Annotated in this window: 119 protein-coding genes and 6 tRNA genes (1 of these 125 running past the window's edge); 17 read left to right on the top strand and 108 right to left on the bottom strand. The window is 33.3% G+C overall.

The window, feature by feature from the left end; translation table 11 throughout:
• Both NOU10_RS06825 and NOU10_RS06820 read right to left on the bottom strand, forming a co-directional pair.
• Positions 1–673: the 5' portion of a D-2-hydroxyacid dehydrogenase gene (locus NOU10_RS06825; protein ID WP_255906395.1), read on the bottom strand. 317 nt of this gene lie to the left of the window's left edge; the window shows 673 of its 990 coding nt (coding positions 1–673); the start codon lies at positions 671–673; its stop codon lies beyond the left edge, outside the window.
• Between the two features lie 15 nt (positions 674–688).
• Positions 689–1,864, bottom strand: coding sequence for an aminotransferase class I/II-fold pyridoxal phosphate-dependent enzyme (locus tag NOU10_RS06820; protein WP_255906394.1), 1,176 nt, complete (start codon positions 1,862–1,864; stop codon positions 689–691).
• Between the two features lie 562 nt (positions 1,865–2,426).
• Between NOU10_RS06820 and NOU10_RS06815 the strand changes: the two genes are divergently transcribed.
• Positions 2,427–3,638: an argininosuccinate synthase gene (locus NOU10_RS06815; RefSeq protein ID WP_003709272.1), complete on the top strand. Its 1,212-nt coding sequence runs from the start codon at positions 2,427–2,429 to the stop codon at positions 3,636–3,638.
• Between the two features lie 23 nt (positions 3,639–3,661).
• Positions 3,662–5,044: an argininosuccinate lyase gene (gene argH / locus NOU10_RS06810; protein ID WP_003701659.1), complete on the top strand. Its 1,383-nt coding sequence runs from the start codon at positions 3,662–3,664 to the stop codon at positions 5,042–5,044.
• Positions 5,045–5,404: 360 nt separating this feature from the next.
• On the opposite strand, the gene NOU10_RS06805 is transcribed toward argH, so the two are convergent.
• The 23 genes from NOU10_RS06805 to NOU10_RS06690 form a co-directional block, all read right to left on the bottom strand.
• On the bottom strand, positions 5,405–5,959 hold the full coding sequence (locus NOU10_RS06805) for an N-6 DNA methylase (protein ID WP_255906393.1): 555 nt from the start codon (positions 5,957–5,959) through the stop codon (positions 5,405–5,407).
• A complete protein-coding gene (locus NOU10_RS06800) occupies positions 5,949–7,154 on the bottom strand; it encodes an ATP/GTP-binding protein (protein WP_255906392.1) in 1,206 nt (401 codons plus the stop codon). Before NOU10_RS06800 ends, NOU10_RS06805 begins: the two co-directional genes overlap by 11 nt.
• A gap of 394 nt (positions 7,155–7,548) precedes the next feature.
• Positions 7,549–8,463: a GH25 family lysozyme gene (locus NOU10_RS06795; protein ID WP_255906391.1), complete on the bottom strand. Its 915-nt coding sequence runs from the start codon at positions 8,461–8,463 to the stop codon at positions 7,549–7,551.
• Position 8,464: 1 nt separating this feature from the next.
• A complete protein-coding gene (locus NOU10_RS06790; protein ID WP_255906390.1) occupies positions 8,465–8,824 on the bottom strand; it encodes a phage holin, LLH family in 360 nt (119 codons plus the stop codon).
• Positions 8,824–9,150 (bottom strand): hypothetical protein, encoded by a 327-nt coding sequence (locus NOU10_RS06785; RefSeq protein ID WP_255906389.1) that lies wholly within the window; start codon positions 9,148–9,150, stop codon positions 8,824–8,826. The genes NOU10_RS06790 and NOU10_RS06785 overlap by 1 nt, the downstream gene beginning before the upstream one ends.
• Positions 9,151–9,200: 50 nt before the next feature.
• Positions 9,201–9,638, bottom strand: coding sequence for a hypothetical protein (locus tag NOU10_RS06780; RefSeq protein ID WP_255906388.1), 438 nt, complete (start codon positions 9,636–9,638; stop codon positions 9,201–9,203).
• 11 nt (positions 9,639–9,649) lie between these two features.
• Positions 9,650–11,569, bottom strand: coding sequence for a CotH kinase family protein (locus NOU10_RS06775; RefSeq protein ID WP_255906387.1), 1,920 nt, complete (start codon positions 11,567–11,569; stop codon positions 9,650–9,652).
• A 14-nt stretch (positions 11,570–11,583) separates the two neighbouring features.
• Complete coding sequence (locus NOU10_RS09495; protein ID WP_370687298.1) at positions 11,584–13,698, bottom strand: phage tail protein; 2,115 nt, start codon at positions 13,696–13,698, stop codon at positions 11,584–11,586.
• Positions 13,699–14,409 (bottom strand): phage tail family protein, encoded by a 711-nt coding sequence (locus NOU10_RS06760; protein WP_255906386.1) that lies wholly within the window; start codon positions 14,407–14,409, stop codon positions 13,699–13,701.
• The gene (locus tag NOU10_RS06755) at positions 14,399–19,132 is read right to left on the bottom strand and encodes a phage tail tape measure protein (protein WP_255906385.1); all 4,734 of its coding nucleotides are present in this window, start codon (positions 19,130–19,132) and stop codon (positions 14,399–14,401) included. The genes NOU10_RS06760 and NOU10_RS06755 overlap by 11 nt, the downstream gene beginning before the upstream one ends.
• A gap of 182 nt (positions 19,133–19,314) precedes the next feature.
• Entirely contained in the window at positions 19,315–19,602 is a 288-nt protein-coding gene (gene gpG, locus NOU10_RS06750) for a phage tail assembly chaperone G (protein WP_255906384.1), read from the bottom strand.
• 68 nt (positions 19,603–19,670) lie between these two features.
• Complete coding sequence (locus tag NOU10_RS06745; RefSeq protein WP_255906383.1) at positions 19,671–20,270, bottom strand: major tail protein; 600 nt, start codon at positions 20,268–20,270, stop codon at positions 19,671–19,673.
• A gap of 2 nt (positions 20,271–20,272) precedes the next feature.
• Positions 20,273–20,674, bottom strand: a complete 402-nt coding sequence (locus tag NOU10_RS06740; RefSeq protein ID WP_161022415.1) for a hypothetical protein — start codon at positions 20,672–20,674, stop codon at positions 20,273–20,275.
• Positions 20,671–21,084 carry an HK97-gp10 family putative phage morphogenesis protein gene (locus NOU10_RS06735; protein ID WP_255906382.1) on the bottom strand — a complete coding sequence of 138 codons (414 nt, stop codon included), beginning with the start codon at positions 21,082–21,084 and terminating at the stop codon, positions 20,671–20,673. Before NOU10_RS06735 ends, NOU10_RS06740 begins: the two co-directional genes overlap by 4 nt.
• Positions 21,081–21,431 carry a hypothetical protein gene (locus tag NOU10_RS06730; protein WP_241690394.1) on the bottom strand — a complete coding sequence of 117 codons (351 nt, stop codon included), beginning with the start codon at positions 21,429–21,431 and terminating at the stop codon, positions 21,081–21,083. Before NOU10_RS06730 ends, NOU10_RS06735 begins: the two co-directional genes overlap by 4 nt.
• Complete coding sequence (locus NOU10_RS06725; RefSeq protein ID WP_255906381.1) at positions 21,415–21,696, bottom strand: head-tail connector protein; 282 nt, start codon at positions 21,694–21,696, stop codon at positions 21,415–21,417. Before NOU10_RS06725 ends, NOU10_RS06730 begins: the two co-directional genes overlap by 17 nt.
• 15 nt (positions 21,697–21,711) lie before the next feature.
• On the bottom strand, positions 21,712–22,869 hold the full coding sequence (locus NOU10_RS06720; RefSeq protein ID WP_255906380.1) for a phage major capsid protein: 1,158 nt from the start codon (positions 22,867–22,869) through the stop codon (positions 21,712–21,714).
• 12 nt (positions 22,870–22,881) lie between these two features.
• Positions 22,882–23,625 carry a head maturation protease, ClpP-related gene (locus tag NOU10_RS06715; RefSeq protein ID WP_255906379.1) on the bottom strand — a complete coding sequence of 248 codons (744 nt, stop codon included), beginning with the start codon at positions 23,623–23,625 and terminating at the stop codon, positions 22,882–22,884.
• Positions 23,615–24,742, bottom strand: a complete 1,128-nt coding sequence (locus NOU10_RS06710) for a phage portal protein (RefSeq protein ID WP_255906378.1) — start codon at positions 24,740–24,742, stop codon at positions 23,615–23,617. Before NOU10_RS06710 ends, NOU10_RS06715 begins: the two co-directional genes overlap by 11 nt.
• A gap of 16 nt (positions 24,743–24,758) precedes the next feature.
• Complete coding sequence (locus tag NOU10_RS06705; RefSeq protein ID WP_255906377.1) at positions 24,759–26,426, bottom strand: terminase TerL endonuclease subunit; 1,668 nt, start codon at positions 26,424–26,426, stop codon at positions 24,759–24,761.
• Entirely contained in the window at positions 26,423–26,752 is a 330-nt protein-coding gene (locus tag NOU10_RS06700; protein ID WP_225438794.1) for a P27 family phage terminase small subunit, read from the bottom strand. The genes NOU10_RS06705 and NOU10_RS06700 overlap by 4 nt, the downstream gene beginning before the upstream one ends.
• Positions 26,753–26,861: 109 nt before the next feature.
• A complete protein-coding gene (locus NOU10_RS06695; protein WP_255906400.1) occupies positions 26,862–27,167 on the bottom strand; it encodes an HNH endonuclease in 306 nt (101 codons plus the stop codon).
• 20 nt (positions 27,168–27,187) lie between these two features.
• Positions 27,188–27,466 carry a DUF6275 family protein gene (locus NOU10_RS06690; RefSeq protein ID WP_255906399.1) on the bottom strand — a complete coding sequence of 93 codons (279 nt, stop codon included), beginning with the start codon at positions 27,464–27,466 and terminating at the stop codon, positions 27,188–27,190.
• 102 nt (positions 27,467–27,568) lie between these two features.
• Between NOU10_RS06690 and NOU10_RS06685 the strand changes: the two genes are divergently transcribed.
• Together NOU10_RS06685 and NOU10_RS06680 are read left to right on the top strand one after the other, a co-directional pair.
• A complete protein-coding gene (locus tag NOU10_RS06685) occupies positions 27,569–27,742 on the top strand; it encodes a type II toxin-antitoxin system HicA family toxin (RefSeq protein ID WP_255906376.1) in 174 nt (57 codons plus the stop codon).
• 76 nt (positions 27,743–27,818) lie between these two features.
• A complete protein-coding gene (locus tag NOU10_RS06680) occupies positions 27,819–28,214 on the top strand; it encodes a type II toxin-antitoxin system HicB family antitoxin (RefSeq protein ID WP_160993437.1) in 396 nt (131 codons plus the stop codon).
• A 173-nt stretch (positions 28,215–28,387) separates the two neighbouring features.
• Here NOU10_RS06680 and NOU10_RS06675 read toward each other — a convergent pair whose 3' ends face one another.
• The 35 genes from NOU10_RS06675 to NOU10_RS06505 all read right to left on the bottom strand — a co-directional run bounded on the left by NOU10_RS06675 (position 28,388) and on the right by NOU10_RS06505 (position 43,059).
• Complete coding sequence (locus NOU10_RS06675; RefSeq protein WP_255906375.1) at positions 28,388–28,543, bottom strand: hypothetical protein; 156 nt, start codon at positions 28,541–28,543, stop codon at positions 28,388–28,390.
• Positions 28,544–28,728: 185 nt separating this feature from the next.
• Positions 28,729–29,196 (bottom strand): ArpU family phage packaging/lysis transcriptional regulator, encoded by a 468-nt coding sequence (locus NOU10_RS06670; protein WP_255906374.1) that lies wholly within the window; start codon positions 29,194–29,196, stop codon positions 28,729–28,731.
• A 76-nt stretch (positions 29,197–29,272) separates the two neighbouring features.
• Positions 29,273–29,455 carry a hypothetical protein gene (locus NOU10_RS06665; protein WP_255906373.1) on the bottom strand — a complete coding sequence of 61 codons (183 nt, stop codon included), beginning with the start codon at positions 29,453–29,455 and terminating at the stop codon, positions 29,273–29,275.
• 18 nt (positions 29,456–29,473) lie between these two features.
• Entirely contained in the window at positions 29,474–29,755 is a 282-nt protein-coding gene (locus NOU10_RS06660; RefSeq protein WP_255906372.1) for a hypothetical protein, read from the bottom strand.
• A 10-nt stretch (positions 29,756–29,765) separates the two neighbouring features.
• Complete coding sequence (locus NOU10_RS06655; RefSeq protein WP_255906371.1) at positions 29,766–29,900, bottom strand: hypothetical protein; 135 nt, start codon at positions 29,898–29,900, stop codon at positions 29,766–29,768.
• Positions 29,901–30,338 (bottom strand): hypothetical protein, encoded by a 438-nt coding sequence (locus NOU10_RS06650; RefSeq protein ID WP_255906370.1) that lies wholly within the window; start codon positions 30,336–30,338, stop codon positions 29,901–29,903. It lies immediately after the preceding gene.
• Between the two features lie 14 nt (positions 30,339–30,352).
• Positions 30,353–30,595 carry a hypothetical protein gene (locus NOU10_RS06645; protein WP_255906369.1) on the bottom strand — a complete coding sequence of 81 codons (243 nt, stop codon included), beginning with the start codon at positions 30,593–30,595 and terminating at the stop codon, positions 30,353–30,355.
• A gap of 459 nt (positions 30,596–31,054) precedes the next feature.
• A complete protein-coding gene (locus NOU10_RS06640; protein ID WP_255906368.1) occupies positions 31,055–31,288 on the bottom strand; it encodes a hypothetical protein in 234 nt (77 codons plus the stop codon).
• A gap of 3 nt (positions 31,289–31,291) precedes the next feature.
• Positions 31,292–31,540: a hypothetical protein gene (locus tag NOU10_RS06635; protein ID WP_255906367.1), complete on the bottom strand. Its 249-nt coding sequence runs from the start codon at positions 31,538–31,540 to the stop codon at positions 31,292–31,294.
• A 110-nt stretch (positions 31,541–31,650) separates the two neighbouring features.
• Positions 31,651–31,869: a hypothetical protein gene (locus NOU10_RS06630; protein WP_255906366.1), complete on the bottom strand. Its 219-nt coding sequence runs from the start codon at positions 31,867–31,869 to the stop codon at positions 31,651–31,653.
• Positions 31,870–31,933: 64 nt separating this feature from the next.
• Entirely contained in the window at positions 31,934–32,173 is a 240-nt protein-coding gene (locus tag NOU10_RS06625; RefSeq protein ID WP_255906365.1) for a hypothetical protein, read from the bottom strand.
• A 42-nt stretch (positions 32,174–32,215) separates the two neighbouring features.
• Complete coding sequence (locus NOU10_RS06620) at positions 32,216–32,749, bottom strand: hypothetical protein (RefSeq protein WP_255906364.1); 534 nt, start codon at positions 32,747–32,749, stop codon at positions 32,216–32,218.
• A 34-nt stretch (positions 32,750–32,783) separates the two neighbouring features.
• Positions 32,784–33,032, bottom strand: a complete 249-nt coding sequence (locus NOU10_RS06615) for a hypothetical protein (protein WP_255906363.1) — start codon at positions 33,030–33,032, stop codon at positions 32,784–32,786.
• Between the two features lie 10 nt (positions 33,033–33,042).
• Entirely contained in the window at positions 33,043–33,366 is a 324-nt protein-coding gene (locus tag NOU10_RS06610) for a hypothetical protein (RefSeq protein WP_255906362.1), read from the bottom strand.
• Positions 33,356–33,532 (bottom strand): hypothetical protein, encoded by a 177-nt coding sequence (locus NOU10_RS06605; RefSeq protein ID WP_255906361.1) that lies wholly within the window; start codon positions 33,530–33,532, stop codon positions 33,356–33,358. Before NOU10_RS06605 ends, NOU10_RS06610 begins: the two co-directional genes overlap by 11 nt.
• Position 33,533: 1 nt before the next feature.
• Positions 33,534–33,863: a hypothetical protein gene (locus NOU10_RS06600; protein ID WP_255906360.1), complete on the bottom strand. Its 330-nt coding sequence runs from the start codon at positions 33,861–33,863 to the stop codon at positions 33,534–33,536.
• Between the two features lie 13 nt (positions 33,864–33,876).
• Positions 33,877–34,452 (bottom strand): hypothetical protein, encoded by a 576-nt coding sequence (locus tag NOU10_RS06595; protein ID WP_255906359.1) that lies wholly within the window; start codon positions 34,450–34,452, stop codon positions 33,877–33,879.
• Between the two features lie 5 nt (positions 34,453–34,457).
• Positions 34,458–34,658: a hypothetical protein gene (locus tag NOU10_RS06590; protein ID WP_255906358.1), complete on the bottom strand. Its 201-nt coding sequence runs from the start codon at positions 34,656–34,658 to the stop codon at positions 34,458–34,460.
• 56 nt (positions 34,659–34,714) lie between these two features.
• Positions 34,715–35,365, bottom strand: a complete 651-nt coding sequence (locus tag NOU10_RS06585; protein ID WP_255906357.1) for an N-6 DNA methylase — start codon at positions 35,363–35,365, stop codon at positions 34,715–34,717.
• Positions 35,366–35,385: 20 nt separating this feature from the next.
• A complete protein-coding gene (locus tag NOU10_RS06580) occupies positions 35,386–35,838 on the bottom strand; it encodes a hypothetical protein (protein WP_255906356.1) in 453 nt (150 codons plus the stop codon).
• Positions 35,835–36,791: a site-specific integrase gene (locus NOU10_RS06575; RefSeq protein ID WP_255906355.1), complete on the bottom strand. Its 957-nt coding sequence runs from the start codon at positions 36,789–36,791 to the stop codon at positions 35,835–35,837. Before NOU10_RS06575 ends, NOU10_RS06580 begins: the two co-directional genes overlap by 4 nt.
• Complete coding sequence (locus NOU10_RS06570; protein ID WP_255906354.1) at positions 36,784–37,344, bottom strand: HNH endonuclease signature motif containing protein; 561 nt, start codon at positions 37,342–37,344, stop codon at positions 36,784–36,786. Before NOU10_RS06570 ends, NOU10_RS06575 begins: the two co-directional genes overlap by 8 nt.
• Positions 37,313–37,567, bottom strand: coding sequence for a hypothetical protein (locus NOU10_RS06565; protein ID WP_255906353.1), 255 nt, complete (start codon positions 37,565–37,567; stop codon positions 37,313–37,315). Before NOU10_RS06565 ends, NOU10_RS06570 begins: the two co-directional genes overlap by 32 nt.
• Before the next feature lie 41 nt (positions 37,568–37,608).
• A complete protein-coding gene (locus tag NOU10_RS06560) occupies positions 37,609–38,337 on the bottom strand; it encodes a hypothetical protein (RefSeq protein ID WP_255906352.1) in 729 nt (242 codons plus the stop codon).
• A 4-nt stretch (positions 38,338–38,341) separates the two neighbouring features.
• Positions 38,342–38,761 carry a replication terminator protein gene (locus NOU10_RS06555; RefSeq protein WP_255906351.1) on the bottom strand — a complete coding sequence of 140 codons (420 nt, stop codon included), beginning with the start codon at positions 38,759–38,761 and terminating at the stop codon, positions 38,342–38,344.
• Positions 38,742–39,005, bottom strand: a complete 264-nt coding sequence (locus tag NOU10_RS06550) for a hypothetical protein (protein WP_255906349.1) — start codon at positions 39,003–39,005, stop codon at positions 38,742–38,744. Before NOU10_RS06550 ends, NOU10_RS06555 begins: the two co-directional genes overlap by 20 nt.
• A 3-nt stretch (positions 39,006–39,008) precedes the next feature.
• Positions 39,009–39,212, bottom strand: a complete 204-nt coding sequence (locus NOU10_RS06545) for a hypothetical protein (RefSeq protein ID WP_255906348.1) — start codon at positions 39,210–39,212, stop codon at positions 39,009–39,011.
• The gene (locus NOU10_RS06540; RefSeq protein ID WP_255906347.1) at positions 39,212–40,177 is read right to left on the bottom strand and encodes a phage replisome organizer N-terminal domain-containing protein; all 966 of its coding nucleotides are present in this window, start codon (positions 40,175–40,177) and stop codon (positions 39,212–39,214) included. Before NOU10_RS06540 ends, NOU10_RS06545 begins: the two co-directional genes overlap by 1 nt.
• A complete protein-coding gene (locus NOU10_RS06535; RefSeq protein WP_255906346.1) occupies positions 40,170–40,892 on the bottom strand; it encodes a putative HNHc nuclease in 723 nt (240 codons plus the stop codon). The genes NOU10_RS06540 and NOU10_RS06535 overlap by 8 nt, the downstream gene beginning before the upstream one ends.
• Before the next feature lie 213 nt (positions 40,893–41,105).
• Positions 41,106–41,279, bottom strand: coding sequence for a hypothetical protein (locus NOU10_RS06530; protein ID WP_158082849.1), 174 nt, complete (start codon positions 41,277–41,279; stop codon positions 41,106–41,108).
• Positions 41,239–41,385 (bottom strand): hypothetical protein, encoded by a 147-nt coding sequence (locus NOU10_RS06525; protein ID WP_255906345.1) that lies wholly within the window; start codon positions 41,383–41,385, stop codon positions 41,239–41,241. The genes NOU10_RS06530 and NOU10_RS06525 overlap by 41 nt, the downstream gene beginning before the upstream one ends.
• Positions 41,382–41,549, bottom strand: coding sequence for a hypothetical protein (locus tag NOU10_RS06520; RefSeq protein ID WP_255906344.1), 168 nt, complete (start codon positions 41,547–41,549; stop codon positions 41,382–41,384). The genes NOU10_RS06525 and NOU10_RS06520 overlap by 4 nt, the downstream gene beginning before the upstream one ends.
• Before the next feature lie 239 nt (positions 41,550–41,788).
• A complete protein-coding gene (locus NOU10_RS06515; RefSeq protein ID WP_193524313.1) occupies positions 41,789–42,055 on the bottom strand; it encodes a helix-turn-helix domain-containing protein in 267 nt (88 codons plus the stop codon).
• A gap of 24 nt (positions 42,056–42,079) precedes the next feature.
• On the bottom strand, positions 42,080–42,808 hold the full coding sequence (locus tag NOU10_RS06510; RefSeq protein ID WP_255906343.1) for a phage antirepressor KilAC domain-containing protein: 729 nt from the start codon (positions 42,806–42,808) through the stop codon (positions 42,080–42,082).
• A gap of 23 nt (positions 42,809–42,831) precedes the next feature.
• On the bottom strand, positions 42,832–43,059 hold the full coding sequence (locus NOU10_RS06505) for a hypothetical protein (protein WP_099459799.1): 228 nt from the start codon (positions 43,057–43,059) through the stop codon (positions 42,832–42,834).
• A gap of 197 nt (positions 43,060–43,256) precedes the next feature.
• On the opposite strand from NOU10_RS06505, the gene NOU10_RS06500 reads away from it, so the two are divergent.
• The 4 genes from NOU10_RS06500 to NOU10_RS06485 all read left to right on the top strand — a co-directional run bounded on the left by NOU10_RS06500 (position 43,257) and on the right by NOU10_RS06485 (position 47,599).
• Positions 43,257–43,973, top strand: coding sequence for a S24 family peptidase (locus NOU10_RS06500; RefSeq protein ID WP_255906342.1), 717 nt, complete (start codon positions 43,257–43,259; stop codon positions 43,971–43,973).
• A 62-nt stretch (positions 43,974–44,035) separates the two neighbouring features.
• Positions 44,036–44,695: a hypothetical protein gene (locus NOU10_RS06495; RefSeq protein WP_255906340.1), complete on the top strand. Its 660-nt coding sequence runs from the start codon at positions 44,036–44,038 to the stop codon at positions 44,693–44,695.
• A gap of 54 nt (positions 44,696–44,749) precedes the next feature.
• Positions 44,750–45,958: a hypothetical protein gene (locus NOU10_RS06490; protein ID WP_255906339.1), complete on the top strand. Its 1,209-nt coding sequence runs from the start codon at positions 44,750–44,752 to the stop codon at positions 45,956–45,958.
• 495 nt (positions 45,959–46,453) lie between these two features.
• Positions 46,454–47,599 (top strand): site-specific integrase, encoded by a 1,146-nt coding sequence (locus NOU10_RS06485; RefSeq protein ID WP_255906338.1) that lies wholly within the window; start codon positions 46,454–46,456, stop codon positions 47,597–47,599.
• A gap of 211 nt (positions 47,600–47,810) precedes the next feature.
• Here the strand turns inward: NOU10_RS06485 and NOU10_RS06480 are convergent, their stop codons facing one another.
• Entirely contained in the window at positions 47,811–49,118 is a 1,308-nt protein-coding gene (locus NOU10_RS06480; RefSeq protein ID WP_003704861.1) for an ammonium transporter, read from the bottom strand.
• A 215-nt stretch (positions 49,119–49,333) separates the two neighbouring features.
• On the opposite strand from NOU10_RS06480, the gene ispE reads away from it, so the two are divergent.
• Positions 49,334–50,203, top strand: a complete 870-nt coding sequence (gene ispE / locus NOU10_RS06475; RefSeq protein ID WP_003699663.1) for a 4-(cytidine 5'-diphospho)-2-C-methyl-D-erythritol kinase — start codon at positions 49,334–49,336, stop codon at positions 50,201–50,203.
• 38 nt (positions 50,204–50,241) lie between these two features.
• Here the strand turns inward: ispE and NOU10_RS09490 are convergent, their stop codons facing one another.
• The 10 genes from NOU10_RS09490 to NOU10_RS06425 all read right to left on the bottom strand — a co-directional run bounded on the left by NOU10_RS09490 (position 50,242) and on the right by NOU10_RS06425 (position 59,878).
• Positions 50,242–50,712 carry an arginine repressor gene (locus tag NOU10_RS09490; RefSeq protein WP_003702207.1) on the bottom strand — a complete coding sequence of 157 codons (471 nt, stop codon included), beginning with the start codon at positions 50,710–50,712 and terminating at the stop codon, positions 50,242–50,244.
• 43 nt (positions 50,713–50,755) lie between these two features.
• The gene (locus NOU10_RS06465; protein ID WP_081511143.1) at positions 50,756–51,874 is read right to left on the bottom strand and encodes an aminotransferase; all 1,119 of its coding nucleotides are present in this window, start codon (positions 51,872–51,874) and stop codon (positions 50,756–50,758) included.
• Between the two features lie 12 nt (positions 51,875–51,886).
• Complete coding sequence (locus NOU10_RS06460) at positions 51,887–52,735, bottom strand: alpha/beta hydrolase (RefSeq protein ID WP_011475603.1); 849 nt, start codon at positions 52,733–52,735, stop codon at positions 51,887–51,889.
• A gap of 95 nt (positions 52,736–52,830) precedes the next feature.
• Positions 52,831–53,064 (bottom strand): Veg family protein, encoded by a 234-nt coding sequence (locus tag NOU10_RS06455; RefSeq protein ID WP_049164416.1) that lies wholly within the window; start codon positions 53,062–53,064, stop codon positions 52,831–52,833.
• Between the two features lie 87 nt (positions 53,065–53,151).
• On the bottom strand, positions 53,152–54,042 hold the full coding sequence (rsmA, locus tag NOU10_RS06450; protein WP_255906336.1) for a 16S rRNA (adenine(1518)-N(6)/adenine(1519)-N(6))-dimethyltransferase RsmA: 891 nt from the start codon (positions 54,040–54,042) through the stop codon (positions 53,152–53,154).
• Positions 54,043–54,053: 11 nt separating this feature from the next.
• On the bottom strand, positions 54,054–54,611 hold the full coding sequence (rnmV, locus tag NOU10_RS06445; protein ID WP_080767637.1) for a ribonuclease M5: 558 nt from the start codon (positions 54,609–54,611) through the stop codon (positions 54,054–54,056).
• Positions 54,612–54,621: 10 nt separating this feature from the next.
• Positions 54,622–55,392 carry a TatD family hydrolase gene (locus tag NOU10_RS06440; RefSeq protein WP_191355648.1) on the bottom strand — a complete coding sequence of 257 codons (771 nt, stop codon included), beginning with the start codon at positions 55,390–55,392 and terminating at the stop codon, positions 54,622–54,624.
• A 133-nt stretch (positions 55,393–55,525) separates the two neighbouring features.
• Positions 55,526–57,553: a methionine--tRNA ligase gene (metG, locus tag NOU10_RS06435; protein ID WP_014568129.1), complete on the bottom strand. Its 2,028-nt coding sequence runs from the start codon at positions 57,551–57,553 to the stop codon at positions 55,526–55,528.
• 103 nt (positions 57,554–57,656) lie between these two features.
• A complete protein-coding gene (locus tag NOU10_RS06430; protein WP_255906335.1) occupies positions 57,657–58,613 on the bottom strand; it encodes an IpaB/EvcA family protein in 957 nt (318 codons plus the stop codon).
• Complete coding sequence (locus tag NOU10_RS06425) at positions 58,613–59,878, bottom strand: hydroxymethylglutaryl-CoA reductase, degradative (protein ID WP_081537737.1); 1,266 nt, start codon at positions 59,876–59,878, stop codon at positions 58,613–58,615. Before NOU10_RS06425 ends, NOU10_RS06430 begins: the two co-directional genes overlap by 1 nt.
• Before the next feature lie 79 nt (positions 59,879–59,957).
• Between NOU10_RS06425 and NOU10_RS06420 the strand changes: the two genes are divergently transcribed.
• The 3 genes from NOU10_RS06420 to NOU10_RS06410 all read left to right on the top strand — a co-directional run bounded on the left by NOU10_RS06420 (position 59,958) and on the right by NOU10_RS06410 (position 64,924).
• Entirely contained in the window at positions 59,958–60,761 is an 804-nt protein-coding gene (locus NOU10_RS06420) for a transporter substrate-binding domain-containing protein (RefSeq protein WP_255906334.1), read from the top strand.
• A 108-nt stretch (positions 60,762–60,869) separates the two neighbouring features.
• Positions 60,870–62,942 carry a Dam family site-specific DNA-(adenine-N6)-methyltransferase gene (locus NOU10_RS06415; protein ID WP_178847564.1) on the top strand — a complete coding sequence of 691 codons (2,073 nt, stop codon included), beginning with the start codon at positions 60,870–60,872 and terminating at the stop codon, positions 62,940–62,942.
• A gap of 41 nt (positions 62,943–62,983) precedes the next feature.
• Positions 62,984–64,924, top strand: a complete 1,941-nt coding sequence (locus tag NOU10_RS06410) for an AlwI family type II restriction endonuclease (RefSeq protein WP_255906333.1) — start codon at positions 62,984–62,986, stop codon at positions 64,922–64,924.
• A 62-nt stretch (positions 64,925–64,986) separates the two neighbouring features.
• Here NOU10_RS06410 and NOU10_RS06405 read toward each other — a convergent pair whose 3' ends face one another.
• The 5 genes from NOU10_RS06405 to trpS all read right to left on the bottom strand — a co-directional run bounded on the left by NOU10_RS06405 (position 64,987) and on the right by trpS (position 69,651).
• Positions 64,987–65,634 (bottom strand): TetR/AcrR family transcriptional regulator, encoded by a 648-nt coding sequence (locus tag NOU10_RS06405; RefSeq protein WP_255906332.1) that lies wholly within the window; start codon positions 65,632–65,634, stop codon positions 64,987–64,989.
• A gap of 12 nt (positions 65,635–65,646) precedes the next feature.
• Entirely contained in the window at positions 65,647–66,759 is a 1,113-nt protein-coding gene (locus NOU10_RS06400) for an ABC transporter permease (RefSeq protein ID WP_255906331.1), read from the bottom strand.
• Positions 66,760–66,761: 2 nt separating this feature from the next.
• Positions 66,762–67,487, bottom strand: coding sequence for an ABC transporter ATP-binding protein (locus NOU10_RS06395; protein ID WP_255906330.1), 726 nt, complete (start codon positions 67,485–67,487; stop codon positions 66,762–66,764).
• A gap of 126 nt (positions 67,488–67,613) precedes the next feature.
• Entirely contained in the window at positions 67,614–68,543 is a 930-nt protein-coding gene (locus NOU10_RS06390; RefSeq protein WP_255906329.1) for an exopolyphosphatase, read from the bottom strand.
• Between the two features lie 88 nt (positions 68,544–68,631).
• Positions 68,632–69,651: a tryptophan--tRNA ligase gene (gene trpS / locus NOU10_RS06385; protein ID WP_003699680.1), complete on the bottom strand. Its 1,020-nt coding sequence runs from the start codon at positions 69,649–69,651 to the stop codon at positions 68,632–68,634.
• Positions 69,652–69,969: 318 nt separating this feature from the next.
• Here trpS and NOU10_RS06380 point away from each other — a divergent pair, with 318 nt between their 5' ends.
• From NOU10_RS06380 to NOU10_RS06370, 3 genes are all read left to right on the top strand, one after another.
• A complete protein-coding gene (locus NOU10_RS06380; RefSeq protein ID WP_255906328.1) occupies positions 69,970–70,995 on the top strand; it encodes a cation diffusion facilitator family transporter in 1,026 nt (341 codons plus the stop codon).
• A 123-nt stretch (positions 70,996–71,118) separates the two neighbouring features.
• The gene (helD, locus tag NOU10_RS06375; protein ID WP_081530210.1) at positions 71,119–73,386 is read left to right on the top strand and encodes an RNA polymerase recycling motor HelD; all 2,268 of its coding nucleotides are present in this window, start codon (positions 71,119–71,121) and stop codon (positions 73,384–73,386) included.
• A 68-nt stretch (positions 73,387–73,454) separates the two neighbouring features.
• Positions 73,455–73,527 (top strand) — tRNA-Thr (locus NOU10_RS06370).
• A 105-nt stretch (positions 73,528–73,632) separates the two neighbouring features.
• Here the strand turns inward: NOU10_RS06370 and htpX are convergent.
• The 4 genes from htpX to NOU10_RS06350 all read right to left on the bottom strand — a co-directional run bounded on the left by htpX (position 73,633) and on the right by NOU10_RS06350 (position 77,261).
• Positions 73,633–74,520 carry a zinc metalloprotease HtpX gene (gene htpX, locus NOU10_RS06365; protein ID WP_003699683.1) on the bottom strand — a complete coding sequence of 296 codons (888 nt, stop codon included), beginning with the start codon at positions 74,518–74,520 and terminating at the stop codon, positions 73,633–73,635.
• An 11-nt stretch (positions 74,521–74,531) separates the two neighbouring features.
• Positions 74,532–75,089, bottom strand: coding sequence for a LemA family protein (locus tag NOU10_RS06360; protein ID WP_003709245.1), 558 nt, complete (start codon positions 75,087–75,089; stop codon positions 74,532–74,534).
• A gap of 99 nt (positions 75,090–75,188) precedes the next feature.
• Positions 75,189–76,568 carry an O-acetyl-ADP-ribose deacetylase gene (locus NOU10_RS06355; RefSeq protein ID WP_255906327.1) on the bottom strand — a complete coding sequence of 460 codons (1,380 nt, stop codon included), beginning with the start codon at positions 76,566–76,568 and terminating at the stop codon, positions 75,189–75,191.
• Between the two features lie 258 nt (positions 76,569–76,826).
• Positions 76,827–77,261 carry a GNAT family N-acetyltransferase gene (locus NOU10_RS06350; RefSeq protein ID WP_255906326.1) on the bottom strand — a complete coding sequence of 145 codons (435 nt, stop codon included), beginning with the start codon at positions 77,259–77,261 and terminating at the stop codon, positions 76,827–76,829.
• Positions 77,262–77,373: 112 nt separating this feature from the next.
• On the opposite strand from NOU10_RS06350, the gene NOU10_RS06345 reads away from it, so the two are divergent.
• Positions 77,374–77,514 carry a hypothetical protein gene (locus tag NOU10_RS06345; RefSeq protein WP_003699688.1) on the top strand — a complete coding sequence of 47 codons (141 nt, stop codon included), beginning with the start codon at positions 77,374–77,376 and terminating at the stop codon, positions 77,512–77,514.
• Between the two features lie 55 nt (positions 77,515–77,569).
• Here NOU10_RS06345 and NOU10_RS06340 read toward each other — a convergent pair whose 3' ends face one another.
• The 14 genes from NOU10_RS06340 to rpsL all read right to left on the bottom strand — a co-directional run bounded on the left by NOU10_RS06340 (position 77,570) and on the right by rpsL (position 95,241).
• Positions 77,570–79,393, bottom strand: a complete 1,824-nt coding sequence (locus NOU10_RS06340; RefSeq protein WP_255906325.1) for an ABC transporter ATP-binding protein — start codon at positions 79,391–79,393, stop codon at positions 77,570–77,572.
• Positions 79,393–81,126 (bottom strand): ABC transporter ATP-binding protein, encoded by a 1,734-nt coding sequence (locus NOU10_RS06335; protein WP_255906324.1) that lies wholly within the window; start codon positions 81,124–81,126, stop codon positions 79,393–79,395. Before NOU10_RS06335 ends, NOU10_RS06340 begins: the two co-directional genes overlap by 1 nt.
• 21 nt (positions 81,127–81,147) lie before the next feature.
• A complete protein-coding gene (locus NOU10_RS06330) occupies positions 81,148–81,798 on the bottom strand; it encodes a TetR family transcriptional regulator (protein ID WP_003709237.1) in 651 nt (216 codons plus the stop codon).
• A 10-nt stretch (positions 81,799–81,808) separates the two neighbouring features.
• Complete coding sequence (locus NOU10_RS06325) at positions 81,809–83,794, bottom strand: ATP-binding cassette domain-containing protein (RefSeq protein WP_255906323.1); 1,986 nt, start codon at positions 83,792–83,794, stop codon at positions 81,809–81,811.
• 119 nt (positions 83,795–83,913) lie between these two features.
• Positions 83,914–85,674: a 1-deoxy-D-xylulose-5-phosphate synthase gene (locus NOU10_RS06320; protein ID WP_255906322.1), complete on the bottom strand. Its 1,761-nt coding sequence runs from the start codon at positions 85,672–85,674 to the stop codon at positions 83,914–83,916.
• A 122-nt stretch (positions 85,675–85,796) separates the two neighbouring features.
• Positions 85,797–86,966 (bottom strand): MFS transporter, encoded by a 1,170-nt coding sequence (locus tag NOU10_RS06315; RefSeq protein ID WP_255906321.1) that lies wholly within the window; start codon positions 86,964–86,966, stop codon positions 85,797–85,799.
• Positions 86,967–87,086: 120 nt separating this feature from the next.
• Positions 87,087–87,956: an aldose 1-epimerase family protein gene (locus NOU10_RS06310; RefSeq protein ID WP_086201293.1), complete on the bottom strand. Its 870-nt coding sequence runs from the start codon at positions 87,954–87,956 to the stop codon at positions 87,087–87,089.
• A gap of 91 nt (positions 87,957–88,047) precedes the next feature.
• Entirely contained in the window at positions 88,048–89,199 is a 1,152-nt protein-coding gene (locus NOU10_RS06305) for a cell wall metabolism sensor histidine kinase WalK (RefSeq protein WP_081537726.1), read from the bottom strand.
• Positions 89,200–89,226: 27 nt separating this feature from the next.
• Entirely contained in the window at positions 89,227–89,916 is a 690-nt protein-coding gene (locus NOU10_RS06300) for a response regulator transcription factor (protein ID WP_003699697.1), read from the bottom strand.
• Positions 89,917–90,070: 154 nt separating this feature from the next.
• Positions 90,071–91,255, bottom strand: coding sequence for a MalY/PatB family protein (locus NOU10_RS06295; protein WP_255906320.1), 1,185 nt, complete (start codon positions 91,253–91,255; stop codon positions 90,071–90,073).
• A 17-nt stretch (positions 91,256–91,272) separates the two neighbouring features.
• On the bottom strand, positions 91,273–92,004 hold the full coding sequence (locus tag NOU10_RS06290) for an NAD-dependent protein deacylase (RefSeq protein WP_003704913.1): 732 nt from the start codon (positions 92,002–92,004) through the stop codon (positions 91,273–91,275).
• Positions 92,005–92,108: 104 nt separating this feature from the next.
• Positions 92,109–94,202, bottom strand: a complete 2,094-nt coding sequence (gene fusA, locus NOU10_RS06285) for an elongation factor G (RefSeq protein ID WP_003709226.1) — start codon at positions 94,200–94,202, stop codon at positions 92,109–92,111.
• A 120-nt stretch (positions 94,203–94,322) separates the two neighbouring features.
• Entirely contained in the window at positions 94,323–94,793 is a 471-nt protein-coding gene (gene rpsG, locus NOU10_RS06280; RefSeq protein WP_003699701.1) for a 30S ribosomal protein S7, read from the bottom strand.
• Positions 94,794–94,827: 34 nt separating this feature from the next.
• Positions 94,828–95,241, bottom strand: a complete 414-nt coding sequence (gene rpsL / locus NOU10_RS06275; protein ID WP_003703807.1) for a 30S ribosomal protein S12 — start codon at positions 95,239–95,241, stop codon at positions 94,828–94,830.
• Positions 95,242–95,525: 284 nt separating this feature from the next.
• On the opposite strand from rpsL, the gene NOU10_RS06270 reads away from it, so the two are divergent.
• Positions 95,526–96,242 (top strand): A24 family peptidase, encoded by a 717-nt coding sequence (locus NOU10_RS06270; protein WP_101897696.1) that lies wholly within the window; start codon positions 95,526–95,528, stop codon positions 96,240–96,242.
• Positions 96,243–96,287: 45 nt separating this feature from the next.
• On the opposite strand, the gene rpoC is transcribed toward NOU10_RS06270, so the two are convergent.
• The 14 genes from rpoC to NOU10_RS06200 form a co-directional block, all read right to left on the bottom strand.
• The gene (gene rpoC, locus NOU10_RS06265; protein ID WP_161022696.1) at positions 96,288–99,953 is read right to left on the bottom strand and encodes a DNA-directed RNA polymerase subunit beta'; all 3,666 of its coding nucleotides are present in this window, start codon (positions 99,951–99,953) and stop codon (positions 96,288–96,290) included.
• A gap of 28 nt (positions 99,954–99,981) precedes the next feature.
• Positions 99,982–103,581, bottom strand: coding sequence for a DNA-directed RNA polymerase subunit beta (locus tag NOU10_RS06260; RefSeq protein WP_255906319.1), 3,600 nt, complete (start codon positions 103,579–103,581; stop codon positions 99,982–99,984).
• Positions 103,582–103,824: 243 nt separating this feature from the next.
• Positions 103,825–106,323: an ATP-dependent Clp protease ATP-binding subunit gene (locus tag NOU10_RS06255; protein ID WP_370687297.1), complete on the bottom strand. Its 2,499-nt coding sequence runs from the start codon at positions 106,321–106,323 to the stop codon at positions 103,825–103,827.
• A 9-nt stretch (positions 106,324–106,332) separates the two neighbouring features.
• Positions 106,333–106,800 (bottom strand): CtsR family transcriptional regulator, encoded by a 468-nt coding sequence (locus NOU10_RS06250; RefSeq protein WP_003701965.1) that lies wholly within the window; start codon positions 106,798–106,800, stop codon positions 106,333–106,335.
• Positions 106,801–106,990: 190 nt separating this feature from the next.
• Positions 106,991–107,064 (bottom strand) — tRNA-Pro (locus NOU10_RS06245).
• 36 nt (positions 107,065–107,100) lie between these two features.
• Positions 107,101–108,045, bottom strand: a complete 945-nt coding sequence (locus tag NOU10_RS06240) for a dihydroorotate dehydrogenase (protein WP_255906318.1) — start codon at positions 108,043–108,045, stop codon at positions 107,101–107,103.
• Between the two features lie 18 nt (positions 108,046–108,063).
• Positions 108,064–111,249, bottom strand: a complete 3,186-nt coding sequence (gene carB, locus NOU10_RS06235) for a carbamoyl-phosphate synthase large subunit (protein WP_255906317.1) — start codon at positions 111,247–111,249, stop codon at positions 108,064–108,066.
• Positions 111,242–112,330 carry a carbamoyl phosphate synthase small subunit gene (locus NOU10_RS06230; RefSeq protein WP_178847500.1) on the bottom strand — a complete coding sequence of 363 codons (1,089 nt, stop codon included), beginning with the start codon at positions 112,328–112,330 and terminating at the stop codon, positions 111,242–111,244. The genes carB and NOU10_RS06230 overlap by 8 nt, the downstream gene beginning before the upstream one ends.
• Complete coding sequence (locus NOU10_RS06225) at positions 112,330–113,619, bottom strand: dihydroorotase (RefSeq protein ID WP_003699711.1); 1,290 nt, start codon at positions 113,617–113,619, stop codon at positions 112,330–112,332. The genes NOU10_RS06230 and NOU10_RS06225 overlap by 1 nt, the downstream gene beginning before the upstream one ends.
• Positions 113,619–114,569, bottom strand: a complete 951-nt coding sequence (locus tag NOU10_RS06220) for an aspartate carbamoyltransferase catalytic subunit (protein WP_255906316.1) — start codon at positions 114,567–114,569, stop codon at positions 113,619–113,621. Before NOU10_RS06220 ends, NOU10_RS06225 begins: the two co-directional genes overlap by 1 nt.
• A gap of 401 nt (positions 114,570–114,970) precedes the next feature.
• Positions 114,971–115,044, bottom strand: a tRNA-Pro gene (locus NOU10_RS06215).
• A gap of 4 nt (positions 115,045–115,048) precedes the next feature.
• Positions 115,049–115,122, bottom strand: a tRNA-Arg gene (locus tag NOU10_RS06210).
• 47 nt (positions 115,123–115,169) lie between these two features.
• Positions 115,170–115,243: transfer RNA gene (locus tag NOU10_RS06205), tRNA-Arg, on the bottom strand.
• A gap of 8 nt (positions 115,244–115,251) precedes the next feature.
• A tRNA-Leu gene (locus NOU10_RS06200) sits at positions 115,252–115,337 on the bottom strand.
• Positions 115,338–115,343: the final 6 nt, after the last annotated feature.

Here is a 115,343-nt window from a genome sequence, read left to right as displayed (position 1 = left end):
TCATTAATGCCAATTCTTCACTTCCAATTAATCCTTTGGTTGTTTCATTCAAGTCGACATGTAAACTAATAACATCTGATTCTTGTAACACTTCGTTCAATGATTTATAAGTCAAAACCTCATTTAATTCTGGATTTGGCTTAATATCATAAGCAATTATTTTAGCACCTAAAGCATTAAATAATTTAGCTGCAGTACCACCAATTCTACCAGCACCGATTATCCCAATTGTCAAAGTATGGATTTCTTTTCCTTTAAGTCCAATCCATCTAAAATCTTGTTCCTCAGCTCTTTCATCAAACAATTCTAAATTACGAATTAATCGCATGGTATGTGCTAAGGCTAATTCTGCAACTGATCTTGATGAATATGCAGGTACATTCGTTACTTTCAAACCATTCTTATGAGCTAAATCAACATTAATTACATCATATCCAGCAGTTCTTGTAGAAATTTGCTTTAATCCTAGATTCTTCAATTCAGCGTATACTTCATCTTCAACTAAACTTCTTTGTTGAATAACAACACCATCAAAACCTTTAAGTTTAGCTACTGTATCAGCATGTAGCTCACCTTCATCAATTCCAACTTCCACATCAGGATGTCGTTCACTCCAATTTTCAATAGCTTCCTTTTCATCTTCACGTACTGACATCATCAAAATTTTTTTCATCTATCTTACCTCGTTTTATTTACTTTCTTCTTCAACATACTTGGCAATTCGAGCTACACCTTTTTTTATTTCTTCCATACTTGTTGCATAGCTTAAACGGATATAGTGTTCTCCACCTTTACCGAAGAAAGAGCCAGCAGTTACTGCTACTTTTGCTTTTTCGGCTAAGTCATAAATAAACTTCTTATCATCTTGTTCTAAACCAGCTGGAATTTTTGCGAAAATATAGAATGCTCCTTGAGGCTTAGCACATTCAAATCCTAATTTAGTTAAATTTGAATATAGATAATCACGTCTTGCTTGATATTCTTTCTTCATTTCTTGACTATCATTCAAGCCATTTTCAAAGGCTTCTTGGGCTGCATCTTGAGCAATTGCCGTTGTCGTAGTAATTGTAAATTGATGAATTTTAGATAATTGTTGCGTTATCTCTGCAGGTGCAGTCATAATACCAATTCGATACCCTGTCATTGCATGTGATTTTGATACACCATTCAATACAATTGCTTGTTCACGTAGACTTTTAGCTAATGATGCATGTTCTTGGTCATAACATAATTCGCTATATATTTCATCGCACAAAGCAAAAATTGGTTTATCACGTATAACATCAGCTAGTTCATCCAATTCTTCTTGACTATATGTAACACCAGTTGGATTAGAAGGATAATTTAAGACTACTACTCTGACATCATCACCATGTTCATCTAACACCTCTTTTAACATGTCAGCTGATAATTTAAATCCATTCTTAGATGTATCAACAAGAATTGGTTCTGCACCTACTAATAAAGCATCAGCAATATATAATGGGAAAATTGGAGTTGGTACTACAACTTTGTCCCCAGGATTCAATACTGAAGTCAAAGCTGTATAAATAGCTTCAGTTGCACCATTTGTTACAATCACTTCATTTTCAGGATTATATTTCAATCCATATCTTTCTTTTAAGAAATTAGCTGCAGCTTTTCTTAAACCAAGCGTTCCATTTGAAGGAGCATAGTGAGAATGGTTGGCTTTAACCCCCGCAATAGCAGCTTCTTTAATGTGCTCTGGAGTATTAAAATCTGGTTCTCCTACTGTGAACTTTGTAATATTCGGAATTTTGTTACTATATTGAGCAAATGCCAAAATTTCAGATGGCTTAACTAATTCTAATTCTTTCTTCATATATTTTGTTAAATCTACCATATTGGATCTTCCTTTCAAAAAAAAGCCCCCGAAGATGTTTAATCCTCGAGGGCTACTATTCTCTAAATTTAGTTATCTTAGGTTAATTAAGATAATTAGCTATCCCTCAGATTAATCTGCGAGATCTAATTATCTGTGCTACAAAATAGCTTTCGCTTAGAACTCACAGGTACAAACATTTAATTCCTGCTCAGTGCTTGTACCCGCATTTCTGTGAATACAATCACTGCTTCCAAAAGCGAAAGTAAAAATAAGAATTATTCAATTTTAGTTGATTTTTAATCTCTAATTTCATAATAAAATCTCCTTAGCAAATTGAATACCTATAATATACTCATGTAAGATTAAAAAGTCAACATTAAAATTAATTATTTTCACATTTAATTTTATAAATCACATCATCCACCATAAGTTTATATGTATATTTAATACATAAAAGTGATTAAAAATGAATATTTTTGATTATTTTTACACTTTTTATTGATTTTTATTAAAAATACATGTATAGTGTAGTCAATGAATAGATTATGAATATTTTAATTTTATGAAAAGAGGAATTTACATGGAAAAAGAAAAAGTTGTTTTAGCATATTCTGGCGGTTTAGATACATCAGTTGAAATTGCTTGGTTAAAGAATAAAGGTTATGACGTTATTGCATGTTGTATCGATGTCGGCGAAGGAAAAGATTTAGAAGCTATTAAAGAAAAAGGCTTAAAAGTCGGTGCAGTTGAATCAATCGTTATTGATGCTAAGCACGAATTTGCAGAAGAATACGTTCTTCCAGCATTACAAGGTCATGCTTACTATGAAAACAAATATCCTTTAGTATCTGCTTTATCTCGTCCTTTAATTGTAAAGAAACTTGTTGAAGTTGCTAAAGAACATGGTGCAACAGCTATTGCACATGGATGTACTGGTAAAGGAAATGATCAAGTTCGTTTTGAAGTTGGAATCCATGCATTAGTGCCTGAAATGAAAATTGAAGATCCTATCAGAGATTTACATTGGTCCAGAGAAGAAGAAATTGAATACGCTAAAGAAAATGGCATTCCCGTTCCTATCTCTAAGAAGAGTCCATACTCTATCGACGAAAACCTTTGGGGTAGAGCAAATGAATGTGGTATTTTAGAAGATCCATGGCAATCTGCACCTGCTGATGCTTATGACAGAACAGTTGCTCTAGAAGATACTCCTGACACACCTGATGTTATTGAAATTACTTTTGACAAAGGTGTTCCAACTAAGCTAGATGGTGAAGAATTACCACTTGAAGAACTTATCATGAAACTTGATAAATTAGCTGGTAAACATGGTATTGGTAGAATTGACCATGTTGAAAATAGACTTGTTGGTATTAAATCAAGAGAAGTTTATGAATGTCCAGCAGCAACCGTACTTTTAGCTGCACATAAGGATATGGAAGATTTAACTCACGAAAGAGATTTAGCTCATTTCAAACCAATTATTGAACAAAAATTAAGCGAACTAATTTACAACGGCCTTTGGTTCTCACCTTTAATGGACGCTATTCAAGCATTCTTAGCAGAAACTCAAAAAGTTGTTAATGGTGTAGTTAGAGTTAAATTATTCAAAGGTAACGTTATTTGCGAAGGTAGAAAATCCCCTAACTCTCTATATTCCGAAGAATTGGCTACTTATACTTCTGCTGATCAATTCGACCAAGAAGCTGCAGCTGGTTTCATCAAATTATGGGGATTACCAACACAAGTTTATGCTGAAGTTATGCAACAAAATGAGAAAAACAATAAGTAATTAGTAAAGGAGATAATTGATCTATGGCGATTAAAAAAATGTGGGGTGGACGTTTCCAAGAAGGTTCCAGTAAGTTAGTTGATGAATTCGGTGCTTCAATCTCATTTGATAAGCACATGGCTTATGAAGATTTAGAAGGCTCATTAGCACACGTAAAAATGTTGAAACATACTAATATTTTATCTGCTGATGATGCTGATAAAATCATCGCTGGTTTGCATATTTTACAAGACAAATTAGCTAATGGAGAATTAACTTTTTCTACTGAACTAGAAGATATTCATATGAATATGGAGTCCCTTCTAACTCAAGAAATTGGCGATGTTGCTGGAAAGCTTCATACTGCTAGAAGCCGTAATGATCAGGTAGCTACTGACCTACATTTATATTTGAAAAATCGTTTAGAAATCGTGATCGATGAAATTAAAAATCTCCAAAAAGTTATTGTAAAGAAAGCCGAAGAAAATGTTGAAACTGTTATGCCTGGTTATACACATTTGCAACATGCTCAACCTATTTCTTATGGTCATTACCTCATGGCATATTATCAAATGTTCCAAAGAGATATTGAACGTTTCGAATTCAATAAAAAGCATACTAACATTTCGCCATTAGGAGCCGCAGCATTAGCTGGTACAACTTTCCCTATTGATAGAGAATTTACCGCCAAAGAATTAGACTTCGATAATATTTATGCTAATTCTTTAGATGCTGTTTCCGACCGTGATTTTGTCCTAGAATTTCTAAGTAACGCCTCAATTCTCATGATGCACTTATCACGTTTTTGTGAAGAAATTATTCTCTGGTGCTCATACGAATTCGGCTATATTGAATTATCAGATAAATATTCTACTGGTTCTTCAATTATGCCTCAAAAGAAAAATCCTGATATGGCCGAACTTATTCGTGGAAAATCTGGACGTGTTTATGGGCATCTAACTGCTCTACTCGCAACTATGAAGAGTTTGCCTTTAGCCTACAACAAAGACTTGCAAGAAGATAAAGAAGGAGTCTTTGATGCAGTTAAAACTGTTATTCCTAGTCTAAAGATTTTTGCTGGTATGTTAGATACACTAACTGTTAATAAAGATAAGATGCTACATGCAACTGAACATGACTTTTCTAACGCTACTGAATTAGCCGATTATCTTGCAACTAAAGGTATTCCATTTAGAAAAGCTCATGCTATCGTAGGTCAATTAGTATTTGAAGGAATTGAAAATAATACAACTTTATCAGATATTCCTCTTGAAAAATACAAAGAAATTAACAGCGAAATTGGTGAGGATATTTACCAATTCCTACAATCTAAAGTTGCAGTTCAACGTCGCCATTCACTTGGTGGTACTGGTTTTGATCAAGTAAAACTACAAATTAAAAACGCTAAAAAACAACTTAATTTATAATCTTTCATTGTAATTCCTTTATCTAAAACATTCTGTTGGATAAACACTTAAAAAGTGCATACTTTTTGCATACTAAGAAAGTTTGAGAAGAATGTTAGCAAAAAAAAGACACCTTGCCTCTACTTATATAATTAGGTAGAAACAAGGTGTCTTTTTTCTAAGAATAATAAAAAATCTTTCAGTTTTTAGTACAACGATTTTAACAAAAATACGGTAGATTTTTAGTTAATACGGTAGCCGTTCAGTAGATTTTCGATAAATAAAAAGCTGCTTTCAAAATAGAAAGCGGACAAGTATGTAAAAGTCGTTGTAGAAACAACGACCAACCGCATAGCCTATGCAAAATAAGTAGTCCAAGCATTAAACAATCTCTTTACAGTTGTATTTTAAATTATCCTTCAAAAGATCATAAATTGTTGTATCATCCTTATGCATACTTTTGTACTTTTTTAAAACATCTAGCAAATCTGAAAAATTTTTATTCCAAAAATTAAAAACAGTATCATAAGACTTCACGTTCGCTATTTTTTTATAGTTCTCTTTAACAAAAGAACTAGGTTTTAAATTAGATTGATTAAATTTGTTATAGTCACCATAATATAAAACTAGTAGTATTTCAATTTCTGGTTTAGTGTGAACATTAACAATGCTATCAATCTTTTTTTCATATGCTTTAGGTAATTTAAAATTTTCCTTAGGCGAATCTAAAACACGATATATTTTTACTTTTTTATCCATTCCTTTATTAAGGTATTGTTTGGCAAATGTTTTCGCGTTCCTAACACGTAAAACTTCCTCTTGTAGCAATTTTTCTTTATTGAAAACAAGTGCGTCATGTTCTAATAATACATTAATAATTGCTCGTTCAGCATTACCTTCAGCAAGTATAGCAATAATCAAACCTTTATTGTTCATTATTAATTACCTTCTCTGTTGCTTTTCTTAAGTTCATGTAAGAATCATATTTAGGTACTGTACCACCAAGGTAATCTGAGTCAAATACATCAGCTTTATTTAATTCATTTCTTACATTTGCACTTGAATATCGTTGTAAATGTATTTTATTATCACGTTTAGCAATGTAAATTTCATCACCACGATCAAAATCTTCTAAAATTTCTGAATAATGGGTGCTAAATATCAGCGTAGCATGATTTTTATTTATCTTTTTATTTGCAAAATATTCAATAAAAGTTCTAACGATTGTATGATTAAAATGATTTTCTAATTCATCGATAAAAATAATCCCGCCTTTTTTAAGGGTTTTCACTATGTTCCCGTATAATGTAACACCTTTAGCTGTACCAGATGATAAGTATTTTTCAATCGTTGCAAAGTTCGTGTCTGTTATTTCATTGCTTCTGCCTTTAAATTTCAAACGATAAAACGCCTGAAATTTATGTGTGTCTATTCTTTTATTTTCAATTTTGAGATATTCAATTGTAGGATCTAAGTATTCTAAAATCTCTGAAGGAACATCCCCACCTTCGTAAAATAAAGCATTCATATTGGTGAATATTAGCGTATCAACAATATCTTGGGCCTGATACTCCCCCGATTTTCTCACAATCCTAAAAATTGAATCATCATCAGCTAAAACGTTTAGAGCAACGTCACCAATTTCATTGCGATCATATATAAGCGAATCATCTTCAAATACTAATAAATCTTTTCTAGCTATTCTAGACGAAATTGATTTGGAATAAATTCTTTCTGAATCAATTTTCCATTCTCCCTCATCACCTCTTATAAAAGTGATCTTATCTCTAAAGACCTTCCTATCGTTTCCGTAAAAGTAAGTAATAATTTCGATGGGGTCTTTTCCTACCAATACATCATTTAATCTAGTTTGAGAAATTGATTTATCTTGTAGTAATAACGATAATGCACCGATTACCATTTTCAAAATTGTTGTTTTCCCAGTGGCATTTCTACCAACTAAAGCAATCAAATTATTAACCCATAAAGTTCCTAATAAATTTGTTAACTGTTTGTTATTATCTTGGTATACACGTTGTTCATTAGTAACAAAAAAATCTACTTTTTCATCAAATAAAGGATGCCTTTTTATCGTTATCCCTAAAAAAGTTAATCTGTTAAGTTCTTTCATGATAAAACCCTCCATAATCTTTAATACTATTATATGTTATTTTTTTGTTACTTTAAACACTTTTTTTGTTTTAAACTAACAGAAAATCGAAAAATAGCAAAATATTATAACACTTAAATATATATATCACATTGAATCTGACAATTTATATTTTTAATCATACAGTTTAAAAATCATCCTTCCTTTGATTTAATTGAACAACAAACATTCCTAATATCTCAAACTCTAAATCTCAAACCATAAGCATATCTCCTTTCTTTACGCAAAAAAAAGGACCTCTAACCCGATAGTTAGAAGTCCTTTGGTTTATATTTCAATTTTAAAAATGTTATACCTACATAGAATCTAGGTCTGTTACAAGTAAATATACAAGCAAACACTCCTGCTATCAAGACTATTTGAACGTACCGAACGGATTACCTTGGCCATCACGACAAACCAAGTAGCCATACCCGTTGCCTCTTGGTTGTCTGATCCACACATATCCACCAGAGTGGCAGAAAGCATCATACTTAACAACTGAACCCTTTGGCAGAACACCAATTTTAGCAGACTTAGTTGTGGCTCCCCAACGTAGGATAATACCTTCATCAACTGTTACTGTGAACTTGCCATCTTCTTTGTACCACTTCACACCTAAGTCATCAGTCCATGAGTCATACTTAGCATTGTTTTGGCTAGGAGCTGGAACTGGTTTAGGTGTCTCTGTTTGTGGCTTTGTCCCAGGTTTAGCAAACTTATCCCAAGCATTTGCATCTAGATACCAGATTGAACGGTCCATATCGCCGCCAGTATACTGCCAGCCAGCAATAGAACCAAAAGCCCCACTAGATACAGACATATTAGGCACAGTCCAGGAGTTCCAGTTCATAGATGCATACTTGGCTACCCAAACCGCACAATCTTTGGCACAGTTGGATACTTGATTTAATGCAGATTCTTGTACATAAATCACACACCAAACACCAGTTAAGCGGTGTACTTCATCTACAAATTGACGAACCCAGTTGGTATTTCCCCAAGCTGAATTTTGGTAACCTTCCCAGTCAATCACTAACATACCTTGACCTACATAATTCTTGATATTATTGATAAAATATTGTGCTTCTGCTACTGGATTACCACCACCAGCGTAATGATATAAGCCACGTTTTTTGCCTAATTGTCCTGCTAAGTCCCATTGGTGATTACATTTAGGATTAACGTATCCTGTGCCTTGAGTAGCCTTTACAATTACTCCTTGAGCGTGTGGGTCACGAATGATGTTATCATCAGAACCTGAGTAAACGTCTACTGTGTACATAACCATGTTATTTATCCTCCTTAATCTTAACTGTTGGTGTTAATTCCGACTTCTCATAAGCAGATTGAACGGCGGTGTGAATTGTTTGTGAGTCAAGTTTGTAACCTTGTTTCTTCATCACATCGTTCACAATCATGCTTGCTTCATCAAACTTCTCACGTCCACTCTTATCTTGACTAACAAGACTTGTAACTGCCATGTCTGCTACTTGCTCAAGCAACGTCCACAAAGCCTTTGATTGTTCGGTGGATGCATGCTCAGCCTTGTTGTCTAAAATCGGCTTTAATTGCTTAAGTAAAAAAATAGCCAGTACAGATAATAAACCAGTCTGTACTAGCCATTCAACAATGTCATTGATAACTTTCATTATTCATTTTCCTTTCTTTCAAATAAGCTCTTGATACGTTCGTGATGTCTGTCTAGTCTCCTATCATGTTCGTCTACACGTTTTTCTAATCGTTCAAAATTAGCTTGTTGTTTGTCAATACTAACATATAACTTTTGAATGTTAGTATTCAACTTTTTCAATTGTTCCCAAAAAGGTTGTAACACTGAATTAATGTTCTTATTAAAGTTCTTATTAAAAGCCTTACTGCCATGATTTATTAACCAATAAACTCCACTAAAAAGGACGGAAATAACCGCCAAGATTGACGCAATTTCTGCCCATGAATATCCTAGTAATGTATGCACATAACCATCTCCTATTTCCTCCCACCCACCGCTATGTTTAATATTTAAATCTATGGCATAACCATAGTTACATAGAATGAAACTTCTTCGCCTTGTTGAATTTCAACTACATTTCTAACATCATTATTTGATAATTGCAACTTACTGTTGCCTGGAATCGGCAAAGTTCGGCCTACGCCTAAATTAAACTCGGTTTGTCCAAGAATAGTCCATTGTGGAATCCTTGCTGTAGCAGTTCCTTTAAAAATGATAGTTTTAACTTTTCCATAAGTTCGCGTAAAACTGTTTACAGTATCGATATTAAAATATCCAATTCCAATTTTATTCTCGCCTTGTACAGTTGTTGGTAAAACAATGTTATTTAAAATATCCTTTTTTAAATCTCCGTATGAAGCTTTTGTCAACAGACCATTGCTATTTGATTTAATGAAATTATCTGTATCAGCTAAATTCCCTTGTGAAAGTGAGTTAATTGTAAAGTTTGCCATTTTTATTCCTCCTAAATTGTGTTAAATTCATTTTGTAGAAATTGCGTCCGTATAGATATCCATTGTAGAATTTGATTCAAGTTATTCATTGTTGTTCCTGGCAATCCAGGCCATCTTGTTCTATCAGCATCAATTGCCGCTTGTGGTATATCTTTAGCCTTGTTTGAAATTAAATAATAGATAATGCTTTCATTTAAGTAAGAATTGTGTAATTTATTCCACTCATCTTTAATCTCTTGATTGAATAATTTTATCAATTTGTCAAAAAGTTTATTTGTTGTCCTAATTTGGTTGATACCATAATCCCATGGAGAAAGCATTACTTTTCCATCAAACATCATACCGAATGTGCCATCCATATCATAAGCAGTCACAAACCATTTATTTCCATCCCAAGTATCTAATAGAAAATTCTTACTGAAACCATCTGTATTTTCTGCGTATAGACAAAATATTAAATAGTCAATCGCCGAATCAATATCTAATAGGGTTATATCATCTTTGCTATCAGCGTCTATTATTTCTTGAATCATATTATTCAAACTTTTAGCAACCCATGATTGATTATCTTCATCAGAAACGTATTCTACTTCAAAATCATCTCCAGATAGATTACCTTTTGAATCTAATGTAGCTAAACTTTCAAATCTAGTTGCCTTAGATGGTTTACCAGCTGAAACAATAGCTTCTTTCTTGCCACTACCCATCCCTGCCATCCAATCATCCTTAGGAATGGTTAGGCTATACAATCCATGATATACACCATTTATTACAACTAATATTGGAAAAGAGTCTATCGCTCCACATCTAGGGCCTAAGAAATTAACTCTAGTTTCTCCTGATAAATTATTACCTGAATTATCGATTAATGTTTCTCCATTATCATTCTGCAACTCATAATCACTTGTAAACTTGCGTTTTCTAAGCAGATACCACATATAAGCCCCAAACTCGTTTCTTAAATGAGAAGGATCAATCCAATCAGCTTTTAGAACGTATTTTTTGTGATAGCCCCATTCAGGTTTTAAACACTTGTTATTTTTAAATTTAATAGTGTAATTCTTTTTTGGATAAAGAACTGAAGAACTACCTTGAACTTTAATTTCAGAAAGTTCTCCATCTTCATCAACAGAACTAATGCCAATTGAATTTTTAGAAGAATTATATGAATATACTACATCTGTTAATTTGCCAGACTGTTTATTTACTAAATATGGAATTTTTTCATGTTTAATTTTCAAAACTGGCAATCCATATTCCTCTAAATGTCCTAGGAATGTATATCCTATAATCGAGCTATCAACTGGTACACCTTCTTCAATTCCTGTTTTATCTGTCTTAGGAAGATAAACACTACCAGTCGCGTAATTATTACCGTCCCAAAGTAGATTATTATCATTATCCTTTAGTCGAACTTCTTTGAGCTCAAGTGCTGTTAGATATGATGCTGCTTTATCAATCAAATCTGCATCTATTTTCTTTCTTTCGTCTACTTCTTGTGTGAAATTATCAAGCAAAGTTTTGAGTTTTATCGAATTCTGAGTAGCTTTAGCATCTACTTTTCTAATATCATCAATTGGAGCTGATGCTTGATAGACCCCACCTTCTTTCCAAACTTCATCAAGTTCTGACCAGAAATACCATTTACCGTTTTCTTGAATAACATAGACACCTTTTTGACCATTTGGATATTTTTGTTTCAATTCTTGCAACGTCCCAAAAGAATCAGTTGGAGACATATCCAAATCTAAATTATCGCCAACAGATTGTGTTGCTGAATATAGAAAAATGAGCATTTGAGCCATAGCTTCACGAGTATCAATCCCATATGGAGCTGTTCGAATGGCATCTACGATATCTTGATATGAATGCAAGATATCCTTACTAAAAGATCCACGCTCTTTCCAACGTGAATTAGCGTAATTATTCATTTTGTTTCTCCTTTCTAAGCTGGTATCTTATCGAAACGTTTAGAACCATTTGGCCCCCAACCGTGCAAGCTAATATCACTTGACCATGTTGAGTTGTTAAAGAATGCTAACAGTTGGTCAAAGCCACTCTTAATATTCCTATGGCCATCAACTGCATATGCATTGAATGTACTAGGAACATATTGCAATAGTCCTTGAGCTGGTGTGCCTGCTGCCATATTCTGATCCCAAACTTGTTGAGTTACGGTCTGATTTCCACCAGATTCATTAGCAATCAGTGCTTTAATTCGATTTACATCATCGTCGCTTATATTGACTTTCATCTTAGTAGCAGCATTTCGAATAACTGGCCCCCAGTCGCCATTGACTGGTTGTGTTGTTCCCATGTTGTTTTTTAATCCATCTTCAATCAACTTTTTAGGATCTAGCCAGGTTCCATTATTACTAAATGCTGAACCTAAAGCAGCATTAAAGTCGTGCTTAGTAACACCAACGTGCAAATGGTCAGTTGTTCTGATTCCTACAACATCCCCAACTTTTACATGATCGCCAATGTTAACTCTAATATCACTCGCTGAACCAAAAGCTTCTTGATACACGATATTAAAACCGTCACCATTAGTGACAAAATAGTTTCCTAATCCATCCATAGCACCTTTTAAAGTTACTGTTCCATCATGAATAGCTTTAACTTCTGATCCTGGCCAGTTTACTGAACCAAAGTCCAAACCATCGTGAAAGCCATTAGGTCTAAATTCGCCACCTGGATTAACACCAAATAATTGAGCACCGTCAAAACGAATTGTAGCTGGTGGTTTAAATGGCCAGTTCCAAGCTGACCCACTACTGTCGTTAGATTCTTGTTTTGACAAAATATCGTTCCAAAGTTTAATGATTGTTTGTTTTAGCTGATTATTTTCATCAATCAGCATGTTATTTTGATGTTTTAAAACTTGTTGCTCTGCTGATAAGCGTTTCAAATTACGTTCAGTTTGGATATTATCCATACTGTAATCAACTAATCTCTTGACTTGATCACCAACAGTCAGCGTTGACTCTAGTGGTTTGTTCAAATTAATTGTTACACCGACTAAACGTAACCACTCATCTACATTAATTACTGGATTGATTACATGATAATAGTTACCACATTCAAACGAATCAACAGCTAATCCAAGTGGTTGTAAGTCTACTGCATCTAACTCATAAGCTATACGATAGTTTCGCATAGTCTTAAGATACTCTTGGGCTTTGGCCAGAAGATTTTTAGGTTCCTTGATGTTTTCCCAAGTCTTAGTATTAGATACTCTACCAATTGCTTTAATCAATTCAGGGTCTTCAATGTAGTTTTTACCATTATTGACGCTTGATATATTAATTCGTGGTGTTGAAACTTCATTAGTCTTCTCATCATTCTTTTGATCGACTGGAACTTCCTTAGTGGCACCAAATGGATACAATACTGAACAAGTTTTAGAAATATCTGGCTTGGCAGATAAGGTCTTTAAATTTTTGGCCAACTTTATTACTTGTTGTCCTTTAACCTTTTTATCTCTAGTCCAGGATATGTAGTTTCCGTCTTTTCGATAATCAATTGAAATTTCTCCACCTAAATCTTCGTTTTGCAGAAGATCGTTTTTCATCTCTTCAAGAATGCTAATTCCATCCTCAACATAACAATATAAATTATTGGTATTATTAGTAACTGAGTTTTCAGCAATCTTAAATTGTTTCTCAGCATCAACTACTTGCTTGTTATGTTCGTTAATCAATTCAACAAAAAAGTCAGCTGGTTTCTTATCTACTTTTTCCCAACTCAAAATAGAGTCGTTTAGATAAGCCATAGCTGACTCGCATGTTATTTCTTTGTAAAAAGTTCCATCTTCGTTATGCTTGGGATCTACTGCGATTACACGTCCACGAAAGATGTATTTACCTGATTGAGTAACATCGATATAAGTCGTCCATTCTCTTAACTTAAAATATCCAGTGTTGTTTGGATAAATTATAAATGTAAAAGATGATGCAGCACTAACTGTCATAGATACCTTAGCATCGCCCAAAGTATTATTTTTAGTTCCATGAATGACGGTAGTTTCATCGCCATTCCTAATCTTTACTAGATACACTTACAACACTTCCTTATGAAACGAAAACTTGATTGTGCCATTGCCAGATAACTTAATATCATTCCAACCAACATTTAACTTGATTTCGGTTTCTGTGTAGGTTCCGGCATTTAGAGTGACCTTTTCACCATGTGCTTCAACCGTTACATTACCAGTCACAATCAATTTAGGTGATACAGCAGTTGAACTAGCATTATATATCCTTTCGGTTGTTTCCTTATTGACTTCAAACTCTAAGAATTGAGCTACATCGTTGTTAAAGTCAAATGAGTCCCACAAATCATCAGCCATATCATCAACTGAAATCTTGTAAGGATAGCAATTGATTTTGACTTTCAGTGTGCCATAGCCATTATCTTGTGACCACTCTGGAGCTGAACTAATTTCGCCAATAAAGTAATAAAATGGAATAGCAGTATCTTCAATTCTATGCTCAACACCTGGTGTTAACCAATTAATAACTTGTGACTTGATATATTCCATATCTTCTTCTGATAAAGCATTTGGCATCATTACCAAGAAATCATATTCTAAAGTACGCTCTTCATACAAATCACCAAATACTTTCTCATAATCATAGTAGATATTAGAGTTTGGAATTCTAATTCTAGTTTTGGTTTTGTCTGGATAACCAATCATCGCATTTGAAATAGCTAACTTATAAGCTTTGTTAGAATCTACTCCATCTATCTTTACAGATCTAAGTTCCACTATAAACACCCCGTTCTTCTAGAGATATACTCTTAGATTGATAATTATCTACAAATTTACCAATGCTTTGGCCATTCAAGCTTACCGACTGTTCCTTAGATAGAATTGCAGTTAATAATCCTATCATTTGGTTCATCTGTTTTTCTAAAACGCTGGTATCTGTAGAGTTAGCAACAATGATATTAGATGCATTGTCTTGAACGCTTGTACTTGCTTGGAATACTTGCATGTTTGAGTTCAATGTAGGTTTTGCAATAGTACCTTTTGCATATTGCTTTAAGCCTGGAAATTTCTTAGCAGTTTCAGATGCTCTTAAAACTTTAGTCCCACGTGGAGCGTCAAACATAACATTTCGCCCTTGTGGAATAAATGACTCACCAGTTGGCAACTGAACTAATTCCCTAAATGTTCTACCTTTCTGGTCATTAACCATCATCATTCCACCAGGGTGATAGTTAGTACCTTTAGCATTTTTAAAAATCTTCTTTGTAATGCTCTTGAATATGGTTGTTAACGTAACTGTATGATCTTTCTGACTAGAGAAATTCCTAACACTACTTGTAGCTGCATTAGCTGGGCCACTAGCATTATCAATAGCTTTAGCAGTTTTAGCACCACCAGCTGATGTTCCTTTCCATGTTCTAGTTCCTGCAGTAGCTCGGTTAAAGGCTCCACTAGCTTGGTCATAACCCATCGCATTCTTTGGAGCACCTGGGCTAGTCTTTCGATAATTATCAACACTACCCTTAGCACTATCAAAGGCTTGTGATGCATAGTTAACACCTAATGCTGTCTTAGCTCCACCAGTTCCAGTAATACGATATCTATCAACACTAGCTTTAGCAGTATTCATTTGCAAAGATGCAAGATCTAAGGCTTTGGCTTGCTTTGCCTCTCCTGGATTAGCTCTTGACCATGCTTCTAATGCTTCTTTAGCTAATTTTAAGTTTCCACTAGCTTTATCTTCAGCAATGATTTCCTTTAAAGATGAGATAGGTAACCCAGCCCATAAATTATAGTCTGTCATTACTTGTTGCAATTGGTCATTACCTTTAGCGTTAACTATTGCTTCTTTAACTTCAACTGGTTGTGAATTCCATTTTCCCATATCCAATAATGTGGTATATAGTTCTTGGCCACCTTTAGAAACAATCTGTGCTAACTTCTCTTTCATGTCTAAAGAGTCCCATTGATTAGCTTTGAATAAAGCGTCGTTTAAATCTTCCTTGCCTTTTACACCAAAAATAGCTTCTAATTGCTTAAGACTTAAACTATTCCAAAGATTTGCACTTTGTAACGATTGAATCAATTCTTGATTACCATGAGCATTCACAATAGCTTCTTTTTGCTCAATAGTAAGGTTATTCCATTCTTTTGTATCGTGGAATAATTTGTAAAACTCTTTAGCACCCTTATCCTCAATATATGCTAGTTGTTGCTTAAGCGTTAAAGTATTCCATTGGCCAAGTCTCATCAATAGGTCAACAATTACTTTATTATCCCCATTTACAACAGCTTCTTGAGTCTTCATGTCAAGATTGTTCCATTCATGAATCTTTTCTAAAAGTTCCATCGCCTTTTTAGATGCTTTATCATGAATAATCATATCTTGTTCTTTTGGTGTGAGCTTATTCCAATAATTCATTTGGAAAATTGCATCTACAATATCTTTCTTGCCATCAGCGTGAATAATTGCATTTTTAACATCTAAACTTAAGTCAACCCATTCACCAGATTCTTCAAGTAACTTAACAAAGTCTTGAGTTCCTTCCGTTTTAATTAAAGCCTTTTGCTCTTTCCAAGTTAGACTATCCCATTTCTTAGCATAGATTAAAGCTGTGGCCACTTCAGACTTAGCATTAGTGCTTAACTTACCTTCTTTTAAAAGCAGTTTAATCTGATTCCACTTTTTAGATGACTTAACAGCTTTGTTAATCTCTTCTTGAGCATTCGTGCGAACTTCTCCAGTTTTGCTATCAAAGACTAAGTTATTCCACATCTTAGCAGCACTCTTCATAGATTTGGACATATTATTTGTTTCTTTAACAACAACACCTGTGTTTTCACTAGCTGATTTAGCTTGTCTGCGTAACTCAGCCATACCATTCTTATATGATAATCCAGCCTCAAGCATATCTTGCTTAATGCTTTGAGTACTTTCATGATTAGCTTTGGCCACTTTAATATATGCTGCAGCTGTTTTAGCACTAGATTCATCCAAGTTCTTACTTAGTGTTTTATATCCAGCTTTATATTCTGCAGAGTTTGCACCATAAGCTTTCTTAAGTTGCTTAGCTTGGTCATAAAAATGTTTAACTTCTTTACGTTGATAATCAATTAATTCGTTCTCTGCATTTTGTCTTTGAGCAGTTGTCATGTTCTTAACATCATTATTCAATGCAGCCATGATTGTTTTACGCTTAGATCCTGTAATCTTCAAAGCATTTAACTCATCTTCTTGCATTTGCAAATTATAGTTTTGCAACATCGCACGTTGTTCAGCTGTTAATTGAGATACTTTATTGCCATGATTCTTTAAGATGTTTTGAGCTTGTTCTTCGTTCTTCTGAGCATCTTGTAAGTTCTTATTCAACCTATCTTGCTCTTTTTGAGCAGCTGATAGAACAGACTTCTGAACATCTTCATCTAGTCCTTTTAATCCATCTTCAATCTCTTTCTTTCGAGTTTGAACTGTTTTAGAGATAGTGCCTAACTCTCTTGAAAAGTTTGCAGACATATTAGCAGTGCTTGTCCTAGATGCTTCTTCCATATTTGATAATGAATCAGAAATTTGTTGAGTAGAGTTCTGCATACTACTTAAAGCTTTATCAGCAGTAGCACCAACATCTGACCCCCAGCGAGCAGTTCTCTCAGATGATTGAATTAATTTTTTCCCAAACAATTCATATGCTGCTACACCTAAGCCAATTGCTGCAACAGTACCTAAAACATACGGATTTAATAGTGAAAAAGCACCACTAGCACCACTTACTGCAGTTCCTAAACCTGTAGCACTTACAGCACCTGCATCCATAGCAGCATTTACCGCTGAAGTTGCTGCAGCTCCAGCTTTCCATGCTCTAAAGAAACCAGTTATTTTAACTGTTCCAGTAGCTATACTACCTATTGACTTTAACAATGTTCCTAAAGTTAAAGCCAAAGGCCCTACTGCTGCAGTCGCTAAAGCTGAATAAATGATGAACTTCTGCATTCCATCGCCCATATTAGAGAAACTTTCAATCCATTCAGATGCTTTATCGATAACTGGAGTTAAGGCAGGTAATAGCTTTTGACCAATTTCAATAGATAATACATGAACAGATTCTTTAAATCTAGCCATTTTATTAGCATCAGTATTGTTTAATTGATCTGCAATCTTAGATGTAGTACCTGATGCGTTTTGTGCTTCTTTAGTATACTTTCTAAGTTCACCGCCACCAGCTGAGATTAAAGCATTCATACCAGCTTGAGCTTCAGTACCAAAAGCCATTGCAATTGCTGCTGAACGTTGCTCATCTGTCCAGCCTTTTGTATTTTTCTTGATTTTATCAATAATACTTGGCAAGGTCAGAGTACCTTTCTTGAAATCAGCAATATTAATTCCCATCTCTTTAAATCCTTGAGCATTTTGTTTAGATGGTTTAATCATACGTGTTAATGCACTACGTAAAGCAGTACCAGCAACTGAACCTTCAATACCACGATTGGCCATGATACCTAATACTGCAGCAGTCTGTTCTAAAGACATATTAGTAGCGTGAGCTGTTGGCCCTACATAAGTCATCGCTTCCCCTAAATCTGCAAAACCTGCAGCAGTTTTATTTGCAATAAAAGTAAGGGTATCAGTAACACGATTGGTATTCTTCAGCATTCCAGCAGTTGACTTAGATTGTAGTCCAAATTGTTCCAATACAGATGTCGATGTATGCATAACTGTATTAAAATCGTCACCAGATGCTTTAGCAGCATTTAGAACACTAGGCATCGCACCTAATGTTTGTTCAGCACTATAACCTCTACGAACCATTTCGGCCATACCTTCATTTATAGAACTTGTAGAAATTCCATATTGTTTTGACCAATCCATTGATGCTTGTGACATTTGCTGAAGTTCTGCTCTATATTTGCTTGTAACAGCTTTACCATTTGTAAGTAATGGCCCAATTGCTTGAATTTGAGAATTGAAGTCTACTGCTGACTTTGTAGCATAGACAAAGCCTGCAGCTAACGGAGCTGTTATTTTAGTAGTAGCACTTTTACCAAATGATGTGAGTTTTTCGCCTACTGAACTTGCAGCTTTCCCCATTGAATTTAATTTACCAGTAAATCCAGTGGTTTCAGTTCTAGCTATTGCCATCGCTTTAGCATTCTGAATAAGTTGCTGATTTAATGCAGCAACCTTACCACGTGCATCATTATATTGTTGTGCATATCTAGCTGTTGCTCTAGTCCATTCACCTGACTTAGTAATTGATCCTTGATACTGTTTCTGCAAAGCTTTCATATGATTAGTTTGAGCTTCTAAAACACGATTTAGTCCTCTTTGCTTAGCAGCTAAAGCGTCATATTTACTTCCAGCTGCATTCATAACTGCCATATTTGACCGCATTTCAGACATTGTATTTTTAATAGCTTGCTTGGTACCAGATAATTGGCTCTTGAATTTAGAGTCTTTTAAGTCCATCTCAATCGCAACTTTACCTAATACTTCTTCATCTGCCATTTAATCTCCTCCTTTCTCGATAAATTCAAATAGCGAATGTACCTTTTTCTTTTGCTTAGGTTTAGATACAACCTTAACCAAAGCGTTGAAATCAGTATCCAGTACATCATTTATAGAAAATTTATAGGATTGCACTAGACTTCTGATGAAATCCCAAATGTATTCTTTAGCTTGTAGCGGAGTTAGTTCATCTCCGCTAAGGTTTCCGGGTCAGTAATACCCATGATTTGGTTATTGAAATTTTGGACAAAAAGGTCATATCCTGGGCCACTTACTCCATCTAAAATTTCATCTGAAGTAATTCCCATAGTTTTAGCTATAATCTCAGCTGTTGCTCTGACGTATTCAGCTTGTGTCTTGTATTTCTTACCTAATACATCTAAGTAATCAAGCATAGTACGAGTAGATACCCAGTTTTGTGTTATTACCTTATCTTTGCCTTGAGCGTCTTTGATTTTTAACTCAATCATCTTTTTTCCTCCTAAAAAAATAAAGAGATTAGCGAATGTTATCTTCGTCTAATCTCTTTAACAAATTTCTATGCACCTACATCAACTAAAAGAACTTTTTGATTAATTTCTTTAATTGCAGCTTCTTCAGCACCTGCATATTTAGCCATGTATTGGCCACCAAATGTTTCATCACTTAAAGGATTAGCACTAGCTGTAAAAGTATATTTTTCATTTTCAGGTTCAAAGTCAGAACCAACTTCAAGAGTCTTCATTGTGTCTCCATCTTTGGAAAATACACCGTAAAAGAATCCAACTAAAGCAGTATTTCCTTTTGCATCGCTAGATTCAAGAGTGATTGCACAATATGGTGCTTCAGTATCTTTGCCTGTTAATTGAACACCATTAGTTGTTTCCTTACGTCCTAAAATAACTGTTTCCACTTTTTGTGGAACATCTAATAATTCAAATTCAACCTTAGGTGCATCTACACCCTTACGACTGATATAGTAAGCAACGTTAGATGCTGATGTTACTTTAGCTTCTTTGGAAATTCCAGAAATTTCAGCTTGAACAACACCACCAGCGTCAGCTTTACCTTCAATAACAAGTTGGTCGCCTTTTGCTGTCATCTTTGTTCCATCAAAATTAAGTGGTTGAATTCGTACACGTTCAAAACCTACGTACATAATTAATACCCCGTTTCATATAATTTAGTTTTTAATTTATATCTTCGTGCGTCTACATAATGTTTAGTCTCATCAAAATACTCATCTAATCCTTGCCCGTTAATGCGAGTATATCCAAGTGGTTTGAGTACTTCTTCTACTTTTGATTGCAATTCTTTGCACATCATACGAACAGTAGACTGAACATCAATTTGCACTGTTATTTCTTGCTGAGCTGATTTATCAGACATACTAATTGAACTCTCAGGCGGTTTATAAGGTCTGATAAGGATAAATGTCTGTGGTAAAGCACCATCTGGCTCCTGATAGTAATAGATATGATGTTTCTTACCATCTAGCGTTGCCTTTTCGATAACTGTTTCTTTTAAAAACGAAGAGTAAATCTCAGACAAAGCGTCTTTCATAAATCCACCATCCTTTTCAAATACTCAACTTGAGTATCCTTAATTTCATCTTTCATACCTGAGAATGCTTTTTGAACAACACCAAGTCCTCTAGGTGAATAGGTTCTACCATTACGTGTATATCCCCACTCATTAAGATGGACTAATCGCCAACGTGATTTACCACCTTCCCATCCAACTTTTACGCTTAGATGTCCAGCTTTTTTTCTTGGTTTACCAGCAGTTACTTCTCGAACTGTTGCACCAGTATCTCTATATGATTCAACTGCATACTTAAGTTGATATTTGGCATAGGTTGCTCCCATTTTTAAAGCTTGTCGTTCAATTTGGTCTAACTTACGACTAGAAAATTTGTTTTCTAGCTTGCTTATTACTTCATCAACACCAGTGATAGTAAAGCCTCCATTCATTGAACCGCCCCCAATACAATCGTTACAAAGCGATCATCATCAAAGTCTGGGCGAACTTCTAATACATTCCATTCAATCCCACGATAACGATAATCGCTAATAGTTACTGTCATAGAAACATCTGGAATAAATTGTCCCCTGGTATCAGGCATAACAATTGTTACCCCTTGCTTTACTCCTGCAGAATTTAGAACAGTATAGTCCTTAGCAGATGGTGAATAAGCAAAACATAAAGCTGAATAGACTTCAGTTTGTCCTGTTGCATTTGGCTCTGGACTATCAATTTCACTAGCACCAAAGAAAGTTACTGGTATTCTAAAATCGCCAAAGCTATACTTCTGTTTCATTGCTATCACCTTCATCATCTGCCAATAGTTGAGTAGACAAGCCTAACAGAACAGATTGATAGCGTTCTTCGAATTCATCTAAGCTATCGTTGTAAGCATATCGAACTCGATTAAGTACCAGTTCATCGTACTCATCGCCAGTATCAATTCCTGTCATACGTGTAATTGCAGCTTGAGATTGCTTTAACAATTTTGTTAAATAATCATCTTCTACACTATGGAAAATGTGCAGATGTGCTTTTACATCATCTAGAGTTGTTGTCATTTAATCACCTACTGATTATCCTTTTGGGCCTTCACTTACTGCTGCAGTAGTTACTTTTAAGTCATACACTTTAGCAGCATTGTCATCTTGTGCCTTACCATAAACAAAACGCTTAGCTGTGTATAATGTTCCATCTTCTAAAGCTAGAGTTTGGTCAAATTGTTTAATGACAATATCTCCAGCTGTGTATGCATCATAACGTTCTGGGATAAATGCAATTACTTTATTTTCTGGAACATATTCAGATTCAACAGTTGTAATACCGTAAGGCAAAGCGTATACGTATTGTCCATTGACATTTTGCATTGTATTAGCAGCTTCAATATCAATTGATGCACCAGGTTGAACAGCTAATACAACTTTTCCACGAGCTACAAAAACTTCGCCATTTTCTTTTTTAGATAAATCTTTTACAACTTTGGCAAGTTCTTTAATACCAGTTTTATTATCAGCAAAAGTCAACGTACCAGAAGATGTTTTTTCAGGATATACACCACCAGAAACAGAAACGTCTTTTTGAACTTGGCGGTTTAATCCAATAGGTTTATTGTTGCCATCGCCTGTTAAGAATGCAGATTCTAACGCTGCAGCAAATGCTTCTTGAATTTGTGTAGTAACAAATGTCTTAATCCATGCAGCACCATATTCCAATACATCATTAGGAACAGCAATAAATGCTGTTAGCTTAGATTGCTTTGCATCTTCATCGCTGAATGTTGCTGTAAGTTGCCCTTGAATATTTCCTGAAATCTTACCCCATTGAGCAGCACCTTTTGCGTCTGATTTCAAGAATTTAAGGCGTAAACCTGTATTTTGTAATCCAATTAAATTTAAGAAAGCATGATCTTTCTTTAAATCTTCAAAAATTTTATCGATTGTAGTTTCTGGGAAAACCACTTCCTCAGATTCTTTATGTGATAAATTACCTGCTGCTAATTCATTGAAGAATTTACGTTCAGTTTCATTCATGTCATCAGCTTTGGCAGCATCTAAGCCTTTCATACGTTCATTAACTGCATTATCAATGTAGTTCACAGCGTCTGTTGAGAATGCATTCATCATATTTTCAAATGCTTTTTCTTGATCTTCAGTAGGAACACCGTCACTAACTGCCTTCGCATATAGTTTTTGTTGTTCTTTAAAATTTGATAATTGATTTAAATTAATAGGCATTAACTTTTCCTCCTAAAATAAAAAAGCTCTAAAACCTTGATTTTTAGGTTCAGAACTTTCTTGATATTTTTTAATTGCGTCATCTAAAGCATTTCTAAGCATTGTTTCATCAAAATTGAATTTGACTACACTTGCATGCTTTTTTAATCCTTCATTTTCATCCATTAAATCTTTGAACTTAGCAATAACAGCTTTAGGCAATGGTGAACTCAAGCTTGCTACTAATTCAGGTTCTTGATTTTTACCGCTCATTATAGAGTCAGCAAATCCTAATTCAACTGCTCTATCAGCTGTAAGCCAGGTTTCTTTATCCATCATATCTAGAATTTCATCTCTAGATATTCCTGTTTTACCTTCATAAGCATTCGCTAAAGATTCATTGGCAGTCTTTAAAATTTCTGATATCTTATCCATATCATGATAATCGCCAACTCCACCACTTGTAACATTATGAATCATAATTCTACCAACTGGACTAATATTTACTTGGTCGCCAGCCATCGCTATAACCGATGCGGAACTTGCAGCTAAACCAGTAATATTAATTGTCACTTTACCTTTATACGCTCTAAGCTTTGTGTAGATATCAGATCCCGCGTTTACAGATCCACCATTTGAATTAATGTCAATTTCTAAGTCTTCGCCACTTTCAATAGCATTATCGAAGTCTACTGGAGCAATGCAATCCATTCCAAAAACTTTATAGATCCATTTATCGCTATTATCAACAACTAATCCTCGTGCATTAATTTTCATCTGTTTCACCTCCTTTCGAGTAGTTCTTAGTAATGTAAAACTCATCTAAATCAGGGTCATCAGATTTTTCTAACCCTAATAATTCACGAATTTCATTTCTTGTAACTGCACCACTTGCAACTAATTTGTCAATTGGTTCAGCTAGACTAAAGATATCTTTTTTATTTTTACCAACAATCTGATATTCTTCGTTGGCATAATTACTTACTAGCTTTGAATTGATTTCATCTAAAATCAATTGATAAAAGAATTGTAGTGTTCCATTGTTAAATGAATCTTCCAATCCACCAATTTCTGTTGGTGTTTCAAATAATAGATTTTCTGGAATTCCTAAAATATCAGCAACAGTAGCAATAGCATCTTTTCTAAGTTGCTTAATTTGTTCAAACTGTTGTTGAGTATTGGACTTAGTTCCACCAATTTCTTGATATTCAAAACCGTTAGTTAATGGAACTACCGCTACATCTCTGTTTTTAAATGAATTAAAAATCTTATCAAGGTAGTTTTGTAATTCCTTCTGACGTTTATCTTGAGTACCAGAAGTTAAGTTGGATTTCAAAATTCCCCTAATTTGATTGTTTCTCATCTGAATATCTACCATACGTCCAAGCATAGTACCGTAATCAGAGAATAAACTGTTAGTATAATTCTCTAACCTTGTATTTTGATAATTCAGATAAATTACATCAGACATATTGTAGGTACGTTCAAACCTATATCCACGTACATAAACACCATTGAAAGTATCATCTAAATTAGCGTATTTATTATGAACAAATGACTCAGCCACTAATAGATCTTTTGTATCATTAACGATGATTAAACACTCGCCTTCATAGATTAATCTATGGATAACATGTTCCCAAAATTGTGTAGCTGTTTCATTTCGATTAGGTCTAGTATTCAACTTGTACAAAGAGTCATCATTTACAAACTTGCCATTTTTTAAATGCTTAAATTTAGCTTGAGCAAATCTTCGTGCAATAAAATTGACCCCAGCATCTAAAGCAACTCGCTTAAGATAAGCTCTAGTGCTTGCGTCTTGAAAGTCCCAATCAACATCTAATGCATATGTTGGTTCAGTTGTTGCACCAAATAAATTACTAAAAATTCCCAAGAAACCACCTCCTTAATTAGAAATCTAATCCATCTAAAAGTATTAACTCTTCATCCATATCTGCATCGCTAATCTCATCTGCTCTATATAACGAATACAAAAAAGCCATAAAACCATCAGTTTTACGGCGGTGTTGTTCTTTCTTTTCATAAGACTTATTACCAGTCTTATCAATCTTTACTTCAACATTATTCGTATACCATCGCATCATTGGGTCATCTTCCCAAATAAAACGATTGTTAGCAAAGCCATCTTCAATTCTAGGTGCTAATAATGCTGAAATTGCTCTAGGATTTTTAATAACTTCAACTTCAAATCCAGCATCTTCAAAATATTTCCTAAGTAGCTCAGCTCTAAAATTATCCATGATAACTTTTTTAATATTGTACTTCTGACGCTGTTGGATAAACCACATTACTACTGTACTTGGTTCAATAGTATTAGTATTAATAACATCTACTAGCCCACGCTTTTCCCAATCAGCAATCGGAGCCACTACTTTTTTAGAAAACTCATCTTGCTTTCTGCCATAGCTATACATCTTTTGAACAAATTCTTTACGTGCAAATGAGTGATGTTTAAATAGATAATCTTCCCCGTTTCTGAACAATAAACCACATGCGGTAAAATCTCGAATTGATGCAAAATCAACAGCAGCTATACACTCACGTCCATCAAGCTTAACTGGATATTTTCTATTAGTTGCTTTTATCTCATCATACGGAGCAACAGAACGTTCCAAAGCTAAAGCTGGCATATTCATTCGTTTAGTCATAAACTCGTCTGTTTTAGATGGTTCATAAACCAATGTCTCATATTCACTTTTAACCTTAGCAAATAATCTTTGGCCATATTCAGATAATGGTTTGCTAAACATAGGATTAGCCTTTTCCCAATTTTTAGAATCGTTGACGTCCTCTCTTTTATCAAGCTTACAAATGAAAGGAAACATCATGTCAGCGGGTGCTTCACGATTTAAAACGTGATTGGCAATTTCCTTTTGCTTATCTAGATAACCATCTCTAACATAGCCATCTGAACCAATCTTAAACTCTCTAGCGTCCTTTACCTTACCAAGTCCTGATTCATGAACCTTAACATTAGCATTATCTGCATATTGATGAACTTCATCAAAAATAACTGCACCATCACGTAAACCGTCTTTAGTGTTACCGTTAGATGTACGATAAGCAAATTTAGACTTTGTTGCATATGAAATTATTTCTGTTTTGTTATTTTTAAAAGCCTTTTGAAGTTTTGGATTCATTTCAATCGCATCATGTACTTCAGTTACAGATGTCATAGCCTGTTCTTCAGAGTTGGCCACAACAGAAACATTATATCCAGGTATTCCATTCAATTCAGAAATTAAAAAGTTAGCTACCCCTGATATTAAGCCATTTTTACCAGCTCCACGTCCCATGAGTAATAGGAAATTGTCATAAAATAAAAGGCCATTGCTACGTCTTAAAAAAATAAATGCAATAATGAACTTCTGGAATGGTTTCAATTCAAAGTACCATTTTTCAATAAATCTGATGCATTTCTCAATTCTCTCTTCATCAAAATAAACATCTTGAGTCAAGACATCATTTTCGATTAAATCCAGTAATTTAATTCGTTCTTCGTTAAGAACAAGTTGGCCACTTTTATAAAGTTCGATATATTCTTCAACATATCTCATATTAGGTCACTTTCTTTATAGCCTGCTTCAGCAAGTGCTTTAACTCCAGGTGGTGGAGCTGAAAGCCCCATGTCTTTAGATAGGTTTATCATTTGTGCATTAATCTTGGCCATCTCACTTACAGCTGGGTTAGTTTTAATGTACTTCTGCGAACCATTCTTTATTTCAGTTAAAATATTTTTAGAATTAACTTTCTTTTCTAAAGAGTAATAAACGTTAGCTAAAGTACAGTAACGCTCAACTTTCTCAACTTGAACTGGGTTGCTAACGTCTATTTGTTCCATAAGATATTTCTTAACCAAAGCAGTAATTTTTTTATCTTTCAATTATCCCCACCCCCCTTATGTGAAAAAATCGGCTTTTTTTGTGGAAATTAACCCCATCCCACCGGTCGCCCGTTTGTCGGAATTGACCAAACTTTTTGACCCGGGGGGATTAATCCCATCGTTCATCATCCCATTTTGGTGGTTTTCTATGTTTTTTGCTACTGTATTTCATTCGATTATGTCTTTGATTATGATGATCCTTACATAGTGTTCTAAGATTATCTAAGTCCAAAGCATACTCTGGATAGTGTTCCAAGTCCTTGATATGGTCTACTTCAAGCACACCTGATGACACTCTACCTTCATCCTTGCACCATTGGCATTCATAGTTATCACGAGCCAATGCTTGTTGTCTTAAGTCTGCCCATTCTTTAGAGTGATAGAACTCTACTCGTTCAGCCTTATCCAAATACATCGCCACCTTTAATAACATATCTATTCATCTAACTTAAATGCTCTATTATGTACATGACTATAAGCATCAAAGTAAAGTTCGTTCTTATCACCGTTGTATGTTACTTCATAATACATACCATCAACAATTGTAGTTGACAACAGTGCTTTGTTGTTCTGCAGCGTTCTGTTTAACCACACAACATACACATCGCCTGTACTGATATGTACTGGTTGATTGATACTGTTTAAATTCATAAACGTGTTAGTGTACTCAACTACTTTCTCTTTACATAATTCTATAAACTTATCATTATCCATTAGATACACCGCCTTTAAATTATACGTATAAAATATTTATTATCCTATTGACACACGTATTATATACGTATATAATATATATTGTTGAAAGGATGTGAGAATGTGCAACGTTTCAAACTAGAAAAGCTATTTAGAAAGAAAAGTTGGTATCTATTGAGACATGGTAGCAATCATGACCTTTGGACTAATGGTACTAAGATAGAGGAAATACCAAGACATCCAGAAGTAAAGGAAAGACTTGCTAAACACCTTATCAATAAACACCATCTAAAATAGCTTTAAAAAGGGATTGGAAACAGTCCCTGTTTGTTGCACACTAATCACAAATACAAAAACATGAGGTACTTTTATTATGAGTAAAGTTGATGATATTGTTGTTTATCCTATAATTATTAGTTATGATCCAGACTCTACCGACTATCCTTATCTTGTAACTATTCCTGATATAGATGGAATGACACAAGGTAAAGATATAGCAGATGCAATAGCAATGGCAGAAGATTATATTGGTACATTTAGTCTTAATGAAACATTGCCACCTTCAAACTATAATCTACCTAAAGCTAACGATAATGATAAAGTTACTTTAGTTCGTGTTAATATCTCTGAATATAAGAGAAAGAATGATAATAAAGTCATCAAGAAAACTATTACCATACCTAATTATTTAAATGAATTAGGTAAGGAACATGGTATTAACTTCAGCGAATTAATGACTAATGCTTTAAAAGAAAAACTAAATATTTAAATAATTTTGCCGCCTTTCTTGGTGGCTTTTTTTATTAAACAAATAAGTCGCTTTCTATAGCTAAGAACGACTTGAATAGTTCACCCTTTTCATTGCTCATCAACAACTTATATAATCTATCTGATGAAAGCTCTCATCTACTCCAATCAGTTCATTAATCTTTTGAATATCTATCAATTACTACCACCTTTTAATTTGATTTTGCTGATATCTCTACTGTACTTACGCTTACGTTTGACTGGATATTTCTTGTAATGTTTCTCTAACTCACGTAACATTTTCAGTTCTTCATAAGTTTGTACCTTTCCAAAATCTTTACTATCTTTCATAAGCTTTTCTCCAAAATAAAAAGCCAGTCTGGCTAGACTGACTATTATTCCTTTAAGAGGTTTATTTAAAAATTATAAAAACTAAGTAGTAATAAGTTTTAACTCTCGGAGTCTATAAAGCGACCAACCTAACTTATTCCTGCTACACTATCATAATAGCTCACATATGTTCCGTTAAAAGTCCGTTAAAAGTCCGCAAAATGTCCGCTTTTATAAATATGTAAATCTGGACAATCTGGCTGCACTTCTAATCTGTCAGCAAATTCATTTAGTGCACTCATCTTAATCTCAAGATATCGTGTCTTTTCATAGTTTAAACTCTGCATAATTTGCCAATCATACATATCATCTAAATATTTGCTAATTAGAATTTGTTTATGTATCAACTTACAACTATTCATCGCTTTACCAATTCCAATTAGTATACGTTTAGCGATGTATGATCTTGAATCAAAATGACTTACTAGCATTTCTTCACTCGTATTTTTACCACTTGGTGATTTTGGCATATCATCAATTATCGGCGAATGTAAAAATGATGGTGTTTCATTTGCCATTCGCAATAGTTTATCTAAATCTTGGGTAAGGAATCTTCTTACATTCTTCGCCGTTTGAACTTCATCAATCGGTTCAAAGAGTTCCATGTAATCCATTTTTACACTCTCCTTAATATGCTATAATAATTTTGGCTTATGTATTATGCACGTTTCTTAAGGATCGTGCTTTTTATTATTTGCCTAAGAATAACAACAAAAATGCTACAGATACAACAATTACTCCGATAATACCAACAATATCCTTTGAATTTTCATAGTTATCTTTATCGTTAAAAATAACAAACATATAACTCAAAGTAATGTAAATTAAGCATATAGTCATTATTCCTCTTGCAATATATCCATTTAATAACATCTTCATGTCTCCTTGATTTTATTCAATACCGCTATAAACTTTACGAGCGTATTTATATCTAATATCCTTAAGTTCTTTTTGGCGGTTTCTCCAAATACGTTTATTTTGAGATAGATTAAACTTTTCTCTTCGAATAGCAGGTCTATTTAATTTCATCCCTACATCTTCTTTTCTAATCGTGTATGTCTCATGATCATCTACATCAAATACTAATACTGTATTATCCATCTCTCTAATTGTTTCTACTTCTCTATGTCCGTTTCCATATATATCTTCAACATTAAAATATACTTTTCCCATAGTATTTCTCCTAAAAATTATCATCATGAATGTTAGCTATCACAGATACTTTAACTTGTGTTTCTGCTGCGTCGTGGCTTTTAGCTCGTACAATCATGTTTCTAATTACACTACCAACAGTGTATTCCACCAAATATAATTTCATCTAATCAATCCTTTCTCTTATATTTCTACAGCTAATACCTTGCTTTGCTATTAGTTTTCCTACTTCATCAGCTAGTTCTAATGCTGTCTCTGTATTTGTTCTAAGCGGTCTATGTTTAGCCATTACTTCGATCATCTCATCAATCATATATTTACACTCTTTCTCAACGCTCTTTAGATCTTGTGTCTCTTGATCATCAAATACATGTAAGGTATCAAATCCGATAACTTTAACTTTTGATGATCCATCTCTAACGTATCCTTTAAACGTTATACCACCATGAACTATTAGCTCGTCTTCATCGCCATCTTTCCAACTCTTAGGTAACTCAGCATAACCACTTAAAGCTCCAAATAGACTTGGAATGATAAAGTATTTATATCCTTTGTACGCCCCTATCTTTGCAGGCATCGTTTCATTTGTTCCCAAATATTGCATAAATAATTACTCCCTTAATCAAAATCGCTTGGCATTATATCAAATAAACCAAGTTGATTTCCTAAAACATCAAATTTTACTTCATAAGTATTAGGTTCTAAATATCTAAGCACTACTTTCTTTGTGCCTTTTTTAGAACCTTCATTAGTATGATATGTTAACTTTAGAAAATTGATTAGCTTCTCTTCTTCGTCGATATACAATTTCATGTTGTCCATATCATCATCAGTAAATTCTATCCTGTATTTTTTAGCCATGATTTCACTCCTAACGTTTTATTTGTTATACCGGTATAAAGCCTTGCTATGCTCTCAATACATACGACCATCTCAAATCATGTGGATGCAAGGCGATGTTACAGTTACACACGAAGAATATAATGCACGGAGGTCTAACTCCTTCCAAATTTATTTGTAACTGTAACGTGTATTTAAAATTAGTAGGGTTCGGTAGTAATAATTGCCAAATTACTGCGATATAAAATGTAATAACGGAAAGGAAAACTTCACCTACCTTTTCAATAAATTTTGTTGTTTGCAGCTCATCAGTAATATCACTACCTATGACTCAGCATCCTTTGACAGATACTAAGCCTGTACTGTTTATGTCGTTATTTGTGAGATCCTGATTTACGTTGTTGTGAATGTATAACGTTCAAATAAGCATAAGCCAATATCTAACAGTTTTAAGACTTGTTAAGGTCAAATTATTTGTTATTAAAATACGTTTATTTCTGCATAAACCAAAGTATCATCATCTTCTTTTACATCCTCAGCTAATTCTTCAAGCGTGTCATATCTTCCGATAATGTTATTTTTGCTTAGGCAAACAAGTGTATATCCAGCATTGGTATCAACCGTTGCTATAAGATATAAGTCATCTTCATTTCTGAAAACATTTCCCACTTGGTAGATATCTTCTGGTTTTTCATCGTTAAAATTAATCTTCATTACTTACTTGTTGCCTCCTTCTAAATCAATTCCTAAAATCAAAGATAGTAGTATTAATTTATCTTTATCATCTAAACTTTCAATAATGTTATATATGGTATTCAATGCATCTTTTCTAGTTCCAAAAGCATTGATAGCTGTTCCGACGTCTTTGCTTAAAGCTATTAATCCTGCTCTATATCCTGAATTTTTTAAAATTGTAGATATTTCTTCTGCTTGCTTCTGCATTTCTTTTGCTTCTTCTGAACTCATATTTTCACCTACATTCAAAGTATTAAAAATCAATAGTTCGTACGCTTTTTTTATTGCTGATTTATTGCCGAAAATAGCAACGAAGGCTATTTTAGCAACCTTTTTATCGATTATTTATTGTCGATTTCATCAAACTTTTCATCTGAAACGTACACGTATATTACTGTTCCGCCAAATTTTTCGGCAATATCTTTAGCAGATTCGTATATTTTAAATACATAAGCTTCACTCAAACAATCAGAAATTGTATGAGTACCAAATACACTTCCATTTGATGTTAAATAGCATTTGCCGATTTTTACGATATATCCCATTGACTTAATCTTCATTTTATTTCTCCTTCCAAATCAATACCTAGTATCATAGCCAGAAGTATTAATTTGTCTTTATTATTCATCTTTCTACCTCATCAAATTCAGGAGCATTTGCTATATATCCAATAAAATTCGGATTATCTATTCTGAAATTTGCTATACCTTTTCGCTTTCTTAATTCATTAAAATAACGGACTTTAAGCCATTTATCATCAATTTCAACTGTTAAAACTTGGTTAAAACACTTTGGTTGCGTATCTTTTAAAAGGACTGTTACACTTACTTCTTCATCTGAACTCATCTCAAAAATTCCCATCATTTTACTCCTCCTGCTAATTGCTTAGTCATTTTGTTTTTTCTCCTACTCGTATTTGAATATTATTTCTTTTCCATCTTCACTCAGATAAGCAAAGATATGATATCCTTTAAGATATTCAAGTACCTCTAATGACAACAAACGTGTAAAGTCTACTGTTTCTCTTTTCACAGTGATATCATAGATAGCTTTACCATCTTCAAGATTTTTAGCCTTTTCTATCATTTCATCTATTACACCTGTTATTTTGTTGGCAGTTTCTTTGTTGTCTTTTGCGATAGCGGCTGCCTCAAACATTGGTATCATATTGAGCATGTAGTTAAGTCTTATATTTTGATATTCGTGTGTGGTTTCTGAGTTCCATGTCGATTTAAAACGTACTATCATTTTCTTAGTAGGTTCGGTTGCACCTGCTCTAATATCAACTCTATAACCAAATGCTGTCAGCCACTTATAAATGTCATTAGAATAGATTTTTGGAATGATAAAATCTGTTTCATATAAACCCATTTCAGCTGTGTTTCTAATCCTATTGCTGATGTCAGAAAGTATCGAGAGCTCAATATTTTTTAAACTCATAATTCAATCTCCTATCTTTACTTAATATGCGTTTTTAATGTATCTGAGTTAATTTAAGTTTGAGATCTAACTGGTTAAATTCAAATACTAAATTGCTAAATTCATCTTTAAATTCATTAAACTCTTTGAACTTAAATTGATTCGACAATCTATTTTCTAAATCATCTTCAATTGCATTTAACATTACTGTTAATACATCCATTTTGCATGACCATTCTGCTAACTTAGCTTGCTTTTGCTCTTTCGTTAGTTCTTCAAACAAATCCTCAATATTTTCATTCATACCATATACCTCAATCCCACTTGTAATTGATTCTCTTTAAATGCTTACCTATTATGTTAATAATCTTTCCAAGATCATCTAAATCATGTATATCCAAGTAGTTATCGTCTGAAATCTCAAATAGGTCTACATATTTGTGTCTAATCGTAAATAATTTATCAGAATAAAAAATTCTTACTTCCCATAATTTAGATTCATCAAAATCAACATCGTAATCATAGTTGTTGTTTTCATCTACAACTTCAATCCTTATATTTTCATTTTCGTAATCAATAGCGTATTCCTTTCTAGGTTCTGACAGCATCGCTTTAATGTTTTTACTTCTATTCATCATCAAGTCCATACCTTTCGCTTATTTTCTTACGAAGATCATGCATACCACGTTTATACTCATATTCTTGTCTGATTTTTAATCCTTTAATAAAGCCTGCTAGATAGTCACTATCCCAATATCTAGCTCGATTTTTTATCTTTTGTCTTGGCGATTGCTTTCTAATCATGCTAATTTAGTTCCTCCCAAGTTTTAAAATGTTTGGCGATGATTCCAATAACTTTAGTAATCACATCTAAGTTTTCGTACTTAACTGTATTAGCTTTGAATGTGCATTTACCTATAAAGTTTGGGAAAACTGAAACTGCATCGCCGTTGTATATGACTTGAACTTCGTCAATATCATTTTCATTAAAATCTGGCTCTGATTCATCATCGTAAATCTTGCCATTATCATCAATTACAAATACGTATAGTCCGTAATTGATACGATCATAAATGTTTGGAAATGTGTCTTCCAGTTCTTTCACCAATGCTTTTGTTTTAGTGTTATCTTTCATTTGCACTTACCCCTTAATTGCCATATTTTTCTAAAATCATTTGTAAACCAATAGCCCATAACCTTTCCCGATAGCTAGCTACTTTACCTGCTGAATAAATTTCATTATCTAATAGAAAATCTATGACATCTTCATTCGCTATACCATCTTTTGTGAATGCACCATCGCCATATATATCCCAACCTGCCATAGCTTCTTCAATAAATTCATCTTCCGTATAGCCAAGTTCTTTTAAAGTCTCATCATCTACATATTCTTGAAGGAAATCACGTAAATCTTCTTCAGCAATATCGCTATCAGTCATACCATCATCAGAATTTGCTTCTGCTTTACTTTTGAAGTATGAAAAATGCTTGGAATACTCAGCTATATCTTGCCAGGTGTTCTTAGCGTGCCAATAAAAAATCGCACTGCCTAAATCACCAGAAATATGTAGTTCTCCTTCTTTCTCGTTGACTATGTATCTAACTCTGCAATTGCTACTACCGTTAGCATTGTGCCATTCGATAAATACCCAATCTTCAAAATGTTTAAAATCTGCTATAAAGTTCTTAAACGTTTTTCTTAATTCTTCATCAGTTTCTATCATTTTCGTTACTCCTTATCTGAAACATAGATTTTTCTGATTGTCCCACCTAAATCAGATGCAACTCTTTCTGCGATGTCCAATTCATTTTCGTCATATATTTCCGCTTGTTGTGGCTTTTTCACTATGTTAATTGAATTTTGAATTCTACCATTTAGGTAATAATTTCCAAGCTTGATAACATATCCGATAAATTCAACTTCTGTCATCTCTTATATCCCCTTCTACAATCGTTACAAATCGATTTATTACAAATGTCCTTTTCTCAATCCCAGTGAACATTCAATAATTCAGCTACTTCTTGATTTTTAGGTAACTCAATTACTTCTGAAAAGCCTAAATAATTATCTGTATCATTCCTAATAAAAAATGCTCTAGTAGCTTTCCTCGATAAACAATCACACTGAGTTATTGAACCGTTCATTCCACGAATTGCCATATTGAAGATTAAGAATGGCAATGCACGGTCAGAAAGTTCTTCTGCTTGATACCAATACACTCGTGGGTCATAGGTAAAGATTGGAGATGTTAAGAACTTAATTAGTGGATTATCAGTATCAGGCCTTTTATACAACGGATTCTTCAATCTATCATTCCACCATTTAGCGATTAGCATTGAGCCAGTACCTGCTGCAGGCTCGTAATAAGTACTCTTGTCTTTCCCAACTAATTGATTAACTAAATTAGAAATTGAAGTAGGTGTAAAATCTTGTTTCTTTGATTTTCTTTCAGCTTGTTCATCGCCAAAATATTCTTGAAACCATTCATAACTCATATCAGTTTCGATTTCTAAAAATTTTTCAAACGTTTCTTTACGCTTTTTAGGATCTAACATTAAATCCATCATTTTTGTTGGAGCTTTAAAAGCGTCGTCTATTTCTAAAATTCCATTAACTGTTTTTACATCAAATTTCATTATTTGCTCCCCTTAAACTATTAGTTTTTTTCACAATAAATACATTTCCTATTCGGAGTTAATAACAGTGAATTAAATTTTATTTGATTTGTATTACCACAAGTCTTACATTTTATGTTGATTTTTGTTGAATTTTCTAAAACGTAATCATCAGCCGTCATTTCAAAATTAGGGTTATTTGCTTGAATTTCCTTGAATTTTAGCCTATCGTTTTGTATCTTGCATCCTTTACATTGCCTATCTTTATTTATCCATAAAGATTGTAATCTTAGATTTTCGGAAAACCCACAAGCCTTACACTTCAAATTGATTATTGATGATTTACTCATGTTTTCATCGTCAGTAGTCATTTCAAAATTAGGATTTATTGATTTTATTTGTTCAAATCTATCTATCCAAAAATTTTCCGTTCTTGAAGGCATGATTTTAAAATCTGGATCTTTACCCTTTATTGGTTCTCTAAATTTTGTCATATCTTAGAAACACTCCTCATAATTTGTTGATTATCTCTAACCCTTTCCGTTTCCAGTCTATGAATATAAACTTCTCTAGTTACCGAATCGTCAACGTGACCTAACCTTTCAGCAACAGCACGACTATCAATACCTTGACTAACTAAATAAGTAGCATGCTCATGTCTTAATCCATGCAAAGTTATAACTGGAACTCCTGCGTATTTACAAGTTTGTTCTAGTTTGTTATTAAGTGATGAATTATATTGGAATCCTTTAATTGATCCAAAGATACTCTCATCTTTATCAGCACCTTTAGCATTTATCCAAAACAAATACAATACCATCTCATCTACTGGAATTGTTCTAATCGAATATTTATTTTTAGTGCTTTTAAATCTTCTTGAAAAGTTTTCATCATAAGCACCTTTCTTATAATCCAAAGTCTTGTTAATAGATATTGTTTTCTTCTCAAAATCAATATCTTCTAATGTTATTCCTAAAATTTCAGCGTATCTCAACCCTGTTTTTAACAGAATCAAAAAGAAATGAGCATAAGATGAATTCAAATGTTTTAAGGTATCTACTAACTTTTTCATGTCATCAAGTTCCATGAATTTAGGTTTCTTCTTATTGGTTACTACACCTTTAGGAATTTGAGCGTCATAAGTAACATCTCTATCTGTTAATCCGTCAACGTTATAAGCTCTCTTTAAAGCCCAAGCTAATTGACGGTGAAAATCTGTTATAGTAGCTTTCTCATGAGTCTTACCAAACTTATTTAAGATTTGTTGATAATCATTTGCGTTCATGTCCTGTAAATACAAGTCAGGACAAATTTTCTTCAAGTGTCTGTGAGTTAAACAATATTTGTTATACGTTCTTTCTCCTACTTGATTCAATTTATACGTGTCTACCAAGTTTATAAAATAATCAGTAAATAATATTTTCTTCCTTCTGCCCAAACTAATCACTTCCTAAATTCTTAGTTATCCTTTTAATCTTTTGATCTAGTTCAATCTGAGCTACTCTAACTTTGAATAATTCTGGCGATTCTGAACGTAAGCTTTTAATGTTCATTGCACCGTTCACACTCTTTTTAACACAAACCAAATTGTTAATATCAAAGTTTTCTTTATTTCCATCTAAAAATGCGATTATACAATCCTTAGGAACTGATCCATTGTGTTTTTCCCAAATTAATACATGCTTTAATTTCCATCTATCATATCTAGAACCATCCATTTTTACTTTAACCATCACATATCCATGCATTTTAAATTCACTACCTAAAGGTTTTTCATTATGAACACTATGTCCTTTTTTGAACCAATATTTTTTAGATTCAGGACTTACTAAAATACCATTATGAATATTACGTTGATAGCATGCATTTTTCATAGCATCCACAGTCCAAACAAAATCAGGGAATTCTTTTTGAAATAACTCAAATACTTCTTTCCACGGTCTACCTGGAACATTGACTTTTAACCAATTAATTATCTCTTGATTCAATCTTTTTGACATGCTTTGACTCCAATACATCAGGTGTTTCTATATCTCCAGTTATATCAGCTCTTAATTTCATAACTCTATATGATAAATCAGCACTTTGAATAAGTTTATCTGATACATTACTGATAGCTTTAGCTCGTTTTAATTCTTCGTCTAGATTCAAGCTACCATCATTCAACCTTTCAAGTTGTTCGAATAATATATTGTTTAAATCTTCCATTTTGTTTCTAACCATTCCATATACCTCATTTAAGACTATTCTTACACTTCGAATAATTAAGCGAGTAACACTACTCCAGTTCCTTCTAATCGCTCTTCTAAATATTTAGCAATGGTCTTGATAGCTTCAACTCTCCATAAACCACCATCGCCTTCAAAGATTGCACCACGTGGCCCACTTTGCATTCTAAAGATGAACTTGCTTTCTGGTTGCTCAACTTCAACGAACGTTCTGTATGGTGCAAGTATTACTGGATTAGGAACTTTAATATTTTCAGCGGTAGCAATTCCAGATTTGATTGTCACTGCTTGACTGATACCATCATCGCCAGTGCTACGAACATTATCTTCTTTAAGGTTTCCAACCACCTTAAGCAAGATGTCCCTATCATCAGTCTTTACAAATTGTGATTGTAAGGCGATGTTAAATGACTCGATATCCATGTATGAGTCAAAAGCAAATTCTGGAACAATTGCAGTTGCTACTGCTAACAATTCACGATCCCCATTAGGTTGTAACTTACCTTTCAATTCGACCAACTTTTCATCAACTACATGCAAGATTAAGTCATCAAAACCATCAATGTTTGACTTGATGTAATCAACCAAACCAGATAAAGTATTTAATCTGATTGGCTCTTTAGCTTTATAAATTACTGGTTCAACCAATACTGGCTCGCCATCTTTGTTGATAATATAATTCTGGCCATTAATTTTTAATTGTCGTTCTTCAGGTTCAATACCTTGTTCCATCAAATAATCTAGTGCTTCTCTTGTTAAATCCATCGCTCTAACCTCTCTTTTCTTGTAAATCTATGATCTTATTGCTCTTTTTCTCAACATCTTCAACCTTTTCTCCAGTATCTGTTCTTACATCGCCTTTATCATCGATATAAGTTTGACCCTTAACTCCAGACTTAAGTTCACTAGCTGCAATCATTCCTGTATTTAAATCACGTCCAGTCATGATTTTAGTTGTAATTGGTGCTGCAGGAGCTAACTTACTAGAAACATTAATTGACGCTTTAACTTCGTCATAGTCTGCATCTGGAACAAAGTCCACTTTGACGATTAAGCTACGTTTCTTTGTTGGATCTGCATTTGGATCATTAATATTGTTAAAGATGTCGCTCAACTCACGCTCGATTAGTTCCTTACCTGCACCTTCTGCCAATGAATCAATACTGAAATTAATCTTTACTTTTGCCATCGTTATTACCTTCCTTTACTACGTTATTTAGAAATTTAACAAACTTGTTGATACCCGCTAGATGCTTGCTTGTATCAAAGCATCGCATTGAGTCAATTTTTGGACTATATAAAGCAACTAAGTCATCTTCGAATAAGTCCCCTTTATTTGCGATGAACTGTTTCAATCCATAAGTATCATCACTGAATTTAACTGCTGTATACTTAGCATCAAATGGCCACTCGTTTATAACTACTCGTTCCATGCTCTAACCTACTTTCACATAATCATTTTTCAAATCAGATGGAATCACTGGCATTGGTGGTCTAACATCTGACAAGCTCACCAACACTAGATATCTATCATGGTGTTCACTTACCATGTATTGAACACCATCTTTATCAACTAACTTGTCATATCGCTTAATAAATTGACCTTTAGCGTCTTTGAATTCTGCAATTCTTTTCTTCATTAGGACATCCTCCTCAACATCTCATCAATTTCAGCTTCTGCCTTAGCTTTCTCAGCCCTAGACATAATTGAATTTGATGGTTGTTTCTTACCTGCATTCTTAGCCCAATCTGGTAATTTCTCTTTTTGAATTAGTTGTCGCTGATTATTATTTCGTTTAGGCGGTTCGAAGTTGTATTCATTTTCCCACCCAGCGTTACCAAACCAAGTAGCACCATGCTGAATGAAGTTAGTTTGAGTGCCTTGAACTCGAATTTCTTTGTTATAGTTCTCAATACCCCTTTTAATCGTTTCATCGCTAGTGCCATTCTTAACTGCTCGCTCATAGTACTTACGAGCCTTTTGTTTACCAACTTTTCTTGGATATAGATTCCATAGTTTTTCAAATCTATCATCCAGCTCTTTTTTAGTTGGTTTATGAATTGAATGATGTTCCTTAGATACAGATTTTTCAGAAGTAACTTGATCGTTTTCGTCAGAAAATGATCGTATATTATTATCTTTCTCTTTATCTATCTCTTTATCTATATCTAAGTTACGGTTCGTTTCATCGGTGTTACATTGTAACGCTTTTTGTTCATTAGCAATTGCTTTTTGGCGTTCGCGATATGCTCGAACTCTGCGAGCTGATGCACTTTCCGAGCCTACTAAGTCTGCAGTCACATCTTCTGTAAATTTAAAAGATGCATCATCAGCGAATTCAATCAATCGTTTTTGTTTTAAGAATGCTAAAACGAACTCAACGTTAATTGTTTCTTCATCTAGTACCAAAGCAATTTCTTCAGCGAAACTATCGCCTACACCTGAATAATAGATATAACCATTATTCTCAAGTGATAACAAAATCATCTCAAGGTAGATGACTGCATATGTGTCACCCCCTGATGGTTTACGTAACATTTTTACGACTGGACTTTTCCAGAAATCCATCTGAAGTTTGATCCAGAAGTATCTTTTTTCAGCCATTTTGATTCAGCTCCCTTTGTTTCTTTTGTTCTCTATATTCCTTATCGAATTCATCCATTTGTTTCTGACTCATAAGCTTTAAGCTTAGAATACTTTTGTCGCTTAGCTTAATACCATGAAAGTGGTATTTGTCAGCGAAAGCTTTAGCTCCGATGTTGTGAAATTCACTGTGATGTTTAAAGCACAACATCTCTAGCCTGTGATTTCTATGATCGATATGGTTACGATTGTTTCCCATACCGACCGTATCTTCGTGATTTATCTGTAGTTCCTGTCTTGATCCACAAACAGTACACTGTCTATGCACCAAACAAAGAAATACACGACGCTCTGCATCGATTGTGTTTTCCATTGCTTTTGAATCGAATGGAATATCATATCGAAAGCAAAACTCAATCACAAAACGAATGAATTGTGTTGCCAGTTCTTTAGTGCAATTGCTCAGTGAAAAATCTTGCTTTATATTGTATGAAAATTTGAATTTTAAGCGATTTTTGACTTCTTGTTCTTCATACCCTGTATATTCTGAAATATCACGAAACAAGGCATAAATTTTCTTTCTCTGAGCATTCGAAATCATGTTATGATCTGCGGGCGATGCATTGAATTTAAGATGACCTTTTCTAAGATCTCTCTTAAATGCATCAAGATCATCGATTTCAAATTGCACTTTGGAACCAACTATTTTATTAAATTTAAGTTCATAATTATCCATCGTCATACCTACCATAGATACTTTCTAACTTTTTCAAGAATTCATATTGCTCCTGTTCTAAGTGCGGAACAGTGAACAATATGTTAATATGTATATAGAGTTGTATAGACTCCATACTCTTTAAGTTAGTAATATTTCTGATTATTTCTTTTTGATAATCGGAACTCATATTGATAGGTGTTGCAGCACCTATCTTTTTTATTTCTGTCACTTTTAGTCATTTCCTTTCGCATAATCATAAACTTCCTTATACTTGAGCTTTCGCAATCTTCTCCATCGCTTTCCTTCAAATGGTATAAAGAATAGTTTTAAGCTATCATCTTTTGGGATAGCTAAAAATGCTATGTCATCTTCTACTTGATGTTTCTTTTTTATTCGTTTGTTCATCTTCATCCCCCCAATCAAAGAATGTTCCATTTTCAAGGGCTTCGAGCATTGGATACAACATGAGGCCTAATAAGATACCTACTACAAGTATTGATAAACTAATCATTTCAATTCCCCCTTATCTTTAATTGAACCTGTAACAGCCATCGCTGCCAAACTCCAAAAAATAAATGCAAAGCCGATATACCAATGATTTGTACCGAAAGTATAACCACTGATGAAAATTCCTAACAAACTGCTAAATTGAATAAATATTTTATTATCTATCATTATTTTTTCCCTTTCTTTTCCATGCTCTATATAAATCAACACACCCTGCGTACGCTATGCATAGCAGGATACCGTAAATACTCCACATTTACTTGTCCCTCCAATTCACAAAAATATCTTTTAACCAGCTAACACCTACGAAAATTACCACATAGGCGATGCAAGCTAGTCCTACTGCTAAAATAGGTTCCATTAACTTCCCTCCTAATTTTTTGCTAACATCTTCTTTTTTACTTTCTCTATTTATTCTTTAAAAACTTATCTAAATCTTCAGCTCTGAACTGAACAACCCCACCAGCTGTTAGTTCGATATCCTGAAGATTTTTATTCCTTTTTCGCCATCTCCAAAATGTTTGTGGAGATACACCACAGTGTTGAGCTGCTTCTGTTATGTTTAACAACTTCTGCTTGTTGCTTTTTCTTTCAAGCTTTCTAACCACCCTTTCAGCAATTCTTTCAATATCATCATCTGAAAGATCATATTTATAAGTAGCTGTTACAATCATCTATACCACCTACCTTAAATAATCTCAGCCAATTGCTGTCTCATTCATCTTCATGAACTTATTGATGAAATATTGTTGTCCTTTACCAGTAACTTTTGTTGTTTTACTGATAGACACTGAACCATTACTATGTGTAATAGTTGACTCTTTAATTTTGAACAACCCTAAGTTCATACTTCTTTGAGTTGGCATATTGTAGTCCGTTCCTTTACGGCTGATAAGATAGCCGTTGCTTCTCAGCCATTGGAACAAACGATTAGCTCCAATATTTATTCCGTTACCTCGTAAAATCTTAGCTAACTCACCAATCAATATTGTTGTGTGACTTGCTGCAACACTGTCAGCAAATAATGCTTTAGGTTGCATCTTCTCATTCTCTAGTTTTAATTGTTCAACTTTCTTATTAGCGATTTCTAAAGCTCGCTTCATGACCATTTCAGGACTATTCCAAGCCTGTTCCACTTTGATGAAATAATCTCTGATTTCGTATCCCTTATCAGTTCCACTCATCATGGCGATGTGCTTAGCCATCTCGATAGTCAAAGCATAGTCTTGTAATTTCTTAGTTCCACCATATTGATTTTGCTGTGTAGTTGTAACTACGGAGCTAAAATCTATATTTTCTCTAAAGTGTTTAAAATTTTGCTTTGCCCATTGACTGAACCTTGTTTTCACACCTAATATCTCATGTAAATCTCTAGCTGATACAACTTGCATATCTTCTTTTGTTTTTACTTTAATTATTTCTGTCATTATCATTTCCTCCTAAGTTTCTTTTAAGACACTAAATCAGCAAAAAAAATTTCGTTAACAGTTTTTCCACTGATTTCTAAAATTTTTGCCATAGCTTTTATTTCATCAGCTTTAAATGGCCTTTCATCTCTTAGTCCTTTATAAAAAGTAGACTTCGACATTCGAACTCCACTTTCATTCACCTCTTCAATCAATGTTCCAACTTGAATTCCTTTGCTTTTGATAAGCCCTAGCAACTTATCTTTTTCCATCTTCATTCCTCCCTTTACACATTAGTTTCCTTTAGGACACTTTTAATTAAATCATATTAAAAATAGTATGTCAATAATTTTTGTATCTTTTATGACACTTTTTTATTGCTTTTCTTAAAAATGTTTATTTTACGACACTTTATTGTTATAATTAATACTAAAGTTTACATAGTAAATTTTTTAAAGGTGGTGTTTTTATGAATTTAAAAGAAAGGCGAAAGGAATTAAACTTAACGCTCGAAGATGTAGGAAACTATGTTGGTGTTGGTAAATCTACTGTTAGAAAGTGGGAAAATGGTGATATCGCAAATATGAAAAGAGATAAGATTGTATCTCTTGCTAAAATTTTAAAGATAGATCCACTAGATATAATTGACCCAGCTAGAGAATTAACTGATGATAGCAATTCTTATATTAAAGATGTTGTATCAAATATGCATAAGTTATCTATTAATAGGCAACAGAAAGTAAAAATCTATACTGATAATCAATTAAAAGAACAATTGAGTAGTAAAAATAAAATTAATCCTATTAATGAAAATTCTTATACAATCAATGTCTTAGGTGCAGTTTCTGCAGGTACTGGTGAATGGTTAACAGATGAGCAACACGAAGAAATAACTGTTAATAATGAGCCACCAATGCATGATTTTGCCTTACGTGTTAATGGTGATTCAATGATTCCACTATTTTCTGATGGTCAAATTATCTATGTTAATAAAATTGATGACTTAGATATGGTTAGAAATGAACAGATCGTTATTGCCGAATTGAATGGTGATGCTTATGTCAAGAAAATCGTTTTTGATAACAACAGACAAAGTTGTCAGCTGATTTCCTTAAATAAAGAGTATCATCCTATTGATGTCACTTCTGATGATGATTTCAAAATATTTGGAGTAGTAGTTATATAAAATTATGACCAATATGTGATGTCTTTAAAAGCTCTAGTTATATGTATTTCAGGAGGAAAAATATGGATTTATTTGTATCGATTTTAGGTTTATTAGGAATTATTGTTCTGGCAGTTGGACTCATATGGTTGATTGTTAATCTTGTGAGAAAAAAACCTTTAAGAGTTCCAGGTATTATTTCGGCAGCTGGCGCTTTATTATTTATCGTTTGTTCATTTGCTATCTCAGTAATAGATCAACAACAAAATAATACAACTGAAAGTACTACATATTCCACAGAATCTACTGAATCACTAGAAAGTTCTGAGAGTGAATCGGTTAAATCTAAAGTTTATGGTTTAAATGAACAATATAAAAATGACATGTATGGTTTAAAGATTACACAAGCTGATCAAAACTTTGATGCCCATGGTATGAGTTTAGTAAATAGCGATATTCCAACTCTTAAAGTATCTCAACAAAACGGAGTGCAAATTACTGTAGATTATGAAAATATAGACTCTTCAGAAGATTTCTTACCATCAATTTGGAATTTTAAAGTTTATGATGATGACGGAAAAACTGGAGAAATTATAAATCAACAAGAGGGACAAGATGAAGTTTCTAAAGGACATACTGGAACTACACATTTTTGGGTTAATCTTCAAAAACCATATGCAGATACTAAGTACATTGAGATTGAGTATGGCGATATTCAATTTAAAATCAATTTAAATCATTAATTAATAACCCGCCGAAATCGACGGGTTTAAACTCAAGAAAGGATATGATTGTTATTGTTAAACCAAGACAAAATATTAAATATATCAAATGATTCTCAATATTGGTTAGTTCGTGCTGGCAATAACGCTGAATTTTATGAAGATTTTCAATATAACAATTTTATTGCTGTAGGAAATAACAATATCTCACTTTCAGATTTAAAAAATATAAATTCTTATTATCGAGTTAATGAAGATATTTTAGAAAATCAATACAAGGAAATCTTTTTTAAAAACTTTCTCTCAAATTACAATAGCAATGAAAATAATAAAAATAAAGATAGACTTACAAGACAAAATGAATTAGCCAGTTTAAAAAGAAGTAGTAGTATAGCAGCTAGTAAAGTTTTTAATTTTGTTGAGAAAATGGTTGTTGGCGATTTTGTTATACTACCTGATCAAGGTAGCTCAAAGTTTTTACTAGGCTTTATATTAAGTGATGCCTTTGATGAAGAAATTAATCATGTCAATCAAGAAACTATTTTTGATGAAATGTCTGACCCTGGTTATACTATTTCAAACTTTCAAAAGAAAAGAAGAGTATTTTGGATTAAAGAGTTTATGCAAAAAGACTTACCAGATAAATTATCATGGATTCGCCAAACAAGACAATCTATCTATAATTTAACCCCTTATGCAGAACAAATAAATCCGTTAATATCTGCTAATTATATCTATAATGGAGAACTACATTGTCGAATAGGCGTTACGACTAATAAACAAGTAAGTTCAAAAGACTTATTTGAATTTCAAAAATTAATTGTAGAACTAGCAGAAGAAAAGTCGAATGAAATCCACCAAAAAACTAATATACAATCTCCAGGTTTCATTTTACTACAAACAGTTTTAGATAATTGGGAATCATTAGCATTAATTACAGCATGTATTTTTGGTGATGTAGCTATTTCGAAATCAAATTTTTCTATTAAAATAACTGGTATTGTTCCATATTTTATAAATAGAAAATTTAAAAAATCATTGCAAAACGAGCAACTTCGCAGTGTTAAAATAAAGAACGATCGTGAAGAAACTCAATTAAAAAAGGAACAGCTTGAGCTAAAGCACCTAGAACTTAAATTATCAGAAACAGATGTACAAAAAATTCAAGGCCTCAAGCTTACTAATTCCGAGGTAGGAAACGAAATTCCAGTCGAAATGCAAATAGATAATTTGTCTGATATTGCGGACTTATCCGAAATAAAAAAAGCACCAGAAGAAAAATAATTTTTTGTGAAATATGTGACCAACTTAATAGAATGCTAACTATTGCAAAGACAGTAATAAAACCAAATAATACCTGTATTAAGGAAATAATGCTTTTTTTCATTTTCCCACTACCTTTTCTACTTAAATAACTTGAATTGAAAAATGCATCGCGCTACAACAAAACTTTTAACGCTTAGTCCTACTAAATATAAAAAAGGTATTCCCCACCTTCCACGATCATTTTACCACATTGAGAATGTGGCTTTATGCTCGTGAAAGGCGGTGAATACCATGGAAAATATCATCTTAATTTTAATTTTACTATATTTACTAAAGTCTGACAAGGACTAAGCGTTAAGGGGGGCGCCGTCCCCCTGCGTGTGACGGCGCCCAGTACAAAACTTACCGTTGAAAGGACGTACATTCATATTGACCAATACACTGAAGTCATTAAAAGCTGTGTGTTGCTAACATCTTCTTTTTACTTTCAATTTAATTTTGGAGGTAAATATTATGGCAACATTTAGAAAATATAAAACAAAGAAAGGTATGTTGTGGCGTTATCAGATTTTAGTTGGTACTGATACAGTAACTGGTAAACGTAAGTATAAAACCAAAGGTGGTTTCTACACAAAGAAAGAGGCAAAATTAGCAGCTGATGAAGTAGAGAAAAAAATAAATAACCCTAACTTTCTAGACAACGAGAATATAACTTTTGGCGAAGTGTATGAACGTTGGATAGCTAACTATAAATTAACTGTTAAAGAGTCTTCTTTTTATACTGTTGAACTACAGTATAAATCTAAGATACTTCCTATTTTGGGTAATAAAAAAATTAATCAAATCACAACAATTGAATGTCAAGACTTGATTAATCACTGGTATTCCATTCCATTAAAGAACTATAAAGCTATATTCAATTTAATAACTAGAATTTTCAAATATGCTAAGCAGTTAAAAATAGTAACAGATGATCCCACGTCATCAGTTATTATTCCTAAAGCTAGTAGACAATTTAGTAACTTGGAACATTCTAGAAATTATTATACCAGAGATGAACTAAAAACGTTCCTTGAATACGCTGAGAAACATGAAAAATACAAAATCTACGTACTTTTTAGATTATTAGCATTTTCTGGCATTCGCAAAAGTGAGGCTTTAGCTTTAACGTGGAATGATATTGATTTTAAAAAGGCACAAATTACAATCAACAAAACTATAATACTGGTATCTAAAGTTAAAGTTACAACCCCAAAAACAAAAAGTAGTAATAGAACTGTTTTTATTGATAAAAAGACATTATCAATTTTAAGTGAATGGAGACTGAGACAAAAGAAAGAACTACTACAAAAAGGGTTCAATGCTTTATCTCCTAATCAGCTTATTTTTCCTGATAAAAATAACCACTACATTATTCCTACCACAATTAGTAAGATGATGAATAGAGTTTCAGAAGGTAGTAATTTACATCATATAACAGTTCATGGTTTAAGACATACTTATGCGACTTTAGCTGCACAAGGTGGTATGTCAGTTAAGCAACTTCAAGCCCAATTAGGACATTCTAAAGTTGAAATTACGTTAGATGTTTACACTTCAATTACTGATGAGCAACGTAAAGATACTGCCATTCAATATACTTCCTTTGTTAATTTCTAACTAAAAATGTGCATACTTGATGCATACTTTTTTGATATTTTGAGAAATATATAGTTGTATTTAAACATTTCAAATATCTTAAAAACATTATTAAATAAACGGTTATGGAATGTTGTGAAATGTTGTGAAATACCATTTCAAAGAACAACTTAATTTATAATCTTTTTTCATGAAAAAAGCAGCAAGACGAACTTGCTGCTTTTTATTATGATTATCTTCTTTTTTCAAACTTAGATAATTGCCCTCTAAATTCGGCACGATATTTCCTAACGTCAGAGGCATCGCTCTTCACATAAGAATCTACCTTTTCATTATGTTCAACTTTATCTAAGCCAATCAATTCTTCTTCACTTGTAACTCTCATCTTAACTAATTTTTTGCAACAAACTACTAAAATCGTAGATAAAATGATTACAAAAATAATTGTACAAACAGTTCCTAAAACTTGAATTAAAAACAAGTGCACCCCACCATATAATAATCCACTCTCAGAAATATTTGAATTTATTGCTTTATTCGCAAACACGCCTGTTAAAATCGAACCTAAAATTCCTGAAATTCCATGACACCCAAAGGCATCTAGCGGATCATCATATTTAAGTTTTGGCTTTATTTTTTCTACAAAAATAAAACTTACAATACTGCACAAAACTCCTATTATGATTGCTCCTAAAGTCGAAACATACGCTGCTGCAGGAGTTATTCCAACTAAACCACATAATGCTCCTGTACAAATCCCTACTAACGATGGTTTGGAATGGAATTTAAGATCCAGTATCATCCACGCTATTAAGGAAGCCCCCGTAGAAACCGTAGTTGTTAAGAAAGCTTGAATGGCCACTTTATCTATTCCTAAAGCTGAACCAACATTAAAACCATACCACCCTATCCAAAGTATACTTGTTCCAAGTAATACCCAAGGTAAATTATAGTGTTCGCTGTTTTCAATATTATATTTAATTCTAGGTCCTAGAAATATAGATAGCACCAATGCAGTTATACCTGCATTAATATGTACAACTGTTCCACCAGCAAAATCCAGCATCCCAATTTTCCCTAATAAACCATCAGGACTCCAAACCATATGTACCATTGGATAATATACAAAAATTGACCATAATGATACAAACAAGATCAAAAAGTTAAATCTCATTCTCCCAACAACAGCTCCAACAAAAAGTGCTGGGGTAATGATCGAAAACATCATTTGAAATACTAGATATGTACCATTATCAATGCCTAAACTTTTAGAATACATCTTCGTTAATTCATATCTACTTAGGAAGAAACTATGTCCCCAACCAAATATCCCAGATACATCTTTACCAAAACAAATTACATAACCTACAGAAACAAAGAGTAGAATCGCTAAGCCACTAATAACAAAAACAGAAAACATGGTATTAACGACATTCTTTTTAGAAACCAATCCCCCATAGAAAAATGCTAAACCAGGAGTCATAAAGAATACCAATATTGTCGAAATGAGAACAAAAGCTGTGTTTGCCTGATTAATCATAAAAAGCCCTCCTATGCCTTTGATGTCAAAAATTATAACATCAGAATAAATAAAATCAACTTTATTTTTAGATATATGTAACTTTTTATAACATAAAACATTAAAATTATTCTATTCTTTTCCTTATTTTCTATTTAAGTAATTTAACTTTTAAAATTCATTTTTCCTAAGTATAATATAAAGTAATAATTACTGATTAGAAACTAGGTGAGACTATGGAAATTTCGGAAAAAGCCCCTGCCAAACTTAATCTAAGTCTTGATACCCCTTTCCGTCATCAAGATGGCGAGCCCGAATGGCGTATGGTTATGACAGCAATCGACTTATCTGATTATGTTCATATTAAAACTATTCCTAACAGCAAAGAGATAACTGTACAAACTAATACCGGCTTTTTACCTTGTGATCAACGAAATTTAGCTTACCAAGCAGCAAAGCTTCTGCAATCTAAATTGGACAAACCAGAAGGCGTGGAAATAGAGATTGATAAACACATCCCTGTTTCTGCAGGTATGGGTGGTGGATCTGCCGATGCGGCTGCAGTTTTAAGAGGTTTAAATAAAATTTGGAATTTAAATATGTCACGTGAGGAGTTAGCAAAATTAGCTCTTACAATCGACTCTGATGTTCCATTTTGTGTATATAGCGAACCTGCCTTAGTAACTGGACGTGGTGAAAAAATCACTCCAATAGGTCCACTTCCACCAATGTGGTTAGTCATTGCTAAACCTCAAGCTAGTGTTTCAACTCCTACAATATTGCGACAAATTCATGAACAACACTTAAATCATCAAGAAGTTCAAAATGTTGTGTCCGCAATTAAGCAACAAAATTTTGATAAAATGTGTCGCCATATGGGGAATGCATTGGAACCCATTACTATGAAAAAATGCCCTGACATTATTAAAATCAAAGATAAAATGTTACAATTTGGAGCTGATGCTGCTCAGATGAGTGGCTCTGGCCCAACTGTCTTTGGCATTTCTCAAAAAAAATCTCGTGCTACTCACATTTATAATAGTTTACGTGGTTTTTGTAAGGAAGTTTATCTTGTTAGAGCATTAGACTCGTTAACGACAAAATAAATAGGTTTGGCATCTTCGCCAAACCTATTTATTTGCTATTATTTCAAGTCATCATCCATATGTTCATAGATCATTTTATAAACAATTTCTGCATCTTCTTCATTTTTACTGAATACAACTACTGTATCATTTCCCGCCAAGGTTCCTGCAATCTCAGCTAACTCTAGGTCATCTAACTTTGCAGCTAAAATATTTGCGTAACTTGAGTTTACAGTTGTTCTAATTAAATTAATAAAGTTTATTCGTTGGATTCCTAATACATTATCATTAATTTCTTGAAATAGACGTTCGTAATTTTTTTCTCCCTCTACCTTCATTTGCTTATAATATGTATTTCCATTTTGGTCACTTACTTTTACAATATTCAAAATTCTCATATCTCTTGAAATTGTAGCTTGTGTAACCTCAACTCCTTCAGCACGCAATAATTGTTGCAATTGCTCTTGAGTTGTTATCTTATTATCAGCAAAAAGTTGCTCCATTAATTCTCTTCTAGCTATTCTATTCACTTTGACACCACTTTCCTTCCTGCAAATTAAGTGTTAGTAATTATTAGTCAAATTTTCTCAAATATTCTGATAACTTCTCTAAACCTTGTTGTAGAATCTTAGGATTACAACAGTATCCTAATCTTGCATGTTGTGGTCTATCAAATGCAGTTCCCGGAACTAACAAAACACCTTTTTCTCTCAACAAATCTTCACAAAATGAATAATCATCTTGGGGAATATCTAGCTTTATAAATGATGTAGAAACTGAATGTGGTGTGCACCAACTTACTCGAGGCTCTGTTTTTAACCAATTTTCTACTATTTCTAAGTTATTCTTGACGATTTCTTCATTCCTTTGCAGAATTTTATCCCTATTTCTCAGTGCATGGACTGCCAAAACATCATTTAATACACCACCACAAATAACTGTGTAATCACGGAACTTTCTAAATATATCCGCTACTTCTTTATTTGATGCTGTCCAACCTATTCTTAATCCAGGTAAAGAAAATGTCTTTGATAAAGAGTTTGTAGCAATCCCCTTATCATACATATCAACTATCGAAGTAAATTTTCTATCTTTGTCTAAAGGCATGTATACTTCATCAACTAATATATACGCATCTACTTCTTTAGCAATTTTTACAACTTCTTCCATAAAATCAGTATCAAACACTGTTCCAGTCGGATTATTGGCATTGTTTAAGCAGATTAATTTAGTTTTAGGAGTTACCAATTCCTTTAATTCATCTATTTTAAAACTCCAGTCTTGTTTCTCATCCAAGTTCAACAATTTTACCTTAGCTCCTAAAGAACGAGGAATATCATATAATTGTTGATATGAAGGAATCATCGAAATCACTTCATCCCCAGCCTCAACCAAAGCATAGATTGCTAACATGTTAGCACCAGTTGCACCATTAGTCTGCAAAATATTATCGGCGGGCATATTTTGATATAGTTCTGCTACTAATTCTTTAAATTCAGGTGATCCTTCAATCCAACCATAATTTAATTTATCAGTACTATGTTGAGCAAAAAAATCCTCCACCTTTGTACCATCTAAACCAATTAATTCTTCTAATGTTAAAGAATCAATTGAACTTTGAGATATATCATATTTAGCACTTTTTTCCCACTTATTTAACCAGGCTTCTACACCAAATTCAGGAAGGTTCATCTTACATCCCCCTTATTTTTCTTTTTCCCACAATATTTGTTCTATTTCCTTTAAAACTTTCTCATCGCTATGCAAACCTGAATGACTTGTATCTTCAAAAGTCATCTGGCTATAATAGGCCCATTTAGGATTTACTATTTTCTGAAGAAATTCTGATTGTACATGTGGTACCGAACCATCAGTATTCTCATTTTTTATCTCACCTAGGAAATTATAGAACTTTATTTTCGCTCTAAGTCTCAAATACTTAGTTTGCGCTACTAATTTTTGATAATTTCCATCAGTTGAGTGAATTTTCTTAGCTTTTTTATAACTAATATCATCAAAGCTCTCCTCTACTGGAACACCTAATAATATTACTCGAGAAAACTTTATCTCTTTTTGAAGTTTACTAGATCCAGCTAAGGCATGCAACCAAGCACTACCACCCCAAGAATGGGCTATTACGTTCATTTTATTTATATGATATTTATCATGTAAAATCAGCATTACATTAGTTAACCATTTTGTTTGTGGTCGGTAACTAGCAGTATAATTCCAATCAAACAAAACTTGTATCATCGCATTTTTCTTATTTTTTACAGTTCCATGTACTTTTACTTTTCCTGTTGGGCTAACATGAATTGTCATTGTTTTTTGTGCAACATTTTCATCTTGATATGTATCTATCATACGATTATATGTCCACTTATTTCCTGCCCAACCTGGAATCAATAAAGTTGGTGTATCACTATAATTTATATCATTGAGTAACTTATCTTCTCTCAATGGTTTGTTTTTACTAGGTAATAGACTTGTAATTTGAAATCCTACTAATACAAGTAAAATAATCAATACTATCTTTAAAATTATTTTTTTCACACCCCATCACCTGCATTTGTTCTGTAAAAAAGGCTGGGATAAAATCCCAACCCTATTATTTATCAATATTCTCTATCTCTTTTTTGGATGTCATCTTAACCAAAATTCAACTCAATGTTCTTAGTCAAAATATCGGTATAACTATAAGATACTCTTTCAACTGCATTTTCATCATGATTTAACTCGATTATAAAAACCGAAGGAAAAGTTTCACGCAAGACACCATGTCTAGTTTTTGACTTCTTACGTCCAAGTCGTGAGGTTATAGTTAGTGGTTCACCAATTTTTCCATCCAACTTAGTCTTAATGCTTGTTATTGTAATTGGCATATATCCACCTCTTTGAGAGATAGTATACCATAGTCAATTAAAATAATCAATTTTATCACATTTTAGTTTTAGACTCAAGCCATTATTCTAATTAATTTCCATTTTTACTAGAGCATCTGATAAATTTATAAAGTCAGCTACTGTTAATTTTTCAGCTCTTATAGATTGCTTAATATCTGCAACTTCCAAAGCTTGTAACATTTTTTCTTTAGTTTCAGAGTCTTTTCCATAAAGGCTTTGAAGATTATTCCATAAGCTCTTTCTTCTATGCATAAAGCTACCCTTAACTAATTTCTTAAAATGTTTTTCATCCTGTGGTTCTTTAGGTTTAACTTTCTTTTTATTCAAAACAATAATTGCAGAATCCACATTAGGTTGTGGAACAAAGACTGTCTTAGGAACAATAAATGCAATTTCTGAATCCATTTCATATTGAACCGCAACAGATAAAGAACCATATGCCTTTGTTCCTGGATTTGCAGCTAATCTTTCAGCCACTTCTTTTTGCATCATTACTACAATTGTTTCAAATTCAATTCCTGAATCCAATAAGTGCATCAAAATAGGTGTAGTAATATAATATGGCAAATTAGCGACTAATTTCAACTTATGACCAGGTTCAAAATGTTCAGCTATCAAAGCCTTCAAGTCTGCTTTTAAAATATCTTGATGGACCACTTCAACATTTTCGTATGGTGATAAAGTATCCGCCAAAACTGGCAGTAATCTATCATCAATCTCTAACGCCATAACTTTATTAGCTCTTTTGGCTAATTGTTCTGTTAAAGCTCCAATTCCTGGCCCAATTTCGATTACATTATCCTCTTCACTAACCTCTGCTGCGGCTACAATATTTTTTAAAATATTAATATCTGTTAGGAAATTCTGACCTAGACTTTTCTTAAAGGTCAATCCATATGTTTTCATAATTGCTCTTGTTCGTGTTGGATTAGCAATTTCAGGTAATTCGTTTGCCATTATTTCACCTCTTAATAGTTATCTTCATTCTTTATATATTCTAGTGCTTTTTTAAACTCATCTGGTGTTATTTGGAATAATTTCAAGCGCTTATACAATTGTTTCCCATTTGTATAGCCTATTCTTAAATATTCACCTAATCTTCTGCGATATTCTTTAGCTTGTGGTCCAGATGTTAATCCCGCTACTGCTAAATCTTCCCTTGAGATTAGTGGCTCTCCATCAGGTACTTCTGTATATAGATGGGCAAGTGCCTCTCTTATTGCTTCAGGACTAGCATGTTCTACACCTAAACTACCTTTATGACTAGGAGCTGCATCATGCTTTGTCAAAAATGCATGTTTTACTCCTGGAACAGCTTCTGTAATTATCTTACGTATCTTTTCTCCAGAAAAATCAGGATCTGTAAAAACAATTACTCCACGTTTATCATATAAATCTTCAATTTGATCTAAAGTTTCGTCGCTTATTGCCGATCCTCTTGTTTCTAGAGTATCAGCATTAACTGCCATTTGAATTCGTTTTGTATCATCTTTTCCTTCAACAACAATTACTTCTTTTATCTTCATTTTGTCGTTCTCATTCATTAATCTTTAAAACTCTTTCTGTATTTTTTCTTGTTATTTCAGCTAATTCTTCACTTGAAATTCCTCTTTTTTCTGCAATAAATTCAAGTGTATATCTTGTCATCGCTGGTTCATTCATTCTATTTCTATATGGCATTGGAGTTAAGTAAGGTGCATCAGTTTCAACTAACATATGCTCCAATGGTGTCATCATCATTGATTCTTGAACGTCCTTGGCACTCTTGAAAGTTACTACCCCACTATATGACAATTCCATACCTAAGCCCAAAAATTTCTCAGCCCAAGTGGTATCACCATTGAAACTGTGCATAATTCCGCCATTTTTTTGAATATTCATATTCTTTAAAATTGCATAACAATCTTCAAATGCATCGCGATTGTGCACACTTATTGGTAAATTAAGTTCTTGGGCCAAAGCTATTTGCTTTTCAAATACTTCATGTTGTACTTTTTTAGGGGAATCATGGTAATAATCCAAACCTATTTCTCCCACAGCAACAAACTTTTCTAATTCCAAATATTTTCTTAATTCTTGTTCATACTCTGCATTATAATTTAATGCATCTTCAGGATGACACCCTACCGCACCATAAATATGAGGATATTCTTGAATAATTTCTTGTAATTTTTTTCTACTGTCATCATCATATCCAATAACCAACATTTCAGTGACATCAAGTGCCTTGGCTCTTTCTATTACGTCAGGAATATCATTATCAAATTCATGCGAATTAATATGTGTATGCGAATCAAATATTTCCACTGTAAATTCCTCTCATAATCTTCTATTTTACTTCTACAATCTTAACACACTTTTTTATTTACTAGCATTATTTTCACCAAACAAAAAAACACTAACTTGTAAATTAAATTACAAATTAGTGTTTCTTGAATCATTATCCTACTAATGAACCATTTGGAATATTTTCTGAAACTGTAATTAATTGGACTGTTTCACCAAATTCTGCTGACAACAACATTCCTTGGCTAACTTCGCCTCTCATCTTACGAGGCTTCAAGTTAGTTACAGCAATAACTTTCTTTCCAACTAGTTCTTCTGGATTTGGATACCATTGAGCAATTCCAGAAAGAATTTGTCGGTCACCTTCATCGCCTGCATCCAATCTGAATTTCAAAAGCTTATCAGCACCTTCAACTTTAGACACTTCTTTAATTTCAGCAACTTTCAATTCAACTTTATCAAACTTATCAAATTTGATTTCGTCCTTAGTCAAAACTAAAGTTGTATTTTCAGGATCCCAGTTTTCTTTAGCTTTTTCAGCCATAGCTTTACGACCCTTAGCCTTTTCATTCTTAGTCATCTTAGACTTAATATATTCCTGTTCTTCTTCTACATCTAAACGTGGGAAGATAGGAGTCCCTTTAGCTACTACTTGTGCACCTGCAGGTAGGTCAAAGTATGAAACACCTTGAATTGCCATATCATCACTATTTAAGCCTAATTGTGCAAAAATTTCCTTAGGTGTGTGAGTCATGACAGGTTGAATCAAGATTGCAACTAAACGTAATGAAGCTGCTAAGTGAGCTAACACACTATCTAATTCATCCTTCTTAGTTTCATCCTTAGCTAAAATCCAAGGTTCTGTTTCATCAATATATTTATTAGAACGAGCAACTAATTTCCAAACCTCGTCTAAAGCATTGGAGAAATGAACACTATCCATTTGTTCTTCAAAATTCTTGATAGTATTAGCAGCCACGTCTTCTAAATCTTTATCAAAAGCAGTTACTCCAGATTTCAATTCAGGAATTTGACCACCACGGTACTTGTTAATCATCGCAACTGTACGATTTAATAAGTTACCTAAGTCATTAGCCAAGTCAAAATTAATCTTACCGATAAAGTCTTCTGGTGTAAATACACCATCATTTCCAAAAGGAACGGCTCTCATTAAGTAGTAGCGCAATGCATCTAAACCATAACGTTCAACTATCATTTCTGGATAGACAACATTTCCCTTAGATTTTGACATCTTGCCGTCACGCATTAATAACCAACCATGACCAATAATATGTTTTGGTAAAGGTAAATCTAAAGCCATTAAAATGATTGGCCAGTAAATAGTGTGGAAACGAACGATTTCTTTACCTACCATGTGGACATCTGCAGGCCAGTATTTCTTAAATAGACTATCATCGTCACCAGTTTCATATCCTAAAGCAGTAATATAGTTACATAAAGCATCAATCCATACATAAACTACGTGCTCTGGATTAGAAGGGACTTTAACACCCCAATTGAAACTTGTACGAGTTAGAGCCAAGTCTTCAAGTCCTGGTTTAATGAAGTTGTTTAACATTTCATTCTTTCTAGTATCAGGAATTATAAAATCTGGATGTTCTTCATAGTATTTTACTAATCTATCAGCATATTTACTCATCTTAAAGAAGTAGCAATCTTCTTCAACAAGTTGCACTTCATGTCCAGATGGAGCCTTACCACCAATCATGTTTCCATCTTCATCACGGTAAACTTCTGCTAATTGTGATTCTGTGAAATATTCTTCATCAGATACTGAATACCATCCACGATATTTACCTAAGTAGATATCGCCTTTTGCCAATAATTTTTCAAAGATATTTTGAACAGCTTTTTCATGATAATCATCAGTTGTACGGATAAACTTATCATTTGTTATTTCTAGCTTTTTCCAAAGTTCTTTAATATCAGCAGCCATCTTATCTACGTATTCTTGTGGTTGCATTCCTAATGCTTGAGCCTTTTGCTCAATTTTCAACCCATGTTCATCTGTGCCTGTTAAAAAGAATACGTCGTAACCTTGAAGCCGTTTGTAACGTGCTAACACATCACAAGCGATTGTTGTATATGAATTTCCAATGTGCAATTTACCAGATGGATAGTAAATTGGAGTTGTAATATAAAATGTTGGTTTTTCACCCATAGACGAATCAACTCTCCTTATTAATTTATCTCAATTAGATCTAAAAATATTTGCTAGATTTAGTATAGCATATAAACCCTTGATTTTAGTTAGTTAATCTTAATTAACGCTTTAAATATTCAATCCCAATTGAATCTAAGAAATCTGTTACTTTCATATTATAATATTCAACAAATTTCTTAGCGGAATCTTTACCTGGATCAGCTAATACAAATGAATTTTGTCCATCATTTTTCCATTGACCAACGTAAGCTGACTTAAATGTTAAATTATCATCTAATGGAGAATGAACAATATTAAATAATTGGCGAACTTGCAATCTCATTTGTCTTTCACTTAAAACAACTGATAAAGTAGCGAATTCTGTCATATTCATCGGTACCATTCCCAACTTACTCAATTCATCATCAAAAGCTTTAAATAACTTAACAACTGTTCTTCGAATTGCAAAAGCAGAATCCAAACTTCTTTCAATTAAAATTTCGTATAATCTTTGCGCAGCTTCGAATGAAATTGGATAAAGTTCCATTAATTTATCCTTAACAGAGTCTTGCTCATCTTTAAAGAATAATAAGGTATCAAGTAAGGTTAAAATTCTTAAAACCATCCACTGATCATGTTCTCCTTGTTCTGTTTTTAAAACTGAAAGAACACCTTTAAAATATAATTCTTTAATTTCATCTGTCATCATTCCAAGTTCTGCTTGTTCACGATATACATAGTCATGCATTACAATATCGTACAATTCCAATCCTGTTGCCATGAACTTAGTATCTAAGTCTTTCTTTTTAGTTGTTAAATTAAATGAAATTTGTGGTGCTCCATTAAACATGTGTAAAAAGTGAAGTAATTCATGGGCTACAGTATAGTCAGGACGTGTCATATCATATATATCAATCATCAACTGTCCACCACGTAAATATTGTTGAGCCTGGTCATGGCGAACATATCCTAATTTAGAATCTTTTTTTACATTAATTCCTACACCTTCAGGAAAAATTGCCTCAACTTTCTTCATTAAACTTTTAGTAGCTTTGCTGAAGTTAATTTCTTTTGTCATTATTTCCCCTCATTTCTTAAATTATCCAAAATTTCTTTAGCTGTACTCATATCTCGCTTATTTAACTTTTCTAATTTAGATACAACCAACGGTATTTCTTTTTCAGTTGCCCCAATTGAACTTACCAATGATTTCAACTGTAGACGCATATGTCCCTTTTGAATTCCTTCTGTTACCAGAGCATATAATGCAGCCAAATTTTGACCTAACCCTACTGATGCAACAACTTTTTCTAATTCAATTGCATTCTCTATTTCTAATAATTTATGGTTGACCTTTACTAAAGGAACGATCCCTATTGATCCCCCAACAGATCCAAGTGGTAGTGGTAAAGTAATTTCACCATGCAATGTGCCTCCAATAACTTTCCAAGTGCTTAAGCCACGATAGCTACCATCTTTGGCAGCATATGCATGAGCTCCAGCTTCAATTGCACGCCAATCATTACCACTTGCGATAACTACTCCATCAATTCCATTCATGATCCCCTTATTATGTGTTGTAGCACGATACGGATCGATTTGTGCAATATAGCTTGCTTGAGCAATTTTCTCAGCAATCTTTTCTCCTGACATTCTATTTTTAGTCAATGAAGCAACTGGAATATCACATATAGCCGTTGCTAGACATTCAGTTGCATAATTAGATAGGATACTCATAACTACATCTTGTTCGTACTTCTCTCTAATCGTAGCTGCAATTGCTTCAAGCATTGTATTTAACATGTTAGCTCCCATAGCTTCTTGAACATCTACTGCTAAATCTATCGAGATAATACTCTTATCTAATTTACGTACTCTTATCCATTTTGCTCCTCCGCCACGTCTAACAATAGATGGATGAGCTTGGTTGGCAATTTCTAACAATTCATCTTCGTTTTTTAAGATATCATCTTCGAATTTATCAACATCTTCAATTTTTTCAACAATGACTTGTCCTAGCATCAATCTTTGCTTTACAGATGCTTTAAATCCTCCCGACTTTTTTACAATACCTGCCCCATGGCTACTTGCTGCTATCACGGAAGGTTCTTCAGTTACCATAGGAATCAAATATTCTTTACCATTAATCACATAATTTAAAGCCAATCCTTCTGGCAATAAATACTGTGTTATAAAATTCTCAATTTGAGTCTCTCCTAGACTAACATCTATCGCTTGTGACTTTAATCTATCAATATCTTCCTGTGACAAAATTTCTTGTTTTTTAAGTATCTCAAGCCGTTCAGACCAACTTTTTTTATAATATTTTTTAAAACCTTCCATCTTTTTCGCACCTTTCTAAACATTAGACATTATCTATTATATAATAGATAAATAAAATATTCGATTAAGGGGTATAAATTTGAAAAAAGTTATTATTTCTATATTATCAGGGATCATTCTCTCTCTGATTATGTTAATTTCAGCACCTACACATATTTCTGCTGATACTTTAAAAGTCGGTATTTTAGCTGATAATAAACCTTATAGCTATCTGACTAATAAAAAAGTAACTGGTTTTGAAGTAGAGCTAAGTAAAAAAATCGCTCAAGAAATGGATACTAATATCAAATTCGTTAAGGTTTCAGATCGCAAAAAATTACAAAAACTAGTTAGTGAGCATCAAATTGATCTTGCTTTAGGACAATTTGATAAGACTACACTTTCGTCTAAATTGATCACAACTAACACCTATTTATATCCACAAAATGTCTTGTTTACTGGCACACATCGCCATATTTCATCTGTTGAAGATTTACAAAATAAAAAAGTAGGTATTCTAGCTAATGGTAACCAACATCAACTTTTAACAAACCTACAAATGAAACCTAAAGTCTATAACAGTATATCTTCATTAATGAAGGCATTGGAAAATAAAAAAATAAAAGCTGGTATCCTCACAGATTATGAATATACAGCTTATCTTAATAAACATCCTGAATTAACTTCTGCTTATTTACAAGCACTTAATTCTACCAAAAAATCTGATTTACCTAAGTTGACTTTAACACGTATAAAAGATCCTCAAATCACCTCGCAACAATTAGTGGGAATTACTGATAAGAGGAATACTAAACTAAACCAAACTTTAGATAAGTTAAAAGATGGTAATGACATTATAGACTTATCACAAAAATACTTTTCACAGGATTTAACCAAACCATAATAAAACCTCTTGATAGTTTAAAATGGCTATCAAGAGGTTTTATCATTCATCTATACCATTCAGTTATATTATGTTACAATGTTTTTAATTGTAAAGAAGGTGATGCCTATGATAACAACACAAGATTTAATGAAAAAATACAATATTTCTAGACAAACCGTCAATAATTGGATTAAACAAGAAAAAATTCCTAGTCCTCTTAACAAAAAAGGACATCAAAATGCTTGGAATTATGAACAACTTGAACTGTTAGATTCAAATTTTAATAATGAAACAACTAAATCACTATTAAAAATAAACAATCGTCGCTATTTAGGAAGCAAACAGAGGATGTTACCTTTTATTGAAAAAGTTGTAGATGATAATACTTGTGACATCCGTACTGTAGCTGATATTTTTGGTGGGACTGGTGTGGTTGCAAACTTATTTAAAGAAAAAGGGAAAAATATTATTGTTAATGATATTCTTACTAGTAACTATGTCTCTTATCAAACATGGTTCAGTTCCTCTAAAATAGATGAAAATAAGATTAGGAATAAATTATTTGAGCTAAATCATCTTTCTGGTGTATCTGGATATGTTACAAAGAACTTTGGAAATAGATATTTTTCTGTAGATAATGCCAAAAAAATAGACGCTATTCGTGAACAAATTGAACAATATTCAGACATAAATTTTAGGGAAAAATCTATTCTACTAACCTCCCTACTTTATGCTATGGATAAGGTCGCTAATACTGTAGGACATTTTGATGCATTTAGAAAAAAAATGGATAATTTAACTCCAATATATTTAAAATTACCTGAGCTAACTGATAATAAGGATAATAAAATTTATAATACAGACGCAAATGAATTAGTAAAAAAAATAAAAGCGGATTTAGTTTATATTGATACTCCTTATAATTCTCGTGGATATGAAAATGCTTATCATGTTTTGGAAAACGTTATCGAGTGGAAAAAACCTGCTGTCGAAGGAATTGCAAAGAAAGCAATTAATCGTAAGGAAAAGTCTTCTGAATATACTAAGGCTAGAGCTCCGCAAGCATTTGCTGATTTAATTTCACATATTAATGCCAAGTATATTTTAGTGTCTTACAATAATATGGCTAAAAAGGGCAATTCTCGTTCAAACGCCAAAATCTCTAATGAAGAAATAATACAAATTTTACAAACACGTGGAAAAGTACAAGTTTTTGATACTGATTTTTCTGCATTTACTACTGGAAAAACAAATATTAAAGATCATAAGGAATTGTTGTATTTATGTACTGTTAATACACGTCAACCTAAAATAGTTAAATCTGCCTTAAATTATACAGGTAGTAAACATAAGCTTCTTCCGCAATTATTGCCTTTATTTCCAAGTAAATGCAATACTTTTATTGATCTTTTTTGTGGTGGTGCTAGTGTTACTGTAAATTTAGCCAATTTAAATATTGCTAAATCATACATTGCTAACGATATAGAATCACATGTTATTGAATTTTTTAATTATCTTTCTAAATCAGATCCACAAAGCTTTATACAAGAGTTAGATAATAAGATTTCATATTATGGATTGTCCAACACTTACAAATATGGGTATAATCATTATAATTGCGACAGTTCGCAGGGATTAAGTAAATATAATCAAGACAAATTTCTAACTTTACGTAAGGATTATAATAACTCGCCTTCGCCATTATTATTTTATTTATTAATTGTTTTTGGTTTTAACAATCAAATACGTTTCAACAAAAGAAACCACTATAACCTTCCAGTTGGAAAAAGAGATTTTAATAAAAACATGCGTAATAAACTAACTACATTTTCAAATATTATAAGAGAGAATAATATTACTTTTTCTAATCATGATTTTAGAGATATATCTTTTAAAGCTGGTGATTTTATTTATGCAGATCCCCCTTATCTTATCAGCAATGCTACCTATAATGAGAACAACGGTTGGACTAAAGATGATGAGTTATCTCTGTACGCTTTCCTAGATTTAGTCGATAAAAAGAAGGCTAAATTTGCTTTATCTAATGTCTTAGTTCACAAAGGCAAGGAAAATGATTTACTAAAAAAATGGGCTAAAAAATATCATCTGCATGTTCTTAATTACGATTATAATAATAGCAATTATCATTCAACTGCTAAACATAACAATACTGTTGAAGTATTAATAACAAATTATTAATAACAAATTATTAATTATATGTATATTAGGATGTGATAGCTATGCAATTAAAATCTTCTTCATTTACATTTAACTTAGGCGATACTAGTTTCCGTCGTAAAACTCTGATTGATGATTATAAAGAAATTTTACCATTTCTAAGGGAAAATAATTTAGAATTTGATACTTGGGATAATGAAGCTCAAGCTGCTTTTTATAAAAAAATTCTTTTAGGTTCGGATTTATTTGAAAGAAATAAAAAAGAAGATTTTGCAAAAAGAGGAAGGACATTGACAAATTCTCTTGTAAAACTTGGACTAACAGATAGTAAAAGGAGACTTTCAAAAGTATCTATCAATTGGCTTACTGGAACCTCACAAAAAGCTGATAAAATCGAGATCTTCCTCGGATTAGATCAGAATAATTTGATATTTCTTAGGCAGTTACTTAAACTTCGTGTTTACGAAAATAACGGCAATCATTTTGTTTATCCATTTAGAATTGGAATTACTTTGGCTATGCTATATAGGAATATTCCGCAATCTAATTTTTTGAATTTACTCCATTTGATTAGACCTAATTTTTCTCAAAAGAAAATAATTGATATAATTAATGACTACAAAAGAGTTGATAACGGTAGTTTATCATTTTCTGAATTTTTAAACATATATTTTCCTGAAAATACTAATGGTCTTTCAGCTACTGAGTTATTTTCACACCAACCATTGAATAAAGATATATTTTCAAAGTTATTTTTTAACGGTAAAACTTCGAAATACCAAGATGATTACTACAATTTTGTTGTAACTTTATTGCATTTTAAACAAACTAAAGATCTAAGAAGTTTGCAAGAGCTATTAAAATTATCAAACACTAATTCTATTAGACAGGCCTTTAATTCAGGAACAAGTATTTTTAAATCAAAATCTTCTGTAAATAAATTTCTAGAAGCTAACCAAAATAATATATTTCTTGATTCCAATGATTCTTTGATCTATAGTCAATTCATCTCATCAAAAAAGAATAATTTAATTAAAGAATATCGCGATATGACTAAAAGAACTTTTAATTTAACTGGAATATTTGATTTTAGTAATGGATTAGTGAATCTTATTTCATCTGATATTTGTAATATTATTTTTTCTAATATTTCATTAGCCGGTAATGAATCTCTTGATTATGAAAAAAATCTTAATTCCCCTTTCTATCAAGAGCACACTATAACAAAAATATTAAATCTTAAAGAAGATTATGTATTAACAAAATTACAAAAACTACTAAATACTTCTGATATTTCTAATGTAGTTGATATTGTAAATCGCCGTAAAGAAAAATTATTCAGAGAGTTTATGTATAAAAATTTTCCCAAAGAAAAAATTTTACAAATTCTCCCTCTTTTCTCTGAACGCAACGATTCAAAAATCAAAAAAATGGTTTCCGAATCAGCAACTGTACCTACTATATTTGAATATATTGTTGGTATTGCTTGGTTTTATCTTTCATCTGAAAAATTCTATATTACTAAAAGTTTGAATTTAACACTCGATGGTAACATGCTTCCTCTAACGCATGCAGCAGGCGGCGAGGGTGATATTATAATAGATTATTCTAAATCAACATTAATGTTAGAGGTAACTCTTATGAATAAGCATGCTCAAAAACGAGGAGAATGGGAACCTGTTCTCAGACATGCAACAAATTTAACAGTTGATAAAAAACCAATTGAAGTAATAACTTTATTTATAGCAGATGAATTGGATGATAATACAGTCAACATTTGGCGTGCTATATCTACAGTTCCTCTAAAGTCCTCTAACAAAGATGAATATGCACAGAATGTTAAAGTTTTTCCTTTAAACATTAAAAATCTCATTTATATGTTACAAAATGGACAAGATGAACAACTTTTATTAAAAAATATAAAATCTTCATATGATGAATATTTTAGAAATTTTGACTTAAGTTGGAGAGATGAAATAATGTTTGATTCTAAAATTAAATAACTTACATGTAATCAAATAGCGACAAATATAGCTTTACAATGCTTTTATTTGTCGCTACTTTTTTATTCTAAACCACTTAATATTTGAGTTATAATCAGATCTAGATCTCTTTTTTCATCACAAGGGACATTAGGAGCAAAAATAAATCGTTGTAAAAAGTATGCTATCATTGGCCCCGTTATTATTCTAACCAATACTATTGCATCATAATCTGGATGTTTGCTACCTACTAGTTTCCTAAATTCCGTAAATATTTCCTGATTACTTTTTATAGCTTCAACAAATCCTTCTGATACCATTTGTCTAATTTTAATTTTTGTTAGACTTTCTTGGATAAAGATTCTTAGTATCTGATGATTTTTCTTCATGAATTCAAATCGATTAATCACGATAAAAGTTATAATTTCTTTTAATGATTTATCACTTATCTCATTTATTTCACTAAAAAATTTACGTTGGAATTTTGGAAAAAGTTCAGTCGTAATTAGGTTTATGATTTCTAACAGTAACTTTTCCTTAGTTGAATAATATTTAAAAATGGTTGCTTCACTGATACCTGCATTTTTTGCAATTTGTGCTGTTGATGTTGCATCATACCCCTGCTTAGCAAACAAATTAATCGCCGATAATAAGGCTTTTTCCTGTCCATTCGTTAATTTCTTGTTACCTAAAATTTCTTCATAATCTTCTAAAATAGTCTTGTTTTCCATAACTCTCACCCATTAAACTTTTCTGTATCTTTTTAGGCCTAAAATATTCAAAATTAATAGAACTACTAAAAAGATCATCAATACTAGTATATCTTTTCCTACATCTATTAAGCCAGCTCCTTGCATTATGATTGCAGATAAGGCTTCACCAGCATAAGTTAATGGTAAAATTTTCCCAATTCTTTGTGCCCAATCAGCCATTGAATCCAATGGAATGATACCTGAAAAGAAAATCTGAGGAACAACTACTAATGGAATGAATTGCATCATTTGAAATTCTGATGAAGCAAATGTTGATAGCAAAATACCAAAGGCTAGCGCGACAAATCCCAATAAAACTGCAATAATTATTACACTAAATATTGAGCCTATTATCTCAATGTCTAATAATTTAATTCCTACAACTGTTATCAGACTTGCTTGCGCCAATGCCATTAAGCCATAACCTAGCATATATCCATAAACTATTTCGCTTCTCTTTACAGGTGTAGCTAATAATCTTTCTAGAGTACCACTTATTCGTTCTTTTAATAGCGCCATTCCTGAAATTAAAAATACAAAGAAAAACACAAAAAATCCTATTAGCATTGGGGCCATCTTATCAAAAAAATTAGTTTTACTATTTCCATAATTATAATGATTTTTTATACTTATTTTTGATTTATTCATTTTAACAGACTCTTGTTGCCCAGTTAATTCCGCTATTACTTGTCCTTGTTTAACCACCATTGATTGTAATTTGGAAACATTATCCTTCATAAGGGCACTTTCTAATACTTTCTTTGTCATCACAGTTTTAGAAACATCTAGATTGGCATAAGTTACATCATACTGCTTACTTTTATAACTGATTACTCCGTCTAAGCTATTAGCATCTAAATCTTTTTTAGCATGTTTTTCACTTTCATATTTTTTTACGGTAATCCCATCTACTTGATCCATTTTTCGATTAATTTGATTGTTAACATCTACTGTTCCTATTGTTACTTTAGTTTTTGTACTTGCAGAAAACATCAAATTTAACAAACACAAGATCAACAATGGTGCAACAAACATCAGCAATACTGTACGCTTATCTCCAATCAATTCTATAACAACTTTTTTAGCAATCACTAAAGTCTTCATAGCTACTCACCCTCGACTTTCAAAAATACTTCTTCAATATTATTAACTTTATATTCATCTTCTAATTTCTTAGGTTTATCAAAGGCTATGATTTTCCCCTCAAAAAGAAGTGCTACCCTATCTGTCAGCTCAGCTTCAGACATAACATGTGTTGTTACGAGAATACTTCTTCCTTCATCTCTTAATTTAGCTAATTCTCTCCATATTTTAAGTCTCAGAGCAGGATCAATTCCAACTGTTGGTTCATCTAAAATAATTATTTTAGGTTTTGCTAGTAAAGCTATTGCTAGTGACAATCTTCGTTTCATCCCACCAGAATATCCTGAAACCTTCTTATCCAAATAATTCGTTAAATCAACAACTTCAGCAACATATTCTATTTCTTTTTGCAATTCTTTCTTTGTAACGTCTTTCATATAACCAAAAAAACTTAAATTCTCCCTAGCTGTCATTGATTCATAAAGCGCATCTGATTGAGCCATATAACCAATATCTGCTAATAATTTTCGATTGGGCATTCTCTTTTCTAAAATTAAAGCCTCACCTTCGTCAGCTTTTTCCATACCCAATAGAATTTTGATAGTTGTTGATTTTCCTGAGCCAGACGGACCAATCAAACCTACTATTTCTCCTGAATTTACTGTTAAATTAACAGAATTTAAGACATTATCATTTCCAAATTTCTTCTTTATATTTTGTAATTGTATTCTCTGGTTATTTATTTTCATTTTTTTCGCCTCCAAAAGTAAGTATTTACTCACTAATTCACTCTGGATTATAGTGAGTGTTTACTCACTTGTCAATAAAAAAAGAACTTTAAAAGAGTAAAAACTCTTTTAAAGCTCTTCAAGTAACTATTTTTCAGCTAACAATTCAAAGATGATACCTTCACGGACTCCACTCTCAGAAAACATCACATATGGACTTTCGCATTGTAACATTAACTGCATAACAGGAGTAAGTCCACCTATTATGATGTCTGCACGGCTACTTTCATCCCCTAAATCTGTAGCTCTCTCAGTTTTGTCCATATCTAACCACTTACGATATATTCTTTGAAATTCTTCTTTATATACACGGAAGTTATGAATATTAGTAGTATCTTTTTCATCTAACTTACCTAATTTTTTACGCGCAACAGTACGATTAGCCCCACCTAAAAGCACCAATGGTAAATCTTTAGCTTCAGATAGCCAAGGTAGTTTTTTAGCAAATAATTCTCGGAGAAAAACTTCAAACTCAAATAAATTTCCAGCATTTATTTTATCTTGTGTTTGAAATTTCTCAGTTAAACTAACTGCTCCATACTGAATACTGATTAAATTCAAGGCTTTTTTATTTTTCATTAAAATAACCTCAAAGCTACCCCCGCCCATATCACAGATGACAGCATCCTTAACATCTAAACAATTAGCTACTCCTACATAATCATAGTAAGCCTCAGCAGAACCAGATAAAATTTCTACTCCTACGCCTGTCAAAGACTTTATTTTCTCTAAAAATTCTTCTTTATTCTCAGCTACTCTAACTGCCGCTGTTGCAATTCCTTTAATCTTTAAATTAGGTAAATTCTCATAATGTTTCTGAAATTTTCTAACAGCATCCAGCGTTCTTTCAATTGCGTCAGCCTGCAACACTTTCTTTTCAGAATTTCCCATACCTTCCGCCATACGCGTCATTTCCTTAGCACGAAAAACTTCTCGGTACTTACCTTCATCACTAACTTCATTAATCGACAACCTTGTAGAATTAGAACCAAAGTCCAAAATTACTAAATTCTGCATCTCTGCCACCCCATATTTAAGATACACATATTGTAACACATTTTATAATAGTAATTTCATTTTAATTTAATAAATATGGCAATTCTACTTAAATATTGTCGAAGTAATTTACTCCGATTGCTCTACGTACTTCTTCTAAAGTTTTATTAGCGACTTCGTTTGCTTTTTCGCTACCTTCCTTAAGCATTGCATATACAGCTGGAATATCTTTTGCAAATTCTTCACGTCTAGCACGGATAGGTCCTAATTCAGCTTCTAAAACTTCATTCAAGTAACGCTTAATCTTAACGTCACCTAATCCACCAGCACGATATTGTTCTTTTAATTCTGCAACCTTGTCTTTGTCTTTATCAAAAATATCAAGATATGTGAAGACCATATTACCTTCTACTTTTCCTGGATCTTCTACGTGAATATGGTTAGGATCTGTGTACATTGACATTACTTTTTTACGTAATGTATCAGCATCATCAGATAAGTAAATAGCATTATTTAAAGATTTACTCATCTTTGCATTTCCATCTAAACCTGGTAAACGTCCAGATCCCTTAGGTGCAAATACACCTTGAGGTTCAACTAATACTTCGCCATAAATTGAATTGAAGGTTCTTACAATTTCACGAGTTTGTTCCAACATAGGTTCTTGATCATCACCAACTGGAACTAAATTAGCCTTAAAAGCTGTAATATCAGCAGCTTGGCTAACAGGGTAAGTGAAAAATCCAGCTGGAATTGAGCGTTCAAAATGTTTTTGTTGAATTTCAGCTTTTACAGTTGGATTACGTTCAAGACGTGAAACAGTTACTAAGTTTAAGTAATACAAATTCAATTCTGCTAATGCTGGAATTTGTGATTGCACAAAGATTGTTGATTTTTTAGGATCTAGTCCTACTGCCAAATAGTCTAATGCTACTTGTATTAATGAATTTTTTATTTTTTCAGGATCACGTGCATTGTCAGTCAAAGCTTGTTGATCAGCAATCATAATGTATGAATCATACTTTCCTGAATTTTGCATAGAAACACGTTTTTTCAATGAACCAATATAATGTCCCACATGTAATTTTCCAGTAGGTCTATCACCTGTTAAAATAATTTCTTTTGCCATAAAAATCCTCCTTAATAAAAAAAGTCCTATTCATAAATATGAATAGGACGAACAAAGCCGTGGTACCACCTAATTTGCATAAAATGCCACTTAATTAGATATCAAATTTACTTTCTTCTCCCAAGCCCCACTTCGATTTACTTGCTTATTTTCAGCTACCTAAGCTCTCTGTCATTGCTCATCTACTTTACTTGTTCAATGAAGATTACTCTTCCATTCTAATTTACTATTCAACTAAAGTAAAGGATTATTAACAGTAAAATGAAAATGCTTTATAATAGAAATATATTTACTTTTCTTAATCGAGGGAAGATATACATGAGTAAAATTAAGAAACATTTACAAGAAGAATTTGAAGATTGGGAAAGAGAACAACTGAAACAGCTACACAGTTTAAATGCTGCTTGGCGTCATTTAATTCTGAATGTTTTAGCATATCTTTCAATTTCTATCATTGAATATTTTTTAGCTGAAATTAGTAACTCTCAAACTTTACGTGCTGATGCTTTTAATAATATTTCTGGAATCGTATCTACAATGTTATTAATGATAGGAATTCATATTGCTAGAGACATTGATGACGATGACATTGCTGGAATGGCTCCCTTGCCTAAATTGAATATGTCGCAAAGAGGAAATGATCAAAGAGTTCAATTTACACGTTTCCGATATGAAACAGTCTTTACCCTTGTAACTGGAGTTGTTATGATTGGGATTGCCATCAGTGTTATCTCCACTGGTATCATTAATCTTTGGAAACCAGATAAACGTGTCATTCCTGAACCAATTGCTCTTGTTGGGGCTGGTATCGCTACTGTAATCATGTTAATTGTTTGGTATCTTAATCGCAGAGCTGGTAGAAAATTGCAAAATGCAGCTTTAAGTGCTTCTGCTCAAGATAGTTTAAGCGATGCTTTTACTAGTATTGGTACTCTAATCTCTATTTCCGGTGCTTTAATATTTAAGATCACCTGGCTTGATGGTGCTACTAGTATTTTAGTTGGTTTATTCATTTTATATTCTGGGTTTAAAATCTTTATGGATAGCAGTCTTAATTTAGTAGATTATTTTGATCCGGAAGTTGAAGAAGAATATCGAAATGTTGTTTTAAGCGTTCCAGGTGTAGCTCATCTTTCTGAACTGAAGGCGCACTATAATGGCAATATTGTTAGTTTGGATATTGTTGTTATGGTTGATGCTAAAATGTCCGTTTTAGATAGTTATCGTATTGCAGAAAATATTGAAAGAATTATGCATCATAGATTTGGGATTATGGATACTGATGTTGCTTTTATTCCTGATCCGAGTTCAATTGGTGACGATGAAATTAAGGATAAATTTTAAAAAGAGTTTAAATTGATTAATTCAATTTGAACTTTTTTTCTTTAGGTGGCAAATACTTGCTACTAATCTTATCTACATGTTAAGATAATGTGCATTATTCTTTAGTAAAAGGTGTGATTAAAATTGGATAATGAAAAAGCTCTGGAACAAAAAAGAGTAGATGATGTAATGAATGAAATTCAAAAGCAATTAGATGCTACTCAAATTGAATATGATAAAGCTCACAAGGAAACTACTTCGGTTGAAAGAAATTATGTTCAAAACGCTAGAGTCAATACATATGAAGTTGATGATCAAATGGAAACAAACGCCGAAATTCAACAACAAAAGAACTTAGTTGCAAAAACGATTGAAAACGAAACAATTTTAAAGAAACAATTATCCACTCTAAAAATTCTACAAGATTCTGCTTACTTCGGTAGAATTGATATTCATGAGAACGGAGAAGAGGATTCTGAAACTCTTTATATCGGAACATCTTCATTAGTAGATGAAGATCAAGATTTTCTCATCTATGATTGGCGTGCCCCTATTTCTTCTATTTACTACAATGGTACACTTGGCCCTGTATCCTATGAAACACCTATGGGAGAACAATTTGCTGAATTAAAAAAGAAGCGTCAATTTACTATAAAAAAAGGTGTCATTACTAATATGTTTGATACTAATGAAACAATTGGTGATGAAATTTTACAGAGTGTTTTGGGAGAACATTCTGACGAATACATGCGTAATATCGTTGCTACTATTCAGGCTGAACAAAATGATATTATCCGCGATGTTAAACACGACTTGCTTCTAGTTCAAGGAGTTGCGGGTTCTGGAAAAACTTCTGCTATCTTGCAAAGAATTGCTTTTCTTTTATATCACAGTCGTGACAAACTTAACGCTGAACAAATTGTGCTTTTCTCACCTAATCTTTTATTCAGTCACTATATTTCTGAAGTGTTGCCTAGTTTAGGTGAGAAAAACATGCGCCAAATTACTTTGGCAGAATTTCTTAATAATCGTTTTGAGGGATTACAAGTTGAAAGTCTCTTTGATAAATATGAAAAGAAGATCACTTCTTCTAAAAAAACAAATTCAATTGAAAGTATTAAGGAAGATCCACAATTTATGCATACAGTTGAAGAATATGTCCAAAATGTTAGCTCATCCCAACTAAGATTTACTGACATTATGCTAGATTCCGAGATTTTCTTTAGTCATAATGAAATTCATGATATCTATTCCCAACTTCCACAGGCTATGAAACCTAGTCAAAAATTTGCTGAAACTAAAAACTTACTTATTAAACAATTAAACAGAAAAATTAAAGAAAATGCTCAAGCTGATTGGGTTCGTAGTGAAATCGAAAACTTATCAGATGAAGAATACTATGATTTACTTGGTACTAAAAGACGTCATGCCTTTCAAGCAATTGATGATGAAGAATTTTACATTGGTAGAAAAATCGTAAAAAAACGCTTTGCCCCCGTATATGACGCTTTATATAACAATTATTTTATTGACTACTATGCTCAATATTCTGATTTTTTAGCCAATAAATTACCAGAAGCTGTTGACCTTTTTAATCAAAATTTGGAGTTTCATAAAATAGATTTAGTTGATGCTGCTCCTCTGTTATATTTACGTGATTTACTAACAGGTAGTGGACGTAATCAAGCTATTGCACATCTATTCATTGATGAGATGCAAGATTACACATTGCCACAATTAATGTATTTAAAGTATATTTTTCCTAATGCTAAACTCACTCTTTTAGGTGATAGTGAACAAGCATTGTTCAATGAGTTTAGAACACCACAAGAGTTACTAGATTACTTTAACAAACATCTCAATGTCAAAAAATCGCGTATCATCAAGTTAAATAAAAGTTATCGTTCAACACAACAAATAACCAATTTTATGAAAGCTTTATTACCAGATGGCAATGAAATTCAAGCTTTTACACGCCAAGGTAAAAAACCTGAATTAATTATCGCTTCTAAAGAAAATGGATTACATGCATTAAAACTTGAATTAAAGCAACGTGATTTAAGTTCCCCGGTTGCTTTAATAACTAAAAACCAATCTGAAAGTGACTTCTTATATCAAAAACTTCGTAAAAGTTTCGATTCTGTCACCTTACTAGAAGATAAAGACCGTTCATTGCCTAAGGGTATCGTTATTCTACCAATTTATCTTGCTAAAGGATTGGAATTTGATGATGTTATAGCTTATGATATTTCACATGATAATTATTCTGGAATAAATGATACTGGAATTTTATACACAATTTGTTCTCGTGCGATGCACAGACTAACTTTAATTTCATGTGGAAAGCCATCATCTTTAATTATGAGTATTCCATCTGATTTATACACTACTAAGTCAACCGTTACTTTATAATCTTTACTGTAACAAATTATGCTTGCCAAAAATAGTATAATATAATATACTATTTTGGTAAGTCTGATGCCACTTTAGCTCAGTAGGTAGAGCATCACCATGGTAAGGTGGGGGTCACCGGTTCAAGCCCGGTAAGTGGCTTTTATGATTAATTGAATATGATAATGTACCAGTCTTTTATTGACTGGTATTTTTTTACAAAAAAAATACAGTAGCTCACAATTGAACTACTGCACTTAACTATTTTTACATATGTTCTAGTCTATCAATTCGCTTTTCAATTGGTGGATGTGTGTCAAAAAGATGTGTCCATGAGCCATCTTTAAACGGATTAGCGATATACATCGAAGCACTACTTGGATCTGCATTTTGCATTGGTTCACTCATAGAAATTTTTCTTAAAGCATTTATCAAACCTTGAGGATTTCTAGTAAGTTCAACAGCCGATGCATCAGCTAAATATTCTCTATTTCTTGATAGTGCCATTTGAGCCATAGATGCCGCTAACGGTCCTAAGATAATTGCTAAAACTGATAATAATAGCATTATAACTTGACCAGCATTACCATTATCTCTATCATCGCGTCTACCTCCACCCCACCACATCGCGTTCATTCCCATATTTGCTAAGAATGAAATTACAGAGGCAAGGGCCAAAGCATATGTTTGTAATCTAATATCATAATTTCTAATATGAGAAACTTCATGTGCCATTACACCCTCTAGTTCCTCACGATTAAGTCTTTGTAGAATCCCGGTTGTTGCCGCCACTGCCGCATGTTCAGGATCAGGCCCGGTAGCAAAAGCATTAGGACTAGGATCGTCAATGATAAATACCCTAGGCATCGGTACTTTGCCAACCATCGCCATATCTTCTACAATATGCCATAATTCAGGAGCTTGCTGCTCGGTTATTTCCTGAGCATTATTCATACTCATTACTACATCTGTTGATTGACCTAAAATCACGAACATATAAACTATGCCGACAACAACTGCAATAATAATACCCGTTTGAGCACTTCCCATAAAGGCGTATCCAATCGCTGCCCCTATTAGTCCGGCTAAAAATACAAAGCCCGCCATTACTAGAACAGTTTTGCGTTTATTTTTTGCTATCTGTTGATATAACATTTAACTACCTCTTAAAAAGATACCTTTGGTGCTTCCTTTTCTTCAGCAGGAATTTCCAAGTAATTTACCTTTGTAAAATGATGCATCTTCGCAACTAGATTAGAAGGGAAAGTTAGTAACTTTTGATTGTATACAGCTGCACTACTATTAAATAATTGTCGTGAATAAGCAATTTTATTTTCAGTATTTGTTAACTCTTCTTGTAATTGAGTGAAGTTTTGACTAGCTTTTAAATCAGGATAATTTTCAGCTAAAGCAAAAATAGATTTTAAAGAATCTGTCAACTGATTAGATAATTCCATTTTCTTTTGTGGATCAACGTCTGCTGGCAGTGCCACCATTTGATTTCTCAATTCTACAACTTTGGACAATGTTTCTCTTTCATGTTTTGCATATCCTTTTGTAGTTTCTACAAGATTAGGAATCAAATCATTTCTTCTCTTCAATTGAACATCAATTTGACTCCACGATTCATCAGTATTTACTTTTGCACGTTGTAATCCGTTGTACATTGATATATATACAGCAACAACAATTACAATCAATGCTATTACGATTATTAAGCCCATTTAAATTCCTCCATATCATATTATTTAACTATTATTTTAACAAAAAATATATTCCCATCAAATAATTTTAACTAAGCTTAGTACTTTTTTACAAAAATATTACAATTCTATCAAATTACTTCCTGTTTCTTTGAGATAGACATTATAAGTACTATCATCAAATAAAACAAATTCCACTAAATCAAAGTCTCCAGGATTATCTTGGACATATTCTTTAACAACTTGAAATGCAATTTTAGTGGCCTCAACAACTGGATATCCATAAATTCCTGTTGAAATAGCTGGAAATGCAATTTTTCTAATATTGCATTTTTGGGCTAAATGTAGACTATTTCTATAACAAGCAGCTAAGAGTTGGGATTCATCAGTATTGCCACCTTTCCAAATAGGCCCAACGGTATGAATAACATATTCCACAGGTAAATTATATCCTGATGTAATTTTAGCTTGTCCAACTTCACAGCCATTTAGTTGGCGACATTCTTTTAATAATAATGGCCCGGCTACGCGATGAATAGCACCGTCAACACCTCCACCACCTAGTAAACTAGTATTAGCAGCATTAACGATTGCATCAACATTATCAACTTTTGTTATATCTGCTTTCAATAATCTAATCTTTGTTTTATTATCTACATGATTTAAATTTAATAAAATCTTTTCACGTAAATTTTCAATTTTTCTTTTTAACTCTTCATAATTATACTTTCCAATTAACCTATCATAATAGGCACTTGTCTGAGCCAAATTAATATAGGTTAAGGCGCCCATATCATCAGGAACAACCCCTGTGCCTTGGTGGTAACAGAGTGCCAATCTATAATAAATATCCGAACGAATATCAAGATCTTCTGGCCCTAATTGTTCTTCTGATATTTGATAATATTTAAATGCTAGTAATTTATTTTTTTCTACAAAATCACCATAAAAATATGCATCGCCTACTTTATAACTACCATTACTATTTCCATCTAATGATGCTTGGACAAAATAATAAAATGCCTTTTCACTATCTTTTACACCAGTTCTTCCATAAGCATAAATATAACCTAAATTACAGGCTGCTTGACTATTTCCAAGTTGCGCCGCATCCTCATAATATTCTTTAGCTATTTCATAATCTCCTCGACGATAAGCTTGTACTCCTAAGTTCAATAAATTAATTGATAATTCTTCATCATCTACCGATTCACGCTTTAACTTATCTTCAGCTAATTTATTTTCTAATTTTCTAAAATCTGTTAACTTACATTTACGAATAATCTTTTTTATTTTATCTAAGGGATACGGAACAGTATGTATGGTATATTTTTCTACTTTTATCACCTGTGCTATTTTTTCACGCCCATCAATACCAACCGGCACAACTACTAAATCTAAAGGCTTTATTTCTTCATCATCGGTTAGATAATAATAACTTTTCCCATTTTCTTCAAAAATAACACGACAATAAATATAATTTTCTATTGTTTCACTCACAATAATCACCCCAAACGCTCGATTATACAAAAAAAGTCAGAGAATTACTTTCTCTGACTTATGCGGCAGTATTCACATGAATAAGTTGATGCAGTTCACATCTACATCAAGCAAGTACGTTACAATCCGGTAACATCTGTACTCTGCCTTAATGAAAATAATCACTAGTCGCCGCAGCGAAACAACAAAATGTTGTCTGATTCTTCTCGACTCATCGCATCTACTTTATATTAACCTATATTAGATTAAAAATCAAATTTAAACTAACTTCTTATCCATTCGATGATGTGGCATTTCTGCATCTATAAATCCTTCACCTACAACCTCATATCCAAGTTTTTTATAAAAAGCTTGCGCTGTATCCTGAGCACCTAATGTTAAATATGGCACCTTTGCTTTTCTCGCATCTTCCTCAATACTACGAAGTAAACTTGAACTATATCCTTTTCCACGACTATCTTTTAAGGTCGCTACTCTTTGAATATGCCAAACTCCACCATCTTCTATTTTCACTCTCGCACAAGTCACAAAATTACCATCTACATATCCACAGTAATACTTTGGACCTTCTTCACCTTCAATTTCTATTTCGATAGGAACACCTTGTTCCTTAACAAAAACATCTTCTCTAATAATTAAACTATCTCGATAAACTTGTGAATCTAACTTATTAGAATTTTTTACTTCAAACATAATTTACCTCTGATTATTCTTGAATTTACTTATTATAAAAACTATAATGAATGTGTAGTTAGATATATAATATATTACACTAACTTAGCTATCGTGAAAAGAGGCGACAAGTATGGCTCAAAAGTTGAGTAAGGAAGAACGTAAAGCTATGGCTCGTAAGGCTATGGAAGCCCGTGCTAAGAATCCTAACAAGTCATCACATGGTTCTGGCTTTGCTAAGATCGACGCTGATGCTAAAAGCTTGCGCGATTAATTAATCTTATTACGATTGCAAACAAAAAAGATGAGCGGTTCGCCCATCTTTTTTATTATCTCGCAAATTGACTATTATATAGGTCTGCATAAAAACCATCTTTTTCCATTAAGGTATCATGATTTCCTGTTTCTACAATAGATCCATGATTCATTACAATAATATTATCTGCATCTCTAATTGTTGAAAGTCTATGAGCAACTACAAAACTTGTTCTCCCAGCTAACAATTTTTCCATTGCTTGCTGAATTAGAATTTCTGTACGCGTATCAACAGAACTAGTTGCTTCGTCTAAAATCAAAATTTCAGGATTAGCTAAAAATGCTCTAGCTATTGTTATCAATTGTCTTTGTCCTTGTGATATATTAGATGCTTCTTCATTTAGGATAGTTTGATATCCGTCTGGTAACTGTCTAACAAACGTATCAACATGAGCTGCCTTAGCTGCTGCAATAATTTCTTCTTCCGTAGCTTGCTCATTTCCATATTTTATATTGTCATAAATTGTACCCGTAAATAACCAAGTATCTTGTAATACCATTGAAAAATGAGATCTAATTTCTTCTCTCGACATACTTCTAGTATCTTGTCCATCAAGTTTTATACTACCACCATTAATATCGTAAAAACGTTCTAATAAGTTAATTAACGTTGTCTTCCCTGCACCTGTAGGACCAACAATTGCCACTTTTTCACCTGGACTAACATTCAAGTTAAAATCTTTCATCAATTGTTTATCAGAAGTATATCCAAAGTTCACATGATTAAAACTAATTTTATACTTACCTTGGCTATCATCATTGTTATCTTTTAGATTAGTGTCCATTTCAGCTTCATCTAAAATTTCAAAGATTCGTTCTGCAGAAGCTACTGTTGCCTGAATCGTGTTGGCTATATTAGCAATTTGTGTAATTGGTTGAGTAAATTGGTTTACATATTGCAAAAATGCTTGAACATTTCCTAATGTAACAGTTCCATTAGCGACTTGTATTCCACCTACTATTGCAACGAAAACATAGCCAATATTTTTTACCATATTCATCAATGGCATTATCAAACCAGAGATAAATTGCGCCTTCCATGAACTTTTATAATATCTTTCATTTTCAGCTTCAAATTCTTCAATTGTACTTTTTTCTTTATTAAAAGTTTTAACAACTGTGTGTCCGGCATAATTTTCTTCTACATGATTATTTAACAATCCTAAACTCTTTTGTTGTGCAACAAAATATTTTTGTGAACGGGGAGCTACCAATGAAACAACGGTTAAGCCTAGCGGAATTGTAATACAAGCAATTAAAGTTAGTTTCCAACTAATAGATAGCATCATGAAGAAGACCCCTACAAATGTTACTGTACTTGTTACAAGTTGGGCCAAATTTTGTTGCAAAGTTCCCGCTATGTTATCCATATCATTAACAGCTCTAGACATGATATCTCCATTAGAATGAGTATCGTAGTATGAAACTGGCAAATACTGCATCTTAGATTTCATTGCCTTTCTAAGTCGATAAACTACCTTCTGAGAAATATTAGCCATCATTAACTGCTGTATAAAAGATAAAGCTGCTGAAGCTAGGTATAAAACGGCTACCGTCATTAAAATTCGTTTAATGGCTACAAAATCAATTGGATATTTTCCGATACTTTGTCCACTTGCTAAGCCTTTTTTTATTCCAATATAGATTTCAGTCGTCGCTCCACCTAAGATCTTAGGAGTTATAATTTGAAAAATTACAGACCCAATCGCAAATATAAATACTAATACAAAAGCCCATTTCCAAGGCCCCATAAATCCTACTAAGCGTTTTACGGTTCCCCAAAAATCCTTTGCACCTTCCGCTTTTGGTCCTTTCATTCTACCGCCATGTCTTTGCATTAGATTGCAGCTCCTTTCATCTGTGATTCAACAATTTCTTGGTAAGTAGTATTATTAGTTAATAATTCCTTATGTGTGCCTTGTCCTACTACCTTGCCTTCATCTAAAACAACAATATGATCTGCACCAGTAACTGTTGAAATTCTTTGAGCTACAATAACTATAATTGCTTTGCTAATTCTCTCATCTTGACGTAGTGCTAAACGTAATTTAGCATCTGTTTTAAAGTCTAACGCAGAAAAAGAATCATCAAATACATAAATTGAAGCAGGTTTGATAATTGCACGTGCAATTGCTAATCTCTGCTTTTGACCACCAGAAAAATTATCCCCGCCTTGTTCAACAACAGCATCTAATCCATCTGGTAAGTCTGAAATGAAATCTTTAGCTTGAGCTATTTCTAGAGCTTTCCACATGTCTTCTTCAGTTGCTTCAGGATTTCCAATTAGTAAGTTCGAACGAATAGTTCCTTTAAAAAGTACTGCTTTTTGTTGAACGAATGCTACCTTGTCATGCAAATCATGTAAGCTATATTTTCGGACATCATTTCCATCAACCAATACTTCTCCTGAATTTACATCGTATAGTCGAGGAATAAGATTAATTAATGTAGATTTACCAGATCCCGTCCCACCAATAATAGCTAATGTTTCTCCAGCTTTTACATCTACAGATAAATTATCCAATGCTAAATCTTCTGCACCACGATATCTAAATGATACATTCTTAAATTCTAGACTTGCTTGTAGTTTATCACTGTCACGACCTATTTCTGATTCTACGTCATTAATTGAATTTTCTATCTCTAAAACAGCATTAATACGTTTAGCAGCTGCTTCCGCTCTTGGTACTAATACAAAAATCATTGATAGCATCATAAAGCTAAATAAAATCATTGAGGCATAAGTCATGAAAGCTACTAAATTGCCTACTTGCATTTCATGGTTAGCTATTAACTTAGCTCCAAACCAAATAATTCCCATATTTGTTACATTCAAAACTAAGGTCATAATAGGAAACATTAAGGAAACAATGCTGAAAACTTTAATCCCTGTTTCTGTATAATCTTTATTAGCTCTATCAAATCTTTCCTGTTCAAACTTATCTTGTCTAAAAGCTCTAATTACTCTTACACCAGTTAATCCTTCACGAAAGATTAAATTAATTCTATCGATTTGTTTTTGTAATTTTTGAAATAACGGCACTGCAAAATACATAGCACATCCAATAGCGATTAGTAATATTGGAATAGATACTAAGAATATGCTAGTTAGACGTTTTTCATTAAAATATGCCATTACACTTGCACCAATTAGCATTAAAGGAGCCATAATCATCATTCTTAACATCATTATTGTAACGTTTTGAATTTGCATAACATCATTCGTCGTCCTAGTAATTAATGATGAAGAACCAAATTTATCCATTTCATAATTTCCAAAGGATAAAACTTTTTTAAATATCTTTCCTCTTAATCTGGCACCCATTTTTTGTGCTTGAGTAGAAGCAAAATATACATTTCCTGCTGCTGCAAAAATGCCGACTAAAGTCAGGCCCAGCATTTGAAGACCTATTTGCCAAATATATCCTACATTTCCTTTAGCTACTCCGTTATTTATTAAGTTAGATGTCAAATTAGGTAAGCTTAAATCACACACCACTTGAAATCCTAAAAAGATAGTAGCAGTAATAATTGCCCACCAATCTAAATTTCGTCGCATCAACTTTACCATTTTGTTCCTCTTTTCTATTTATTATTTAGAAAAACCATACTCGATAAACTCTAATTTGTGTAAATATTCTTGCTTTTTTTCTTCAATATCTATTTTAGGAATGTCTGATTCATGCTTCATTTGCAAGAATGTATCGGTTATTACTATGATAAATGGGGTAATTAAAATTCTGATAAACATATCAAAGTCACTTCGACTTTTTATTTTTAATTTTTCTTTATCTATCATTTTATATATAACATCAAAATCTTGTTTCACATTCCAACCATGCTTACTATTATCCTTGGATTTAACTTCCTTTTGTCTAAAATCCTTCATAAAACTTGCTTGTAATAGATAGTAATAAAAATTAGAATATTCTCCTCCTAGTACTTCATGAATCTGTTTTGGAAAGACTATTTTTACAGTCGCAAAAATATCTCCATTTTGTTCATCTAATTCTTTAAAAAAGTCATCTCTAAAGTTTTGTATAATTTTTTGAGCAATATAGAGATATAGATCTCTTTTATCTTCAAAATATTGATAAAAACTTCCCCGAGGGATTTTGGCTAATTTTATAACTTCATTAATTGAAGAATCGTTATAGTTATGACTCGAGAATACCTTAATTGCCGCTTGAATTATGCGATTCTGCTTTTCTTTATCAATTCCAAAAAATGTTTCTTTTGGCATAAAATCTCTCCTATTCCTTGCGTAAAGCTTCTACTGGATCTAGCTTAGATGCTCTATTGGATGGTAAAATTCCGGCAATCATACTGATAACAACACTAATAACTATTCCAGCTATTGCATATTTAGTAGTCATGGAAACAACATTTACTTCGAAAGCCGCTTTCGTAAAGTTATTAATGAAGAAACCTAGAACATAAGTTACAACTACGCCAATTGCTCCTGATGTAATTCCAATTAAAAATGCCTCAGAAGCAAATATTCTTCTAATATCTTTTCTTCTAGCACCTAGAGCTTTAAGTACACCTATTTCTTTTGTACGTTCAACTACAGAAATATTTAAAACTACCAATATCATAATTGCTGAAACCACTAATGAAACAGCAGCGATAGCAGTTAATACCCAAGTAATAATATTCAACATTTTCGTAAACATTTCCGTCATTTGTTCTTGCATTGAACCTGTATAACCAAGATCTTTTACTTTGTCCTTAATCATCTTAGTGTTGTCTTTGTTAGCTGTATGTAGATATACTACATTTGGCAATAATTTTTCTTGGTTTGTCTTATATAGGTCTTGTAAACCTGCATAAGTAAAGAAAACTGTACTTGAACTTTGACTTTGTGATTCATATAAACCTGTTACTTTAAAGTTTTGTGTAATTGTCTTTTCACCTATCTTCAAAGTCAAAGTAACCTCTTTATCTAAAATATTCTTTCCTAGTAAATCTGCAGTAGCTCTATCTAACATTATTTCATGATTATTCTTAGGAACTTTTCCTTCCACAATGCTTGATTTAGAAATACTATCAGACATTGTTTGCAACATCATTAAACTAGCTTGCTTATTATTATATTTAACTGTATTAGTTCCTAGTGAAAATGAACTATAACCTTTTTGATATCTATCTACATGTTTTATCTTACTTAACTTTTCTATATCCTTTTTTGTAAAACCTGTATTAGTTCCTGACCCCGTTAAAGCAGCCATATTCTCTTGCTGTTGTTTAGCTATCTCTTCACGACTCATATTTTGTGGATTTTTTGTCGTTTGTTGAGTACTACTCTTCTTATGAACTTCAGTAATATTAGGGTTAGTATATGATTTCATAGTACTACTTACATAGCTTGTTACACCTTTACCTAAAGCCAGCATCAATACTACTGACATAATTCCTATACTAGATCCAAGCGCTACTAGTAAATTTCTTCCTAACTTGGCTTTCATATTTAGAAATGCTAGCTTAATCGCTTTCCACATACTCATATTCTTTACTTTAATATCTTCACGAGTACTTTCTGTGTATTCCAAGTCCAATTGATGCTCATCTGAGATTAACTCACCATTATCTATTCTCAAAACTCGACTACAATGAGAGGCTACCTTGTCAGAATGGGTTACCATTAAAACTAATTTACCTTCTTCTGCAATTCCCCTAATCATATCGAGAATGGTATCTGTCGTTTCTGCATCCAAGGCTCCTGTAGGTTCATCAGCAATAATTACATCAGGATCATTAACCAATGCACGTGCAATAGCTACACGCTGTTTTTGCCCGCCAGAAATTTGATCTGGCTTTTTATACATGTGTTTTTCTAATCCAACTTTGCGTAATAATTCTTTAGCACGTTTTTTTCTAAAATCTTCACTTACATTTGATAATGTCATCGCCATTGAAACATTATCTATTAGATTTAAATGTGAGATCAAATTAAAGTTCTGAAAAATAAATCCTATACTCTTTTTATGATAGTCAACTAATTCTTGAGTTGAAAAATTACGTAAATTCTTTCCTTCATAAATAATTTCTCCACCAAAATCAGAATCTAATCCACCAATTGCATTCATTAAAGTAGATTTACCTGACCCTGATTCACCGACGATCGCTACTAGTTCTCCAGCTTCAAAACTTGCACTAATTCCTCGCAAGGCTTCAAAGGTTCCTCCACCAGCCATCTTATATGTCTTAGTAACATTTTTTAATTCCATTACTGGCATTTTTTTCAATCCCTTCAGATTTATTGTGACAACTTGTCATATGACACATTGTCATAATATCATTTTAAAATTATAATTGCAATAAAAATAGACCTCTATATAGAGATCTATTTTCACAATTAATCTATAACTCTTTTTATATCATCTACAATTTGTTCAGGATTTAAATGATATCGATCATACAATTCTTCAACTGGAACCATATCAGTTAATTCCTTTTGAGCACCAAAGTTTAAAACTTTCATTTCAGAATCAGCATAGAAGTGATCTACCTTTTCTCCAAAGCCACCAACCATGCTTGCATCTTCAAGTGTTACAACTAATTCATGATCCTTCTTTAAATTATTTAAAGTTTCAACATCTAGTGTTGTAGCAGAAATTGGATTAATCAATGTAGCATTGATATTCAAAACTTTTTTCAACTTTCTTTGAACATCTTCACCTAATTTATAGAATGCACCCAATCCTAAAATTGCTACTTTCTCTCCCTGGTTTGCTATACGATAATTTATCTCTGTATAATCATCGTCTGCTTCTCCATGTTGTACTTCAGTAATTGGTTCACGAATAACAACCGGTTTATCAGTTTGTGTTAATGCCCAACGTAACATTGAAATTAATTCTTCTGCATTTGTTGGAGCTAAATATTCCAAGTTAGGAATGCTAGAAATCATACCTATATCAAAAATTCCTTGATGTGTATTAGAGTTTTCAGTAATGTGCCCACCTTTTACTAGCATAACAACTGGATAACCATTTAATGCCATATCATGTTCTAATTGATCGTACGCTCTTTGAAGGAATGTGCTATTATGGAAGACTACTGGTCTTGCACCATTAGCAGCTAATCCTGTTGCATATGTGATAGAATATTGTTCAGCAATATCAACGTCATCATAATTATTAGGGTATTTTTCCTTGAACGATACTAAATCAAATGCACCTGGTATTGCAGCATTAATAGCCATAATTGGTTTACCATCATCAATTTGTCTACCTAACTCATCAAGAATTAATTTATTATATGATTCTCCTGTTGCTACATTTTTAGTTGAACCATCTTCAACATTAAATGGTACATGCCAATGGAATTCACGTTTTCTTTCTATCGCTGGTTGATATCCTTCACCCTTCAAAGTGTTGATATGAACAACAATAGGATGGTCAATATCTTTTACTTCTTCTAAAACAGAAATCATTGTTTCTAAATCATTTCCATTATCAACATAACGATAATCCAAGCCCATAGCCTTAAAGAGATTATTAGAACTTTGTCCATTTGTTTCACGTAATTCAGTGAACATCTTATACATACCACCATTTACATCATCAATGGACATTTGATTATCATTGAAGATAATTATTAAGTTAGATTTAAGCTTAGCAGCATTATTTAGCCCTTCTAAAGCTAAACCTCCACTCATAGAGCCATCACCAATAACAGCCACAATATTTCCATTTTCATTCTTCATGTCTCTTGCTTTAGCCATTCCTGTAGCCAATGCAATAGATGTAGAAGTATGACCAACTTTAAAGTAATCATGTTCACTTTCATCTTGATTACTGTATCCTGTAACATCGCGATAATGATCTGGATCTAAAAATGCCTCTTTACGTCCAGTTAACATTTTATGAGGATATGATTGATGTGAAATATCCCACACTACCTTATCCTTAGGAGAGTCAAATACATAATGAAAAGCAATAGTTGTTTCAACGATACCCAAATTAGGGCCAACATGTCCACCAATAGCGGCATCTTTTTCTACAACTAATTGTCTAATTTCAGTAGCTACTTTTTTTAAATCATCAATTGTTAAATTCTTTACATCTTTAGGACTATTAATTTGATTTAAAATATAATCTGGATGTTGATTCATTTAAAATTTCACCTCTCAATAATGATAAAAATATCATACACCTTAAAGTTAACTTTAAGTCAAGGAATAAGCATTATATAAAAAAATCATTGACCTCGTCTCCGATAGTCAATAATTTGGGATTATTTAATATTTTTTACAAATGTACTTGTTATTGCTGCGATTAGAGCACATACTACTAAACCTACAAAGGCAACGCTATATGAGCCTGACAATTGAACTAACCATCCGATCAATAGAGGTCCTATAAATCCACCTAATTGACCACCGAAGTTTACAACTCCAATTGAAGATCCATAAGTCTTTTCATCTAAGATCTGAGCAACAAAACTAAAAATTCCTGTAAATGCTAGAGATTTTGTGAAATATACTAAAATTTCAAAAATGACAATCCATACTAGTGTAGTTGATTTATACATTCCAAACATAAATATTAGTGTTAGCAATGAAGAAATAAAGATCATCCAACGTTCACGTTTACGGAAAATATGAACCATTACAAAGCCACTAATAAATGCTGCAATACCACCAGCTATTACAGGCAATGGAACCAACCATGCTAAGTTCTTTAAATTAATATGTTGAGCTTGTAAGAAGTATATTGGCATCCAAGTTTCTAAACCTTTTGTAATAACATTCAATACTAAACCTATTATTACAAAAATCCATATTCTTTTATCAATTTCACGCCAATTAATTTTTTTAACAGTTGTTGTTTCCTTTTTAGATTTAATTGGTCGCTCAATTAAATAATATAGACCAACTAATATCAAACCTAGAATTCCTAAGAAATAAAATGATACTCTCCAACCATGACTAGCAATAATTGGAACAATAATTAATGGAGCAATAGCTGCACCGGCATAGTTTGATGAAATTGTAACTGATGTAGCCTGTGAACGATCACTCTTATCATACTCTTCAGAAATTTGCTTTAGAGCTGCTGATGGATAAGGACCTTCAGCCAAACCAAATAAAAATCTGATTACAACTAATGTCATTAATGATGTAGCTAAGCCTGTAAAAGCTGTTAGTAAAGACCATAGTATCAGAGATATTATAACCGTTTTTTTACTACCTAATATATCAGTGACTATACCTCCTGGAATTTGCATTAAGGTATATCCTAGAAAGAAGGCACTAGCCGTCGCACCCAATGCGGCTGGACTAATTTGAAATTCCTTTCCTATGTATGCCATAGAGATATTCATTACAGTTCTATCAGCAAATAGAAGCATGTAACCTATATATAGTAAGATCAATGAGACTATTGGTTTTATTGATTTTTTCATTAAATTCATTTCCTCTCACTTATAAAATAATTTATTGAAATTAACCAATAAACATTATAGCTCATTGCTATTAATAATAAAATGAATAATTATATTCTTATAAATCGAGTGATTAGTATTTTAAAATACTGTAATTTCAAAATACGCATCGAAACTTTCTTTTCCATTTAATTTATTAGTTGCAAATTTCTCTTTAAAATTACCATCTGTATATACAGTATCTGCTAAACTCCACCAAGGTTCAATACATACAAATTGTCCTTTAGCTGGATAAGACGACCAAATTCCTGCAAACTTAGAATTTGGAGTGAAAACTTCTACTCCGTAATTATTTTTAGTATTTCTCAAACTAAATTTTGTAGGTTCTTCGCCTAAATCATAAATAATTGCGTCCTTAGCAAATAAGTCATGACTGATTTCTAGTTTAGATTCTCCATCAATAGTATTAATATTATCCACTAATCCACCTTTTAAGGGTAAAACTTTTCGCGTTTTTTCTGGTGTAATTTCAAGATAATAATCACCATAAGCAGCCTCACCTAAAGGAACACTAAATGCCGGATGTGCTCCTAATCCAAAAAACATTTCACCATCACTAGGATTTTCTACTTCATACTTTACAACTAAAGTCTCTTCTTTTAGTTCGTAGATTAAACGAAAAATAAAATCATAAGGATATTTTTCTTGTGTTTCTGTATTGGATTTTAATTCAAAACATGCTGATTCCTTAGTAAGTTTTTTAACTTCAAAATCCATGTCCCTAGCGAATCCATGTTGTCCCATACGATATTCTTTCCCATCAACAAACATTTTTCCATCTTTTAGTGCACCTTCAATTGGAAATAGTACCGGAGACTTTCTTCCCCAATATTTACTATCGCCACTCCAAAGATAGTTCATACCATTGCTTTTATTAATTAAGCTAGCTAATTCAGCACCGTGTTCATTAATCGTAACAAATAATTTTTCATTTTCAATTTTTACAGCCATCTTTATTCCTCCTACTTTAAAATTCAAATTTATTATATCAAATTTACTTATACTTATGATTAAAATAAAAAATCTTAACTTCCATTTAAAGCTAAGATTTTTTTACTACATTATCATGTTTAACAGGTAATCTCATAATAAAACTAGTCAAATTTTTATTAGATTCTACATAAATATATCCATGATGCAATTCTATAATACTTTGAGCTATTGCCAATCCCAGTCCTGTCCCACCTGTTTCTTTAGAACGTGAACTTTCTACTCGATAAAATCGATCAAATACCTGTCGCAATGATTTTTCTGGAATAGGTTCTCCATCATTAGAAATCCTTATTTCTATTTCTTTTTCATCTACTTTTGTTAATTGCAAGTAAATATTTTTACCATCACTACCATACTTCAAGGCATTCGTGATTAAATTATTAAATACTCGAGCAAGTTTTTCTGGATCAGCTTCAATTTTCACTGGACTATCGGGTAAAATTGTATTAATTTCCATACCCTTTTTATTTGCTTCCAATTCAAAACTAGCTCCTATTTGTTCTAGCATCGCATTCAATTCTAGAGATTGTACTTGTAATGGCGCATCAGTTTGACGTACTTTCGTATATTCAAATAAGTCATCCACCAATGATTTCATCTGCTTAGATTTTAGGTATGCTGTATGCGTATATTTTAAAATATCTTCTTCAGATCGATATTGTTTATCTTCAATAAGCCCCAAATATCCAATAATAGATGTCAAGGGTGTACGTATATCGTGACTGACATTCGTTATTAATTCATCTTTAGAGCGTTCAATCTCTCTTTCATCTTCCATCGCTTTAATCGTACTATCGACAAGTGCATTGACACTTGCTACTACTCTTTGCATTTGTCCCTTTAATTGAAAAGGAATACGGTGATTAAAGTGGCCATCTGCAATATAGTGGAGCTCATTAATAATATGTCTCAATTGCATTTGATGATATCGTCGAACTAATCTCCAATAAACTACGATAACATCAACTACCGCCATAAGTATAATGAATATCCAACCCCAACTCCATAATTGAATATGTGCATACTTAAAATCTAAGGAAGTTTTGATTAGGAATATTCCTGAAGCTAAATCAGGATTAGATACTAACAATTGATTCAAAATCACATAAAGCGACATATTTAACAGAATTAACAATATAATTGTTAAAATACCTTCGCCTAATAGCTCACTCTTTTCTCGACCAGTTATGTGAAATTTCACAGTTCTTTTCCCCTTTAGCTTACTAAATTAGTGTGACTCTATCTTATATCCAACACCCCAAACAGTTTGGATAACTTGTTCTCCATTAGTTGCATCTTCAATTTTATCACGCAAATGACTAACATGAACCATTACGGTCTTAGCTGATACAACAGATTCTTGTTGCCAAACTCTTTCAAAGATTTCATCAGCTGAGAAAACTCGATTAGGATGACTAGCAAGTAAATGTAAAATTCCAAATTCTAGTGCAGTTAATTTAATTTCCTTGCCTTCTAATGTCTTTACCTCATGAGAATCTTTCTTTATAATGAGTGGCCCAATTTCGATTTGATCTGGTTCATTATTTTTAACATTATGTTCAGCTCTACGCAATAATGATTTTACACGTGCCATAACTTCCAAAGGATTAAATGGCTTTGTAACATAATCATCCGCACCTTGTACTAAACCTTGAATTTTATCCAAGTCATCCGTTTTAGCAGATAAAATTAATACTGGAATTTGTGATTCTTTTCTTACCTCACGAATTACTTCCATCCCATCCATTTGTGGCATCATCACATCTAAGATCATCAATGCAATGTCAGGATTCATGTTCAACTTAGACAAAGCTTCTTTACCATTATATGCTTTTTCTACTTCATATCCTTCATTTTCAACATATATACTTAATAATTCAACAATATCTTTATCATCATCAACAATTAAAATTTTCATTTTCTATCTCCTTAGGTACACTACTTAGATTATAGTGTACGATTTATAATACTATTGTATCAAAGTTAAGCGCTATCGCAACTGAAGTTTTCTATAAATATTCTTGATATTTTTTTGAAGTATGTCTTAAATAATTATTAAAGTAACAACCTAATTATTTATTTAATATCAAGTTCATTAAATCGTCATCTTTCCGCTTAAATAGTACAATAGCTCGCTGCAATCTCCTCAATGCATCTTCAATTAAATCCGTTGAAGTTGCTATATTCATGCGTAAGAATTGTTTACCATTTCCATCAAATTTATCTCCAGCAGTTAAAATTAAACCTGTCTTTTTACGAATAAATTCCGTTAATTCTTGTGCATCAACATTTAATGATGATATATCCAACCAAAGAAAGTATGATGCTTCATTTAAACTTGGTTTTACATCTGGAACATTATGCTCTAAAAAACGTTCAATGAAATTTCGATTTTCTCTTAGATAATCTTTCAATTCTTCAAGCCAATCTTTTCCTTCTGTATATGCTGCAATTGTTGCCGGAACTGCTAAACTATTAGCTTCATTAAAATGGAAACTTTTTATTGCGTTATCTACTTGCTCTTTCAACTCTTTATTTGGCGTTATTATTGTTGCAGTTTGAATTCCAGCAATATTAAATGCTTTACTTGGTGAAACTGCTATAATCGTATTCTTTAATAACTTTTCGTCTAAACTAAATAATGGAGTATATTTCTTATCAAATGTTATTTCTCCATGAATCTCATCACTAAAAATTTTAAAATCATACTTTAAACTTAGTTTTAGTATCTTTTCCAAATCTTTCTGAGACCATATTTTTCCAACTGGACTATGCGGATTACAAAGAACAAAGAGATTAGTCTTTTTTAATTTATCTTCTAAATCTAGCCAATTAATGTCATAATTGCGCTTTTCTTTATCGTAAATAAGTTCACTTACTAATACTTTTTGTTTTCCTTCTCCAACTTTCTTAAATTTATCAAATCCTGGAGTTAAAACTGTCATTACACTATCTTCATTCATTAAATTAGTAATAATAGCTGATAAAGTAGCTACTACTCCTTGAGAAAAAGACATCCAGGAAATATCAAGGGTACAATTATGCATTTCTTTATACCATTTAGCTACACTTACATAATATTCGTACGGAATATATTCGTATCCAAAATTCTTATTTTCTATTCTTTTGTGTAATTCAGTAATTATTTCAGGTGCTACTTCAAAATCCATATCACCAAGTGTCATTGGTAATTCACTATCATTAACATGCCACTTAAGTGAATTTTGAAACTTTGCCACCTTATCAAAATTGTACATTCTACTACCTCTCAACTTTACTCTATTATTTCATTAAAAACTTTTCCTATACTATCATGGATTAATAAATCTGCATATCTATCATAAGGTGTCTTACTTTTATTTATTAAAATTAGTTTATTCCCATCATAATAATTAACAAAACTTGCAGCTGGATAAACATTTAGGGAAGTTCCACCTACAATTAACATATCAGCTTTTTTTATTGCTTTAATACTATTATTGATAATTTCTTCATCTAATCCTTCTTCATATAAAACAACATCTGGTTTGATTATCCCACCACACTCTTTACATTGTGGTACACCCTTACTTTCTGTAATTGTACTTAATGGGTAAAATTTGCCACATTTCATGCAATAATTTCTATGAATTGATCCATGCAATTCGTAAACAGTCTTACTTCCTGCTAATTGATGTAGTCCATCTATATTTTGAGTAACAATGGCTTTTAACTTACCTTGTTTCTCTAATTTAGCTAATCCTAAATGTGCTAAATTAGGCTTAGCACTTTCATATATCATAGTAGAACGATAAAAATCATAAAATTTTTCTGGATTTTTCATAAAAAATGAATGCGATAAAATTTGCTCTGGAGGATAACCAAAATTCTTTACTGTATTATAAATCCCTTGTTCACTTCTAAAATCTGGAATTCCACTTTCAGTAGATACTCCTGCTCCACCAAAAAAGACAATATTACTACTCTCTGAAACTAATTTTTTTAATTTAAGTATATTTTCATCCATGAAAATCCCTCCATTCTATAATATATCTACATCTTATTTTACCCTATATGTAAAAAAAAAGAACCCAGACTTCGTCTGAGTTCTTTATCTTAATTTACTAAGAATTATTCAGCGTTACCGCCATTTTTCTTAATAATTTCATCTTGGATGCTCTTTGGAACTGGTTCGTAGTGATCCATTGTCATTGTAAATGTACCACGACCTTGTGTTGCGGAACGTAATACAGTTGCGTAACCGAACATTTCAGCCAATGGAACAAATGCGTTAACAACTTGTGCGTTACCACGTGCTTCCATACCTTCAACACGTCCACGACGAGCCGTAACATGCCCCATAACATCACCCAAGTTATCTTCTGGTGCAATTATTTCAACCTTCATAATTGGTTCAAGAATTACAGCACCACCCTTAGGAGCAGCATTACGTAATGCTAAGGATGCAGCAACCTTAAATGCAGCTTCACTGGAGTCAACATCGTGGTAACTACCATCATATAACTTAGCCTTAACGTCGATTAATGGGTAACCAGCTAATACACCGTTTTGCATAGCTTCCTTCAAACCTTGTTCTACTGAAGGGATGTATTCACGAGGAACTACACCACCAACGATAGCATCTTCGAATTCGAAACCTTTACCTTCTTCGTTTGGTGTAAATTCAATCCAAACGTCACCGTATTGACCTTTACCACCAGATTGACGAACAAACTTACCTTGTGCAGATACTTGTTTTGTAAATGTTTCACGGTAAGCAACTTGAGGTTCACCAACAGTAGCTTCAACGTTAAATTCACGCTTCATACGATCAACGATGATATCCAAGTGCAATTCACCCATTCCGGCGATCAATGTTTCACCTGTTTCAGGGTTTGTTTCAGCCTTGAATGTAGGATCTTCTTCAGCAAGTTTTTGTAAAGCAACGTCCATCTTATCTTGGTCTGCTTTTGATTTAGGTTCAACAGAAACTTGGATAACTGGATCTGGGAATTCCATAGATTCAAGAATCAATGGTGTCTTAGGATCTGTTAAGGAGTCACCTGTTGTTGTGTTCTTCAAACCAATAGCAGCAGCGATATCACCAGAGAATACTTCTGGAATTTCTTTACGGTGGTTAGAGTGCATTTGTAGTAAACGACCTACACGTTCACGTTTACCCTTTGTAGCGTTCAATACGTATGAACCAGCTTCAAGAGTACCACGGTAAACACGGAAGAATGTTAAACGACCTACGAATGGGTCTGTAGCAATCTTAAATGCTAAACCTGCGAATGGAGCAGAGTCGTCAGCTTTCAATTCAACTTCTTCACCTGTTTCAGGATCTGTTGCCTTGTATGGCTTAACATCTAATGGAGATGGTAAGTAATCATTAACACCATCTAACATCATTTGAACACCTTTGTTCTTGAAAGCAGAACCTGCAAATACAGGGAATACATCTAAGTTCAATGTAGCTTGACGAATTGCAGCACGAATTTCATCGTTGCTGATTTCTTCACCTTCAAGATACTTGTCCATGATATCTTCATTAACGTCAGCTAAAGCTTCGATCATTTCATCACGACGAGCTTGTGCATCTTCTTTGTATTCATCTGGAACATCAACTGTATCCCATTTTGAACCTAATTCGTCTTCATCATACAAATCAGCCTTCATTTCGATTAAGTCGATAACACCTTCAAAGCTATCTTCTGCACCGATAGGCATTTGTACAGGCAATGGATTTGCTTGTAAACGATCTTTAATTGTGCTTACAGAGTAATCAAAGTTAGCACCAATCTTATCCATCTTGTTAACAAAAACAATACGAGGAACACCGTATGTTGTAGCTTGACGCCAAACGTTTTCTGTTTGTGGTTCTACACCAGATTGAGCATCTAAAACAACTACCGCACCATCAAGAACACGTAATGAACGTTCTACTTCAACTGTAAAGTCAACGTGTCCCGGGGTATCGATAATGTTAATACGGTTTTCTTTCCATTGAGCTGTTGTAGCAGCAGATGTGATTGTAATACCACGTTCTTGTTCTTGTTCCATCCAGTCCATTTGGGAAGCACCATCGTGTGTTTCACCAATTTTGTGAATCTTACCTGTGTAGTACAAGATACGTTCAGTTGTTGTTGTCTTACCAGCGTCGATATGAGCAACAATACCGATATTACGTGTTTTTTCCAATGGGAATTCACGTTTGTTTGCCATTGAGAATTTCTCTCCTTCCAAAATTAAAAATTATAACTAATCGAATTAATAAGTAAACCTTCAAAAAAATGACTATTATAGGCTTTACTAAACAAACCATATAACAGCCATTTGTGAAAATTACCAGCGATAATGTGCGAATGCACGGTTAGCGTCAGCCATCTTATGTGTATCTTCACGTTTCTTAACAGCTGCACCTGTATTGTTTGCTGCGTCCATGATTTCTTTAGCTAAACGTTCGGACATTGTATGTTCACCACGAAGACGTGAGTATTGAACTAACCAACGTAAACCTAAAGTTGTACGACGATCTGGACGAACTTCAATAGGAACTTGGTAGTTAGAACCACCAACACGACGTGCCTTAACTTCAAGTACAGGCATGATGTTCTTCATTGCTTCTTCAAAAACATCCAATGGTTCATTTCCTGTTTGTTCCTTAATAATATCAAATGCTTGGTATAAAATCTTTGATGCAGTCCCACGCTTACCATCTAACATTAAACGGTTGATTAAGCGAGTAACCAATTTTGAGTTATAAATTGGATCTGGGAGCACTTCGCGTTTTGCAACGGCACCTTTTCTTGGCATTTAAAATAACCTCCTCAAATACTAGTTACTAAAATTATTTCTTAGGCTTCTTAGCACCGTACTTAGAACGGCTTTGCATACGGCCTTCAACACCTGCTGTATCTAAAGCACCACGAACGATATGGTAACGAACACCAGGTAAGTCTTTTACACGACCACCACGAATAAGAACAACACTATGTTCTTGTAAGTTGTGTCCGATACCTGGAATATAAGCTGTAACTTCAATTAAGTTAGATAAGCGAACACGAGCATACTTACGTAAAGCTGAGTTAGGCTTCTTAGGTGTCATTGTACCAACACGAGTTGCAACACCACGTTTTTGTGGAGCTGAGTTGTTTGTTTGTACTTTCTTATAACTATTGTACCCAAAGTTTAAAGCTGGGGAATTAGATTTTGAACCTTTAGATTTACGACCTTTACGAATTAATTGGTTAATTGTAGGCATCTCTAAAGCTTCCTCCTTCCTTATTTTAAGAATATTAATTAAGTACACACATCCAGGAGTTTCTTTTTTGAGTTTAAAAAAATAACGCCTCAATGTACGTCAGAATAAATGTGCTAACCTGCTCACAGCCAGCACGATCTTGAGATAACTCAAGAGAACTGTTCACATAAAGCACCTTTAATAGAATATCACGCTTAATACACTGATGTCAATTTAATTTTTATATTTTTTGTGCTAATTTTATTTATTTTCAGCGTAATTTATAATTAAGAGGTGAAATTATTATGATTTACATATTTTTTCTATTATTTATATTAGGAACTTGCTTAGGTTCATTTATTTCGTGCATTGCTTACCGATATAAATTAGGAATAAGCATTATATATCCTAGGTCTTTCTGCGATAACTGCTCACAAACTTTGCAGCATTGGCAATTGATACCTATTATTGGTTTTATACTTCAAAAAGGAAAATGTCATTTCTGTAAGCAAAAAATTCCTTTAAGTAGTACTGTTATTGAATTAGCTATTGGTGTCATATTTATTTTTAATACGATCATAATAGCGAATACTAATTTAATTTTTACATCATTACTAGTAGTCTGGCTTACTTTAATCTCTTTAGAAGATTATTACACATTGAGCGTTGATTCAATTACTCTTGAATATGGAGGATTAATATTGCTCATTTTTAGATTTCATACCGTAATTACTAATCTAAAAGCTAATTTTCTCATAATCATTCTTTTCACAATCATTTTAATCAGTTGTAATCTTCTAAATAAATTTGGTACTGCAGATACTATCTTGATTGTTTTTAGTTTTTTATTACTAGGATTTTACAATACTCTAGTAGTAATTCTTTTATCATGTATTTTAGGAATTATTTCATATTTAATCAAAAGAGATTTTTCTGCTTCTCACCCCTTTATTCCATATTTAAGTTTGAGTATTTTAATTATTTTTTATGCAACAAATATATTTAAAATTCCAATAATATAAAAAAAATCAGGTAGAAAATCTACCTGATTTTTTTACTTCTATATTCTAGTTTGAAGATTCAACATTATTTTGTTGTTCATTAATCTTTTCTTCTAATTCAGAGATTGAATAAACACCATCTGTTACATTGCTATTAACAACTTCTGGTTCGATATCATGATACTTCTTCATACCTGTACCTGCAGGAATTGTCTTACCAATAATAACATTTTCTTTCAAACCAACAAGTGGATCGTTCTTACCGCGAATTGCAGCATCTGTCAATACACGTGTTGTTTCTTGGAATGAAGCAGCAGATAAGAAACTGTTTGTTTCAAGAGCAGCTTTAGTAATACCAAGAAGAACTGGACGTGCAGTAGCAGGAATTCTACCTTCAATGATTGCACTTGTATTGCGATCTTTGAATTGGCTAATATCCAATAGAGTTCCTGGAAGCATATCTGTATCACCTGGATCCATAATACGTACTTTACGTAACATTTGACGAGTCATGATTTCAATATGCTTATCTGAAATATCTACACCTTGCATACGGTATACTTTTTGAACTTCACGTAAAATGTAGTTTTCTGTAGATAAAACATCACGAACCTTGATAAGTTCCTTAGGATCAATAGAACCTACAGTCAATGCATCACCACGATGAACTTGATCGCCTTCCTTAACTTTAAGAACGGAAGTAAATGGCAAGCTATATGTTCTAGTATCTGTTTCACCTTTAACAGTAACTTCTTTTGTACGTTCAGCAGGATTTTCTTCAACTGTATCAACAACACCAGTAACTTCTGTAATTACTGCACGACCTTTAGGATTACGTGCTTCAAATAATTCTTGAACACGAGGAAGACCTTGAGTAATATCGTCGCCACCAGCAACCCCACCTTGGTGGAAGTTTCTCATTGTTAACTGTGTACCTGGTTCACCAATTGATTGAGCAGCAACAGTACCTACTGCTTCACCAACTTCAACTTCATCACCAGTAGCTAAGTTACGTCCATAACAACGTTCACAAACACCGTGACGTGTGTTACATGTGAATGCAGAACGAATAGTAACTTTTTGTACACCAGCATCAACAATCTTACGAGCTTCGGATTCTTCTACTAATACATTAGCAGGAACAATAATTTCACCAGTATTAGGATCTTTAACTTCTTTCATAGTATAACGACCCAAAATACGATCATATAATGGTTCAATCATTTCGTTACCTTCAGTAATAGCAGTAACATCCAAACCTCTATCTGTATGACAGTCTTCTTCACGAATGATAACATCTTGAGCAACGTCTACTAAACGACGAGTCAAGTAACCAGAGTTAGCAGTCTTCAAAGCTGTATCCGTCATACCTTTACGAGCACCGTGAGAGGACAAGAACATTTCCAAAACAGAAAGTCCTTCACGGAAGTTTGAAATAACAGGTAATTCCATTGTCTTACCGTTAGGAGCAGCCATCAAGCCACGCATACCAGATAACTGTGTAAAGTTAGAAATATTACCACGAGCACCTGAATCACTCATCATTTGAATTGGGTTAGATGGATCCATGTTTTCAACCAATTTAGCTTGAATATCATCTTTTGCTTTGTTCCAGATAGAGATAACACGATTGTAGCGTTCTTCATCTGTAATCAAACCACGACGGAATTGCTTAGCAACAGTTGCAACATTCTTGTGTGCTTGTTCGATAATTTCTGGCTTTTCTTTCAAAACAGTAACGTCAGCGATTCCAACAGTTAAACCTGATTTAGTAGATTCGTAATAACCTAAATCTTTCATGCGGTCAAGTAATTCTGCAGTTGCAGTTACTTTATACTCTTTATAAACTTGAGCGATAATATCTGATAAGAATCCAGATTTAAATGGTCCTACTAAAGGTTGATTCTTAATGAATTCCTTAATATCTGTTCCTGGTTCTACAAAGTACTTATCAGGAGTCATTCCTGTTAAGTTTTCTTGTGTAGGCTCGTTTAAGAATGGGAAATCAGCAGGTAGAATTTCATTAAAGATTGCTTTACCAGCTGTAGTTATTAAAATACGTTCTTTTTGCCAATCAGTAAATGGTGTACCTAACTTAGCTAATGAAGAAGCTTGCAAACCAATTCTTGTATGCAAATGTACATATCCGTTTTGGTAAGCTGTTCTTACTTCGTTAACGTCCTTAAATACCATACCTTCGCCTTCACGACCAGCTTCTTCAAGTGTGATGTAGTAGTTACCGATTGTCATATCTTGAGATGGTGAAATGATTGGTTTACCATCTTTTGGAGCTAAGATATGGTGAGCAGCTAACATCAATAAACGAGCTTCAGCTTGAGCTTCATCTGATAAAGGAACGTGAATAGCCATTTGGTCCCCGTCAAAGTCGGCATTGTAAGCTTCACAAGCCAATGGATGGAGACGCATAGCTTTACCGTTAACCAATACTGGTTCGAAAGCTTGGATACCTAAACGGTGAAGCGTAGGGGCACGGTTTAGTAGAACTGGGTGTTCTTTGATAACATCATCTAAAACATCCCAAATATCTTCATCGCGGCGTTCAATCTTACGCTTAGCATTCTTAATGTTAGATGCCATTTCACGCTTAACCAATTCTCTCATCATGAATGGTTTGAACAATTCCAAAGCCATTTCATGAGGAATACCCATTTGGTTTAACTTCAACTTAGGACCCACATCAATAACTGAACGACCAGAATAGTCAACACGCTTACCAAGTAAGTTTTGACGGAAACGACCTTGCTTACCTTTCAACATGTGTGACAATGACTTAAGTGGACGGTTACCAGGACCAGTAACTGGGCGACCACGACGACCATTATCAATTAAAGCATCAACAGCTTCTTGCAACATGCGCTTTTCATTTTGAACAATAATTCCAGGAGCGTTCAAATCTAATAAACGTTTCAAACGATTGTTACGGTTGATAACTCGACGATATAAATCATTCAAGTCAGAAGTTGCAAAGCGTCCACCTTCTAATTGAACCATTGGACGAAGATCAGGTGGAATAACTGGGATTGCATCCATAACCATCCAATCAGGATGATTTCCAGAGTTCAAAAATGCTTCTAAAATATCTAAGCGACGAACTGCACGAGTACGTTTTTGACCTGTAGCTTCGCGTAATTCTTCTTTTAATTCAGCACATTCTTTTTCAAGATCTACATCTCTTAGTAAAGTTCTAATAGCTTCAGCACCCATTGCTGCCTTAAAGCCATCACCATATTCTTCACGTTTTTCACGATATTCGCCTTCAGTTAAGAGTTGTTTCTTTTCAAGTGCTGTATCACCTGCATCTGTAACTACATAAGATGCAAAGTAGATAATTTCTTCCAATGCACGTGGACTCATATCTAAGACAAGACCCATACGACTTGGAATACCCTTAAAGTACCAAATATGTGTAACAGGAGCTGCTAATTCGATATGACCCATACGTTCACGACGTACTTTTGAACGAGTAACTTCAACCCCACAGCGATCACAAACAACACCTTTATAACGGATACGTTTGTACTTACCACAGGCACATTCCCAGTCCTTAGTAGGTCCAAAAATACGTTCATCAAACAAGCCATCTTTTTCTGGTTTCAATGTACGGTAGTTAATAGTTTCAGGTTTCTTTACTTCACCATAAGACCAGCTACGGATCTTATCGGAAGAAGCAAGACCGATCTGCATACTATCGAATTTATTGACATCGATCAAAGGACCGACCTCCCTTTCTTATAATTGTCTATTCTGTCTTAGTTTCTTCTTTTTCAGCAGTTTCTTGTTCTGCTTCTTTAGCTTTCTTTTCTTCTTGTTCCTTTGCGAATTTCTTCAATGCATCAACGTTAACAATATCATCGTCTTCGTCATCCATATCACGTAATTCAATTTCATTCTTATCAGCATCAAGAACTTTCATATCCATACCTAATGCTTGTAATTCTTTAACAAGAACACGGAATGATTCAGGAACACCTGGTTTTGGAATTGGTTCGCCCTTAACGATAGCTTCATAAGTCTTAACACGTCCAACAACATCGTCAGATTTGTAAGTCAAAATTTCTTGCAATGTGTAAGCAGCACCATAAGCTTCTAATGCCCAAACTTCCATTTCACCAAAACGTTGTCCACCAAATTGTGCCTTACCACCAAGTGGTTGTTGTGTAACTAATGAGTAAGGTCCAATTGAACGAGCATGAATCTTATCGTCAACCATATGTGCAAGTTTAAGGTAGTACATAACACCAACTGCTATACGGTTATCGAATGCTTCACCTGTACGTCCATCATATAAAACAGTCTTACCATCGCCAGGTAATCCAGCTTCTTGTAATGCACTCCAAATATCTTCATCACGAGCACCATCGAAAACTGGTGAAGCTACGTGAATACCTAATTTACGAGCAGCCATACCTAAGTGAAGATCCAAAACTTGTCCGATGTTCATACGGGAAGGCACACCCATTGGAGAAAGCATGATATCGATTGGAGTACCATCAGGCATAAATGGCATATCTTCTTCTGGAATAACAACAGAAACAGTACCTTTATTACCGTGACGTCCAGCCATCTTATCCCCAACTTGTAATTTACGTTTTTGAGCAATGTAAACACGAACCATCATATTTACACCTGGGGATAATTCATCTCCACCTTCACGAGTAAAGATTTTAACGTCTTGAACAATACCACCTGCACCGTGAGGAACACGTAATGATGTATCACGAACTTCACGTGCTTTTTCACCGAAGATAGCATGTAACAATCTTTCTTCTGCAGATAATTCTGTTACACCTTTAGGAGTTACTTTACCAACTAAAATATCTCCATCTTTTACTTCAGCACCAATACGGATAATACCAAATTCATCAAGGTTCTTAAGAGCATCTTCACCAACATTAGGAATTTCACGTGTGATTTCTTCAGGTCCTAATTTAGTATCACGAGCTTCAGATTCATGTTCTTCAATATGAATAGATGTATAAACATCTTCTTTAACTAAACGTTCGTTAATTGCGATAGCATCTTCGAAGTTATAACCATCCCATGTCATAAATGCAATCAATGGATTTTGACCTAAAGCCAATTCTCCATTTTCCATAGCTGGTCCGTCAGCTAATACTTCATCAGCATCTACTCTGTCTCCAACACGTACAATTGGTGTTTGGTTATAGTTCTTACCACCATTAGAACGATGGAATTTCATCAATTTATACTTGTCCAAAGAACCATCGTCACGGCGAACTCTAATTTCACGAGCATCTACATATTCAACTGTACCGTCATGTTCAGAAATCAATGCTACCCCAGAGTCATGTGCAGCTTTGTATTCAATACCTGTACCAACTAATGGTGCATGTGGCTTAATCAAAGGAACAGCCTGACGTTGCATGTTAGCACCCATCAAAGCACGGTTAGAGTCATCGTTTTCCAAGAAAGGAATACATGCTGTAGCAACAGCAACTACTTGTTTAGGTGAAACGTCCATGTAATCAACTTTTTCAGTTGAAATTTCAACGTCATCATCTTTCTTACGAGCCATAACTACATCATCAACAAAGGAACCATCATCATTTAATGGTGAGTTAGCTTGTGCGATAACGTAATTATCTTCTTCATCGGCTGTTAAGTAGTCAATTTTGTCTGTAACTTTATGTGTTTCCCAAGATACACGACGATATGGTGTTTCAACAAAACCATACTTATTAATACGAGCATAAGAAGATAAACTGTTGATCAAACCGATGTTAGGACCTTCAGGAGTTTCGATAGGACACATACGACCATAGTGTGTATAGTGAACGTCACGAACTTCGTATCCAGCACGATCACGAGTCAAACCACCAGGTCCCAAAGCAGAGAAACGACGCTTATGAGACAATTCACCCAATGGATTAGTTTGGTCCATGAATTGGGACAATTGAGAACTTCCGAAGAATTCTTTAATTGAAGCAACAACTGGACGAATATTAATCAATTGTTGTGGTGTAACAGTTGATGTATCTTGAATTGACATACGTTCACGTACAACACGTTCCATACGTGATAAACCAATTCTAAATTGGTTTTGTAATAATTCACCTACAGAGCGAGTACGACGGTTACCCAAGTGGTCAATATCATCTGTTGAACCCATACCTTCTTGTAAATTGAAGAAGTAGTTCATGGAAGCTACTATATCAGCTGGTGTAATGTGCTTGAATTGGATATCAACATTTGCATTACCAATAACATTTACTACCTTTTCTGGATCCTTTGGTGAATATACTTTCACAATTTGAAGAGTCATTGGTTCTTGAACAACACCTTCTTCAGATGGATGGAAAGTAAATGTCTTGAAGTCATCTCTTGCTAAGTATGGAGCTAATTTATCCATAACTTGCTTATCAATAACTTCATCCTTATTTACAATAATTTCGCCTGTATCAGGATCAGCCAATGTTTCTGCAACAGTTAAATTCAATAAGCGTGTCTTTAAATCTAACTTCTTGTTAATCTTATAACGACCAACAGGTGCTAAATCATAGCGCTTTGGATCAAAGAAACGAGCTGTTAACAAACTACGTGATGAATCAGCAGTCTTTGGTTCACCTGGACGTAGACGTTCATAAATATCTTTCAAAGATTCTTCTACACGAGAATCATCCATATTCTTATGTACATCTTTTTCCAAAGTAAGCATCAAGCTATCGCTATTAGATCCTAAAATTTCTACAATTTCATTATCAGAACCGTATCCCAAAGCACGGATAAGTTCTGTTAATGGAATTTTACGAGTACGATCAATACGTACATATGCTACATTCTTTGCATCTGTTTCATATTCTAACCAAGCCCCACGATTAGGAATTACAGTTGTACCGTAGTTAGTACGACCATTCTTATCTAATTCGGAGTTGAAGTATACACCTGGAGAACGAACTAATTGTGAAACAATAACACGTTCTGCCCCGTTAATAATGAATGTACCTTGCTTAGTCATCAATGGAAAATCACCAAAGAATACATCTTGTGACTTAATTTCACCAGTTTCATGGTTGATTAAGCGTAAAGTAACATGTAATGGTGCTGAATAATTAGCATCATGTTGACGTGCTTCTTCAACTGTATACTTTGGTTCTAAAAGTTGATAATCTACAAATTCAAGTGATAATTTACCTTGAAAATCTTCAATTGGCATAATGTCATCAAACATTTCACGAAGACCTTCATCTAAAAACCACTTGTAAGAATCAGTTTGAACTTCAATCAAGTTAGGTAGATCAAGAACTTCTTTAATTCGCGAGTAACTTCTACGTACACGGTGTTTACCGTATTTTACTAAGTGTCCTGCCAAGTTGTTCACCTCTCAAAAAATTTGCTGTGACTCGATTAATTTATTACAATTTTATTACATTTTTTATTTTTACCGGTTTTTTGGCAAAAAAAAGCAAAAACAGACAGAGACAAATTAAATTTGCTTCATACTATTTTTGCTTTTATCAAGTCTGCTATGGACAATATATCATAACAAACAATCAATTCACAGTTTTTCGCATTTATATATTTTAAATGGATATTCGGTATTTGTCAATACTAAATATAACTATTAATTATTTATTTTTTCTGCAGCTACTGGATTCTTAACTTTTATCGTTATTTCACCCTTTTTAGCACCTATTGTTACTGTTGCTCCAGTTTCGATATTACCTGCTAATAATTCTTCACTTAGTAAGTCCTCTATCTTATCTTGAAGGACACGTCTAATAGGACGAGCACCATATTCAGCATCAAATCCAGCTTCTGCAACTATATCTATTGCTGCAGGGGTTATTTTCAGATTAATATTTTGTTCTTTAATCCTATCTATAATATTCTTAGCCATCAATTTAACAATTTGATGAATTTCTTCTTTATTAAGCGAATGGAATACAACAGTTTCGTCAAGACGATTCAAGAATTCTGGTCTAAAAGTCTTCTTCAATGTTTCTCTAACTTTTGCTGCCATTGCTTCATAATCATCGCTGACATCTTTTGCACCAAAACCTACTGATTTTTCATCGCGTAAGGCTGTAGCACCTAAGTTAGATGTCATAATGATAATTGTATTTCTGAAGTCTACCTTTCTACCTTTAGAATCAGTTAAAAATCCATCATCCAATACTTGTAACAAGATATTGAAAACATCATTATGAGCTTTTTCAACTTCATCTAATAATACTACTGAATAAGGATTATTTCTAACCTTTTCAGTTAATTGTCCGCCTTCATCATATCCTACGTATCCAGGAGGAGATCCAATTAAACGACTAGTTGTGTATTTCTCCATATATTCACTCATATCAATTCTAATCATTGAATCCTCTGAGCCAAACATAGCTTCTGCTAAAGCTTTAGCTAATTCAGTTTTACCTACACCTGTAGGACCTAAGAACATAAATGAGCCAATTGGTCTTGTAGGATCCTTCAAACCACTTCTTGCTCTTCTTATCGCTTTACTTACTGCTTTAACAGCTTCATCTTGTCCTATAACTCGATTATGCAATATCTTTTCTAATCTAATTAGTCGGTCTCCTTCAGAACGATTAATTTGAGTCACTGGAACACCAGTCCATTCAGAAACAACTTCTGCAATATCTTCAGCCGTAACTTTTACACGATAGTTATTGCTATCCTCTTCATCTTTGTCACGTTGGATTTGCTTTTCAAGCTTTTCTTGAATCTTTAATTCTTCATTTCTGATTTCTGCAGCTTTTTCAAAATCTTCTTTTAACAACGCTTCTGTCTTCTCTTGAGAAAGCTCTGATAATTTCTTCTTTATTGCAGAAACTTTGTCCACTTTTTGTGCATTATTAATTCTTACTCTAGCAGCAGCCTCATCCATTAAATCAATTGCCTTGTCAGGTAAAAATCTTGAAGCAATATATCTTTTACTTAACTTAACTGCACTCTCTAATGCCTCATCTGTAATTTGAAGTTGATGGTGTTTTTCATATTTAGGACGTAATCCTTTTAGAATTGTCAACGCTACTTCTGGAGTTGGTTCATTAATTGTCACACTAGCAAAGCGTCTTTCCAAAGCTGCATCAGCTTCAACATATTTTTGATATTCATTTAAAGTTGTTGCACCTATTACTTGTACTTCACCACGCGCTAATGCTGGTTTTAAAATATTGGAAGCATCTATCGCGCCTTCAGCACCACCCGCGCCTATTAGAGTATGCATTTCATCAATGAATAAAATAACATTGCCATCTTCACGAATTTCTTCAATAATCTTCTTTAATCGATCTTCAAATTCACCACGATATTTTGTTCCAGCAACCAAAGATCCCATATCAAGCATCATTACACGCTTATTCTTCAAATTATCAGGAACTTCACCATTTACAATCTTTTGTGAAAATCCTTCTGCAACAGCTGTTTTACCTACACCTGGTTCTCCCAAAAGAACTGGATTATTCTTTGTCCTTCTACTTAAAATTTGAACAACACGCTTAATTTCATTATCTCTACCAACTACTGGATCAATTTGATCTTTACGCACCATTTCTGTCAAATCACGTGCTAATTCATCTAACGTAGGTGTACCATTATCCTGTTTCTTTTCTGATAACGCTAATTTCTTACGTGTTCTATTAGCTGTTGTTGCATCTACACCCATTGTACGATAGGTAATATTTTTCACCTTACGTAAATCAATATTCAGAGCTGCTAGAATACGTGAAGAAATAGTTTTATCATCTTCTAATAGTGCTAACAAAATATGTTCTGTTCCTACCTTTTCAACATTAAAAAGTTTAGCATGTTCTCTAGCACGCTCTAATACATAACGAGTCCTTGGGGAATATGGTAAATAAGTATCAGCGCCTCTACGTTGTAAATTACCGTATCCTACGATATGTTCAATTTCTTCTCGCACATCTACTTCAGTTACTACAAAACTTTGTAATACTTTAGCAGCTACGCCATTTTTTTCCATTGTTAGTGCTAAAAGCAAATGCTCTGTTCCTATTGCTTGATGCTTGAAGTAATTAGCTTGTTGTTGTGCAAGAACTAATACTTGTTTAGCACTCGGTGTATACCTTTCTTCCATAGCCATAACCATTACTCCCTTCTATTCTTCGCATCTCAATTGATTTAAGATACTTACCAAAATCCTTGCGCGAATCATATTTTCCATTTCAGCAGTCGGCAAATCCAAAGCTTGTCGGCTAATAGCAGCTAAGACATAATTTGCTTCTTTTCTAGAAAAGACGCCATCCTCGTATAAACTACTAATTAATTGGTAAGCCTGGTTTTCTGTAATTTCAGTGCCAATTGCAGAAATCAAATCATCTAAAACAGACTGATTCTCTGCCAAATCTACTTTTACAATCCGAATATAGCCGCCACCGCCACGTTTACTTTTAACAACATAGCCATTTTTCAAAGTAAAACGAGTTTTTATTACATAATTAATTTGTGATGGAACACAGTCAAATTGCTGTGCAATCTCAGACCGCTTTATTTCAATTCTTCTTGAATCAGCCAATATATCTTTCAAATATTGTTCAATAATATCTGAAATGTTACGGTTCTGCATAATTCTCCATCCTCTCTTGTAGGTTTGACCTACATTGACTTTTAGTCTATTATAAATGAATTTCGGCAACAAATGCAAAAATTTAGTATCTATTAACAATCAAAAAACTCTCTTTAAAGTAGTGCAAGAATTTTTTAATCCCTACTCTACTCAAAGAGAGTTTAACAATATTGTGTTTTTTAGAATCCTATCGGAAAAACAAGATTCGAACTTGCAACCCCATCGTCCCGAACGATGTGCTCTACCAAGCTGAGCTATTTTCCGAGTACAGATTCTATTATATTACTTTATTTTTACTTATTAAAGCTTGAACGCTCCACGTTTTTTCACATTTAAACGTAATTCCTCAAGACTTTCAATTCCCAATTCTTCCATTCTTTTTGGAAGTTCTTCAATTAAATGTGGACAAATCATAGAATCATGGAAATGTGCAGTTCCAACAGCAACAGCTGAAGCACCAGCCATATACATCTCTAAGACATCATCTACTGTTTCTACTCCGCCCATTCCAATAATTGGCAAATCAGTGTTTTGAGCGACTTGATAGATCATTCTAATCGCAATTGCTTTTACAGCTTTTCCAGATAAACCACCCATAATGTTACCAAGTACTGGTTTACCTGAAGCTACATCTATATGCATTCCTAAAACTGTATTAATCATGCTTATTCCATCTGCTCCACCACGCTCTACAGCTTTGGCAATAGCCACTATATCTGTTACATTAGGTGAGAGTTTTACATAAACAGGAACTGTTGAAACTTCCTTAACTTTCTTTGTTAATCTTTCAGCAACTTCTGGAACAGTTCCAAATGCCATACCACCCTCATGGACATTAGGACAAGATATATTCAGTTCTAATGCATTAACCATTCCTGATTGTGACAACTTAGTAGCTACTTCAACATAATCATCCTCTGTTGCTCCACCAACACTTCCAATTATTGGTAGTTCAGGATATTTTTCTCTTAAAGTTGATAACTTTTCAGACACTACTACATCTACACCAGGATTAGTAAGACCAACTGCATTTAAGACTCCATCTTCAATTACTGATATTTTAGGATCAGGATTCCCGGTTCTAGCTTCTGGAGTAGTAGTTTTTATAACCAATGCTCCTAATGTATCCAAAGAATATTTATTAGCGCTTGGAACATCGCCAAAGCCAAAAGTTCCACTAGCAGGCATGATAGGATTTTTTAATTCTAGTCCAGGCAATGATACTGCCAATTTTTTTGTTTCCATGATAAATTCCTCCATTAATTAAAGTGAGTTAGTAGCAAATGAACGATTTTCAAGTGCTTTTAATAATGCATCTGCTGTATTTAATGATGTTAGCAATGCAATATTATGCTCGATAGCTAATTGACGGATTACAAACCCATCCGATGCTACTTCTTGATCATGACTCATAGTATTGATTACTAAATCAACACCATCATTAACGATCAAATCATGTAATGAAGTTTCATTACCAGTATCTTTACCTAACTTATCTACAGTTTGTACAAACAAACCATTTTCACGTAAAAATTGACTTGTTCCTTCAGTTGCAAACATACGATAACCTATCTTACTAAATCTCTTAGCAAGTGGTAATACAGCATCCTTATCTTTATCTTCAATTGTTAATAGCACGTTTCCATTATCTGGTAATTCCATCTTAGCACCTGTAAATGCTTTATACAGTGCTTTTTCAAAGGTGTAGTCACTACCCATAACTTCACCTGTAGACTTCATTTCAGGTCCTAAGAAGCTATCAACATCTGCTAACTTACTAAATGAGAATACTGGTGCTTTAACATGTACCATATCACTTTCACGGTATAAACCACTTTGATATCCTTGTTCTGCTAATGATTCTCCTAGAATTACTCTTGTTGCAACTTGTGCCATTTCAATTCCAGTAATCTTACTTAAGAATGGTACAGTTCGACTAGCACGAGGATTTACTTCTAACACATATGCTTCGTTGTTATGGATAATAAATTGAATATTCATAATACCAACACACTTTAATGCGACAGCTAACTTTTCAGTTGCATCCACAATTTGTTGCTTTATATTTTCATCAAAGCTTTGAGGTGGATAAACAGCCATAGAATCACCACTGTGGACGCCAGCATGTTCAATATGTTCCATAATACCTGGAAGTAATACGTCTTTACCATCACAAATCGCATCTACTTCACATTCTAGACCTGACAAGTAAGCATCTACGAGAATTGGGTGATCAATTTCTGCAGGAGCATTTTGTGCTAAATAATCTAATAACTCTTGTTCATTGTTAACAATTTCCATAGCACGACCACCTAAAACATAACTTGGACGAACTAATACTGGATAGCCAATTTCTTCTGCACAAGCAATAACTTGTTCTTGAGTGGTTGCTGTTTTACCAATTGGTTGTTTCAATCCTAAATTCTTAATTGTTTGGTCAAATAGTTCTCTATCTTCAGCTCTATCCAGATCTTCAACTGTTGTACCTAAAATCTTTACACCATGTGCTTTTAATCCAGCGGCTAAGTTAATCGCTGTTTGCCCACCAAATTGTACAATTACTCCCATTGGTTGTTCTAAATCAATCACATTTAAAACATCTTCAAGTGTTAAAGGTTCGAAATACAATTTATCAGAAATCGAGAAATCTGTTGATACTGTTTCAGGATTAGAATTCATTACAATTGCTTCATATCCTAATTTTTGGATAGCCTTAACACTGTGTACAGTTGCATAGTCAAATTCTACACCTTGGCCAATTCTAATAGGACCTGAACCTATTACAAGCACTGACTTTTTATCAGATTTTTTACTTTCATTTTCTAAGTCATATGAGCTATAGAAATAAGGTGTACTTGAATCAAATTCTGCTGCACAAGTATCTACCATCTTGTAAACAGGTAGCAATTTATGTTCTTTACGTAAATTTCTTACTTCATCTTCTGTAGTACCCCATAACTTAGCAATTGTGTAATCACTATATCCATAACGTTTTGCACGTTTTAAAACATCTAAATCTTCTTTATTTTGAGAAAGTTCACTTTCTAACTCTACAATTTGTTTTACAATATCTAAGTAATACAAATTAATCTTGGTTAATTCGTGTACTTCTTCAATTGTGTAACCCCTACGAAATGCTTCTGCTATATAAAATAGTCTGTCATCTTGTGCGTGGAATAATTTTTCTTCTACTTCATCATCAGTTGCAGATTGTGCTTTAGCAGAAATTAAATCTTTTTCGTCAATTTCTAATGAGCGAATTGCTTTTTGTAAAGCTTCTTGAGCACTACGTCCAATAGCCATTACTTCACCAGTTGCCTTCATTTGAGTACCTAAACGACGATTTGCACGAGTAAATTTATCAAATGGCCAACGTGGAATCTTAGCAACAACATAGTCAAGAGCGGGTTCAAATTCAGCAAATGTTGTTCCTGTAACAGGATTTTTAATTTCATCCAGTGTCAATCCTACAGCAATCTTAGCTGCTAATTTAGCAATAGGATAACCTGTTGCTTTAGAAGCTAATGCTGATGAACGTGATACACGAGGATTTACTTCAATAACATAGTATCTATAACTATTAGGATCCAAAGCTAATTGAACATTACATCCACCTTCAATTTTCAATGCTCTTATTAATTTCAAAGAGCAGTTACGCAACATCTGATATTCTCTATCTGATAAAGTTTGAGTTGGAGCAAACACGATAGAATCACCTGTATGTATACCAACTGGATCAAAGTTTTCCATTGAACATACTACCATCGCATTATTATCAGCGTCTCTCATTACTTCAAATTCAATTTCTTTGTAACCCATAATTGATTTTTCAATCAAACATTGAGTTGCTGGTGACAGTTCTAGACCATTGGCTACTATTTCCTTTAATTGTTCAGGATTATCACACAATCCGCCACCAGTTCCTCCCATCGTAAATGCAGGACGAACAATAACAGGATATCCAATTTCAGCTGCAAAATCTAAAGCTTCTTGCACAGTTTCAACAGTCTTTGAGTCTGGAACTGGTTCATTTAATTCTTGCATTAATTCCTTAAATCTTTGTCTGTCTTCAGCTTGATCAATTGCATCTAATTGCGTTCCTAGAAGCTTTATTCCTAATTCTTCTAAAATTCCAGTTTTAGCCAATGCGATTGCTAAGTTCAAACCAATTTGACCACCTAAAGTAGGTAAAATTGCATCTGGAAATTCTTGACGAATGATTCGAGAAACTGATTCAACTGTTAATGGCTCAATATATACCTTGTCGGCAATTTCTGTATCTGTCATGATAGTAGCAGGATTGGAGTTTACTAAAACTACTTCATATCCTTCTTCACGTAAAGCCAAACAAGCTTGTGTTCCAGAATAATCAAATTCTGCTGCTTGACCGATAATAATTGGACCTGAACCAATCACCATTATTTTGTGGACATCTGTTCTTTTAGGCATTGTTTCTCTCTTCCTTTCTTTGATCAATAATTTGCATAAAATCATCAAAAATATCTATTGCATCAAGTGGTCCAGGTGCTGCATCTGGATGGAATTGCACGGAGAATGCTGGATAATACTTGTGCTTAACACCTTCTACGGTTCCGTCATTAATTTCTGTATGTGTAACAATTAAATCTGTTCCTTCAATGGAATCTGGATCTACTGCATACCCATGGTTTTGTGAGGTAAACATTATCTTACCTGTAGCAATTTCTTTTACTGGATGGTTAAAGCCTCTATGACCAAATTTCATCTTAAATGTTTTGGCTCCATTTGCTAATGACAAGATTTGGTGGCCCAAGCAGATACCAAATACTGGCAATTTTTTCTCAATTTCTTTGACCATTTCAACTGCATTCTCCATCATAATTGGATCACCAGGTCCATTAGATAGTAATACTCCATCTGGCTTAAGTCTTAAAATATCTTTAGCTGTGGCCGTATAAGGTAAAACAATTGTGTTACAATCACGTGCAGCCAACTCACGTAAAATACTATGCTTAACTCCATAGTCTACTAAAACAATGTTTCGCTTATTACCAGGATTTGGATATGCTTTACTTGTAGACACTTCAGCTACCATTTGACTGGTTATTTCTGTATTATGTAATCTTTGTTTTGCTTCCTCAATGTCAACTTCAGCATCAACTAACATACCTTTCATTGTTCCGTGTGAACGTAAGAGTTTGGTTAATGCACGTGTGTCAATACCACTAATTCCTGGAATATTCATTTCTTCTAAAAATTCTGGAAAACTTTCTTGTTTGCGCCAATTAGTTGAAACTCTAGCAACTTCGCGACAAACAACCCCCTGACAATTTGGTTCTAAGGATTCAAAATCATCTAAGTTCACCCCATAGTTACCAATTAATGGGTTAGTAAAAACTAAAATCTGATTGGCATATGACTGATCAGTAACAGCTTCTTGATATCCTGTCATGCCGGTAGTAAAAACTACTTCACCAAAAGAAGTTCTTTTTGCTCCAAATCCTTCACCTTCAAAAACAGAGCCATCATCTAAAATCAAATAGCGTTTCATTACTTTTCCTCCTTTTGGTATACTTTTTGCCCATCTACCATAGTTAAAACTGTTTGACCATACACTTTTTCGCCTGTAAAAGGTGTATTTATTCCCTTAGATAAATAATCTTCCTCTTTTATGACATATTCTTTATTTAAATCAAAGATTGCTAAGTCTGCACTCTTTCCTGGTAATAATTCTCCGGCATCTTCCATTCCAAATTTTTCAGCAGGATTAATACTCATCCATTGTAATAATTGTTCCAGTGTGAAGATTCCTGTTTTGACAAATTTGGTATACAACATTGCAAATGCTGTTTCACTACCAGTAATACCAAACGATGCCTCTCGCATATCACCAGTTTTTTCGTCAATGCTATGTGGAGCATGATCTGTAGCAATCATATCAATTGTTCCGTCTAACAAACCATCAATTAAAGCTTGTCTATCTTCTACACCTCTTAATGGTGGATTCATCTTATAATAAGGATCATTTCCAGGAATATCGACATCTGCTAGTAGTAAATGATGTGGCGATACTTCACATGTTACATTTATTTTATGTTGTTTGGCCAATCTAACTAATTCAACACTTTCTTTAGTAGACACATGACATACATGGTAATGAACTCCAGTCTCTTTGGCTAAAAGTAAGTCACGAGCAATTTGTGAAGATTCGCTAATGCCTAGGATACCTGGTAATCCTAATTCTTCAGCTCTCTTTCCTGCATTCATAACACCACCGAATAATAATGAATTATCTTCCACATGTGCTACAATCGCCATATTTAAAGCAGCTGCTGATTTCATTGCTTGATACATTGTTCCTGCAGTTTGAACACCAGATCCATCATTACTAAAAGCAAATGCACCAGCTTTTTTCATTCCATCAAAATCAACTAATTCCTCACTTTTTAGACCATGAGTTATCGAACCGTATTGTTTAACTTTAACAACACCATCTTCTTGATTACGGGAACACATTTTCTCTACCAATTCGGGTGTATCAGGTACTGGATCAAGATTAGGCATTGCACAAACTGTAGTATATCCACCATGTGCAGCTGCTAAACTTCCAGTATGAATAGTTTCTTTATATGTAAATCCTGGATCTCTGTAATGAACATGAACATCAACTAACCCTGGTGCAACTAGCTTATTAGTTGCGTCAATTTCTACTAAATTTTCTTTTACTACATCTGATAAATTCTTACCAATTGCCTTAATTTTTCCATCTTCGATTAAGACATCAGCTTGATAAATTCTTCCAGCTTGGTAAAGATTTCCATTTTTAATTAATGTTGCCATTATTCTAGTCCCCCTAACTTTCGACCTCTCATTACAGCTTCAATCATTGCCATACGCATAAATACACCATTTTTCATTTGTGTTACGTATCTTGACTTAGGTGCTTCAACTAATTCATCTGCCCATTCTACACCACGGTTTACAGGACCTGGATGCATAATAATTGCATCCTTCTTTAATTTATTGTAACGCTTTTCATCAAGTCCATACAATTTATGGTACTCAGTTTCTGAAAATAATTTTTCATTTTTATCACCGTCATGACGTTCGTGTTGAACTCTTAATAACATCACAACATCCATATTTTCAATTAATTCATCTAGTGGTGCATATTCCCCATATTTATCAAATTCTGAACTATACCAATATTTAGGTCCTGAGAAGTATACTTTTGCACCTAATCTAGTTAGTAATTGCATATTACTTCTCGCTACTCTTGAATTCTTTAAATCTCCAACAATCACAACTTTTAATCCTTTAAAAGTTCCAAACTGTTCGTGAATAGTCATAATATCTAACATGCATTGTGATGGATGTTGTCCACTTCCATCACCACCATTTATAATTCCCATGTTTAAATGTTGATCGGGATTTAAATTAATCAATTTTTCATAATAATTATTTTCTGAATGTCTAATAACGGATAAATCTACTCCAAGAGCCCCAAGTGTTAATAATGTATCATATAAAGTTTCTCCTTTATTTACAGAAGAATGACCTGGATCAAAAGGAATAACTGTTAATCCTAATTTTCTTTCTGCCATTTCAAAACTTGTATGTGTTCTAGTTGAATTTTCGAAGAATAAATTAGCAACATATACTTCTTTGTTCAAATGAGGAGCTTCCCCACCATTCTTAAAATATTCTGCTCTTTTAATTAATTTTTCAACATCTTCATTTTCTAAATTTTCAACTGAAACGAAATTATTTAGACTTAATAATTTATCCATCTTTTTTCTCCTTAATAAAAAATACCCCGGAAATAATCATTTCCGGGGTAAAAGTTTATACGACATCCATTTGTATACAGTTATATCGCATCTTATAAAACCTTTTTGCACTCTCTGGAAACAATTAAATGGTTTATTATGCAATAACCTATAAAAAAACACTTAGTTTAGAATTGTCCAAACTAAGTGTAGGTATAAGTAGAAGATCACAGTAATTAACTATGCTTCAATCAGTATACTTTATCCGAGCTCTTAAAAAAGACGCTTCCTTCTTAGCCTCTCTGGACTATTCTTAAAGGTTTATTGCTGTAACTAAGGATACTTTAAAACAAAGTTAATGTCAAGACAAAAAATGAGAGATTGAAGAATCACTCATTTTAGCTATATCAGAAATTAAAAAATCGGGAAGACAGGATTCGAACCTGCGACCCCCTGGTCCCAAACCAGGTGCTCTACCAAACTGAGCTACTTCCCGATAATGCATCCAGCAGGAGTCGAACCTGCAACCTTCTGATTCGTAGTCAGACACTCTATCCAGTTGCGCTATGGATGCAAAAACTATACAAAATAAAAAAACTGAAATATATTCAGTTAACGCAATGCACCCAGCAGGAGTCGAACCTGCAACCTTCTGATTCGTAGTCAGACACTCTATCCAGTTGCGCTATGGGTGCATTAATAATGCCGAGGACCGGAATCGAACCGGTACGGTGATCACTCACCGCAGGATTTTAAGTCCTGTGCGTCTGCCAGTTCCGCCACCCCGGCAAAATT

Source organism: Ligilactobacillus sp. MP3, assembly GCF_024436335.1.
Taxonomy (GTDB): Bacteria; Bacillota; Bacilli; order Lactobacillales; family Lactobacillaceae; genus Ligilactobacillus; species Ligilactobacillus salivarius.
The sequence above is the reverse complement of the archived record's forward strand: the minus strand, read 5'-3'. Positions and strand labels throughout refer to the sequence as shown.

Excerpts from the sequence above, each read along its gene's own strand:
- NOU10_RS06820 (WP_255906394.1), bottom strand. The coding sequence starts at position 1,864 with ATGGTAGATTTAACAAAATATATGAAGAAAGAATTAGAATTAGTTAAG.
- NOU10_RS06815 (WP_003709272.1), top strand. The coding sequence starts at position 2,427 with ATGGAAAAAGAAAAAGTTGTTTTAGCATATTCTGGCGGTTTAGATACA.
- argH (WP_003701659.1), top strand. The coding sequence starts at position 3,662 with ATGGCGATTAAAAAAATGTGGGGTGGACGTTTCCAAGAAGGTTCCAGT.
- NOU10_RS06805 (WP_255906393.1), bottom strand. The coding sequence starts at position 5,959 with ATGAACAATAAAGGTTTGATTATTGCTATACTTGCTGAAGGTAATGCT.
- NOU10_RS06800 (WP_255906392.1), bottom strand. The coding sequence starts at position 7,154 with ATGAAAGAACTTAACAGATTAACTTTTTTAGGGATAACGATAAAAAGG.
- NOU10_RS06795 (WP_255906391.1), bottom strand. The coding sequence starts at position 8,463 with ATGGTTATGTACACAGTAGACGTTTACTCAGGTTCTGATGATAACATC.
- NOU10_RS06790 (WP_255906390.1), bottom strand. The coding sequence starts at position 8,824 with ATGAAAGTTATCAATGACATTGTTGAATGGCTAGTACAGACTGGTTTA.
- NOU10_RS06780 (WP_255906388.1), bottom strand. The coding sequence starts at position 9,638 with ATGGCAAACTTTACAATTAACTCACTTTCACAAGGGAATTTAGCTGAT.
- NOU10_RS06775 (WP_255906387.1), bottom strand. The coding sequence starts at position 11,569 with ATGAATAATTACGCTAATTCACGTTGGAAAGAGCGTGGATCTTTTAGT.
- NOU10_RS06755 (WP_255906385.1), bottom strand. The coding sequence starts at position 19,132 with ATGGCAGATGAAGAAGTATTAGGTAAAGTTGCGATTGAGATGGACTTA.
- gpG (WP_255906384.1), bottom strand. The coding sequence starts at position 19,602 with ATGATTGAGTTAAAAATCAAAGACGCTCAAGGCAAAGATAAGGTAATA.
- NOU10_RS06745 (WP_255906383.1), bottom strand. The coding sequence starts at position 20,270 with ATGTACGTAGGTTTTGAACGTGTACGAATTCAACCACTTAATTTTGAT.
- NOU10_RS06740 (WP_161022415.1), bottom strand. The coding sequence starts at position 20,674 with ATGAAAGACGCTTTGTCTGAGATTTACTCTTCGTTTTTAAAAGAAACA.
- NOU10_RS06735 (WP_255906382.1), bottom strand. The coding sequence starts at position 21,084 with ATGAATGGAGGCTTTACTATCACTGGTGTTGATGAAGTAATAAGCAAG.
- NOU10_RS06730 (WP_241690394.1), bottom strand. The coding sequence starts at position 21,431 with ATGAAACAGAAGTATAGCTTTGGCGATTTTAGAATACCAGTAACTTTC.
- NOU10_RS06725 (WP_255906381.1), bottom strand. The coding sequence starts at position 21,696 with ATGACAACAACTCTAGATGATGTAAAAGCACATCTGCACATTTTCCAT.
- NOU10_RS06720 (WP_255906380.1), bottom strand. The coding sequence starts at position 22,869 with ATGCCTATTAATTTAAATCAATTATCAAATTTTAAAGAACAACAAAAA.
- NOU10_RS06715 (WP_255906379.1), bottom strand. The coding sequence starts at position 23,625 with ATGAAAATTAATGCACGAGGATTAGTTGTTGATAATAGCGATAAATGG.
- NOU10_RS06705 (WP_255906377.1), bottom strand. The coding sequence starts at position 26,426 with ATGAGATATGTTGAAGAATATATCGAACTTTATAAAAGTGGCCAACTT.
- NOU10_RS06695 (WP_255906400.1), bottom strand. The coding sequence starts at position 27,167 with ATGTATTTGGATAAGGCTGAACGAGTAGAGTTCTATCACTCTAAAGAA.
- NOU10_RS06690 (WP_255906399.1), bottom strand. The coding sequence starts at position 27,466 with ATGGATAATGATAAGTTTATAGAATTATGTAAAGAGAAAGTAGTTGAG.
- NOU10_RS06680 (WP_160993437.1), top strand. The coding sequence starts at position 27,819 with ATGAGTAAAGTTGATGATATTGTTGTTTATCCTATAATTATTAGTTAT.
- NOU10_RS06675 (WP_255906375.1), bottom strand. The coding sequence starts at position 28,543 with ATGAAAGATAGTAAAGATTTTGGAAAGGTACAAACTTATGAAGAACTG.
- NOU10_RS06670 (WP_255906374.1), bottom strand. The coding sequence starts at position 29,196 with ATGGATTACATGGAACTCTTTGAACCGATTGATGAAGTTCAAACGGCG.
- NOU10_RS06665 (WP_255906373.1), bottom strand. The coding sequence starts at position 29,455 with ATGTTATTAAATGGATATATTGCAAGAGGAATAATGACTATATGCTTA.
- NOU10_RS06660 (WP_255906372.1), bottom strand. The coding sequence starts at position 29,755 with ATGGGAAAAGTATATTTTAATGTTGAAGATATATATGGAAACGGACAT.
- NOU10_RS06655 (WP_255906371.1), bottom strand. The coding sequence starts at position 29,900 with ATGAAATTATATTTGGTGGAATACACTGTTGGTAGTGTAATTAGAAAC.
- NOU10_RS06650 (WP_255906370.1), bottom strand. The coding sequence starts at position 30,338 with ATGCAATATTTGGGAACAAATGAAACGATGCCTGCAAAGATAGGGGCG.
- NOU10_RS06645 (WP_255906369.1), bottom strand. The coding sequence starts at position 30,595 with ATGGCTAAAAAATACAGGATAGAATTTACTGATGATGATATGGACAAC.
- NOU10_RS06640 (WP_255906368.1), bottom strand. The coding sequence starts at position 31,288 with ATGAAGATTAATTTTAACGATGAAAAACCAGAAGATATCTACCAAGTG.
- NOU10_RS06635 (WP_255906367.1), bottom strand. The coding sequence starts at position 31,540 with ATGAGTTCAGAAGAAGCAAAAGAAATGCAGAAGCAAGCAGAAGAAATA.
- NOU10_RS06630 (WP_255906366.1), bottom strand. The coding sequence starts at position 31,869 with ATGAAGATTAAGTCAATGGGATATATCGTAAAAATCGGCAAATGCTAT.
- NOU10_RS06625 (WP_255906365.1), bottom strand. The coding sequence starts at position 32,173 with ATGATGGGAATTTTTGAGATGAGTTCAGATGAAGAAGTAAGTGTAACA.
- NOU10_RS06620 (WP_255906364.1), bottom strand. The coding sequence starts at position 32,749 with ATGAGTTTAAAAAATATTGAGCTCTCGATACTTTCTGACATCAGCAAT.
- NOU10_RS06615 (WP_255906363.1), bottom strand. The coding sequence starts at position 33,032 with ATGAATGAAAATATTGAGGATTTGTTTGAAGAACTAACGAAAGAGCAA.
- NOU10_RS06610 (WP_255906362.1), bottom strand. The coding sequence starts at position 33,366 with ATGATGAATAGAAGTAAAAACATTAAAGCGATGCTGTCAGAACCTAGA.
- NOU10_RS06605 (WP_255906361.1), bottom strand. The coding sequence starts at position 33,532 with ATGATTAGAAAGCAATCGCCAAGACAAAAGATAAAAAATCGAGCTAGA.
- NOU10_RS06600 (WP_255906360.1), bottom strand. The coding sequence starts at position 33,863 with ATGAAAGATAACACTAAAACAAAAGCATTGGTGAAAGAACTGGAAGAC.
- NOU10_RS06595 (WP_255906359.1), bottom strand. The coding sequence starts at position 34,452 with ATGATAGAAACTGATGAAGAATTAAGAAAAACGTTTAAGAACTTTATA.
- NOU10_RS06590 (WP_255906358.1), bottom strand. The coding sequence starts at position 34,658 with ATGACAGAAGTTGAATTTATCGGATATGTTATCAAGCTTGGAAATTAT.
- NOU10_RS06585 (WP_255906357.1), bottom strand. The coding sequence starts at position 35,365 with ATGAAATTTGATGTAAAAACAGTTAATGGAATTTTAGAAATAGACGAC.
- NOU10_RS06580 (WP_255906356.1), bottom strand. The coding sequence starts at position 35,838 with ATGACAAAATTTAGAGAACCAATAAAGGGTAAAGATCCAGATTTTAAA.
- NOU10_RS06570 (WP_255906354.1), bottom strand. The coding sequence starts at position 37,344 with ATGTCAAAAAGATTGAATCAAGAGATAATTAATTGGTTAAAAGTCAAT.
- NOU10_RS06565 (WP_255906353.1), bottom strand. The coding sequence starts at position 37,567 with ATGGTTAGAAACAAAATGGAAGATTTAAACAATATATTATTCGAACAA.
- NOU10_RS06560 (WP_255906352.1), bottom strand. The coding sequence starts at position 38,337 with ATGGATTTAACAAGAGAAGCACTAGATTATTTGATGGAACAAGGTATT.
- NOU10_RS06555 (WP_255906351.1), bottom strand. The coding sequence starts at position 38,761 with ATGGCAAAAGTAAAGATTAATTTCAGTATTGATTCATTGGCAGAAGGT.
- NOU10_RS06550 (WP_255906349.1), bottom strand. The coding sequence starts at position 39,005 with ATGGAACGAGTAGTTATAAACGAGTGGCCATTTGATGCTAAGTATACA.
- NOU10_RS06545 (WP_255906348.1), bottom strand. The coding sequence starts at position 39,212 with ATGAAGAAAAGAATTGCAGAATTCAAAGACGCTAAAGGTCAATTTATT.
- NOU10_RS06540 (WP_255906347.1), bottom strand. The coding sequence starts at position 40,177 with ATGGCTGAAAAAAGATACTTCTGGATCAAACTTCAGATGGATTTCTGG.
- NOU10_RS06535 (WP_255906346.1), bottom strand. The coding sequence starts at position 40,892 with ATGGATAATTATGAACTTAAATTTAATAAAATAGTTGGTTCCAAAGTG.
- NOU10_RS06530 (WP_158082849.1), bottom strand. The coding sequence starts at position 41,279 with ATGAACAAACGAATAAAAAAGAAACATCAAGTAGAAGATGACATAGCA.
- NOU10_RS06525 (WP_255906345.1), bottom strand. The coding sequence starts at position 41,385 with ATGATTAGTTTATCAATACTTGTAGTAGGTATCTTATTAGGCCTCATG.
- NOU10_RS06520 (WP_255906344.1), bottom strand. The coding sequence starts at position 41,549 with ATGATAGATAATAAAATATTTATTCAATTTAGCAGTTTGTTAGGAATT.
- NOU10_RS06515 (WP_193524313.1), bottom strand. The coding sequence starts at position 42,055 with ATGATTGTAACAGCTACTTATAAATATGATCTTTCAGATGATGATATT.
- NOU10_RS06510 (WP_255906343.1), bottom strand. The coding sequence starts at position 42,808 with ATGACAGAAATAATTAAAGTAAAAACAAAAGAAGATATGCAAGTTGTA.
- NOU10_RS06505 (WP_099459799.1), bottom strand. The coding sequence starts at position 43,059 with ATGGAAAAAGATAAGTTGCTAGGGCTTATCAAAAGCAAAGGAATTCAA.
- NOU10_RS06500 (WP_255906342.1), top strand. The coding sequence starts at position 43,257 with ATGAATTTAAAAGAAAGGCGAAAGGAATTAAACTTAACGCTCGAAGAT.
- NOU10_RS06495 (WP_255906340.1), top strand. The coding sequence starts at position 44,036 with ATGGATTTATTTGTATCGATTTTAGGTTTATTAGGAATTATTGTTCTG.
- NOU10_RS06485 (WP_255906338.1), top strand. The coding sequence starts at position 46,454 with ATGGCAACATTTAGAAAATATAAAACAAAGAAAGGTATGTTGTGGCGT.
- NOU10_RS06480 (WP_003704861.1), bottom strand. The coding sequence starts at position 49,118 with ATGATTAATCAGGCAAACACAGCTTTTGTTCTCATTTCGACAATATTG.
- ispE (WP_003699663.1), top strand. The coding sequence starts at position 49,334 with ATGGAAATTTCGGAAAAAGCCCCTGCCAAACTTAATCTAAGTCTTGAT.
- NOU10_RS06465 (WP_081511143.1), bottom strand. The coding sequence starts at position 51,874 with ATGAACCTTCCTGAATTTGGTGTAGAAGCCTGGTTAAATAAGTGGGAA.
- NOU10_RS06455 (WP_049164416.1), bottom strand. The coding sequence starts at position 53,064 with ATGCCAATTACAATAACAAGCATTAAGACTAAGTTGGATGGAAAAATT.
- rsmA (WP_255906336.1), bottom strand. The coding sequence starts at position 54,042 with ATGGCAAACGAATTACCTGAAATTGCTAATCCAACACGAACAAGAGCA.
- rnmV (WP_080767637.1), bottom strand. The coding sequence starts at position 54,611 with ATGAAGATAAAAGAAGTAATTGTTGTTGAAGGAAAAGATGATACAAAA.
- metG (WP_014568129.1), bottom strand. The coding sequence starts at position 57,553 with ATGGGTGAAAAACCAACATTTTATATTACAACTCCAATTTACTATCCA.
- NOU10_RS06430 (WP_255906335.1), bottom strand. The coding sequence starts at position 58,613 with ATGACAAAAGAAATTAACTTCAGCAAAGCTACTAAAAGTTTAATGAAG.
- NOU10_RS06425 (WP_081537737.1), bottom strand. The coding sequence starts at position 59,878 with ATGGAAGGTTTTAAAAAATATTATAAAAAAAGTTGGTCTGAACGGCTT.
- NOU10_RS06415 (WP_178847564.1), top strand. The coding sequence starts at position 60,870 with ATGATAACAACACAAGATTTAATGAAAAAATACAATATTTCTAGACAA.
- NOU10_RS06410 (WP_255906333.1), top strand. The coding sequence starts at position 62,984 with ATGCAATTAAAATCTTCTTCATTTACATTTAACTTAGGCGATACTAGT.
- NOU10_RS06405 (WP_255906332.1), bottom strand. The coding sequence starts at position 65,634 with ATGGAAAACAAGACTATTTTAGAAGATTATGAAGAAATTTTAGGTAAC.
- NOU10_RS06400 (WP_255906331.1), bottom strand. The coding sequence starts at position 66,759 with ATGAAGACTTTAGTGATTGCTAAAAAAGTTGTTATAGAATTGATTGGA.
- NOU10_RS06395 (WP_255906330.1), bottom strand. The coding sequence starts at position 67,487 with ATGAAAATAAATAACCAGAGAATACAATTACAAAATATAAAGAAGAAA.
- NOU10_RS06390 (WP_255906329.1), bottom strand. The coding sequence starts at position 68,543 with ATGCAGAATTTAGTAATTTTGGACTTTGGTTCTAATTCTACAAGGTTG.
- trpS (WP_003699680.1), bottom strand. The coding sequence starts at position 69,651 with ATGGCAAAAGAAATTATTTTAACAGGTGATAGACCTACTGGAAAATTA.
- NOU10_RS06380 (WP_255906328.1), top strand. The coding sequence starts at position 69,970 with ATGAGTAAAATTAAGAAACATTTACAAGAAGAATTTGAAGATTGGGAA.
- htpX (WP_003699683.1), bottom strand. The coding sequence starts at position 74,520 with ATGTTATATCAACAGATAGCAAAAAATAAACGCAAAACTGTTCTAGTA.
- NOU10_RS06360 (WP_003709245.1), bottom strand. The coding sequence starts at position 75,089 with ATGGGCTTAATAATCGTAATAGCATTGATTGTAATTGTTGTTGCTGTA.
- NOU10_RS06350 (WP_255906326.1), bottom strand. The coding sequence starts at position 77,261 with ATGTTTGAAGTAAAAAATTCTAATAAGTTAGATTCACAAGTTTATCGA.
- NOU10_RS06345 (WP_003699688.1), top strand. The coding sequence starts at position 77,374 with ATGGCTCAAAAGTTGAGTAAGGAAGAACGTAAAGCTATGGCTCGTAAG.
- NOU10_RS06340 (WP_255906325.1), bottom strand. The coding sequence starts at position 79,393 with ATGCAAAGACATGGCGGTAGAATGAAAGGACCAAAAGCGGAAGGTGCA.
- NOU10_RS06335 (WP_255906324.1), bottom strand. The coding sequence starts at position 81,126 with ATGGTAAAGTTGATGCGACGAAATTTAGATTGGTGGGCAATTATTACT.
- NOU10_RS06330 (WP_003709237.1), bottom strand. The coding sequence starts at position 81,798 with ATGCCAAAAGAAACATTTTTTGGAATTGATAAAGAAAAGCAGAATCGC.
- NOU10_RS06325 (WP_255906323.1), bottom strand. The coding sequence starts at position 83,794 with ATGCCAGTAATGGAATTAAAAAATGTTACTAAGACATATAAGATGGCT.
- NOU10_RS06320 (WP_255906322.1), bottom strand. The coding sequence starts at position 85,674 with ATGAATCAACATCCAGATTATATTTTAAATCAAATTAATAGTCCTAAA.
- NOU10_RS06315 (WP_255906321.1), bottom strand. The coding sequence starts at position 86,966 with ATGAAAAAATCAATAAAACCAATAGTCTCATTGATCTTACTATATATA.
- NOU10_RS06310 (WP_086201293.1), bottom strand. The coding sequence starts at position 87,956 with ATGGCTGTAAAAATTGAAAATGAAAAATTATTTGTTACGATTAATGAA.
- NOU10_RS06300 (WP_003699697.1), bottom strand. The coding sequence starts at position 89,916 with ATGAAAATTTTAATTGTTGATGATGATAAAGATATTGTTGAATTATTA.
- NOU10_RS06295 (WP_255906320.1), bottom strand. The coding sequence starts at position 91,255 with ATGTACAATTTTGATAAGGTGGCAAAGTTTCAAAATTCACTTAAGTGG.
- NOU10_RS06290 (WP_003704913.1), bottom strand. The coding sequence starts at position 92,004 with ATGGATGAAAATATACTTAAATTAAAAAAATTAGTTTCAGAGAGTAGT.
- fusA (WP_003709226.1), bottom strand. The coding sequence starts at position 94,202 with ATGGCAAACAAACGTGAATTCCCATTGGAAAAAACACGTAATATCGGT.
- rpsG (WP_003699701.1), bottom strand. The coding sequence starts at position 94,793 with ATGCCAAGAAAAGGTGCCGTTGCAAAACGCGAAGTGCTCCCAGATCCA.
- rpsL (WP_003703807.1), bottom strand. The coding sequence starts at position 95,241 with ATGCCTACAATTAACCAATTAATTCGTAAAGGTCGTAAATCTAAAGGT.
- NOU10_RS06270 (WP_101897696.1), top strand. The coding sequence starts at position 95,526 with ATGATTTACATATTTTTTCTATTATTTATATTAGGAACTTGCTTAGGT.
- NOU10_RS06255 (WP_370687297.1), bottom strand. The coding sequence starts at position 106,323 with ATGGTTATGGCTATGGAAGAAAGGTATACACCGAGTGCTAAACAAGTA.
- NOU10_RS06250 (WP_003701965.1), bottom strand. The coding sequence starts at position 106,800 with ATGCAGAACCGTAACATTTCAGATATTATTGAACAATATTTGAAAGAT.
- NOU10_RS06240 (WP_255906318.1), bottom strand. The coding sequence starts at position 108,045 with ATGGAAACAAAAAAATTGGCAGTATCATTGCCTGGACTAGAATTAAAA.
- carB (WP_255906317.1), bottom strand. The coding sequence starts at position 111,249 with ATGCCTAAAAGAACAGATGTCCACAAAATAATGGTGATTGGTTCAGGT.
- NOU10_RS06230 (WP_178847500.1), bottom strand. The coding sequence starts at position 112,330 with ATGAAACGCTATTTGATTTTAGATGATGGCTCTGTTTTTGAAGGTGAA.
- NOU10_RS06225 (WP_003699711.1), bottom strand. The coding sequence starts at position 113,619 with ATGGCAACATTAATTAAAAATGGAAATCTTTACCAAGCTGGAAGAATT.
- NOU10_RS06220 (WP_255906316.1), bottom strand. The coding sequence starts at position 114,569 with ATGGATAAATTATTAAGTCTAAATAATTTCGTTTCAGTTGAAAATTTA.